Raw genomic sequence first — 115,343 nt, forward strand, 5'->3', positions numbered from 1 at the left:
AGCCCCGTCACTCGCGCCACTTTCCTCTCAACAAATCAATAGATTGAACGTTGACACGAAAGTGGCGCCCACCGCCTTGTCTCTCGGGTCGCCGCATCTTCAAAGAATCTTGATGGAATTGCCGGAGCGTAGCTGTTTCGCCGAACCGTACGCCTGCTATTTGGAAAACTGCTTCCAGGATAGATAGGCGACTGACAGGATGATCGCGGCAATGGCGAGAAGATCGCCGCTGGCGAGCAGATAATGGCTCATGCGTCACCTCCTTGCGATACTTTGGCCGACAATGTGCTTCATGATAGCCGGGGCGAACGCGATCTGAAGGCATGGCTTCGCAAAGCTTGCAGCATTTAGAACGCTTCCATTCCAACTTTCTCGATAAACGCGAACGGAATTTCTCAATGTCCGCGCCGCAGGCACTTCGCGATAATTTGGGTTGGCGAGAAGCGGCCCATTTGGTCCATGCATTGCCATGGAACGAATTTCCTGTTTTCAATCGCGTGAAATCGGATGACAGGAACGGATCGCTGCGACGATGACCCGACGCGCTTATCTTGGTGTGCTTGCAACGTTTTTGATTCTTGCCGGGTGTGGCACACCCCGCGCTGTGCTGTGGCATGGACCGAATTCAAGCCCGCAATCGGTGGCCGCAGCCGAAGCCGCTATCGTCAAGCCTGCAAAACCGGCGGCGGTGGTTCCTATTTATGTTGCGACGAGCCGCCAGCGCTCGGATAATTTCTCGCAGCCTTACAATTCAAAGCGCTCGGAAACGCTGAATTTTGCGCAGGTTGATGTCGGGATTCCGGCAGCTCACGTCAAAGGACAGGTTGAGTCTACCGGCTACAAGCCTGATCCTGCCAAAAATTTCGCCGCCACGGCATTCCAGCCTTACGACAATGCCGAGCAGTTTCTCGCGCAATTGAATGCCGCCCTGGCGAAGCAGGGACCGAAGGACAAGGAAATCCTGATCTTCGTGCATGGCTACAACAATAATTTTGCCGACAGCACATTCCGCACTGCGCAATTTGTCCATGATTACAAAATGAAGTCGGTGGCGGTCGAATATGCCTGGCCGTCGGGCGGAGATCTGGGCCTTTATGTCTATGATCGCGACAGTGCGGACTTCGCACGTGACGGTCTGGCGCGATTGCTGGAACTCGTCGCTCGCAGCAAGGCGGAGCGTATTGTTCTCGTCGGGCACTCCATGGGCAGCTTCGTGACTATGGAGGCTCTGAGAACCCTGTCTCTGCGTGGCGAAAAGAATGTGTTGCGTCGCATCAATGCGCTGTTGCTCGCCGCACCGGACATCGATCTCGACGTCTTCGAAAAGCAGATCAAGGATATCGATCCCATGCCGCGCCCAACGGCGGTGATGACATCGCGCAGCGATCGCGCGCTCGGGGTCTCATCCTTTATTACGGGCGGCCATGCGCGAGTAGGGGACGGCACCAGTATTCCGACGCTCCAGAAATATGGAATCGCGGTGATCGACGCTACCGATTTGGATGGAGGCGAACATAATGTCTTTGCATCGTCGCCATCGCTCATGGCTCTGGTCAGTGATGGCAGCCTTTCGCTGGACGCTCTGAACGGGCGGGAGAAGCAGACAACGGGGCAGGCGGTGCTGGCAGACGGTGCCTCTGCAATCAAGGGAGCTGCATCGCTTGTGCTTTATCTGCCCGGTAGGCTGGTCGGGGCGACGGCTTCTGCTGCTCCATGAGTTCATTTTAAAGCGAGAGCTGAAACCCCCAACTTTCATTCCCAAGTTGCAGGCAATTGATTCTCCTGGCGATTGCTAAGCCGACCAGTCCGTGCGACTTTTCCTCACGAAATTATGATCTTTTCATGTTATAGGGGTTTTCAGTGGGATATGCGGGCTTGATGCCATGGCTTGTTAAGCATCTTGGCTCGTCTTTGCCCAATAGATCATGCCGGAGGGGTTGCGCTTGCGAACGCGCTGCGATAACCGTCCCGGCGAAAAGCGCTTAGTTCGCACGGCATGCCTTTTGAAGCTGCTTGGGCGACGAGGTTGCAACAGATGCAATGTGTCGCATGGTCGTCAGCTCCAAAAAGCTTATGACAGGCGGCGCAGCCTCGTATTCAAGCCGGATAAAGGACCATGAACGAGCTTTTAAGTTCCTACCTGCCGATCGTCATCTTTCTCGGCATTGCGATGGTAATTGGTGTAGCCCTCCTGGTTGCGCCGTTTCTTGTCGCTTATAGACAGCCCGACCCCGAAAAGCTTTCTGCTTACGAGTGCGGCTTCAATGCCTTCGATGACGCCCGTATGAAGTTCGACATCCGTTTCTATCTGGTGTCGATTCTTTTCATCATCTTCGATCTGGAAGTCGCCTTCCTTTTCCCATGGGCTGTGTCCTTTGGCGAAATTGGCTGGTTCGGCTTTGCATCGATGATGGTGTTCCTTGGCGTTCTGACCATCGGTTTCATTTATGAATGGAAGAAGGGAGCGCTGGAATGGGATTGACCACAGCCAACACAACGCTCGTGGCTCCGCAGCCGAAGGGCATTCTTGACCCGCGCACGGGCAAGCCTGTCGGTTCCGACGATGCATTCTTCAACGATCTGAACAGCGAACTGTCCGACAAGGGGTTCATTGTCACATCCGCTGACGCTCTGATTACCTGGGCGCGTACCGGTTCGCTGATGTGGATGACCTTCGGTCTGGCATGCTGCGCCGTGGAAATGATGCACATTTCCATGCCGCGCTACGACGCCGAACGCTTCGGTATCGCTCCGCGCGCATCACCGCGTCAGTCCGACGTGATGATCGTTGCCGGCACGCTGACCAACAAGATGGCACCCGCTCTCCGCAAGGTCTACGACCAGATGCCGGAGCCGCGTTACGTTATCTCGATGGGTTCCTGCGCCAATGGCGGCGGCTACTACCACTATTCCTATTCGGTGGTGCGTGGCTGCGATCGCGTGGTTCCGGTCGATATTTATGTTCCGGGTTGCCCTCCGACCGCTGAAGCACTGCTCTACGGCATTCTGATGCTTCAGAAAAAGATCCGTCGCACGGGTACGATTGAGCGCTGAGCCGGTTATCGACCGGTTTGCGCAAGACAAGTTTTGTTAGGGTTCGACTGCCTGCCATCCCCTGAAAAGGGCCTCCCAAAAGGCAAGTGCGGTGTGAGTTCTAAAGAAGGAAGTTAGGAAAATGAGCGAAGAAGCTCTCGGTGAACTTTCCGGCTATATCAAGGAACGCCTCGGCGACGCGATCGAAGAGGCGAAACTTGCCTATGGCGAGTTGACGCTTTCGGTTCCGGCCGCGAGCATCATCAGCGTTCTGACCTTCCTGCGTGACGACGTGCAGTGCCAGTTCGTCAACCTGACGGATATTTCAGGCGTCGACTATCCGCAGCGCGCCAAGCGCTTCGATGTCGTTTATCAGCTGATGTCTCCGCGCCAGAACCAGCGCATCCGCGTCAAGGTTCAGGCTGACGAAGATACGCTGGTGCCTTCCGCAGTGCCGGTCTTCGTTGGTGCCGAATGGTTCGAGCGCGAAACCTACGACATGTACGGCGTTCTGTTCTCCGGCCATCCGGATTTGCGCCGCATCCTGACCGACTATGGTTTTGAAGGCCATCCGCTGCGCAAGGACTTCCCGCTCACCGGCTTCGTTGAAGTTCGTTATAACGACGAGCTGAAGCGTGTCGTGTACGAGCCTGTCCAGCTGCGTCAGGAATTCCGCAACTTCGACTTCCTCTCGCCTTGGGAAGGAACGGATTACGTTCTGCCGGGCGACGAGAAAGCCAAGGCGAACTGAGGGCATACTCATGGGCGCAGGCGAAAGATTGAACGGTCAATGTCTTTGCGGAGAGGTGAAATTCACTGCTTCTCCGGTGAAGATGGAAATGGATGTCTGCCATTGCAGCATGTGCCGGCGTTGGTCGGGTGGTGCTTTCATGGCCGTCAATTGCGGCACTTCGGTCGAAATCGAAAACGAAGCTGCCCTGGCGACTTACTCTTCTTCGGAATGGGGCGAACGCCGCTTCTGCTCGAAGTGCGGTTCGTCGCTGTTCTGGCGCGGTGTCCATGATGGAATGACGGTTGTTTCGATGCAGGCCTTTGCCGAGCCGGAACGTTTTCATTTCGCCGAAGAAATCTTCATCGATAACAAGCCTGCGAATTACGATTTTGCCAATGACACCCACCGGATGACCGGCGAGGAGTTCTTGGCGGCTCTTGCAGCCAAACAGGAAGCTGAACATGGCTGAGACTCAGGTCCGCAATTTCAATATCAACTTCGGTCCGCAGCACCCTGCCGCGCACGGCGTGCTGCGTCTGGTGCTTGAACTCGACGGTGAAGTCGTCGAGCGCGTCGATCCGCATATCGGTCTGCTGCATCGCGGTACCGAAAAGCTGATGGAAGCCAAGACCTATCTTCAGGCTCTGCCTTATCTCGACCGCCTCGATTACGTGGCGCCGATGAACCAGGAGCACGCCTATGCACTCGCCGTCGAACGCCTGCTGGGTATCGATGTGCCGAAGCGTGGCCAGCTGATCCGCGTTCTCTATTCGGAAATCGGCCGTATCCTGAACCATCTTCTGAACGTGACCACGCAAGCCATGGACGTCGGTGCCTTGACGCCGCCGCTCTGGGGCTTCGAAGAGCGCGAAAAGCTGATGGTGTTCTACGAGCGCGCTTGTGGCGCGCGTATGCACGCAGCCTATTTTCGTCCGGGTGGCGTCCATCAGGACCTGCCGGATCAGCTCGTTGAAGACATCGGCAAATGGATCGATCCGTTCTTCAATACGCTCAACAATCTTGATGATCTCATCACGCCGAACCGTATTTTCAAGCAGCGTAACGTCGATATCGGCGTCGTGAAGCTGGAAGATGCATGGGCATGGGGCTTCTCGGGCGTCATGGTGCGTGGTTCGGGCGCGGCATGGGATCTGCGCAAGTCGCAGCCTTACGAGTGCTACAACGAGATGGAATTCGACATTCCGATCGGCAAGAACGGCGACTGCTATGATCGCTACCTGATCCGTATGGAAGAAATGCGCCAGTCGGCACGCATCATGCGCCAGTGCGTTGATCTTCTGCTCGGCAAGGAGCGCGTCGGTCCGGTTTCCAATGCCGACAACAAGATCGTGCCGCCTAAGCGCGGCGAGATGAAGCGCTCGATGGAAGCGCTTATCCATCACTTCAAGCTTTACACGGAAGGCTATCACGTGCCTGCCGGTGAAGTTTACGCAGCAGTTGAAGCACCGAAGGGTGAATTTGGCGTCTTCCTCGTGTCGGACGGCTCCAACAAGCCTTATCGCTGCAAGCTGCGCGCTCCGGGCTTTGCCCATCTTCAAGCCATGGATTTCCTGTGCCGCGGCCATATGCTGGCTGACGTGTCGGCAATTCTTGGCTCGCTCGATATCGTGTTTGGTGAGGTTGACCGCTGATGTCCGTTCGCCGTCTCGCAGATGATGCCGTCCAGCCAGCCGCTTTCGCGTTCAACGCGGAAAATCAGGCATGGGCGCACAAGACGATCGCAAAATTCCCCGAAGGCCGTCAGCAGTCGGCTGTTATTCCGTTGCTCATGCGTGCGCAGGAGCAGGACGGCTGGGTCACGAAAGCTGCTATTGAACATGTCGCAGGCATGCTCGAAATGCCGCTGATCCGCGTTCTGGAAGTCGCGACTTTCTATACGCAGTTCCAGCTGAAGCCAGTTGGCACACGCGCTCACATTCAGGTTTGCGGCACCACGCCATGCATGCTGCGTGGTTCGGAAGCGCTGATGGATGTCTGCCGTCACAAGATCAACCACGACCCGTTCGAGCTCAATGCCGACGGAACGCTGTCGTGGGAAGAAGTGGAATGCCAGGGCGCCTGCGCCAACGCACCGATGGTCATGATCTTCAAGGACGCCTATGAAGATCTGACGCCGGAGCGTCTTGCCGAAATCATCGATGCTTTTGAAGCTGGCAAGGGCGACACCGTGAAGCCGGGCCCGCAGGATGGACGTGTGACGTCCGAGCCGATCAACGGCCTGACCGCTCTGACCGAAGATCTCGACTACAAGAAGGTCGGTCTTGAGACCCGCAAGGCATCCGATGCCGCCGCAGCCAAGGCGAAGGCCGAAGCTGAAGAGAAGGCCAAGGCGGAAGCCGCTGCAAAAGCTGCCGACGAAGCGAAGAACGTCGCTCCGTCGAATGCTGCAAAGCCGGTAACCAATGCACCTGAAACCGATCCGGCGCTCAAGACGCCTTCGGATGTCAAGGTGTCGAAGGCTGCCGAAAAGGCCGCGTCGGTCGACAGCAAGCAGGCATTCAAGCTTGATGACAAGAACCGTCCGGTTGCCATGGAGCGTCCGGAAGCTGTTGACGATCTGAAGCTGATTTCCGGCGTCGGCCCGAAGATTGAGGAAACCCTGCATGAGCTGGGCATCTTCACCTTCAAGCAGGTCGCTTCCTGGAAGAAGGCCGAGCGCGAGTGGGTCGACGGCTATCTCAGCTTCCACGGTCGCATCGAGCGTGAAGACTGGGTAAAGCAGGCCAAGGCTTTGGCCAAGGGCGGCGTCGAGGAATACATCAAGGTATTCGGAAAGAAGCCGGTATGATGACTTCGATATTGGCAAACACGAACGGAAACAGGTGAGACATGCTGGCTGATAAAGATCGCATCTTCACCAATATTTACGGCTTCAAGGATCAGTCCCTGAAGGGTGCCATGGCGCGCGGCCATTGGGACAACACCAAGGGCCTGATCGAAAAGGGCCGTGACTGGATCATCGACGAGATGAAAGCGTCGGGCCTGCGTGGCCGTGGCGGCGCTGGCTTCCCGACAGGTCTCAAGTGGTCGTTCATGCCGAAGCAGAGCGACGGTCGCCCGCATTATCTGGTCGTCAATGCCGACGAATCCGAACCGGGCACCTGCAAGGACCGCGAAATTCTGCGCCACGATCCGCATACGCTGATCGAAGGCTGCGTAATCGCCGGTTGCGCCATGGGCGCACACACCGCCTATATTTATATTCGCGGCGAGTTCATGCGTGAGCGTGAAGCGCTGCAGGCCGCTATCGACGAGTGCTACGAAGCCGGTCTGCTCGGCAAGGGCAACAAGTGCGGCTGGGATATGGATGTTCTCGTATCCCACGGCGCCGGTGCTTACATCTGTGGCGAAGAAACGGCTCTGCTCGAAAGCCTTGAAGGCAAGAAGGGCCAGCCGCGTCTGAAGCCTCCATTCCCGGCAAATATGGGCCTTTATGGCTGCCCGACGACCGTGAACAACGTGGAATCGATTGCCGTTGCGCCGACGATCCTGCGTCGTGGCGCGGCCTGGTTCTCGTCCATCGGACGCCCGAACAACGTCGGCACCAAGCTGTTCCAGATTTCGGGTCATGTGAACACGCCTTGCGTCATCGAAGAAGGCCTCGGCATTCCGTTCCGTGATCTGATCGAAAAGCACGGCGGCGGCATTCGTGGCGGCTGGGACAATCTGCTGGCGGTTATTCCTGGCGGTGCATCGTGCCCGGTCATCAAGGGCGAAGACATGATGGATGCCATCATGGACTTTGACGGCATGCGCGATAAGAAATCGTCGTTCGGCACCGGCGGCCTGATCGTCATGGACAAGTCCACCGACATCATCAAGGCGATTGCCCGTCTGGCAGCGTTCTTCAAGCACGAGAGCTGTGGCCAGTGCACGCCTTGCCGCGAAGGCACCGGCTGGATGTGGCGCGTGATGGAACGCATGGTCAAGGGTAACGCGCAGAAGCGTGAAATCGACATGCTGTTTGATGTGACCAAGCAGATTGAAGGTCACACGATCTGCGCTCTCGGTGATGCTGCTGCATGGCCTATTCAGGGCCTGATCCGCAATTTCCGTCCGGAAATTGAAAAGCGCATTGACGATTATACCCGCAACGCCGTTCAGAGCCGCAATATCCGTCTGGAAGCAGCGGAATAAGGCTTAACGAGTTGCATGCGGTTTGAAGAAGACCGCTCGAAAGTTTGAGATCTGGAAGATGCGGCATAAGCCGCAGGTTTGGATAAGCGATGGCAAATATTAAGGTTGACGGCACAGAGATCGAAGTACCCGATCACTATACGCTCCTTCAGGCTGCCGAAGCCGCGGGGGCTGAAGTCCCGCGTTTTTGTTTCCACGAGCGGCTTTCCATCGCCGGAAACTGCCGCATGTGCCTTGTTGAAGTAAAGGGCGGACCGCCGAAGCCGGCGGCATCCTGCGCCATGGGCGTGCGCGATCTGCGTCCCGGCCCGAATGGCGAAGCGCCTGAAATCTTCACCAATACGCCGATGGTCAAGAAGGCCCGCGAAGGCGTGATGGAATTCCTGCTCATCAACCACCCGCTGGATTGCCCGATCTGCGATCAGGGCGGTGAGTGCGATCTGCAGGATCAGGCAATGGCTTTCGGCACCGACGGTTCGCGCTATCGCGAGAACAAGCGTGCCGTTGAAAACAAATATATCGGCCCGCTCGTCAAGACGGTGATGACGCGCTGCATTCACTGCACGCGCTGCGTCCGCTTTACGACGGAAGTGGCTGGCATTTCTGAACTGGGCCTCATCGGTCGTGGCGAAGATGCCGAGATCACCACCTATCTCGAACGCGCCATGACGTCGGAACTGCAGGGCAACGTTATCGATCTTTGCCCGGTTGGCGCTCTGACCTCGCGTCCTTACGCGTTCCAGGCCCGTCCGTGGGAACTGAACAAGACAGAAACCATCGATGTGATGGATGCGGTCGGTTCGAACATCCGCGTCGACACTCGTGGCCGCGAAGTGATGCGCGTCATGCCGCGTGTCAATGAAGCGGTGAACGAAGAGTGGATTTCCGACAAGACCCGCTTCATCTGGGATGGTCTGCGCACCCAGCGCCTCGACCGTCCTTATGTTCGCAGGGATGGCCGTCTGGCCGCCGCAAGCTGGCCGGAAGCTTTTGCCGCTATTGCTGCCAAGGTCTCCGCAACCTCCGCCGACAAGATTGGCGCAGTCGCTGGCGATCTGGCTTCGGTTGAAGAAATCTATGCGCTGAAGGGTCTGATGGCTTCGCTCGGCTCCGCCAATATCGATAGCCGTCAGGATGGCGCTGCTCTCGATCCGGCACTGGGTCGTGCAAGCTATCTCTTTAACGCGACGATCGAAGGCATTGAAAACGCTGATGCTTTGCTCATCATCGGTTCCAATCCCCGCATTGAGGCTGCTGTTCTGAACGCCCGCATCCGCAAGCGTCAGCGCATGGGTCATTTCCCGGTCGCCCTGATCGGCGAACAGGCTGAACTGCGCTACGAATATGAATATCTGGGTGCTGGCGCTGAAACGCTTGGCTCGCTCGCTGCTGGCAAAAACGCATTCCGCGACGTGCTGGCCAAGGCCGAGCGTCCGCTGATCATCATCGGTCAGGGCGCGCTCACCGGCGAAAACGGTTCTGCAGTTTTGTCGACCGCAGCCAAGCTTGCTCAGGACGTAGGCGCCATCAAGGACGAGTGGAACGGCTTCTCCGTTCTGCACACTGCCGCTTCGCGCGTTGGTGCTCTGGATCTCGGCTTCGTGCCGGGTGAGGGCGGCAAGGTGGCTGGCGACATGCTGGGTAATCTTGATGTCGTGTTCCTGCTCGGTGCAGACGAACTCGACATGACCAAAAAGGGTTCGAGCTTCGTCGTTTACATCGGCACGCACGGCGATGCCGGCGCACACGCTGCCGACGTTATCCTGCCGGGCGCAGCCTACACGGAAAAGTCGGGCACCTGGCTCAACACCGAAGGTCGCGTGCAGCTCGGCAGCCGCGCCGGTTTCGCACCGGGCGAGGCAAAGGAAGACTGGGCAATCCTGCGCGCTCTTTCCGACAGCCTTGGCAAGCGCCTGCCGTTCGATTCGATGCAGCAGCTTCGCGCCAAGCTCTATGCGGACTATCCGCATATGCTGGCCATCGACACCATCACGCCTGCTTCCGCCGACGATCTCGTGGCGCTGGCAGCGAAAGCATCCAATCCGGGCGGCGGCGCTGCGTTCGTTTCCCCGGTCAAGGACTTCTACCTGACGAACCCAATTGCGCGCGCTTCCGCCGTCATGGCCGAATGCTCGGCGCTCGCGGCTGGCGGCTTCCAGCAGGCTGCCGAGTAAGCGAGAGAGAGACGGAACAATGGAAGGTATTTTTGCAGCTTACGTCTTGCCCGCGCTTATCATAGCGCTGAAGTCGGTCGTTCTGCTCGTCGTATTGCTGATCGTCGTTGCTTACCTGCTTTATGCAGATCGCAAGATCTGGGCAGCGGTACAGCTTCGCCGCGGTCCGAACGTTGTCGGTCCCTGGGGTCTGTTCCAGGCTTTCGCCGACTTGTTGAAGTTCGTCTTCAAGGAACCAATCATTCCGTCTGGCGCAAACAAGGGTGTCTTCCTCCTTGCGCCTTTCGTTTCTGCCGTGCTTGCAATGGCAACCTGGGCGGTCATTCCGGTCAATGAAGGCTGGGCCATCGCCAATATCAATGTCGGCATTCTCTATATCTTCGCCATTTCTTCGCTCGAAGTTTACGGCGTGATCATGGGTGGCTGGGCATCGAACTCGAAGTATCCGTTCCTCGGTGCGCTTCGTTCTGCTGCGCAGATGGTTTCCTACGAAGTTTCCATCGGCTTCGTGATTGTCACGGTTCTGCTGACGGTTGGCTCGCTCAACCTCACCGATATCGTGCTTTCGCAGAATACGGGCCTTGGCACCATGCTTGGCCTTCCGGCTTCGTTCCTCGACTGGAACTGGCTGGCTCTGTTCCCGATGTTCGTGATCTTCTTCATTTCGGCACTTGCCGAAACGAACCGTCCGCCATTCGACCTTGTCGAAGCTGAATCCGAACTCGTGGCCGGTCACATGATCGAATATTCGTCCACGCCGTTCCTTCTGTTCTTCCTTGGCGAGTATGTGGCGATCACGCTGATGTGCGCCCTGATGACGACGCTCTTCCTTGGCGGCTGGCTGCCTCCGGTTGACGTTTGGTTCCTCAACTGGGTTCCGGGCATCATCTGGTTCATGCTGAAGCTCTGCTTCTGCTTCTTCCTCTTCGCAATGGTGAAGGCTTTCGTTCCGCGTTACCGCTACGACCAGCTGATGCGCCTTGGCTGGAAAGTGTTCCTGCCGATCTCGCTCTTCATGGTTGTCGCAACCGCGACCTTCCTCAAAGTCTTCGGTCTGGCGTAAGGAGTAATAACTATGGCTTCATTCGCTCAAGCAGCCAAATCGCTCCTGCTCAAGGAATTCGTCGGCGCGTTCTTTCTTTCCATGCGCCAGTTCTTCGCGCCCAAGGCGACGTTGAACTACCCGCATGAAAAGGGCCCGGTCTCTCCGCGATTCCGTGGAGAGCACGCGCTGCGCCGTTACCCGAACGGTGAAGAACGCTGCATCGCCTGCAAGCTTTGCGAAGCGATCTGCCCGGCGCAGGCCATCACCATCGAGGCCGGTCCGCGCCGCAACGACGGCACCCGCCGCACGGTGCGTTACGACATCGATATGGTGAAGTGCATCTATTGCGGTTTCTGCCAGGAAGCATGCCCGGTGGATGCCATCGTGGAAGGTCCGAATTTCGAATTCGCGACCGAAACCCGCGAAGAACTCTACTATGACAAGGACAAGCTCCTTGCCAATGGCGACCGTTGGGAACGCGAAATCGCGCGCAATATCGCGATGGATGCGCCATATCGCTGATTGGTTTTGCTGAAACCTCGTTTCGGCATCCGGTTTGAAAAGCGGCAACAGGAAGGGGCGGCCCATCTTGTTGCTGGAATTTAAGTTTCGCGAATATTCGCGGCAAACAAAGACTAAAGCGAGCGAGGCAATAAGGCTTTGCTCACGGAAAGGTGTTGGGGGATCCCCATGCTGACAGGTATTGCGGCAGCGTTTTTCTATCTGTTCGCTTTCATCATGATCGCAAGCGCGTTCATGGTGATTGCGGCACGCAACCCCGTGCATTCGGTGCTGTTTCTGATCCTCACGTTCTTCAATGCGGCAGCTCTGTTCCTGCTGACCGGGGCCGAGTTCCTCGCCATGATCCTGCTCGTCGTTTACGTCGGTGCAGTGGCGGTTCTCTTCCTCTTCGTCGTCATGATGCTGGATGTGGACTTCTCCGAACTGAAGCGCGGCGCATTGCAATATGCACCGGTCGGCGCTCTGGTCGGTCTGATCTTGCTCGGCGAACTGATCTTCGTGTTCGCAAGCAACATGTTTGCGCCGAAGCTGGGGCAGGGTTCCGTGCCGATCCCGAATATCGCCGAGCGGAGCAATACCGCTGCTCTGGGCGACATTCTCTACACCGACTTCGTCTTCTACTTCCAGGTTGCTGGTCTCGTCCTTCTGGTCGCGATGATCGGCGCCATTGTTCTGACGCTGCGGCACAAGCCGAATGTCAAGCGCCAGTCCATCCCGACCCAGGTAGCTCGCACGCCCGAAACGGCGATCGAGATCAAGAAGGTCGAAACGGGCAAAGGCATCTGAGGATAAGCATATGGAAATCGGTATCGCCCACTATCTCACCGTTTCGGCCATCCTGTTTACGCTTGGCGTCTTCGGCATTTTTCTGAACCGCAAGAACGTCATCGTCATCCTGATGTCGATCGAGTTGATCCTTTTGTCGGTCAATCTCAATTTCGTGGCGTTCTCCAGCCAGCTCGGCGACATGGTCGGGCAGGTTTTCGCCCTTTTCGTTCTGACTGTTGCTGCTGCCGAAGCAGCCATCGGTCTGGCAATTCTCGTTGTTTTCTTCCGTAATCGCGGCTCCATCGCGGTGGAAGACGTCAATGTTATGAAAGGTTGACGGGCAAATGCTCTATTACGCGATCGTCTTCCTTCCGCTTCTCGGCTTCCTGATTGCCGGTCTTTTCGGCAATCAGATCGGAGCCAAGGCGAGCGAATACATCACTTCCGGTTTCATGGTCATCGTCGCGATCCTGTCCTGGGTCGTCTTCTTCCAGATTCCGCTTGGCCACGATGCAGAAACCGTCCGCATCCCGGTTCTTCACTGGGTGACATCGGGCGCGCTTTCCTTTGACTGGTCACTGCGCGTCGATACGCTCACCGGCGTCATGCTGGTCGTGGTGAACTCGGTGTCGGCTCTCGTGCATATCTATTCCATTGGATATATGCACCACGATCCGCATCGTCCGCGCTTCTTCGCCTATCTGTCGCTCTTCACTTTCGCCATGCTCATGCTGGTCACGTCGGACAATCTGGTCCAGATGTTCTTCGGCTGGGAAGGCGTGGGTCTGGCTTCCTACCTCCTGATCGGTTTCTGGTTCCAGAAGCCTTCGGCCAATGCCGCCGCCATGAAGGCGTTCGTCGTCAACCGCGTCGGCGACTTCGGCTTCCTGCTCGGCATCTTCGGCGTGTTCGCGCTGTTCCAGTCGGTCGACTACAACACGATCTTCGCTGCCGCAGCCAATTATCTGCCGGCTGAAGGCGCTGCCGATGCCAATCAGGTCGTTCTGAACTTCCTCGGCTATCAGCTCGACAAGCAGGGCGCGATCACGATCACCTGTCTGCTGCTCTTCATGGGCGCGATGGGCAAGTCGGCGCAGTTCCTGCTGCACACCTGGCTTCCGGACGCCATGGAAGGCCCGACCCCGGTTTCGGCTCTCATTCACGCCGCTACCATGGTTACCGCGGGCGTGTTCATGGTCGCCCGCATGTCGCCGATCTTTGAACTGTCGCAGACCGCACTTCTGGTCGTGACCATCATCGGCGCCACCACTGCCTTCTTTGCGGCAACGGTCGCTCTCGTGCAGAACGACATCAAGCGCGTGATCGCCTATTCGACCTGTTCGCAGCTCGGCTATATGTTCGCAGCGCTTGGTGTGGGTGCCTATGGCGCCGCCGTGTTCCATCTGTTCACGCACGCTTTCTTCAAGGCGCTTTTGTTCCTTTGCGCCGGTTCGGTTATCCATGCCGTTTCGGAAGAGCAGGACATGCGTCGCATGGGCGGCCTGCGCAAGCTGATCCCCATCACCTACTGGATGATGGTCATCGGTACGGTTGCCATTACGGGCCTCGGTATTCCGGGCACGATCATCGGCACCGCCGGTTTCTTCTCCAAGGATGCGATCATCGAATCCGTCTTCGCTTCGCACAGTGCTGCCAGCGGCTACGCTTCGACGCTTCTCATCGTTGCAGCGCTCTTCACGAGCTTCTATTCATGGCGTCTGATTTTCATGACCTTCCACGGCAAGCCGCGCGCTTCGGCGGAAGTCATGCATCACGTCCATGAATCGCCAGCCGTCATGTTCGTTCCGCTGCTGATCCTCGGCGTCGGTGCACTCTTTGCCGGTGTCGTGTTCAAGGAACTCTTCTTCGGCCACGAATATGCCGAATTCTGGAAGGGCGCGCTGTTCACTTCGGCTGCCAACCAGATCCTTGAGGAATACCACCATGTTCCTCTGTGGGTTAAGCTGTCGCCGTTCATCTCGATGGTTCTCGGCTTCATCGTCGCCTGGATCTTCTACATCCGCTCGCCGGAAACGCCGAAGGCGCTGGCTGCCCGTCATCGTGGCCTCTACCAGTTCCTTCTCAACAAGTGGTACTTCGACGAACTGTACGATTTCCTCTTCGTACGTCCGGCTCGCTGGCTTGGCCGCTTGTTCTGGAAGGGTGGCGATGGCTGGCTTATTGACGGCTTCGGCCCGGATGGCATCTCGGCTCGCGTGCTCGATGTCACCAACCGCGTCGTCAAGATGCAGTCCGGATACCTTTATCACTACGCATTCGCGATGCTGATCGGCGTCGCCGCGCTCGTCACTTGGATGATGCTCGGGAGCTCTTTCTGATGACCGACTGGCCAATTCTCTCAACGGTCACGTTTCTGCCGCTTGTCGGCGCGTTACTGATCCTTCTGATCAAGGACGACAGCGAGGCTTCGCGTCGCAATATCCGCAATGTCGCGCTGCTGACGACGATATTCGTCTTCATCCTGTCGCTCGTCATCTGGGCAGGGTTCGATAATTCGAACCCCGGCTTCCAGATGGTCGAACAGATCGACTGGATGGGTGGCGGCATCAGCTACCACATGGGCGTGGACGGTATCTCCGTCCTGTTCGTGGTGCTGTCGGCTTTCCTCATGCCCTTCTGCATTCTCGCAAGCTGGATATCGGTGGAAAAGCGCGTCAAGGAATACATGATCGCGTTCCTCATTCTGGAAACGCTGATGATCGGCGTGTTCTGCGCGCTCGACCTGTTCCTGTTCTACGTGTTCTTCGAAGCAAGCCTTATCCCGATGTTCATCATCATTGGCGTGTGGGGCGGCAAGCGTCGCGTCTATGCGAGCTTGAAGTTCTTCCTCTACACGCTTCTGGGCTCGGTTCTGATGCTTATCGCCATCATGGCCATGTACTGGCAGGCTGGCACGATGAACATCGTGGAACTGCAGAAGTACAGCTTCCCTGCCGGGATGCAGACATGGTTATGGCTCGCCTTCTTCGCGTCCTTTGCCGTGAAGATGCCGATGTGGCCGGTCCATACCTGGTTGCCGGATGCGCACGTTGAAGCACCGACGGCAGGCTCGGTCATTCTGGCGGGTATCCTGCTGAAGCTCGGCGGTTACGGCTTCCTGCGCTTCTCGCTGCCGATGTTTCCGCTGGCGTCCGCCGATTTCGCTCCGCTGATCTTCACGCTGTCGGTCATAGCCATCATCTACACGTCCCTGGTCGCTCTGGTTCAGGAAGACATCAAGAAGCTGATCGCCTATTCGTCGGTTGCCCACATGGCCTATGTGACCATGGGTATTTTTGCCGCGAACGAGCAGGGCATTCAGGGCGCCATCTTCCAGATGCTGTCGCACGGTATCGTGTCGGGCGCGCTCTTCCTCTGCGTCGGCGTGATCTATGATCGCATGCATACCCGTGAAATTGCGGCGTTCGGCGGTCTGGTGAACAACATGCCGAAATATGCGGTGGCCTTCCTCATCTTCACGATGGCGAATGTGGGCCTACCGGGTACTTCGGGCTTCATCGGTGAATTCCTGACGCTGTTCGGTGTGTTCCGGGTCAATACCTGGGTGGCACTGTTCGCAACCACGGGTGTCATCCTCTCGGCGGCTTATGCGCTCTGGCTCTACCGTCAGGTAGTCTTCGGCGCATTGACGAAGGAAAGCCTGAAGGCGCTCCTCGACTTGAGCCCGCGTGAGAAGATCATTCTCTACCCGCTTGTGGCGCTCACCATCTTCTTCGGTGTGTATCCGACCCCGGTCTTCGACGTGACCGCCGGTGCCGTGAACGCCCTGGTCCAACATTACGACGCAGCACTCGCGGGCACCGCGAGCGCCGTGCTGGCACAGTAAGAAATAAAGGCGTAGGTCATGCAGACTGATCTGATAGCTCATCTGACCCTTGCAGCACCGGAGGTTCTCCTTGCTGTAGGCGCCTTGGCACTGCTCATGATTGGCGTGTTCTCCGGCGAACGGGCGACCACGCTCGTCAACGGATTATCCGTCGCGGTGCTTATTGCAGCGCTGGCTCTGGTGGTCCTTTTCCCAACGAACGGCGCCGCATTCGGCGGTGCCATCGTCAATGACAGCTTCAGCCGCTTCATGAAGGTGCTGACGCTGATCGGCTCCATCGTGACGCTGATCATGTCGGTCGGCTTCGCCAAGGCGGAGAAGTTCGACAAGTTCGAGTTCCCGGTCCTGATCGTGATTTCCACGCTCGGCATGTTGCTGATGGTTTCAGCATCCAACATGCTGTCGCTCTATCTCGGTCTCGAACTGCAATCGCTGGCGCTCTACGTTCTGGCAGCATTCAACCGCGATAGCGTCCGTTCGACGGAAGCTGGTCTGAAATATTTCGTTCTCGGTTCGCTTTCCTCGGGCATGCTGCTTTACGGCATTTCGCTCGTCTACGGTTACACCGGCCACATCGGCTTTACCGAAATCGCCCAGGCCGTCTCCGGCGGTCAGCGTGAACTCGGTCTGGTGTTCGGTCTCGTCTTCATTCTGGCCGGTCTGGCATTCAAGATTTCTGCCGTTCCGTTCCACATGTGGACGCCGGACGTCTATGAAGGCGCGCCGACCCCGGTAACGGCATTTTTTGCCGCCGCCCCGAAGATGGCTGCCATGGCGCTCATCATCCGCGTCGTCTCCGAAGCCTTTGCTCCGGTCACCCATGACTGGCAGCAGGTCGTGATTTTCATCGCGCTTGCCTCGATGGTCCTCGGTGCGTTTGCCGCCATCGGCCAGCGTAACATCAAGCGCCTGATGGCTTATTCCTCGATCAGCCATATGGGCTATGCGCTCGTTGGTCTGGCCGCCGGAACGGTGATCGGCGTGAAGGGCGTGATGATCTACATGGCAATCTACCTCGCCATGACGCTCGGCACCTTCGCGTTCATTCTTGCAATGCGCACCAAGGACGGCAATGTGGAGAGCATTGAGGATCTGGCCGGTCTGTCCCGCACCAATCCGGTGCTGGCAACGATCATGACTATCTTCCTGTTCTCGCTCGCCGGAATTCCGCCACTCGCCGGTTTCTTCGGCAAGTGGTACACCTTCCTTGCTGCCGTCGAAGCAGGCCTCTATCCGCTTGCCATCATCGGTATCGTGGCTTCGGTCGTGGGCGCGTTCTATTACCTGCGCATGATCAAGATCATGTGGTTCGATGAGCCGACGGGTGGTTTCGTTCCGGTCGCAGGCGAGCTTCGTCTCGTTCTCGGCGTAACGGGTGCCTTCGTGCTCTTCTACGTCTTCCTTGCTGGTCCGATCGGCGGATTTGCCGAAGCCGCAGCCAAGACGTTTTTCTGATTAATGCAAAAGGCGGAAGCATAAATGAGTTTTGCGCTTTCGCCTGTTGCGGCAAATGAGGGCTACCGTCTCGAAACTTTCGAGACGGTAGGTTCCACCAATGCGGTTGCTCTGGAACGGGCAGCCAGCGGTGATCCGGGCAAGCTCTGGCTTGTTACGAAGAAACAGGAAAGCGGTCGCGGAAGACGGGGCCGTGCCTGGTCTACGCCGGAAGGCAATCTTGCCTCCACGCTGCTTCTTGTTGAATCCTATGAAATGAAGACGGCTGCGACGCTTGGTTTTGTTGCCGGCTTGTCGCTTGCCGATGCACTTGATGCGGTATTCGCTGCAACAGGGCCTGCCGTGCCGCCGACAATCGGCCTGAAATGGCCGAATGACGTGCTGGTCAATGGCGCGAAACTCAGCGGCATCCTGCTTGAATCGTCCATTCTGGCGAAGAATTTGTTCGCCGTTGCCATCGGTATCGGGACCAATGTGGTCGCCTTTCCCGATGATCTGCCTTATGCAGCAACGTCGTTGCAGGCTCTCGGCAGCAAATGCGATGCCGAGACTTTGTTTGCAGCCTTGTCGGATGCCTGGTCGGTCAACTATCGCGTCTGGAATGAAGGGCGCGGTCTCGACGATATTCGCAAGCGCTGGCTGCAGCGCGCGCATGGCCTTGGCCAGAATGTAACCATGCAGGTTGAAGGCCGTATCATCGAAGGTCGTTTTGAGACAATCGATGAGGCATGCCGTTTTGTTATTCGCGAGGACGAAGGTTCGCGAGTTGCGGTAACGGCTGGCGATGTCTATTTCGGAACTGCTGCTACAATACGCAAATAATTGTTTTGTTTTGTCTTGCTAGGGTTGCAACAGGACAACTTTAGGTCCAGTTGATGCCGCAAGGCGGGATTAATCACAGAGGAAATTTCATGGCCCGATCCAATACTACTGAACTCGTCTTTCTGCCGCTTGGCGGCGTAGGCGAAATCGGCATGAATTTGGCCATGTATGGCTTCGGTCCTGCGGATAACCGTGAATGGCTTGTCGTGGATATGGGGGTGAGCTTTGCGGGGCCTGAACAGCCGGGTGCGGATCTCATCCTGCCGGATATCCGATATCTCGAGGCTGAAAAGCACAATCTGCGCGGCATCGTTATCACCCATGCGCATGAAGACCATTTCGGTGCTTTGCTCGATCTGTGGCCGCGCCTGGAGGTTCCGGTTTATGCGACGCCATTCACCGCCGGTCTGCTTGAAGCCAAGCGACAGTCGGAACACGGCGCGCCCGAAATTCCAATCACGATCTACAAGGCAGGCGAGAAATTCGAAGTCGGGCCTTTCAAGCTTGAAGCTGTCGCAGTAACCCACTCCATTCCCGAGCCGGTTTCGCTGGCTATTACGACACCGCTCGGCACGGTCGTGCATACGGGTGACTGGAAGATGGACCCGGAACCATCGCTCGGACCGGTTATCGATGAGGCGCGTTTCCGCGCTATCGGTGATGCAGGCGTTCTGGCGCTGATCTGCGATTCCACCAATGCTTTGCGCGAGGGCGAGTCTCCTTCGGAACGTCAGGTGGGCGAGAGCCTGCGCGAGTTGATTGAAAATGCGCGCGGTCGTGTGGCCATCACCACTTTCTCGTCCAATGTCGGTCGTATCCGGTCGATTACCGAAGCAGCATGCGATGCTGGCCGTCAGGTGCTGGTGGTTGGGCGTTCGATGAAGCGCGCCATCTCCGTCGCCACAGAACTTGGCTATATGGAAGGCTTACCGGAATATCTCAGCGAAGAGGATTACGGCTATATTCCGCGTGAGAACGTGGTGATGATCCTTACCGGCAGTCAGGGCGAACCGCGCGCGGCACTCGCCAAACTGGCGCGTGACGAAATGCGCAGCCTGGCGCTGACGGCGGGCGATACGGTCATCTATTCATCGCGCGCCATCCCGGGCAATGAAAAATCCATTCTCGACATCAAGAACCGCCTGATTGATCGCGGTATCAAGATCATCGGTGATGAGGATGCATTGGTCCATGTGTCGGGCCATCCACGGCGCAGCGAATTGCGTCGCATGTATTCCTGGGTTCGTCCGCAAATTCTGGTGCCGGTGCATGGCGAAGCCGCTCATCTGGTCGCGCAAGGTTCTCTTGGCGCGATGGAGGGCATCGAGCAGGTCGCGCAGGTGCGTGACGGCGACATGCTGCGTCTGGCACCCGGCAAGGCGGAGATTATCGATGAAGCGCCGGTTGGCCGGATTTACAAGGACGGCAAGCTGATCGGTGACGAGGAAGAAATCGGCATGGTCGAGCGTCGCAAGCTCGCTTATGTCGGTCATGTCGCCGTTTCGGTGCTGCTGGACCGTGAACACAAGATCATCGATGAGCCCGACCTTGTGACTTTCGGGGTGCCGGAGGAAAACGCACAGGGCGATCTGTTGGAAGACATCCTGCTGGATGCAGCCATCGAGGCCATCGACAGCATTCCGCGCGTTCGCCGCAAGGATATCGAGCTTGTCCGGGAGTCCGTGCGCCGTGCCGTTCGCGCTGCGGCAAATGAAGCATGGGGCAAAAAGCCGGTAGTGACCGTATTCGTGAATAGGATACGGTAGTCATACGGATTGCAAAATGACCGGCATGGGAGGTGCTGATGCTCGAACGCTTGAACCACGTGGCGATTGCCGTTCCGGATATCGATGCCGCGGCAGCGCTTTATCGCGGCAAGCTCGGTGCGAAAGTCACCGAGCCGCAGGCACTGCCTGAGCATGGCGTAACCGTGGTTTTCATCGACGTCGGCAACACCAAGATCGAATTGCTGGAACCGTTGGGTGAGGGGTCGCCCATAGCGGCGTTTCTGGAAAAGAATCCTTCCGGCGGGATGCACCATCTGTGCTATGAGGTTGCGGACATAATTGCCGCTCGCGACCGCCTCAAGGCGGAGGGTGCGCGTATCCTTGGAGATGGCGAACCGAAGACCGGCGCCCATGGCAAGCCGGTTCTTTTCCTGCATCCCAAGGATTTCAACGGCACACTGATCGAACTGGAAGAGGTGTAATCATGTCTCTGGTTTCAGGAATCGCGATTTACTTCATCATCTGGTGGACGACGCTGTTTGCGCTACTGCCGGTTGGCTTGCGCACCCAGGCTGAAGAAAACGAAGTGACTTTGGGCACGGTGGCCAGCGCTCCGGCAAAACCACGCATCGGTCGTGCCTTTCTGCGGACGACCATCGTCGCAACACTCATCTTCCTGCTCTATTATTATGTGACGCAGATCAGCGGTTTCGGCCTCGATGATATCCCGCATTTCTTCCCGGATCTGACCTGAGCATTCGTTCACGTTCCGACATGAATTTTTGAGGCTGCCTAAATTATAGGCAGCCTTTCCTTTGTATAAAGAAAAGTGGACGCGCCTACCATGGGTTGCGTCAGATATCGAGCTTGTTGGCGTAACGTATTGAATTTACGATACAGCACAACCCGGCGTCATTTGTGACAGCGATAGCGCTCCCTGAGCAATGTTCTTCATATAAATCGATTTATACTTAAGTGAAATTTAATACTTGAATGCGCAGAGGGCGTTGCGATAAATCCCACAAAATCAATGTGTTATTGCAAGCTATAAAATAGGGAAACTGCGGAAAGCATGGAGGTGCTGCAAGTTCAAAAAAAAAGCAAGGCTTTCGCCTTGCTAATCAAATACGCGTTCGATCCGTTTCCATTTGACTGGCGGCTGCGAAAGTCGCGCCTGGATCCATCCTCCCAAGACTTTGACCGCGTGAAACCAACGGTTTTATTCCGTTGTTGCTCTTATGCTGAAAAAAATAGCGAACTGCACAGCTTTTGTCACGAAAAATCTTCTATGGCGTCATATTTCTTTCGCAAATTTTCCCGAATGAGAGTGATATATCTGTAATATATTGAATTTGAATGTGAATCCGGAAGCTGCATTTCGCGTCTCTGGTTCTTTCGACAGGCGATCATGGTTGTGGATGGGGAAATCCGCTATCGCGAAAGCTTTTTCAAGCGGGTTTCCAACCGGTGTATAACCCGGTAAGAAACCGACAAATATGCTTAATTTTTGCCTGATTCTTGAAGCACTCAGGCAGTCCCTCTTGATTGGTGGTTACGATGCGTCTGTCGCGGTATTTTTTGCCTATTCTGAAGGAAAACCCCAAGGAGGCGGAAATCGTCTCCCACAGGCTGATGCTGCGCTCGGGCATGATCCGTCAACAGTCGGCCGGCATCTATTCCTGGCTGCCGATCGGTCTGAAGGTTCTCAACAAGGTCTGCGATATCATTCGTGAAGAGCAGAACCGCGCGGGCGCCAATGAAATCCTGATGCCGACCATCCAGTCCGCAGACCTGTGGCGCGAAAGCGGTCGCTACGATGCCTATGGCAAGGAAATGCTGCGCATTCAGGACCGTCAGGAGCGCGATATGCTCTTTGGTCCGACCAATGAGGAAATGGTCACCGACATTTTCCGCTCCTATGTGCGCTCCTACAAGGATCTGCCGCTCAATCTCTACCACATCCAGTGGAAGTTCCGCGACGAAGTGCGCCCGCGTTTCGGCGTCATGCGTTCGCGCGAATTTCTGATGAAGGACGCCTATTCGTTCGACCTCGATTATGAGGGCGCGAAAATGGCTTACTACCGCATGTTCGTGTCTTATCTGCGCACTTTTGCACGTGTTGGCCTGCAGGCCATCCCGATGCGCGCCGATACGGGACCGATTGGCGGCGACCTCAGCCACGAATTCATCATTCTGGCCGAAACCGGCGAAAGCCAGGTTTTCTGCGACAAGGCCTATCTCGATCTGGCCGTGCCGGGCGCGGACACCGATTTCCGCAACGATGCGCAGCTGACCGATATCGTCAATCGCTGGACGACGCCTTATGCGGCAACCGACGAAATGCACGACGAGGCCGACTGGTCCAAGGTGAAGCCGGAAGAACAGGTCTCGGCACGTGGCATCGAAGTGGGGCACATCTTCCATTTCGGCACGAAATATTCCGAACCGATGGGCGCGAAAGTGCAGGGCCCGGATGGCAAGGAACATCTGGTTTCCATGGGTTCCTACGGCATCGGTCCGTCGCGCCTTGTTGCGGCAGCCATTGAAGCCTTCCACGACGATGCGGGCATCATCTGGCCGAAAGCCATCGCGCCGTTCGGTGCCGGTATCGTCAACATGAAGCCGGGCGACGAAGGCTGCGACGCTGTAAGCGAGAAGATCTACGAAGCGCTGACCAATGCAGGCGTCGATCCTCTGCTGGACGACACGGATGACCGTCCGGGTGCAAAGTTCGCCACGATGGACCTGATCGGCCTGCCGACGCAGGTGATCGTTGGCCCGCGTGGCGTTGCCGCCGGTGAAGTCGAGATCAAGGATCGCAAGACCGGTGAACGCCAGAGCCTGAGCGTTGAAGCTGCGATCAATCTGTTGACGGCAGAAGCATGAGCAGCGCGGCGGCAGCAAAATCCGGGGATCAGGCAAAGGCAGCTCAAAAGGCTCCAAAGTCAGGTCCATTCTCGGCTTTCGAACGGATGATCGCTTGGCGATATCTGCGCGCGCGCCGCCGCGAGACTTTTATCTCGGTCATTGCCGGTTTTTCGTTCACCGGCATCATGCTGGGCGTGGCGACCCTCATCATCGTCATGGCGGTGATGAACGGTTTCCGTGCCGAGCTTCTTTCGCGAATTCTCGGTATCAATGGCCATCTCATCATGCAGCCGATTGACCGTCCGCTGGATGATTATGCCGATCTCATCAAGCGGATCGACGGTATTTCCGGCATCAGGTTCGCCATTCCCGTGGTGGAAGGGCAGGCGCTCGTCCAGGGGAATATCGGCGCAGGAACGGGTGCACTGGTGCGCGGTCTTCGTGAAGAGGATCTCGACAAGCTCAAGCTCGTTTCAGGCAATATTCGCCAGGGCACGCTTCAGGGCTTCGATCAGGGCGGCGGCGTCGCCATCGGAACCCGCATGGCCGAAAATCTCGGCCTTTCAATCGGCGATACGCTACGGGTGATTTCGCCGGATGGCGATGTGACCCCGTTCGGCGTCAATCCGCGCGTGAAGGCCTATCCGATTGTCGCGATCTTCGAGATCGGCATGTCGGAATACGACTCGTCGATTGTCATGATGCCGCTGTCCGAGGCGCAGCTTTTCTTCAATCAGGAAGGCAAGGTGCAATCGCTTGAAATCTTTGTCGATAATCCCGACAAGGTGGATGCGATGCGCGCGCCGGTGGAAGAGGCAGCGGGACGTCAGCTCTCGCTTGTCGACTGGCGCCAGCGCAATCAGACTTTCTTCTCGGCGCTGGAAGTCGAGCGCAATGTCATGTTCATGATCCTGACGCTGATCGTGCTCGTGGCGGCGCTGAACATCATTTCCGGCCTTATCATGCTGGTGAAGGACAAGGGGCACGATATCGCAATCCTGCGAACCATGGGCGCAACCCGTGGCGCCGTAATGCGCATATTCCTGATGACGGGTGCTGCCATCGGCGTCACCGGCACCATAGCCGGTGTTGTTCTGGGCGTTGTCGTCTGCCTCAATGTCGAGCGCCTGCGGGAGTTCTTCTCGTGGCTCTCGGGAACCACGCTCTTCAACCCGGAACTTTACTTCCTGAGCCAGTTGCCTGCGAAGATGGACCCCGGCGAAACGATTTCCGTTATCGTCATGGCTCTGGTGCTTTCGTTCATTGCCACCATTTTCCCGGCCTGGCGCGCTGCCAAGCTCGATCCGGTCGAAGCATTGAGGTACGAATAAATGGCGGCTGAAATCATCATGCGGCTGGAGCGTGTCGGCCGCGCCTATAAGGAAGCCGACCGCGAACTGGTCATTCTGAAGGATGCCGATTTCACACTTCGTCGTGGCGAAATGGTTGCGCTTGTCGCGCCATCGGGCGCGGGCAAGTCGACATTGCTGCACACGGCAGGCCTGCTGGAGCGTCCCGACAACGGAGACGTTTTCTTGGACGGGCGTTCCTGCAGCAAATTGTCCGATGATGAGCGCACGGCTGTGCGCCGCAACGACGTCGGTTTCGTTTATCAGTTCCACCATCTTCTGCCGGAATTTTCCGCGCTGGAGAATGTGATGATGCCGCAGATGATCCGCGGCCTGTCCAGGAAGGCCGCAGCAGAGCGTGCGCAGCAGCTTCTTGAATATATGAAGATCGGCAAGCGCGCTTCGCATCGCCCGTCGGAACTTTCCGGCGGCGAGCAACAGCGCGTTGCTATTGCCCGCGCCGTTGCCAACGCGCCGCTTGTTCTTCTGGCGGATGAACCGACCGGCAACCTCGATCCAACGACATCGTCTTACGTCTTCGGAGCTCTTGAGGCCCTCGTGCGTCAGTCGGGGCTTGCGGCTCTGATCGCGACCCATAATCACGAACTCGCCCGCCGCATGGACCGGCGCGTCACGCTGAAGGACGGCAAGGTCGTCGATCTGTAAGCCTTTCAGGTCACAGTAGCACCTCATCCTGAGGAGCCGCCACAGGTGGCGTCTCGAAGGGCGAGGTGCGGTTCCGCTGCCTGCGCGTTCCGGTTTGCTCGAACAGGACCTCTGCTCCACCCATTTGTTCTGACGTGCGTTTGATCGGGCGGTATAGGCTTGCAGGACCATATTCCCGTACAAGTGTCTTGGCGTTCGGGGTGGTCTTGGAAGCGCTCCCAGCACCTCATCCTGAGGAGCCGCCACAGGTGGCGTCTCGAAGGGCGAGGTGCGTCTCCGCCTGAATATGGCGCTTTCGTTCCCCGCTCACGCAGCCAGCGTCTGCGGTTGTATATTCACTATTCGTAAACCCTAAAATGAATGACGGGCTAGAACGGGTGTTGACTTTGGAACAAAAATAGAACAAAAAATAAACATACGTGAACACAGAGGAGTTTCCAACATGACCGATCTCGTCCACGACGTTCTGTCTTTCATTTCGGTAAGCCTGTTTATTGCAACTTTCGCCATCTGGGTGAGTGCGATCTGAAGGAAATAGAGCATGTCTCCCAAAAGTGGGAACCGATTTTGGGATATAGACATGCGTGAAAACAATAGGGCATTTCCGATGACCCCGGAAAAATTGGAGATGCTCTGGCTGGTTCTTGTGAACCCGCTGCAAGGTGGCGATAGTCTTACTGGACATCGCCATATCATTCCCCGAAACTGATGCTATCAGGCGACAGAGTCGCCAGCCGCGATGGGCCATGCGTGTGGCCCATCTTGCAAGCAATGTGCTATCAGGCGGCTACTGCATCGGCCCGAAAATCGGAATCGGTTTTCGGAAAGCGTGATGCTTGGATTTAGAGCGCCGGATGTATGTCCATCCGGGCGGCTCAGCAGATGATCGGGGTCGATGGAATGAGTGACGTAGCAGCAGGTAATGCAGCAAAAGACGGTGCTTTGACGCCACGTTTTGTGCACCTGCGGGTACACTCGGCCTATTCCTTGCTGGAAGGCGCATTGCCGCTCGGCAAGATCATCAAACAGGCGATTGCCGACGAGGCGCCGGCTATCGCAGTCACCGACACCAATAATCTGTTCGGTGCGCTTGAATTTGCGCAGAAGGCATCGAAAGACGGGCTGCAACCCATCATCGGTTGTCAGGTCGATATCGCCTTCGGCGATCACAATGATAATGGCCGCAGCGTCAATCGCCGTGTCGCGCTGGACCTCGCTCCAGTTGTGCTGCTGGCTGCAACGGAAGAGGGCTATGCGAATATCGTGCGGCTCGTCAGTCGCGCGTTTCTGGAAACACCGGCAGGTGATCCGGTGCATGTCGAAGCAAGCTGGCTGCCACCATTGTCGAAAGACGTCATTGTTCTTTCCGGCGGCGCATTGGGACCAATCGGTCGCGCTTTTGCCGCCGACCGTCCCGACAGGGCAGAGGCGCGACTTGCTTTCCTGCGTGAAGCGTTTGGTGACCGGCTTTATGTCGAATTGCAGCGTCAGGCAGGTTACGACCGTGCGCTGGAAGCAAAGACCGTCGCGCTTGCCTATGAGATGGATCTGCCTCTGGTGGCCACCAACGAGGCTTTCTTTCTCAAGGCGGAAGATTTCGAAGCTCACGATGCGCTTCTTGCCATCGCGGAAGGCCAGATTCTCTCAAACGATGATCGCCGCCGCCTGACGCCGGACCATCACATGAAAAGCCGTGCGGAAATGGCTGCGCTTTTTGCCGATCTGCCGGAAGCGCTCGACAACACCGTCGAAATTGCAGAGCGTTGCAGTTGGTACACGCAGACCCGTGCACCGATCCTGCCACGGTTTACCGGCGAATCCGATGATGCGGAGGCCGCCGTTCAGGAGGAAGCCGACGAGCTGGCGCGGCAGGCCCGCGAAGGCCTGAAGATGCGCCTGGAGACCGTCGGTCTCGCAGAAGGCTATACGACGGAGCAATATGCCGAACGTCTTGAATACGAGATCGGCATCATCACCCGCATGAAGTTCCCGGGCTACTTCCTGATCGTTGCGGACTTTATCAAATGGGCGAAAGCCCATGGCATTCCGGTCGGGCCGGGCCGTGGCTCGGGTGCCGGTTCGCTCGTCGCCTATGCGCTGACGATTACCGACGTCGATCCTTTGCGGTTCTCGCTGCTTTTCGAACGCTTCCTCAACCCGGATCGCGTTTCGATGCCCGACTTCGATATCGACTTCTGTCAGGACCGCCGTGAAGAGGTGATCCGCTATGTGCAGGGAAAGTACGGGCGGGATCAGGTAGCCCAGATCATCACATTCGGAACCCTGCAGGCACGCGCTGTGCTGCGCGATGTCGGTCGCGTTCTGGAAATGCCTTACGGTCAGGTCGATCGTCTCTGCAAGCTGGTGCCGCAAAACCCGGCCAATCCAGTGTCACTGGCACAAGCCATCGACACAGAACCGAAGATCAATGAGGAACGTGAGAAAGAGCCGGTGGTCGGACGGCTGCTGGATATGGCTCTCAAGCTTGAAGGGCTTTACCGCCACGCCTCGACCCATGCCGCCGGTATCGTGATCGGTGACCGTCCGCTGTCGGAACTGGTCCCGATGTATCGCGATCCGCGTTCCGACATGCCTGTCACCCAGTTCAACATGAAATGGGTCGAGCAGGCGGGACTGGTCAAGTTCGATTTTCTTGGTCTCAAGACGCTGACCGTTCTTGAAACGGCGGTCAAACTGGTAGCGCGCAAGGGCGTTGAGATTGACCTATCCCATGTGCCGCTCGACGACGAACTGACCTATGAGATGTTGTCGCGCGGCGAAACCGTCGGCGTGTTCCAGGTGGAAAGTGCGGGTATGCGCAAGGCGCTGCTCGGTATGCGCCCGGACCGGATCGAAGATATCATCGCGCTTGTGGCGCTTTATCGTCCTGGTCCGATGGAGAACATCCCGACCTATAATGCGCGCAAGAACGGTGAGGAGGAGATTGCCTCCATTCACCCGAAGATCGATCACCTGATCAAGGAAACGCAGGGCGTTATCGTCTATCAGGAACAGGTGATGCAGATCGCACAGGTGCTTTCCGGCTATTCGCTCGGGGAAGCTGACCTTTTGCGTCGCGCCATGGGCAAGAAGATCCGCGAGGAAATGGACAAGCAGCGCGTCCGCTTCGTGGATGGCGCGATTGAGGGCGGTGTCGACAAGGCGCAGGCCAACATGATCTTCGATCTGCTGGCCAAGTTCGCTGACTACGGCTTCAACAAGTCGCACGCCGCAGCCTATGCCATCGTGTCCTACCAGACGGCCTATATGAAGGCCCACTATCCAGTCGAGTTCATCGCGGCGTCGATGACCTACGATATGTCGAACACCGACAAGCTCAACGATTTCCGCCGCGAGGCGAACCGTTTGGGCATTGAGGTCGTGCCGCCTTCGGTGATGACGTCCTTCCGTCCGTTTGAAGTCGGCGAAAAGCAGATTTTCTATTCGCTTGCCGCCATCAAGGGCGTCGGCGAGGCCGCCGTCGATCATATTGTCGATGTGCGCGCCGAGAAACCTTTTGAAAGCCTTGAGGATTTCTGCGAGCGGGTCGATCCGCGCATCGTCAACCGGCGCGTGCTGGAAAGTCTCATCAATGCCGGTGCGATGGATTGTTTCGGTCGTGAGCGCCCGGCCATGAGTGCGGGCATGGACCGCATCATGGGCTTTGCCCAGCGCACGCAGGAAAATGCCGCAAGCGGTCAGTCCGATATTTTTGGTTTGTCAGGCGCTCCGAAGGAAACGCTTATCCTGCCGCAGGCGGCTCCCTGGCTGCCATCGGAAATGCTGCATCGGGAGTTTCAGGCGGTCGGCTTCTATCTGTCAGCCCACCCGCTCGATGAATATCGCGATGTGCTGAACCGCATGCGTGTTCAAAGCTGGGCAGATTTTTCAGCAGCTGTGAAACGCGGCGCCAATGCCGGTCGTCTGGCGGGCACCGTGACTGCTCGGCAGGAACGCAAGACACGCACCGGCAACAAGATGGGCATTGTGCAACTGTCCGATGCCAGCGGCCAGTTCGAAGCGGTGCTGTTTTCAGAAGGGCTGGCGCAATATCGCGACCTTCTGGAGAGCGGCAAGTCGGTGGTGATCACGGTTCAGGCGGAAAATCGCCCCGAAGGTATCGGCTTGCGCATCCAGACGGTCCAGTCGCTCGAAGACGAGGCCTGCCGTATGCAGAAGGCGTTGCGGCTTTACCTGCGCTCGGCCGATGCGGTTCGTCATATCGCACCGCATTTCAACACGCGCGGCGACGGGCAGGTGAGCCTCATCGTCATCAAGGATAACGGCCAGCGTGAAGTCGAGATCGAGCTGCCGCATCGCTATCGCGTCAGCCCGCAGATCGCCAGCGCCATGAAAGCCATTCAGGGCGTCGTGGACGTGGAACTGGTGTGAGTGAGAGCGCATCCCGAAAAGTGTGAAACGGTTATCGGAAAAGATGCGGCTCCAATTAAGGCAAAGCGGCAGTAAACCCGTTTTGCGTTCAGTTTGCGCGAAAAACCGGTGGTGATGTGCGTATTTCACCACCGATTTTGCGGCGAACGCCTGTCGAAAACATGGCGTTTTTGTGATTGGCATCAGTAGGCGGCTGTGAAACGCTTGCGAATGTGCTGGCTTTTTTCAGCTTCATCCAGAATGGCGACGGCCAGATCAGCAACTGAAATCTTGCTTTCACCCTTGTCATCGAACACCGGTTCGTCGTCGCCGAGACGATACTTTCCGGTGCGTTCGCCCGGCTGAAGAATGATCGCCGGTGACACGAATGACCATTCCAGTTCTTTCTCACCGCGCAGGTCGTCGAGTGCCTGACGGGCGCCGAGCGCGCCTTCCTTCCATTCGGCAGGGAATTCCGGCGAGTCGACCAACTGGTTACCATTGATCGAAAGGCTACCTGCGCCGCCGACTGCTATAAGACGCTTGATGCCTGCTTTTTTGGTGGCTTCCGTGATGGAATGGCTGCCGTTGATGTGCTTTTCGCGGATGTCCTTGTCGCCCCAGCCCGCATTGTAGGCGGAAATCACGATGTCATGCCCTGCAAGCTGCTTTGCAAGCGCGTCGGTATCCAACACGTCGGCCTTTACCGCCGTCACATCAGGCAGTTTTTCGACTTTCTCCGGATGACGAACGAGTGCGGTAACTTCGTCGCCGCGTGCAACAGCTTCCTTGAGGATTGCAGCGCCTACGAAACCCGTTGCGCCGATCAGTGCGATCTTGGTCATGGCATTCTCCTTTTTTCGACCTTCTCGTATCAAACGAATTAAGGTATGATTCATAATCAGGTTATTTCTGATAACTACATATGTGGTGCCATCATGCTTGTGAAGAACGCACTTTTACATGAGCAGGATACACCAAAGTAACCGCTTCAAAGGCAAGTGTTCAGAGATGCTCCGGTCGAAGCGGAACGATGAAGCTGCTCTAACTATTTGTTTTTACGTGTGTTATGACGCATGACTGATGCGTAATCTGGTGAAACTCTCTAACTTAACCGATGGAGAAAACGCCGGTCTGCCAACCGGTTTTTGTGGAGAAAAAGATGACAATACCGACACGCCCTGACGGGAAAACCCCTTTGCTTTCGTCGACACCTGCCTTCGAAAACGATGGTGACGGTTCTTGCCCGATACGTGAAGTGCTGGATCGGGTTGGCGACACGTGGAGCATTCTCGTCATTTTCAATCTTCAGGAAGGCTCGATGCGTTTCAATGCGTTGCGACGGACCATTGAGGGTATTTCACAGCGCATGCTGACCGTTACGCTACGATCGCTGGAGCGGGATGGCCTCGTGTCTCGACGTGTGCGCCCGACTTCTCCGCCTGAAGTGGAGTATTCGCTGACTGAACTTGGACATTCTCTTGCTGTGCCTATCGACGTGCTGGGGCAATGGGCCGTCAGGAACCGCGATTTTCTTCGCGACGCCCGCTCACGTTTTGATGGAAGCGTTGAATAAAAAGGAACCGGCCTTGGTCCGTTTGCGTTTGTCTTTCAAACAGGAGAAGTCTGATGCCCGCGAAATCCCAGGCCCAACAGAAAGCCGCTGGCGCTGCGCTTGCTGCCAAACGCGGTGAAATCAAGAAAAGCGAACTCTTCGGTGCGTCGAAGGAAATGTATGAATCGATGACCGAGAAAGAACTGGAGGAATTTGCCGAAACAAAGCGCAAAGGCTTGCCGGAACACGTAGATGACAAGAAAAAACACTGAATAGAATTGGCGAGCGCCGTCGGGCACTCGCCGCGTTGGCCAGATGGTTACTTGCCAGATTTGTTCGGAGCCAGCTCGATTGCTTTCAGCTTGCCATCGGTAATGCCGCAGCGCAGCGTGACGCTATCCCATTTTGTTGATGCGCCTTTGGTGCGTGCTTCACCGGGAACCGAGATGACAGCCGAAACCTTGCGTGGGTCGCTGGTGCTGAATTTCGCAGACTTATCATTGGTTTCTGCCGAAGAGATATCATCTTTGGTGAAGCCGAGACGATCATATTTTTTACTTTTCTTGACGTAATCATAAGCGCTGGCAACGCAATCCGCGACCTGTGGAGCCGCTTGCTGATCCTTCACGAGTGTCTGATAGTTGCCCGTAAAATCCTTCGATCTTTTCGGGACGGAATCTGCATTCGCGGCGGTGGTGAAGCCCAGTGCTAAAATTGCAGAAATTATAAACTTGGTCGATTTCATGCCCATGTCCTTCTGGAAACCCGTCGCTCGGTGGCGGGCGGCGGAATTGAATCGATAATGAAATAGAGATTACAGACGCGATTCTGATTTTTTTATGAATTTCCAACGGTTACGACGATATCTTATTGGCAGATGCGCGCAAGACAGGATTTGCCGTGGCAGCCTTGGTCGAGATGCATGTTGGTGCGATGTGCGGCATCACCGTCCGGGCCGATTACTGTCATGAAAAGCTTGCAGCTCGCGCTATGCACGGCGCGCCAGAAAGCCTTCTCCTTGTTGGTGCCGTTCCAGCCGCTTTCCAGTTCCGTCTTGCTGCCATCCGAAAACTTGAACGACATGATGTCGAGCGCGTTGGCAAAGGCGTGTTCGGAAACGCGTCCTGTGGACGCGCCGTTGACCTTCCGGCACTGGTAGTCCGAGCCGGTGCCGATTTCAGCGATTTTCGAATCCGGTCCATAAACATCTTTGGCTGCCTTGGTCACCTCGCTGCTCCACTGCGCCAGCGTGACTGCCATTGCGCAATTTGTGGTGACGGCATTGGCAAATTTCAAAGGGGCGTCCTTGCCAATGGCGGTCAGTGACAACGGAGAGTGAGCGCCGCATTGCTCGCCATTCTTGATCGGAGGCAGCAGCTTGCCCTCTACTTCTCCGGCTATCAGCGCCGGGCAGGATACCTGATAGACGCGCTCGTCCTTTTCCGCCTTTGGCTGTTGATCGGGACCGGGTTTCGCTTCTTGCGGTTTTTCGTCCATCGGCTTCGGATTATCAGCCGGTTTTGGCGGGGCTGCCTGGGTCGGGGTTGTAGGAGCAGGCTTGGCCAGCGGTTGATTTTCGGGTTCTGCCTCCGGCTTTTCCGTTGGAATGGGTGGAGTTTCCGGTTCTGCCCCCTTGGTTGCTGTATTTTCCGGGCGAGGGGCAGGCGTCGGAACGGGTATCATGGGAGCAGGTTTGGTTTCGGCTTTTGCCTGAGCGCTTTCAGATTGCGTTGCCGTTTGCTGTTTCGAAGCCGGTTTCTTTTGGCTGCGCTTTACCGCCGGGCGTTTGCGATGCTGTTTTGCCTTTTGGGCGTCCTGTTTCAGGATGCGTTCGATGAAAGTTTGCGCCTGTGCTTGATCGGAATCGATGCCGGAAAAACACGGCATCGCAACAAGGCCCAAGGCAATCAGAGCGGTGAATGCACCCTTGCCGGGCAGGAAAAAAGACAAAACCATTGATGCCTCATGAATTGCGGATCCGTCATGACTAATGATGAAACAGGCGATGGCGTTCCTTCACGCTTGATGGCAGGTCGTAGCAAATGGTAGGAAACACCTTCAGCGGTCCGGTTTTTCAGGCTTTTTCGACTGCTTGAGCTTGACAAGATAACAGCTGCATGACTAAAAGCCGCCCATCGCTGGCGCGTTCTCGCACCGGCGTTTCATTTGACGTGTCCCGTGGATGAAGATTGCGCTCGCGCGCTTCATCCTGTCAGTCCTCTCAAACGGAGGGCAGAGGAGGGCGCGTTTCCTCCAGCGCCTCCGGGCGCTATAACCTTTTGAAGGAAATGCGATGAGCAAGCGCGAATCCGCTAAGTACAAAATTGATCGCCGTCTTGGCGAAAACATCTGGGGCCGTCCGAAGTCCCCTGTAAACCGCCGTGAATATGGCCCGGGCCAGCACGGCCAGCGCCGCAAGGGCAAGCTGTCGGACTTCGGTGTACAGCTCCGCGCAAAGCAGAAGCTCAAGGGCTTCTACGGCGATATCTCCGAAAAGCAGTTCCGCAAGACCTACGAAGAAGCCGCTCGCCGCAAGGGCGACACCGGTGAAAACCTGATCGGTCTGCTGGAATCGCGTCTTGACGCAGTTGTGTATCGCGCCAAGTTCGTTCCGACGATCTTTGCTGCCCGCCAGTTCATCAATCACGGCCACGTGAATGTGAATGGTCGCCGCGTCAACGTTCAGTCCTACCGCCTGAAGACCGGTGACGTTGTTGAAGTTCGCGAAAAGTCGAAGCAGCTGGTTATCGTTCTCGAAGCTGTTCAGCTCGCAGAACGTGATGTTCCGGATTACATCGAAGTAGACCACAACAAGCTGGTTGCGACGTACTCCCGCGTTCCGACCCTGACGGATGTGCCTTACGCTGTCCAGATGGAACCGAACCTGGTCGTCGAATTCTATTCGCGTTAATTCCAGGCGCGCTCTGGCGCGCTGGATATATGCCGAAATCGAAAAGCCGCTCTGTACTGCAGCGCGGCTTTTTCTTTGCTTTTATCCCGGCACTTTGGCGATGGGGCCGGGAGGGCCGAGCGTATCGTCAATCTGCCGGTCGGAATGATATGTGGCGCAGGCCGACAACAATGCTCCAATGAATAACAGTAAGGACAGTTTTCGGAGCGCGATGATGTGCGGCTTTGGCCGAAGAACACTTATAGAACCAACATACTGAGCCATAGATATCTCATCCGTGAATGCCTGCATAAGTTCTAGAGCAAAAGGCAGCTGCAAACACTCATACATTTTTGCTGGCAAACGGTGGTCGACGTGTGTTGATGCACGCAATCATAAAGAAATCTTGTTTGACGGTTTTCCCGACAGCCAGTTTTCGCTATTAAGCCTTCAACATCTTCAATCGTTTTTCCGGGAAGCACCATGAACGCTTTCGATCCAGATATTGCAGAAGACGCGGGCAGCGACGGCTGTCATCCGCTATTCCGCGATGTGCCGACCACGGTCGAGTTCAACAAGCTGCGCAAACGTCTTTTGCGTCTGACGCGGCAGGCTATCGAGGATTTCTCGATGGTGAAGCCCGGCGAGCGCTGGATGGTCTGCCTTTCGGGTGGCAAGGATTCCTATGGCCTGCTTGCGCTGCTGCTCGATCTTAAATGGCGCGGCCTGCTGCCGGTTGAGCTGCTGGCGGTCAATCTGGATCAGGGGCAGCCGAACTTTCCCAAGCACATTCTGCCGGATTTCCTCAATCGTTATGAAATCGAACACCGTATCGAATATCAGGATACCTATTCGATTGTGACCGATAAGCTGCCTGAAACCAGCACCTATTGCTCGCTCTGCTCGCGTTTGCGCCGGGGGAATCTCTATCGCATTGCGCGTGAAGAGGGCTGTTCGGCGATCGTTCTTGGCCATCACCGGGAAGATATTCTCGAAACCTTCTTCATGAACCTGTTTCACGGCGGGCGTCTGGCTGCGATGCCGCCGAAGCTGTTGAACGACGAAGGAGACCTGATGGTGTTCCGCCCGCTGGCTTATGCTGCGGAGGACGATCTGGAGAAATTTGCGACCGCAATGCAGTTTCCGATCATTCCATGCGACCTGTGCGGCAGTCAGGAAGGGCTGCAGCGCAATGCGATGAAAGCCATGCTGACCGACATCGAAAAGCGTATGCCGGGGCGCAAGGACACGATGATCCGTGCCATGACGAATGTGCGTCCGAGCCATTTGCTGGATCGCAAACTGTTCGATTTTGCAGGACTGATGCTGAATGGCGAGGGAGAGGGTGACCATGCGGTTTGACGAAGGACAGATGGACTGGCTGGCCGATTTGCTGGCAGATGCGGCGCGTCAGGAAATCATGCCCCGGTTTCGCAGGCTGGACGTCAGTGATATCCGGCAGAAGACGTCACCCGCCGATCTGGTGACGGAAGCGGATGTGAATGCTGAGCGGTTCATCACTGCCAAGCTCAAGGAACGCTTTGCCGATGCGGTGATCGTCGGTGAGGAAGCCTGCTCGGACAATCCGGCTTTGCTGACCGGCCTCGATGATGCGGAGCTTGCCTTCACAATCGATCCGGTCGATGGCACTTTCAACTTTGCATCTGGTGTTCCGCTCTTTGGTGTCATGCTTGCGGTGGTGTCGAAAGGCGAAACCGTTGCCGGTATCATTCATGACCCCGTCGGTAATGACTGGATCATGGCGTCAAAGGGAGGCGGAAGCTACATCCGCCACGCCAATGGAGATGTGAGCAAGGTCGGCGTTGCCGAACCGACTTCTATCAACCAGATGACCGGTTCGATTTCCTGGCAGTACACGGCTGAGCCGACACGGTCGCGTCTGGCGCGTAATCATACGAAATTTCTGTCCCAGATCGGCTATCGCTGTGCAGCGCACGAATATCGCATCCTCGCCACCGGCGGCGCGCATTTCGTGGTCTACAACAAGCTGATGCCGTGGGATCATCTGCCCGGTGCGCTGATCCATCAGGAAGCCGGTGGCTATCTCGCGCGCTGGGATGGAAGCTATTATCTGCCGTCACATACCGGCGGCGGCATTCTGGCTGCGCCCAGCAAGGACAGCTGGCAATCCATTCACGCCGCGCTGTGGGAAGAATAAAACCGTCAGAGTATTATCCAATACGAAAGGCCCGCTACATCGGCGGGCCTTTATTGTTTTGGCATCGCGAAATCGATCAGATCACGTGTTCTGCGGGCGGGTTCTGCACCCTGAACAACCGTCCGCGTTCAGCTATCAAAACGCAGCCGAGGGCGACAAATCCGAGCACGCAATAGCCGGTTGCAACCGGCGTTGTGGTGCCGTCAAAGGCCTGACCGATAATCGCGCCCAATGCCGCACCGATCACCGTTTGAGCAAAGCCCAGAACCGAGGAGGCGGTTCCGGCAACTTCGCCGAGCGGCTCCATCGCCAGTGCGTTGAAATTGGCGGTCACGAGGCTGAACGAGAACATGATGGTCATGTAGATCGCCATCAGGATCGGGAAGGGAACAGGGCCTTCCATCGTGACCGAAAGTACCATCCACAAAAGGCTGAAGCTGGTGAAGACCAGCAACATGGTCTGGGAAATTCGCCGCATACCGTAACGACCGACCAGGCGCGAGTTCATGAACGAGGCGAGCGCCAGCGTCATGGCGACGGCAGCGAAAGCCAATGGGAACAAGGCGCCGAGCTTGTAGATGTCGACGAAAATCTGCTGAGCCGAGTTGATATAGCCGAACAGCGCGCCGAGAATGAACGAGGTGCCGAGCATATAAAACAGGGCGACGCGGTTCGAAAGAACGATGCCGAAACCGCCAATCACGCTCTTGACCGTCAGCGGGCGCCGGTTGGTAGCAGGCAGGGTCTCGGGCAGGCGAAGAAACGCCCAGATACCGATGACAAATGCCATGAAAGCCATTGACAGAAAGATCAGGTGCCATTCGCCGAAAAGCATGATGAGCTGGCCGGTTGCGGGCGCAACAACGGGCAGGATCATGAAAACCATCATGACGAGCGACATGACCTCGGCCATCTGACGCCCGGCGAACTTGTCGCGAACGACGGATACGGCGATCACGCGCGTGGCAGCAGCGCCAAGCCCCTGCAAGACACGCAGGATGATAAGCGTCGTGAAATCGGTGACGATGGCCGCTCCCAGAGCTGCCAGAATATAAATGACGAGCCCGGCGAACAGCGGCAGCCTGCGGCCGAAGCGGTCGCTCAAGGGGCCGTAGAAGAGCTGCGAAACGCCAAACCCGAGCAGATAGGCAGTGATGACAAACTGGACGTGGTTTTCCGACTGAACGCCGAGGCTTGCACCGATCTGCGGCAGGCCGGGCAGCATGATGTCGACCGCCAGCGCATTGATGGCCATGATCGCCGCGATGAGCGCGATGAATTCGCCGCGTCCACGCATGGAAGTCTTCTGGTCCGACGAACCGTTCTTGATGTCGAGCGGCATGACTGGCATTCCTTGGCAAAGTGGCGCATCGCGTCGCGAGACACGATACGAAAGACAAAATTTAGAAAGCAGAAGCAGACAGATGAAAATCTGTTGTTGCAGCATCTAGAGCATTTCCAGCAAAAGTGCGAAGCGGTTTTGCGTAGGATAATGCGACGGAAAAATACTTAGAGCGATTCCAGCGACTCCGTTTCAACTGGAACCGCTCTAGCAAATGCAAAAGGCGCCGTAGAACGGCGCCTTTGGAAAAAGGTGAGGCTGAAGCCGTATAACCGGCAATTAATCCTCAAGCTGCCTTTGTGGCAATACCCTTATCGGTAAAAAGTGCCTGCAACTCGCTCGATTGGAACATTTCGCGTATGATATCGCAGCCGCCGACGAATTCGCCCTTTACATAAAGCTGAGGAATGGTTGGCCAGCTCGAATATTCCTTGATGCCCTGACGCAGTTCATCCGAAGACAGAACGTTGACGCCCTTATACTCCACACCGAGATAGTCGAGGATCTGAACGACCTGACCGGAGAAACCGCACTGCGGGAAACCCGGCGTGCCCTTCATGAAAAGCACGACGTCGTTGGTCTTCACTTCATTCGCGATGAAATCGTTGATGCCGGTCATTTGCGGTCCTTTCCAAGCATAACCCCGAAAAGTCGCCTGACTTTTCGGACAGGATTATGCGCTAAACAAATACGTCGAGGCAAATTTCGACGCAAACAGGGAGGTCTTTCCCAATATAGTCATTTGAATGCTGGTAACCACCCCGTTGGGGCGAATGCAAGTCAAATGCTCAAGAAATCCGTATCAAGGGGAGCGCATCTTGCCGCAGCAGGATTTGCTCATCGAAATGGGGCTCCCCCAGAACGGCCTTCCGTTATTCCGGTACGCTGGTCTGCAGGGCGAGTGCGTGCAGCACACCGCCCATATTACCCTTCAGCGCATCATAGACCATCTGGTGCTGCTGCACGCGGGACTTGCCGCGGAAACTTTCCGCGACAACCTCGGCGGCATAATGGTCTCCGTCTCCGGCAAGGTCGCGGATCGTCACCTTTGCGTCGGGAATCCCCTCGCGTATCAGTTTTTCGATCTCATGTGCGTCCATAGCCATGCAAAATCTCCCGCCGTTTCCGGCTTCTTCTTCTCATTTTATCGAATCGTAACGCACCATCGTGGAACGTCAACTAACATCTGTCTAACGCTTAAACAGCCGACAAGCAAACCGCCCGGACAGGGTTTCCATCCGGGCGGCAATTAGAGCATTTCCAGCAAAAGTGCGAAGCGGCTTTGCGTCGGATAATGCGTAAATTTAAGAATTCAGGTGCAAGAAATACGATCAGTTATCGCTGACCGGTTCGCCACTCATGAAGCCCGGGAACCAGCCTTCAAAGGCGTCGGTCAGATCGGCAACACTGACATCGACGACGTTGCCAATCTTCAGACTGTCGCCGCCAACCGTGCCGAGCACGCGGAACGGGACGCCTGCGCCTTCAGCATTGAGGGCAACGAGCTTTGCCATTTCCGCCGTAGCCGCGACGACATAGCGCGCCTGATCTTCACCGAAAAGAACTGCGTGCGGCAGACCGTCACCGGCATCGAGCTCTGCACCCTTACCGGACTTGATCGCCATTTCCGCGACGGCAATCGCCAGGCCGCCATCGGAGAGGTCATGACATGCCGTGACCTGACCGTTGCGGATGGCCGAGCGGACGAACTCGCCGTTACGCTTTTCAAGCGCAAGATCGACGGTCGGGGCAGGACCATCGGCACGATCAAACAGATCGCGCAGGTAAATGGACTGGCCGAGATGTGTGCCATCGCCACCAAGCAGAACCAGCGTGTCACCATCCTGCATGCCACCGATCTTGGCGGTTTGTGTCCAGTCAGGGATGAGGCCTACGCCGGCAATGGTCGGCGTTGGCAGAATGGCCTGACCGTTGGTTTCGTTATAGAGAGAGACATTGCCCGAAACGATCGGGAAATCCAGCGCACGGCAGGCTTCACCGATGCCTTCGATGGCCTTGACGAGCTGACCCATGATTTCCGGCTTTTCAGGATTGCCGAAGTTCAGGTTGTCGGTCGATGCCAGCGGCTCAGCGCCAGTCGCTGTGATATTGCGCCAGCATTCGGCCACGGCCTGCTTGCCACCCTCGAATGGATCGGCTTCGCAATAGCGCGGGGTCACGTCGGATGAGAAGGCGAGAGCCTTGGTGTCATGGCCCTCGACGCGGATCACACCGGCATCGCCGCCCGGAACCTGCAACGAGTTGCCCTGAATGAGCGTATCGTACTGTTCATAGACCCAGCGACGGGATGAAAGATCCGGCGAGCCAATCAGCTTGAGAAGGGCAGTGGAGTAATCTTCCACTTGCGGCACATTGCTCGCGGGAAGCGGCGCGTGCTTGCCTGGCTCCATCCACGGACGATCATATTCCGGTGCTTCATCGCCCAGATCCTTGATCGGTAGATTGGCGACTTCCTCACCCTGATGAATGACGCGGAAACGAAGATCGTCAGTCGTCTTGCCAACGATGGCGAAGTCGAGACCCCACTTGCGGAAGATCGCCTGCGCTTCGGCTTCCTTCTCAGGTTTCAGAACCATGAGCATGCGCTCCTGGCTTTCCGACAGCATCATTTCATAGGCCGTCATGTTCTCTTCGCGGACGGGAACATGGTCGAGAATGAGTTCAATGCCAAGATCACCCTTTGCGCCCATTTCGACAGCCGAACAGGTGAGGCCAGCCGCACCCATATCCTGAATGGCGATAACCGCGCCGGAGGCCATCAGCTCAAGGCAGGCTTCGAGCAGGCACTTTTCGGTAAATGGATCGCCGACCTGCACGGTGGGGCGCTTTTCTTCAATCGACTCGTCGAATTCAGCCGATGCCATGGTCGCGCCGCCGACACCGTCGCGGCCCGTCTTGGCACCCAGATAGACGACCGGCAGGCCGACGCCCTTGGCTTCCGACAGGAAGATGCCGTCATGCTTGGCAAGACCGGCAGCAAATGCGTTGACGAGGATATTGCCGTTGTAGCGCTTGTCGAAGTTCACTTCGCCGCCAACGGTCGGCACGCCGAAGGCATTGCCATAGCCGCCGACGCCCGACACGACGCCAGATACCAGATGGCGGGTCTTCGGATGATCCGGTTCGCCAAAGCGGAGCGCATTCATCGCCGCGACGGGACGCGCGCCCATGGTGAACACGTCGCGCAAAATGCCGCCAACGCCGGTCGCTGCACCCTGATAGGGCTCGATGTAGGACGGATGGTTGTGGCTTTCCATCTTGAAGACGACGCAATCGCCATCGCCGATGTCCACCACGCCTGCGTTTTCGCCAGGGCCCTGAATAACGCGCGGTCCGGTTGTCGGAAGCGTGCGAAGCCATTTCTTGGAGGACTTGTAGGAGCAATGCTCGTTCCACATCGCCGAGAAAATCCCGAGCTCTGTGAAGGTGGGCTCGCGTCCGATCAGATCAAGAATGCGCTGATACTCGTCCGGCTTAAGACCATGCGCTTCGATCAATTCCGGCGTGATGTCTCGCGTATTGGAAATAGTCATGGAAATGGGGAACCCCGTCGCAGGCTGCGGCGTCCGACGCCCTGTGCCTAAGGGACGGTCGCCTAAGGTTTCAAGGCGCCTCTTTAACCTATGTTTTCACGAAGTGCGACAGGAAAATACCGCTTTTCCAGCCCTTCATCGAATATCCATAATAATCGCACGCAAGCGCACGCGGTCAGACACTCCCTTCATATCCCGCCTGTTCGTTTTCGAGCAGGCGACGGAGTGTCAGAAAACTGTTTTCGACGACACTGCGATCAGCCGGAGACGAGAAGGCAACGCGGACCCGGTGATAGATCTGATCGACACGTCCGGCCTTGAACTCATCTTCGTCGTCGATCAGGATTCCGCTTTCATAGGCGGCGGCCTTGAACGTGCCCGAAAGCCACGGCTCGGGCAGCCCCATCCACAGGAATGGAACTGTCGGACGGGATACGAAATCGAAACCGTCGAAGATTTCTCGCGCCATCTTTTCGCGAATGCCCGTTTCTTCGCGGCATTTGCTGTGAATGGCGTCTGCCTCGCCGGACAACACCAGCTGAGCGCCGGTTTCAGCGAGCAGGAATGCTGCGCCGCCTGTGACCATCTTGTGCGTTACCTTCACGCGTTGGGCGCAATGCGCAGGGCAGGCGACCCATCCGCTGCGTATGCCTGCGGCAACGGCCTTTGACAGACCGGAGACGACGAATGTTCGTTCAGGCGCAAAGCTTGCCAAGGGTGGAATCTGGCTATCGCACATGATGCCATAGATATCGTCTTCGATAAGCCAGACATTGTAACGCCTTGCGATGTCGGCGATTGCACGACGGCGTTCTTCCGGCATGACGGACAGGGTAGGATTGTGCAGCGTCGGCATCAAAAAGGCGAGGGTCGGATGCTGCTGGCGGCAGGCTCGTTCGAATTCTTCCGGGATCAGACCGTATTCATCCAGACCGGCCTGAATGGTACGGCGCCCGAGAAGGCGCACGGAGCGGCTGATCTGCGCATAGGTCAGATTTTCGAACAGGATGCGATCGCCCGGATTCGTGAAGGCCGTGATGATGGCGATGCTCGCAGCCTGCGCCCCATTGGTAACGACAATGCTGTCAAGATCTGGTCGCCAGTCAGCCCGCGAAAGCCATTTCTGCCCGGCTTCCAGCCAGTGCTGCGGAAAATAGCGCGAATAGCTCGCAATATCCTGCGGAAAATCCCGATGAATGTCGGCATTGATTTTGGCCAGAACTTCATGCTGGCCGACATCCGGCGCCGCAGTCGTGTCGAAACGTATTTTCCCAGAAGGGACATCAGCAGGCTTTGTACCGGCAATGCCAGAGGCGGTCAGCGCATTGTCTGCCGGTTCTTCGCCCAGAACGTAAGTTCCTCGACCGACTTCGCCCGTCACGAGACCGCGTTCATGGGCCAGCGCATAGGCGCGACCGATTGTGCCGATTGTCACCTTCAAGTCGAATGCGAGATTGCGCTGTGGCGGAAGTTTGATACCCGCTGGCAATCCACCATTCCCGATGGCTTCTTCGATGGCATCGGCGAGCTGCAGGTAAAATGGACCGGATTTACCGGCAAGGTCTGGAATCCAATTTGTCATGGTGACAACTTATAAATTGTACCTATTGCCAAGTCAATTGTAGAGTCAATTCGTCGCTACTTGGTGACAATGCAGACATCGAGCTAAACATAAGGTTTGTCTCGACTGCTTCCCAGCTCCCAACTGGCCCAACTGGCAATGAAATGGACCGAGCCAATGTTTTACTTTAGACCGCAGACCGAGACAATAGATACAATTCTTCCTGTGCCCGTGGCTGATAGCATTACGGATTTGCCAAAAGCTTTGCAGGTCAATCTGATGGCGGCATCCCAACCGCAGATCGGATATGTACGGCGCGTTGTCTCTTTTTGTTCTTACGCATTGTCCGACGCATCGAAGCTGGAAAAGAAATCAGTCCAGCGGACTGATTTCCCTGCGAAGACGCTTCGCACTTTTGCTGGAAAGGCTCTGGATTGGATGTCTTATCGAATGATGCTGCGGCGCAGTCGGATCGCCCTCGGCGAACTGACCGACGATCAGTTGCGGGATATCGGACTACAGCGCGACGAAGCAGAGCGCGAAGCGCGTAAGGTGCGTTTTCACTTGCGTTGAAGCATGTCGCGGAAAGCAGCTTTCCGCGACAGCTTGATTACTGGCAACCGCTCTGGCCTGAAGCCCAGCGGTTGACGTCGGCGGCGATCCTGCCGCCATGGCTTTCCTGCATCATGGGACCGAAAGCTTCGACGCGTGCAGGATTGCCTTGCGCCTGCACGACGAGCAGCGGACGTAATGCCGGATTGCGGGCGGGCACGACCAGAATGCGCGGACGTCCGGTGAAGGAATTCAGTTCCGGCGCGAGTGAGTAACCGCGGAAATCCTTGTCCTTGGATTTGAACCAGCAGCTATTTGCTGCCAGCGCGATGCGCTCCATGGTTGGTAGTGCCGCCTTGCTGGCGTCGACGGCGATAGGCCCCGTGGGCTTGCTGGAAGTGCAGGCTACAAGCAATGCAACGGCCGGGAGGGCCAGAAGAGCGAAAGTCTTGGTCTTCAAGGAGGGGCTCCGATGGTGCGTGCCTTCAAAAGGCACGCATGAGAGGTGGGGGTAAACAGTGTCAGGCTAGTTGCGGCATGAAAGCTTTCAGTCCGTCATCCATCTCGTTCCAGATGCGCTCAAAAACCGGATGCTGTTTTGCCTTGGCTGCATATGCATCGAATTTCGGGAATTCGTCCAGCAAATCCGCTTTGCCCGAGAGTTTCTTCAACGGTTCCATCAGGAAACGCACCGGCAACAGCCAGCAATCTGCAAGGGTCGGCTCGTCTCCGGCGGCATAGGCTTTGTCCGAGAGACGGCTTTCGACCACTTTCAGGCCGGTATGCATCTTTTCGAACAGGCGTTCGATGCTTGCATTGTCGCGCTCGGGCTTGCTCAAAAGGATGAAAAGCTTCATCGCGGGTCCAAGCACGTCCAGTTCCGTCACGCGGGCAAGGAGGCGAATAAGTGCGCGCTCGCGCGGCGTTCCGGGCAGCACGGATATTTCCGGAAAATGATCTTCGAGATATTCGGCGATCACCGTCCCTTCGTACAGCGTTTCTCCGGAACTGGTAATCAGCACGGGAACGCGGCGGAGCGGTGTGATATTGCCGAAATCGGCTGGGAACGGGTAGGGCATGTTCATCGGCTTGAACGACAGGTCCTTCAGGTAAAGAACCCCGCGGACAAAGGCCGAGTAAGGGGAAAGAGGTCTGGAATAAAGCTGCATGAATGAAGTTCCCCTGATTCGTTATCGCTAAAATGTGCGAGGCATTTCCAGCAAAAGTGTGAACGCTCTTGCCAGGATAGCGCATGAAACAAATATGGGGCGATCCCGACGATTCCTCCTGATCAGGACCCTCCCGAAGTCAAGCTGCCACGAAAATAGACGCTTTGCCAGTGCAGTTTTGCAGCTGAGGCGTCAGAGCAGGCGCAATAAAAAAGGCGGCTTCAATCGAGCCGCCTTTTCCGTTTATCAGTGTGCCAGCTTAAGCAGCGAGGCCCAGCGCGCCTGCGAAGAGCGCCCGACCGTCATCACCGCCATGCGCGGATTCGATCAGGTTTTCCGGATGCGGCATCATGCCGAGCACATTGCCGTGTGCGTTGACGATACCGGCAATGTCGTTGACCGATCCGTTCGGATTGGTGCCTTCGGCATAGCGGAACACAACCTGGCCTTCGCCTTCGAGACGCTTCAGCGTTTCGGCATCGGCGAAATAATTGCCGTCATGATGCGCGACCGGGCAGCGGATGATCTGGCCCGGCTTGTAGCCGCGCGTGAACGACGTGTTGGCGTTGGTTACTTCGAGCTTTACTTCGCGGCAGACGAACTTCAGCGAAGCATTGCGCATCAATGCGCCCGGCAGAAGCCCGGCTTCGACGAGGATCTGGAAGCCGTTGCAGACACCCATGACCATGACGCCCTTATCGGCCTTCTCGCGAACGGCCTGCATCACCGGCATACGGGCTGCAATCGCACCGCAGCGCAGATAGTCACCGTAGGAAAAGCCGCCCGGAATCAGGATCAGGTCCACATCGTCGGGAATGCTCGTATCGGTCTGCCAGACGGTCACCGGTGCCTGTCCGGTGATCTTGGTGAGTGCTGCGATCATGTCGCGATCGCGATTGAGACCGGGAAGGAGAATGACTGCGGATTTCATGAGCGTCTCTGTCCTTTGCCTGATCAGCCGATGGCGATGGAATAGTCTTCGATCACCGTGTTGGCGAGCAGCTTTTCGCACATGGCCTTCAGGTCGGCTTCGGCCTTGCTCTTGTCGGAGCCATTCAGTTCGAGGTCGAAAACCTTGCCCTGACGGGCCGAGTTGACGCCGTCAAAACCGAGGCTGCCGAGCGCGCCGACGATTGCCTTGCCCTGCGGGTCGAGAACGCCGTTTTTCAGTGTAACGGTGACGCGTGCCTTGATCACTCTGTAGTTCCTGCAATTTTAGAACGAATGAAACAGCCCGGAAGGCTTAATTTGGCATGATCCCGAAAACCGTGTCGACTTTCCGGGATCGTGCCCTTCCGGGCTGGGCGGATCATTTTACTTCACAAGCGTAGGGCCAGCCGGGCGCGGCGTGTCGTTCTCGTTCATGATGCCGAGACGGCGAGCCACTTCCTGATAGGCCTCAACCAGTCCGCCCATGTCGCGGCGGAAACGGTCCTTGTCGAGCTTGTCGTTGGTGGTGATATCCCAAAGACGTGCAGAGTCCGGCGAGATTTCGTCGGCGACGACGATGCGCATCATGTCGCCTTCCCACAGGCGACCGCATTCCATCTTGAAATCGACAAGCTGGATGCCGATGCCGAGGAACAGGCCGGTCAGGAAGTCGTTGACGCGAATGGCGAGCGCCATGATGTCGTCGATTTCCGGCGGGCTTGCCCAGCCGAAAGCCGTGATATGCTCTTCGGTGACCATTGGGTCGTCGAGCGCGTCAGCCTTGTAATAGAACTCGATGATCGAGCGCGGCAGCACGGTGCCTTCTTCAAGGCCAAGGCGCTTTGCCAGCGAACCGGCAGCGACATTGCGCACAACCACTTCAAGCGGAATGATTTCCACTTCCTTGATCAGCTGCTCACGCATGTTGAGGCGGCGGATGAAGTGCGTTGGAATGCCAATGCGGTTAAGTTGGGTGAAAATATGCTCGGAAATGCGGTTGTTCAGCACGCCTTTTCCGTCGATGACTTCATGCTTCTTTGCATTGAAAGCGGTTGCATCATCTTTGAAAAATTGGACGAGCGTACCGGGTTCAGGGCCTTCATAAAGAATCTTGGCCTTGCCCTCGTAAATACGGCGGCGACGGTTCATGGCTTTTCTCGGATTTCCATATTTATGGTGATCGGCTCTAAGCCGCTATTCTCGCGGGCTACCTATAGCAATTGTGGGCTTTTAACAATCCTGCTTTGTGCCCGTTCCCCCGTTTTCGCTGTTTCTGATGCAAGTTTATGCATGAGTCGCAAGAAAGTAGTCTTTAGCTCTTGTATAATCTTGCTCCCCTTGCCAGCTTTAGGCAAGAGAACGGATGACGATCTCTTCTAACTTGTAAGTCTGGGAGCTTTATGAATGACCACTGGCATGGATGATCGCCGCGACGCTTTTGAAAAGAAATTCGCGCTTGATGCGGAACTGCGCTTCAAGGCGGAGGCACGCCGCAACAAGCTTCTGGGACTCTGGGCCGCAGACCAGCTTGGCAAGAAAGATGCGGATGCCGAAGCCTATGCCAAGGAAGTCGTTGCCGCCGACTTTGAAGAAGCTGGCGATGAGGATGTTTTTCGCAAGGTGCGCGCCGACTTCGATGCCGCAAATGTAAGCGTTGCAGACGAAGTTATTCGTGAGAAGATGTTTGCTTTTCTTGAAGAGGCAATCCGCCAGGTAAAGCAGGATTGATGGATGGTTCGGGGCGGAAGGATAGATAGCACTTCCGCCCTGATCCTTTTGAAATGAAGGAAATTCGAATGTCGTTGTCTTCGCGCCTTCGCGCCGGGGAAACAGTGCTTTCTGCATGGTCCTCCCTTCCCGAACCCCTGACGGTCGAAATTCTCGCCCATAGCGCCTTCGATGCCGTAACGCTGGACATGCAGCATGGCGGCCACGACGAGGCGAGTGTTCTTCGCTCTCTCGGCCTTATCCTGAACGCTGGCAAGCCGCCGGTCGTGCGCGTTCCTGTCGGACGCTTCGACATGGCAAGCCGTGCGCTGGATTTTGGTGCGCAGGCGGTCATCGCTCCGATGATCAATTCCGTCGAGGATGCCCGCAGGTTTGCAGCCGCCATGAAATATCCGCCGGTGGGCGAACGCTCATGGGGCGTATTCCGGGCCAATGCGGATTACGGCGCACCGGGTTCCAACGATTATCTGACCACCGCAAATCACGATACGCTTGCCTTCGCGATGATTGAAACGCGCGATGCCTACGATGCGCTGGATGCCATTCTGGATGTTCGCGGCATCGACGGCGTTTTCGTCGGCCCTGCGGATTTCTCCATTGCGTGGAGCAACGGGCGTGAGGCAAATCCGAATTCGGATGCGATTGTGGAACCTATCGGCAATATTGCCCGCAAGGCCGCTGCGGCAGGAAAGATCGCCGGTATTTATTCACCGTCACCGGAGTTTGCGCGTCGCTACATTCCGCTTGGTTTCCGCTTCCTGACACTCAGCAACGATGGCGGTTATATCCGGCTCGCAGCAGAAACGCTGACCAAAGCGGTTCGCGACTAATTCCATTGCAAGATATTGAACAAGAAAAGGCGGGCTAATGACCCGCCTTTTTCATGCTGTATGAATAAACATCAGTGATGCTTGGGCGCCTGTAGTTGCGTCATGAACTCGGCGAACACCATCGAGCCTTCCGGCCACGGTCCATGCCCGGATTCCGAGTTGATATGCCCGGATTCGCCAGCATCGATCAGCATTGCACCCCAGTCCTTCACGACATCTTCGGCAGCTTCAAAGCTGGAGAAGGGATCGTTGCGGCTGACCACGGTGATCGTGGGGAATGGCAGACGTTCACGCGGGTAGGGGCCGAACGTCATCAGATGCTTGGGGCGGATCTTGTCGTTGGAAACATCCGGAGGCGCCACGAAAAAGGCTCCAGCCACCTTGTGCTGAAAATGCGGCAAGGCATGAACTGCAGTTGCAACGCCGAGCGAATGCGCGACGAGAACAATCGGCCTGGTCGCCGCATTGGCGGCCTTTACCACTTCACCAATCCAGTCTTCGCGAACAGGTTTGGTCCACTCGGCCTGCTCGACGCGCCGCGCCGTCGAGAGTTTGCTCTCCCAACGGGTCTGCCAGTGGTCGGGGCCGGAATTGGTATAGCCGGGGATGATGAGGATATCTGCGTCTTTGACTTTCATGGCTTCCCATTTAGAGAGGCTTTGTAACTTCTTCAAGCCGTGCTTGTTGTATGCTTGGTATAGAAGGCATGCGAATGATGAACAGCCTGTTCGCTGATCGTGATCTTGTGAAACATGTCCCAAATGGTGATGTTTAGGCAAGATTTGAAACACGACGGAGAGACTGGCATGACAATCAGCAGACGTAATATCCTCGGCGCTGCCGGGACTGCTGTCATGGCCAACATTCTTCCTGTTCGCGCAGAAATGCCGTCGAAGGAGGGCGACATGACACAGCATTTGAGAGCAACCGCAGTCGAAACCGAACGTACGGTTGCTCCGCTTCCATTCGCAATGACCACGCCAATGCGTGTGGCTCGCGTTGGCCTGAAGGCGCGCGATGCCGAAACACTGGCTGAATATTATCGCGATGTCGTCGGCTTGCGTGAGATGACGCGTCGCGGCGCGTCGATTGTACTCGGCGCCGGCGACCGCGAACTGATGGAAATTGAACAGTTTTCGGCGGCCAGGCCGGACGATCCGCGCAGCGCCGGTCTGTATCACACCGCGTTCCTGCTGCCGACACGTGGCGACCTTGCGCGCTGGTCGCGCCGCGCCATCGACAAGCAATTGCCGGTCAGCGGTGCATCGGACCACAAGGTAAGCGAAGCCATCTATCTGACCGATCCCGAGGGCAACGGTATCGAAATCTATTCAGATCGTCCGAATAATGAGTGGCAATGGAATGGCGACCGTGTTGCCATGAGCACCGATCCGCTCGATGTCGGAAATCTGCTCGATGTCATCAAGCGCGAGGGCGGAGAATGGGACGGCGCACCGCAGAACACTGTGGTTGGTCACGTTCATCTGCGCGTCGGCAATGCCCATGAAGCCGAAACCTTCTGGCATAACGAACTCGGCCTTGAAACCGTTCAAACCTATGGTGACCGGGCTGTGTTCATGTCCACAGGGCGCTACCATCACCATATCGCTGCCAATGCCTGGCAGAGTGCTGGTGCGGGCAAGCGTGACGAGGATCGGACCGGTCTCGGCTGGGTTGAGCTGGAAGACACGCGTGGCGGTAACAACAGCACCTTCGTGGATCCATGGGGCAACGTGGTCAATACGATCAAGACCAAGGCGTAACCAACCCATCTCCAGAATGTAAAAAAGCCCCATGTTTTCATAAACATGGGGCTTTTTTCGGATTCAAATTATGAACCAATTAAAAGGGGGGGCGCAGATTTTGGTTATGACGTGACGAAAATCGTAGCTTGCGAGAACCGGAGCGCAGTGTGCTTCACGCATGGTCCCGAAAAGTTGCAGACTTTTCGGACAAGACCATGCGAATAGAATAACTACGTGAGCACCGGAAGCGCAGTAAGACGCGATTTGCAGGCCGTCAGAGCCGAAATCTCAACCGAAGACGCGCTTGAAAATCGTATCTACATGCTTGGTGTGGTAGCCGAGATCGAACTTTTCGCGGATCTGTTCTTCGGAAAGGGCCGCGCGTACTTCCGCGTCGGAGAGCAGTTCTTCGAGGAAGTCGGCACCCTGTTCCCAGACCTTCATGGCGTTGCGCTGCACGAGACGATAGGCGTCTTCGCGTGATACGCCAGCCTGTGTCAGCGCCAGCAGCACGCGCTGCGAATGCACCAGACCGCGGAACTTGTTCATGTTTTTCAGCATGTTATCCGGGTAGATGACCAGCTTTTCGATCACGCCAGCCAGACGGTTGAGCGCGAAGTCGAGCGTGATGGTGGTGTCCGGGCCAATGGCACGTTCGACGCTCGAATGCGAAATATCGCGTTCGTGCCAGAGAGCCACGTTTTCCATCGCAGGCGTTACCGACATGCGAACCAGACGGGCGAGGCCGGTCAGGTTTTCGGTCAGAACCGGGTTGCGCTTGTGCGGCATGGCCGACGAACCCTTCTGGCCCGGCGAGAAGAATTCTTCCGCTTCCAGAACTTCCGTGCGCTGCATATGGCGGATTTCGATGGCGATGTTTTCCATCGAAGAGGCGATGATGCCGAGCGTTGCAAAGAACATTGCATGGCGGTCACGCGGGATCACCTGCGTCGAAACCGGCTCTGCTTCGAGCCCGAGCTTGGCGCAGACATATTCTTCCACACGTGGGTCGATATTGGCGAACGTGCCAACAGCGCCGGAAATGGCACCGGTTGCGATTTCTTCGCGCGCCGCAACGAGGCGGGCACGGCCACGCGCCATTTCGGCATAGAAACGCGCAAAGGTAAGGCCCATGGTCGTCGGTTCGGCATGGATGCCATGGCTGCGGCCGATGCGGACCGTATCCTTGTGTTCAAAAGCACGCTTCTTCAGGGCTTCCAGAACGCGGTCCATGTCGGCAAGCAGCAGATCGGCAGCGCGTACGAGCTGGACGTTGAGCGTGGTGTCGAGCACGTCGGACGACGTCATGCCCTGATGCACAAAGCGGCTGTCCGGACCGATGAATTCGGCCAGATGGGTCAGAAATGCAATGACGTCATGCTTCGTGACGGCCTCGATCTCGTCGATACGGGCGACGTCGAACTTCGCCACGCTACCCTTTTCCCAGATGGTCTTCGCCGCTTCCTTCGGGATGACGCCGAGTTGCGCCAGCGCCTCGCAGGCATAGGCTTCGATCTCGAACCAGATGCGGAACTTCGCTTCGGGCGACCAGATGGCGACCATTTCAGGCCGGGAATAGCGCGGGATCATGGGTGCATCCTGTAGAAAGTGGGAGTTTAACGATTGCGGGCAGCTTCAGCCGCAGCACGAATGGCGTCGATATTGGCGCGGTAGCTCTCGACGGAGTTACCCTTGTAAACGGCAGAACCGGCCACGAGAATGTTGGCGCCTGCTGCAACGACCGAGCCTGCGGTTTCCGGTGTAATACCGCCGTCAACTTCGACATCGATAGGGCGGTCGCCAACCATTTCGCGGACGCGCTTGATCTTGTCGAGCATCGGCGTGATGAACTTCTGGCCGCCAAAACCGGGATTGACGGTCATGACGAGGACGAGATCGACATCATCGATGACGTTCGTCAGCGCTTCGGCGGGCGTTGCCGGGTTAAGCGCCAGACCGGCTTTCTTGCCCAGAGCGCGGATCGACTGCAGCGAACGGTGCGTGTGCGGACCGGCTTCGGCGTGAATTGTGATGAGATCGCAGCCAGCATCGGCAAACGGTGCCAGATACGGGTCGCAGGGCGCAATCATCAGATGCGCATCGAACAATGCTTTGGTGCGCGGGCGGATCGCCTTCACCACCTGCGGGCCGAAAGTAATATTCGGCACAAAATGCCCGTCCATGACGTCGATATGCACCCAGTCGGCACCGGCTTCCAGCACGGCATCGACTTCTTCGCCAAGACGGGCGAAATCGGCGGAAAGAATGGACGGGGCGATGGCGATGGGGCGCATATGTGATCTCCGTAACTTTGGCCAGCCCCTAGCACATGAGGGGCAAGAATCCTATCCCCAGCGCTTGTGGAACCACATCCACTGGCCGGGATATTCGCGCACCCACGTCTCAACGGTATCGTTCAACAGCTGTGCGGTTGCGGCAACATCGATCTCGCCCTTGTCGTCGCGCGGCAATTCCATGCGCTCATAGAGTTCGAGACGATAGCGTCCACCGGGAAGGCGGATACAGCGTGCCGGATAGACGTCGCAATCATATTGCCGCGCAAGCTTGGCCAGTAGCGGATTGGTTTTCACCGGGCGGTTGAAGAAGGTGGAAGGCACACCGCGGCGGAATTTCTGGTCCACCAGCATACCGACATTGCCGCCTTCATCGAGGATATGCGCAAGCGACCACGCAGCCCCGGCTTTCGACGGCACCAGATGGCCCATATTGGTGCGACGGGCCTTCAGAACCTTGTTGGCGATATAGGGATTGTTTGGCGGGCGGAAGAGCGCCGTAACGTTCAGGCCGAAGGTGGCGGCGCAGATCGGCAGAAGCTCGAAATTACCGGTATGAGCGGTGAAGAAGATATGCGGCTTCTTCTCGTCGCGGAGGCGTTCGAAAATCGGAATGCCTTCCACTTCGACCAGGCCCGGCGTTGTGGCGTTGGGGTCGAAGTCGAAAACGGCGTCGAGGAAGATATATTCCGCGAAAAGGCGCGCCATCGAATCCCACATTTCGCGGGCGATTTCCTCGATTTCCGCGTCGCTTTTCTCAGGATAAGCCTGACGCAGATTATCGGTGGCAACCTTGTGGCGCGGCGTCAGCGGCCCGACCAGACGGGCCACCTTGGCTGAAAAGCTGATTGCAGCCTTCGCCGGAAAAAGGCGCAGCAGGCCAAGCAGCAGAAAGACGGCCTGCGCCCAGAGCCAGTAGTTGAACTGCTTCAGCTTGCGGGTCCAGCGGAAGAGCAGAAGTTTCAGCTTGAACATCATGGACGTGGGCGACTCAGTCGATCTCGAGAATGATCTTGCCGAAGACGTCGCGGCCTTCCATGCGCTTCAGCGCCGTGTCGATATCGTTGAAGCCGACCACGGTGTCGATGACCGGATGCACGATGCCGCGCGCCATTTTCTGCATGGCGTCGGCCATGTTTTCCATGCGGCAGCCAAACGAACCCAGAATCTTGAGCTGCTGCTGGAAGAGCTGCATCAGGTTCATATTGGTCGAGACGCCGGAGGTCGAGCCGCAGGTGACGAGACGTGCGCCGCGCTTCATGCAAAGCATCGAACCGGCCCAGGTGTCTGCGCCGACATGTTCAAAGACGACATCGACGCCCTTCTTTTTGGTGAGCTTGCGCACCACGCCCTCGAAGCGGTCTTCGCGATAGTTGATGACGTGATCGGCGCCGAGTGCCTTGGCCTTTTCGATCTTGTCGTCGGAACCGACTGTGGTGATGACGGTGCAGCCCATCTTCTTGGCAAGCTGGATTGCGGCTGAACCGATACCGGAACCGCCAGCCTGTACGAGTACGGTTTCGCCGGGCTCAAGCTTGGCATTGTCGAACAGCATATGCTCGACCGTACCGAAGGTTACAGGGGCGACGGCAGCGCCGATGGCATCAACACCGGGAGGTGCCGGAACGAGAAGACGGGCAGGCAGGTTCACTGCCTCGCAGGCAAAGCCGTCGAGATGGAAACCATGCACGCCGCCGACATGTTCGCACAGATTGTCACGGCCTTCGCGGCAGGCGCGGCAAAGACCACAGGTGCGCGCACCATAGATCGAGACGAGCTGACCGGGCAGGAGATTGGAAACGCCGGGGCCGACAGCATCCACAACGCCTGAAGCTTCCGCACCGATAACCAGCGGCATCTTGCGCTTGGCAAACGCCATGCCGCGCCAGCCCCACACGTCGATGTGGTTGAGCGCAACGGCCTTGATCTTCACGGTTACCTCGCCAATGCCGGGGGCAGGCGGCGGTGCGATATCGGTGATTTCAAGGCGGCGATCGTCGAGAAGCTGCAAGGCGCGCATGAAGTAATCCTTTTCAAGACATAATCCCGGAAACGGCGAACCGTCCGGGATCATGGGAAAATTCGTATTTGTCGGACCGATTAATTCGGATTTGCCGCCAAAACAAGACTCGTATTCTGTCCGCCGAAACCGAACGAGTTGGAGAGCACGGCAGAAACCTCCGCCTGACGCTTCACATTCGGCACGACATCAAGCGGAATAGCCGGGTCCGGATTGTCATAATTGATGGTCGGGGGCAGGGTACCCGTCTGGATCGTCAGCAGCGAGAAGACGGCCTCGATAGCACCCGCAGCGGTCAGCGTATGGCCGATCATCGACTTGTTGGACGAAACCGGGATGGAGGCAAGCTTGTCGCCGAATACGGTCGAAAGCGCCAGATATTCCATCTTGTCGTTTTCCGGCGTCGAGGTGCCGTGGGCGTTGATATAGGAAATCTGCTCTTCGGTCAGACCGGCATCGGCCAATGCGGCGCGCACCGTGCCAATGGCAGGCGAAGCATCCGGCTTGGAACGGGTGCGGTGGAAATCATCGGCCTTTTCGCCGCAACCGGCCAGAATGCCCAGAACCTTGGCGCCGCGTGCAACAGCGCTTTCGAGTGATTCCATCACCAGCGCGCCGGACCCTTCCGACATGGCAAAACCATCACGATCCTTGGAGAAAGGCTTGGAAGCCTTTTCCGGCTTGTCGTTCTGGGTGGAAAGGGCCGAAAGCAGCGAGAAGCGGATCAGGGCTTCGGCAGAGACGGAGCCGTCAGTTCCGATGGAAAGAACCCGATCACTTTCGCCACGACGGATGGCTTCGACACCAAGCTGGATCGCTGTCGCACCCGAGGCACATGCGGTCGAAAGCGTGATCGGCAGGCCGCGCGTGCCAAAAGCTTCCGACAGGCGTTCAGCGATATAGCCGAACTGGGTCGTATTGAAGAGGTCATTCTGACGGGCGCGGCGGCATGCTTCCAGCAGGAGCTGATAGCTTGCCGGACCTTCATTCTTCACGGTCGCATCAAGTGCAAACCGGCTTTTCCAGTCCAGTTCGACCGGAGGAGCTGCCAGAAAAAGCGGACCGCCGAAATCGGTAGACGAAAGACCGGACTGGGCAAGAGCTTCCTCACCTGCGAGCCGGGCCAGCGCTTCGGAGAGCGCCGATGCGCCCACATCGCTTTCGGCCAGGAAATCAACCGTTCCGGAGAAACGTGTATTGAGATTGTCGGTTGGAAAGCGGGTGATGGCATGGATACCCGATTTTCCGCCGGTCAATGCAGCCCAGTTGTCTTCCTTGCCCTGACCGAGCGAGGAAACCACACCTGCGCCGGTGATGGCGACAATGGGACGGCCGAGATGGTCTGTATACTTCGTCATCTTATACTCTCACCAGCTTTGCTGCGCCTTCGGCACGAGTCGCTCCGACTGCGGTGACAATTGCTTCGCTGATTGGGCCACTGGCATCCTTTTCGGATGCATCCAGCGGTGCAAAAGCCTCGCCTTTCCAGACGGATATGGCCGCAAGTGCCAGCGCCAGCGGGAACTGCGCTTCGCGCAAATGACCGGTCAGGCCGGATATGCCGCGATAAGTGGCTGACAGAGCGTCCAATGCGGTTTTCTCCGCGCCGGTCGCTTCATGGGCGCCGGAAGCAGCGGAAACAACATAGGAGGGGTCCTTGCCGCCATTGGCTGCAAGGATGAGTTCGCGGATGGTGTTCGTGAGATCGGCATTGTGGCGCCGGATCTGTGCACTTTCGATGCCAGCAACTTCCGCATAGGCGCGTGCACCGCGCTTGGCTGCGTGGTCAGCGCTTTCCAGAACAAGGAACACGCCGCCGGAACCGGAAATCATGCCGCCGCCAGCCGAACCGTCACGCTGCCAGAGCGGTGCCCAGCCATCATGCTTGAGCAGTCCGCCAAGCTCGTGACCGAGAATCATGTCGAAATGTTCGGCATTGTAGGAACCGCCAACCAGCGCATGAGTGCTCTGACCCGTGCGAATGCGCGCGGCTGCGGTTTCGATAGCCGAAAGGCCGGAACCTTCTTCGCCCATGAAGGTACGCGAAGAACCGGTCACCTTGTGGACGATCGAAATATTGCCTGCGAGCAGGTTGGAAAGCTGCGCCAGAAACAGGGTCGGGCGCAGTTCGGTCGAGAGTTTCTCGTTCAGCATGACGCCGCGATCGTTGCGAGTGCGGCCTTCATCCAGAATCTGCATATCGACGGTGATGTCGCGTTCGCCACCACCGGCACCCACGACCATATCCATGGTCGCGCAAAGCGCCTCGTCGTCCTTCATGCCAGCATCCTGCAGAGCAAGCCCTGCGGCATAGGTGCCAAGGCGCTGCCAGGTTTCCATCTGGCGCTGATCGCCACGCTTTGGAATCTGCAGGCTCCAGTCCACTTCACCCAATGGATGAACAGTGTAGGGCGCAAAGGCTTCCTTTTCGAGGTGCGGCTCAGTGCCAGCCTTCGAGAAAGCGTTCCAATGCACATCGACCCCTTCGCCGAGCGAGGAGATGATGCCGATACCTGTGATGACGACTTTATTGTTCTGCATGGGTCCCGTTTGTCCGTCGATGCTGAGACTGCTCTGACACGCGAAAAATTTGCGCTACCAGAAACGGAATCAGGGCGAACATTTCTGTTCACCCCTCAATACCGCCATATTATGTGCCTGATCAGCCTTTTTTGGCTGCAACCAGCTCATCGATTTTTGCGCAGAGGTTCTTGAGAACGAAATATTCTTCGGTCGGAACCTTGCCTTCGTTCACTTCCTGGGTCCACTGCTCAAGCGGAATCTTGATGCCGAAAGCCTTGTCGATGGCGAAGACGATGTCGAGGAAGTCGAGGCTGTCGATGCCCAGATCGTCGATGGTGTGGCTATCTGGCGTGATGGTGTCACGGTCGATTTCACTGGTTTCGGCGATGATGTCGGCGACTTTGTCAAAAGTAGAGGACAAGTTTCGATTCCTTTATTCATGGCGGTGCCACAGTTGGCACGCATCTGACTGTTTGCGCGTGTCTAGCGTTTTTCCGGTGACAGGGAAAGTCATATTACTTTCATAGTCACCGAGCTTTCAAAACCGCATATAAGGCGCGCAACATACGAAGCGCAACATAAAGACAAACTCTAATTTTGGAAATATTCTCAAAACTGAGTTATTACAACTGGGCTAGGGTTCGTTTCTGACGCGCCGCACAAAATACCAAAGACCAACCGCAGCACAGGCGATCATCACAATTGCCAGTGCGTATTGCACCGGGCCATTCCCCGATGCAATTGCCACGAGGCCTGATGTCACGCTCCCCATTGTCCCCAAAGCTTCCGGGTGCTTCAAAACAGATGTGACGGCCATATCGCCCTGACGGGCCTTGGGTGAGATATCATTCGTCGGTCCTGCGGCATGGATGATGGGCGCGTTGGCTGCGAGCGCCAGAGCGCGAGAACGCACCCGTTCGACACGGGCGAGCCAGCCTTTGCCGAAGGTCGAGGCTGTAGACAACCTTTCCAGCCAGGATGCGCGTGCATCACACAAAGCATTGATGACCTCGTCGGTAGATCGCATATTGGCGGCCGCAACCGTCTGGGCTCCAATTATTCCATCTTCGGGCAAGCCCAGAATACCTTGCAGCATTCTTGCCGCGCGTGCGGGACCTGAATTGACAGAAAAGTCGAACAGGGCGTAGTCGAGACCCGAAGGCAGGTTGTCTCCGTCGATCTTGTTCCAGAATTGCGCCTGATAGATTTGCGTGGCAGTTGCTGGCGTCATTTCCTTTACATCTTCGGGCGATACCTGATGTCCGTCCCACGCGGACAGGGTTGCGATGGTAATACCCATATTGGTTGCGCCGCCGGGATCAGCGGGATTGTCTGCATATCCGCCTTCTTCACTAAAAATATAAGGCATGACTTTCTGGAAATTCGACTTCATTGAAAAAGCCTCTAATTTAGTATTTATCGATAAAAAACAGTAATTTATAGCTCAGGATATCATTGGTTCTTCAGAAGAAAATAGTGTGAAAACTACTTGTTCATGCATTCAATCAAGATTGGTTCAAAATCATTATTTGATCACGATGTGTCTTGCGTACTGCACGATGATGCGGCTTCATGAGCATCTCATCGCTGCATCATTGACAGGCGGGCAAAAGTGAATTCGGAAATCTTTGGATATGCACCGGACGGGCAGGCGGTTCACCGGCTCACGATCTCCAATGGCCCGCTGACGGCCAGGATCATCAATTGGGGCGCAGCCATTCAGGATCTGCGCATGGAGGACCATGCGGCTCCGCTGGTGATCGGCTATCGCGACTTTGCCGATTATCCGGCCCATTCACCGCATCTGGGTGCGATTGCGGGTCGTTCGGCCAATCGTATCCGCAATGCCCGGTTTGATCTGGACGGAACGACTTACGAGGTAGAGCCAAATTTTCAGGGCCGCCACAATCTGCACGGCGGCAGCAAGGGGCTCGGCAATCGCGTCTGGAAGATAACCGGAAACGGTCTGGATTTCGTGACGCTTGCGACGGTGGCAACCGATGGCGAGATGGGGTTTCCCGGCAACCTGAATGTCAGCTGCACCTATATGCTCACCGGGGATGGGACGCTCATCGTGCGGCTGGAAGCGGTGACCGACAAGCCGACCGTCTGTAACCTGCTACATCACAGCTACTTCAATCTCGATGATGGCGGCGAGGGCGATATTCTCGATCATCAGCTCAAGATCGACGCCGACGCCTATATGCCGGTCGATGATGCTCTCATTCCGGACGGACGCGTTCTGCCGGTCAAAGGAACGCCTTTCGATTTCCGGGAGTTCCGTCCGATTCGCTTTGAGGAGAATGGCAGTCAGGTCCAGTATGACAGCAATTTCTGCCTGACCGCAGCGCGGGGACCATTGCGCCCATGCGCGTCGGTCAAGGGCGCTCGTTCCGGTATTCGTCTCGATATCTCAACGACAGAACCGGGCGTTCAGTTCTATGCGGGCAACACCATGGCCAATGATTGCATCGGCCTGATGGGCAAGCCTTACGGAAAACACGCGGGTTTCTGTCTTGAGCCGCAGATATGGCCGGGATCGCTGGAATATCCGTATTTCCCGCAGGCAATATTGCGTCCGGGTGAGATTTACGCCCAGACCAGCCATTTCAGCTTTTCACGCGAAAAATAATCAATCAGCAAAAGCGGCGCGTGCGGTTTCCATCGGAGCGAGCGCGCCGCGTATCTCAACGACACGCGCTGCAACCAGATGCGCCTTGCGGGCTGCATCCACCGGAGCAAGCCCGTTCAATCGCGCAGCAAGATAGGCACCGTTGAAGCTGTCGCCAGCGCCGGTGGTGTCCACGGCTTGCGCCACAACGGACGGTACTGACACACTTTCATCGCCGGAGACGACCAGAGCCGGTTCGGTGCCGTCCTTGACGACGATCTCTTTCACGCCGAGTGCGGCAAGGCGATCTGCACAAGCAGCGGCATCCTTGTCGCCAAAGAGCGCTTGTTCATCGGGAAATGTGGGTAGGGCAATATCCGCAATGCGCATCGCTTCGCTGATGATCTCCTGCGCAACTTTCCGGTCGGGCCAGAGCTGGTGGCGGAAATTCGGATCGAACGCGATTCTTGAGCCGGCGGCACGGCACTCCCGCAAGACATCGAAAAATGTGTCGCGATGCTCGGGCAGGATGATGGCGATTGAAATGCCCGAAAAATAGATGATGTCACGGCCGGTCAGGCTTTTTTCAAGGGCTTCGCGGTCGCTGGCGAGACGCCTTGCGGCGGCGTCGCTCCGCCAATAGGTGAAGGAACGCTCGGCGCCGTTGAGCGTGATTGCGTAAAGACCGGGATGAAGCCCGTCAATAATGGGGCTATGGGCGATTCCGATTCCATTTGATGTCAGGAATACGCGCTGCTTCTGGGAGAAGCTGTCTTCGCCGAAAGCGGTCACATATTCGACAGGGTAGGATTTCTCCATCAGCGCCCGCATGTACCAGGCGGTGTTCAGCGTATCACCCGCAAAACCCATGCGCCATTGATCGCCTTCATTGCCTGAAAGCTCGATCATGCATTCGCCGATAGACGCAAATCCGCCCATGTCAGTCTCCTCACTTCCAATGGGGCTAACGCCTATACTAATTTGCCGTTATGTAAAATTGGTTTGTCGGTAGTCATCCAGCCTTTATCGACTTGCCACATTCATTGTGTAAGCATCCCCCGACTGCATCGCCCTCAAAATCGGGATAGCTTTTCAAAAGCACGATGCATTACCTGATATTTTGGAGTTCCGCTGACGCCGTGTAGCGAACCTCAGCCAAGGATTTGACATGCGTTATGCGATTTATTTCACGCCGCCATCCAATGATGCGCTTTTGAAGGTTGCCGCAAACTGGCTCGGGCGCAATGCGTTCAGCGGGGAACCGGTCAAGATGCCTGCGATTCGCTCGCTCGCGACCGCTGAAATCGCCCAGCTGACCGAAGAGCCGCGCCGTTATGGTTTTCATGCGACCATGAAAGCGCCGTTCCGTCTGGATGAAGAACATACTGAAAATGACCTGCTTTCCGCATTGATGCATTTCGCATCGTCGGCGTCACCGGTCGTCATTCCCCGTTTGAAGCTGCATGCAATTGGCCCGTTCTTCGCTCTCGTGCCGGAAGAGCCGGTTGCTGAGCTAAACCAGCTCGCCAATGATGTTGTCGTTGCCTTCGACCGGTTTCGCGCACCGCTCACTGAGGCGGAAATTGCAAAGCGGCGGCCGGAGCGTCTCAGCGAGACACAGCGGCACAACATCGAACGCTGGGGCTATCCTTATGTTTACGAGGAGTTCCGCTTTCACATGACCCTGACCGGCCCGGTTGAGGAGAAAGACCGCGCTCGCGTGGAGCGGACGCTGGACGAATTCTTTACGCCGCTGCTGGACGACGCCGTAGAGGTTGCGAATCTCGCGCTGTTCGTGGAACCTGAGAAAGGGGCTCCTTTCGAGATTCATTCGCTGCATCCTCTGACCGGTGGCAAGGTTGCGTCTGCTCGGGCCTCACGAGCGGTTGGGAGGCCGTAAGCAATGGGAAATGAAACGGTTCTGCGCAACGCCCGTATCGTGCTCTCCGACGATGTCGTTCTCGGTTCTCTGAAGCTCGTCGGCGGCAAGATCGCCGATATCTCTACCGGCACCTCCAGTATTGGCGAAGATATGGAAGGCGACTTCCTGACGCCGGGACTGGTGGAACTGCACACAGATCATCTCGAAGGACACTATGCTCCGCGCCCCAAGGTGCGCTGGAACCCGATTGCCGCCGTGCAGGCGCATGACGCACAGATTGCTGCCTCCGGGATTACCACCGTTTTCGACGCATTACGCATTGGCTTCGATGATGACGCCGAGACGGGTATCGACGATATGCGCAAGCTTTCGTCGGCGATTGCCGAAGGCCGCGATGCGGGCCGTCTGCGCGCCGACCATTTCCTGCATTTGCGTTGCGAGGTTTCGGCACCCGATTGCCTTCCTGCCTTCGAACAGTTTGGCAATCAGGCGCTGGTCAGGCTGGTATCGCTGATGGATCATGCGCCGGGGCAGCGTCAGTTTACGGATATCGAAACCTACAAGACATATTTTATTCGCAAGCTGAAATTCTCGGAAGAAGAGTTCCGGCTTTATTGCGAGCGGCGCATTGGGCAGTCCCAGCAATATTCCGCGCCGACACGCAAGGCGATTGCCGAATTGTGCCACCAGCGCGGGGTTATTCTGGCGAGCCACGATGACGCGACGACAGAGCATGTCGCGGAAGCACAGGCACAGGGAATACGCGTCGCGGAATTTCCCACGACACATACAGCTGCGAAAGCGTCAAAAGATTCCGGAATGTCGGTGCTTATGGGGGCGCCGAATGTCGTACGCGGCGGTTCGCATTCGGGAAATGTGTCTGCGCGCGAGCTGGTCGAAGCCGGGCATCTCGATATCATATCGTCGGATTATATCCCGGCCAGCATGATGCAGTCGGCGTTTTTTCTCGCTGATGTCGTCGAGAATATCTCGCTTCCTCAAGCCATTCGTCTGGTTTCCGCCAACCCCGCCAAAGCGGTGGGGCTGGAGGATCGCGGCGAGATTGTTGCCGGCAAGCGAGCTGATCTGGTTCGTGTGCAGATTGCCGATCACGTTCCGATCATCCGCACCGTTTGGCGAGAGGGACGGCGGGTTATTTAGAGCATCGATCTGATTGGATCAGACCGACGCTCTAAATATTTCTATTTCAAGCATAATCTTATCGATCCTCGTTTCACTCCGGTCGGATTATGCTCTAACCTACCGGGATGGGCGTGGTCGGTTCCAGCGCCAGTCTGCCATTATCCAGAATATCGAGCTGCAGAGAGCGATAGCTTTCAATGCTCAGATGGGATGTCTTTGGGGAGTGCGGATGCGTTGCGGTGACCACGACAACGCTCGCACCGGCAGTTTCTCCGGCAACGATACCGGCTGGCGCATCCTCGAACACAAGGCAATTGTGCGGATCGAAACCAAGTCGTTTCGCGCCAAGCTGAAAACATTCGGGGCTCGGCTTGCCACGCTCTACATCTTCGGCGGAAACGATGGTCTTTGGCATCGGCAGTCCTGCTGCGGCGACGCGGCGGGTAGCAAGTTCAAGTGGCGCCGAGGTAACGATTGCCCAACGGTCTTGCGGCAATGAACTGAGAAAGTCATACGCGCCGTCGATAGGTGCGATACCGTCCAGATCCGCCATTTCGGCCTGAAACAATATCTCCGCCTCGCGGATCGGGTCCACGCCCGGCAGAGCGAGGCGACGGACGGTTTCGACGGCCCGAACACCGTGGATCGTCGGCAGGAATGTGACCGGATCGATGCCATGACGTATCGCCCATTCGCTCCACACACGTTCGGTCGCTTCAATGGAACTCAATATCGTGCCGTCCATGTCGAAAAGAAACGCATCGAATGATTTGCCGAAAGGGGAAAAGGAGGTCACGCTGAATGTCCTTTAACTACGCAGATGAGAATCGGGAGAATGCTTCTGTGATTGATCATAATGTTTATTGGGTGAGAAGACAGTCTTTGGAGCAGCCAGAGTCCCCACATCGGGTATGAAAATTCGCTTCGGCTCACTATATTGAGGAGCGACTGCAATATTGGTGAAACTTGATCATTTCGATCAATTGTGGCTTTTGGCACCCTTCCGAATTCAAATAAATGCCGAAAGCGTCGACAGCGACTGAATCGCATTCTCAGGATTGTTGTATAAATGACTGAAATAAAATCAAAAAAACGCAACTATCCGGATGTGCGCTTTGCTGTTGCGCCCATGATTGACTGGTCGGACAGACATTGCCGCTACTTTCACAGGCTCTTTTCCAGGCACGCATTGCTCTACACTGAAATGGTCGTGGCGGATGCCATCATTCACGGCCCGCGTGACCGATTGTTGGGTTTCGATGCTGCCGAACATCCTGTGGCACTGCAGCTGGGCGGTTCCGATCCGGTAAAGCTGAAAGAGGCTGCGAAGATTGGCGCCGATTACGGTTATGATGAAATCAATCTCAATGTCGGTTGCCCGTCGGATCGTGTGCAGTCAGGTACATTTGGCGCTTGTCTCATGCAAACCCCGGATGTGGTGGCGCGTTGCGTTTCAGCCATGAAAGAGGCCGTTTCCGTGCCCGTTACGGTCAAATGCCGTATTGGCGTTGATGATCAGGATGTGGAAGTTGCGCTCGACACTTTGACCGATCTGACGCTTGACGCGGGCGCTGATGCGCTTTGGGTCCATGCCCGCAAGGCCTGGCTGAAAGGATTATCGCCCAAGGAGAACCGCGAGATTCCACCACTCGACTATGATCGCGTCTATCGCCTCAAGGCGCGGCTTGGTGATGTTTTCGTCGGCATCAACGGGGGGATCAACACACTGGACGAAGCAGAGCAGCACTTGCAGACGGTCGATGCGGTGATGCTCGGTCGCGCCGCTTACCATAACCCCGAGATTTTGGCGGAGGTGGATGCGCGCCTTTATGGCGGCGATCAGGCGGATACCTCGATCGCTGATATCATCGATGACATGTGCGTTTACACTGATCGCCATATCGCGGCAGGTGGCAGGCTTTCGCATGTGAGCCGCCATATGGTCGGGCTTTTTACCGGACAGCCGGGCGCGCGGCGCTGGCGGCAAATCCTTTCGACAGACGCCACCAGGCCGGGCGCAAACAGCGACGTGCTGCGTCAGGCCTATGCCGTCGTGGCTGAAGCGGCAGCAGAAGCTGCTTAGAATACGTTTCGATCTGATTGGATCAGATCGGCGCTCTCAGTATTTGTTTCGACGCGCATCTTATCCGAAAACCGTTTCACACTTTTCGGGATGCACTCTAATCAATCAGAATAAGCTGGTCGCCGCGGACAGTGAACCCGCCGAGGGTTTGCAGGAAGTTCATGCCGAGCAGGCTGCCGGTCATCAGGCCTTCCTTTGTCACCATGGCGCGCACATTCTGGCGTTCGATATCGCCAATCTGCAATGTAGCAATATTGATGACTGCTGCACTTGCCGTGCCATTGGCCGTCATGATCGGAACGGAATAGTTGAGCGAGGCGGTGTCTATGCCTGCGCGCTCTGCATCTTGCTGTGACAGGACAACCGAAGATGCGCCGGTATCGACCAGAAAGTGAACGCGTTCGCCGTTTACGCGCCCGTTGACCTCGAAATGACCGTTTGCAGCCTTTGCAAGCGTGACAGTCAGGGCACCATCGGCATTGCGGCCCGAAATAGGACTGCCGGGGATTAGCCCGGCCGTGACCCGGCTGGCGACGTCCTGCAGCTCATAACGATACTGGTAGCCTGCGACGAGACCGAGGATAATCACGGCCCACATGGCCATATTGCGCGCAAAGTCGGTCAGCTTGATGCCGGAGCCGAGCAAGCCAGCGGCAAGCACGACGCCCCAAATGCCCAGATAGGCTGCGCGGGCAAACACGTCATTGTCCATGCCAAGCGTTGAGCCGCTGTCATTGTTGGACATCAGCAGCAGGACAACAATCGCGACTGCCGCAATAATGAGCCAGAAAAAGCGCCCCATCAGCCAATTCTCTTTTCTACAATAATCTCATGCCTGTCGGCGAGAAGCGCCCAGACGGCCATTCGCTCTTCTGCACTCATGCTGGACCAGCGTGCGATTTCATCCAGCGTCCGGGCACAGCCGAGGCAGAAGCCGGTTTCCGTATCTATCGTGCAAACCAATATGCACGGGGATTCGATGGTTGTCGTGTCCATGAATGCAATGTGGTTGCATCAAAGGGCCATGACAAGCCCGGCGAGGACGGCAACCGAACCGATCTGCTGCGCCGTGCCTAGCGTGTCACCCGTCTGTCCGCCGATTTTTGCGATACAAAGTCTGGCAAAGCCGAAAAGCAGACCTGTTGCCAGCACAAGCGCATTGATGAGCGAGAGAAATCCACCCACCGGAATGAGCGTGAAGACAAGAAAGACCAGCCCAATCCCGAAACCGCAAACAACGGTCTCCCATTGTGGCTGGCCAACACTGTCGGACAGACCACCGGGACGCGCGGAAGGAAGGGCGTGCCAGAATGCCAGCATGCCTGATCGGCTTGCCGCCTCGCAGCCGACCAGCGCAAGTGCTGCGTATCCCGCGCCTGCGCGGTCGATGATCGCCATCAGTAGAGCCGCTTTCAAACCGACGAAGACAATCAGCGTCAGCGCCGCGAAAGTTCCAATGCGGGAATCTTTCATGATATCCAGCCGACGATCAGGCGAAGAAGCACCGAAGAAACCGTCAGCAGTATCGCCCAGACCGTCTTCATGGAGCGCGCCGGTCATAGCCGCCAGGGCACCAATCGCGAGCAGCGCGCAGGCAAGGGATGGCAGGTTCACTTTATAGGCCATGAAAAGCACAGCGCCTGCCAGCAGGCCCAGAACCGCTCCCGCGAGCGGAAAGGCACGGGCATCGCGCGGCAACGAATCATCGCCGTTCTCGAACCAGCTCTGTGGAAGCGGCAGGCGGCTTAGAAAGCCCAGACTCCGGATCGTGTCGCCAATGAGACTATTTCGCTGCAAGTGACTGTTCCACTTTGTTTCCCGAAACGGATTTCCGCGATAATTCGCCTCAATGTTGCTTCAACTCAAAGAGGTGATTTGAAAATTCGCGTCAGTGCTTATAGGACGAGCCCAACGAATTTACACCTCCCATCATTGATTGGACTGAACTTATGAGCGCCAGCGGCCTACCTTTTGACGATTTCCGAGAATTGATCCGAAATCTGCCGGGGCCTGATCTCGGGGCGGAAAGGGCCGTTCGCGAGCGTGAAGCTACACTGACCAAGCCTGCCGGCTCGCTCGGACGCATGGAAGACATCGTGGCATGGCTTGCCGCATGGACTGGCAAGCGCACACCGCAGATCAATCGCCCGCTGGTCGCGGTGTTTGCTGGCAATCACGGGGTTACGGCCAAGAACATCACGCCATTTCCGCCAAGTGTCACGGCACAGATGGTCGAGAATTTCGCCGCCGGTGGCGCAGCCATCAACCAGATCTGCATTGCCAACGATCTGGGGCTGAAGGTTTTCGATCTGGCGCTGGAGCATCCAACCGGCGACATTACCGAAGAACCGGCCATGGATGAGCGCACCTGCGCCGCGACCATGGCTTTCGGCATGGAAGCGATTGCCGGTGGAACCGATCTCTTGTGCATCGGCGAAATGGGTATCGGTAACACTACGATTGCAGCGGCAATCGCGCTGGCACTCTTCGGTGGTACGGCGGAAGACTGGGTAGGGCCGGGCACGGGCTCAACGGGTGAACTGCTGCAGCGCAAGCTCGCCGCCGTTCGTCAGGCCGTAGCCCTCCATCAGGCACACCTGCAGGACCCGCTGGAAGTGCTGAGCCGTCTCGGCGGTCGTGAAATCGCAGCCATGGCCGGTGCAATTCTGGCGGCGCGCATGGAGAAAATTCCGGTCATCGTCGACGGTTTTGTGGCAAGCGCTGCCGCAGCTATTCTCTATGCCGCCAATCCGGAAGCCATCGACCATTGCCTGTTCGGCCATGTTTCTGCCGAGCCGGGCCATCGCAAGCTTCTGGAGAAGATGGGCAAGCAGCCGCTTCTTGATATGGGAATGCGCCTTGGTGAAGGAACCGGTGCGGCGCTCGCAGCCGGTATCGTCAAGGCGGCAGCGCTGTGCCACAGCGGCATGGCCACGTTCGAACAGGCTGGAATATCCGGTTCGAAATAACGGTCACCGCATCGTCAAAAAGCCCGCCGTATGGCGGGCTTTTCTTTTAAATCAATAGCTTAAAAACATCAGTTGTTGTCTTTGTCGAGCACCATGTAGTCGAGCGGCAATTCGGTGGTGTACTTGATCTGCTCCATGGCGAAGGACGAAGACACATCGCGAATTTCGATCTTGCTGATGAGGCGCTTGTAGAAAGCGTCATAAGCGCCGATGTCCGGCACGGCTACACGAAGCAGATAATCCACATCACCGCTCATGCGGTAGAATTCGATGACTTCAGGGAATTCCTGAACCACTTCAGAAAAGCGCTTCAGCCATTCATGGCTGTGGGAGCTTGTGCGCACCGATACGAACACCGTCACCCGCGCATTGACGCGGATCGGATCGAGAATGGCGACACGGCGCTTGATGACGCCATCTTCTTCAAGTTTCTGGATGCGGCGCCAGCATGGCGTCGTGGAAAGGCCAACTTTCTTGGCAACGTCTGCCACCGCAAGTGTCGCGTCTTCCTGCAATAAGCGCAGTATCTTCCTGTCGAGCCTGTCCATGCGTTTCCGTTCCCGGTTTTAGAAATCGTTTCCCGAACTATGCGAATAGGTGAAACGTCATACCTTATGGTTCGCAATGATCCGAAGTTACAGGAAAAATATTCTGATGAAAACGAATGGAGTAAAAATTATTTATCGTCTTGGATGAGGTCTCGCACTTTTGCCTGAAGAACAGGCACAACTTCAGCATCGAACCATGGATTTCTTTTGAGCCATCCGCTGTTGCGCCAGGATGGGTGCGGCAAGGGCAGGGCGATTCGACCCGCCGGATTGGGTGTCTCCAAGAAATACCGCCAGTTCCTGACGGTTTCAGTCAGATTGCGGCCCCGATAGTCGGGCAGGTGATAGGCAAGAGCGTATTGTCCGACGACGAGAATGAATTCCAGCTGCGGCATTGCCGCGAAAACACGGTCATGCCAGGTCTGGCGGCATTCGCGGCGCGGCGGGAGATCACCGCCATGCTTGTCATAACCGGGAAAGCAGAAGCCCATCGGGACGATGGCAAAGCGTGACGGATCATAAAACTCCTCACGTGAGACGCCGAGCCATTGCCGCAGGCGATCGCCAGACGGGTCGTTGAACGGCAGGGAGGTGTTATGCACGCGAATGCCGGGAGCCTGACCGCAAATGGCAATTCTCGCTGTATCCGAGACGATGCAGACGGGATTGGGCTCGTGCGGTAGGGGCGGCGGAAACTGCGGTGTGTCGCGACAGATGCGGCAAGCCCGGATCGAGTGACTGAGTTCGTCCAGTTTTTCCATGAATACTATCAGTTTCGGGGCAGGATCATTTCGATGAAGGTTCGAATATGTTCCCTAATATAGGTAAAGCCATCGCCGATTACAGCCAGCAACGGTTCGCGGCCGGACGGCTGTTCAATTTCAAGATCGCGATGGTCCTTGCGCCATAGGGACGGTTGCTCAAACTGACCGGCCCAGATGCCAAGCCGGTTGCGGCGGGCGTCGCGTTCCTCGCGCTGATAATCGCCGTAGGAGACGGCCCAGCCCTGTTCAACCATCCAGCGGTTGAGGTCGGTTTCCCCAAGATAACAGCGCGCCAGGTCGCGATTATACTGATCTCGTCCCTCTTTCTCGCACCGAATCGAGGACTTCCCGATTCTGGCCCGCAAGATGTTGCGGGCTTCCTTGCCGCAATCGTAAGGGGTTCCTGCCCGAACACACTGCTGTTGCATCTCCGGTGCGTCGATACCCTTGAGACGTATATGTTTCTTGCTGAGAACGACAGTATCGCCATCAATCACATAGACCGGCCCGTTCAATGCCTCTTTAGGCGCCGATTGGATTGGCAGATAGGCGATAAGCACGGCTAAAAAAGAAAATAGTAATATAGTCAATAAGATACTGCGAAAGCTTATGCTGTTGCTTTTGCGAGCCGGACGATAGGGACGTCTGTAAGGGCGACGGTATTTGCTCATAGATAGCTTCGCGACTCCCCGGCATCCTTCATTTTGCGCAGACTGCGAGCTCCTGTCGCTGACGTCAACAAGAGCAGATTGTTGATCGGAACAACAGTCAGTTTGTTGTCAATTAGCAACAGTCTTTACCGTTGCTTTAGGTTAGAAAGAGCTCAGGCACATTTTGCCCATTTCCCGCCACAAACTGGCGTCACCGATCATGGAAAGGCAGAAGCCACCAAAGTATTGAGAGCTGTCAGGCTCCAGCAGGATAGGCAGGAATGACGAAGGGCGCGTTGTTGCACAGCAAACGGATTGGGAACAGGATCACCCCTGTTCGCGCACCCTTTATTCTTTCCAATGATGGTAAGGCTTTTTTCGGCCAAGATCGGGTCTCAGTCTTGACGAAAACAGCGTGCATTCTGTCCTCTATGAATGTTTCCTCTGAATGTGAAAGACCAGCGTTGTGATGCGTATCCGCAGTTTTTCATATAGCGCCCTTGCTATGGCTCTCGGCTTGGCCATTGCCTGTAACAGCGCCTTTGCTTTCGACCTTAATGACGATTCCGAAAAGTCGAGAAGCCCGTTTGAACTCTTCAAGTTCGGCTTTTCCGCATACAAGAATGGTCATAAGGACGAAGCGATCAAGGCACTGCGTTATGCTGCGGATCGCGGCCATCAGGGTGCGAAGTGGAAACTGGCCCGCATGTATGCCGATGGCGACGGCGTGCCGGAAAATGACTATGAAGCCTATAAGATTTTCGAAAAGATCGTTCGCGAAGGTTCGGAACCGGGTTCGGAAAACGACTCTTATGTGGCTGACGCTCTCGTGGCGCTTGCAGGTTATGTGAAGCGCGGCATTCCGGGCTCGCCGGTCAATGCCAATCCGGGTATGGCACGCAATCTCTATGTGCAGGCCGCCTCGAATTTCGGTGATTCCGCTGCCCAGTTCGAGCTTGGCAAAATGCTGCTCGACGGCGACGGCGGAGAACGCAATTCCATTCAGGCCGCACGTTGGTTCCAGCTTGCCGCCAAGAAGGGTAATGCCGGTGCGCAAGCCATGCTCGGCAACATGCTGTTTCAGGCAGGCAAGACCGTTCGTGGCCTCGCTATGATGACCGCAGCTTTCGAACGCTGCCCGACCGAAGATTGCCCATGGATACGCGATATGCAGGAGCAGGCATTCTCGATTGCCGGCGAAGCGGACCGTCGTAATGCGATTGCACTCTCCAGTGACTACGTCACCAAAGGCGACTTCTGATTTAACTGGAAACGCTATGGTCTTGATTTAGCGTCAGTTCTCAGACCGAAAGCGTTATCGTCACCGGCACATGGTCGGATGGCTTCTCCCACGCACGAACGTGCTTTTCCACATCACTCGATATGAAACGATTGGCCGCCTCCGGCGACAGCATCAGATGGTCGATACGGATGCCGTTGTTCTTCTGCCAGGCACCAGCCTGATAATCCCAGAACGAGTAAATCCCGCTATCGTCGGTTGACGCACGGATTGCATCGGTAAAGCCCAGATTTTCAAGCCTGCGGAATGCCTGGCGCGATTGTGGCTTGAAGAGCGCGTCGCCCACCCACTGCTCGGGATTCTTGGCATCGTCCGGCTCGGGAATGACGTTATAGTCACCGGCAAGCACCAAAGGTTCTTCAAGAGCAAGGCGATCTTTCGCCCACAGCTCAAGCCGCTGCATCCACGAAAGCTTGTATGGAAATTTCTCCGTGTCCACGGGATTGCCGTTCGGCAGGTAAAGTGAAACGACGCGGACAACGCCCTTGTCTGTTGAGTAGACACCTTCGATAAAGCGCGCCTGCTCATCGCCATCGTCGCCGGGAAGACCGCGATTGACCTCATCCGGCGATTTCTTGGACAGAAGTGCGACGCCGTTTAAGCCCTTTTGGCCGTGTGTTTCCACATGATAGCCGAGCGCTTCAATCTCCAGGCGCGGAAACTGGTCATCGACCGACTTGATTTCCTGCAGGCAGGCAATATCGGGCGAGGACTCCTTCAGCCAGTGCTGGAGGTTCTCGATACGGGCTTTGACGCCGTTGATGTTCCAGGTCGCGATTTTCATATCGCTATGATTATGCGCTTGGGGAGGTGAGGGCAAGCAGGGCGCAATCGCGCGTCACAGCTTTTCATCGGCCACAATTTCGATTTCCGGGGAAAAATCGGCTCAAGACTATTTGTATTGGCGGTTTTGCATTCCTATTTGCTCTGGACAGGAGCCAAACAGGAGATATTCGAATGTTCGACGCCAAGAAACTTCTCGAGCAGTTTCTGGGATCACAAGTACCCGGTACGTCGGGAAGTGTCCGCGACAAGGCCGGGCAGGTGACAGACCTGGCAAAGAAGAACCCGCTTGCAACGGGAGCCATTGCCGCCGCCATTCTTGGCACGAAGACCGGGCGCAAGCTCGCAGGCAATGTGGCGACCGTCGGCGGCATCGCTGCCATCGCCGGATTGGGATATCTTGCCTACAAAAATTACAAGTCCGGTCAGGCACCGCAGACGGCCGAACAGCCGGTCGCGAAGGAGCCCGAGCTTCTTCCTCCGCCCCCGGCCGATTCTCCGTTTCACCCGCAATCTCCCGCTATGAGCAACAGTTTTGCGCTGACACTCGTGCAGGCGATGATTGCCGCCGCCAAAGCCGACGGTCATATTGATGATGCCGAGCGGGCTCGCATCATGGAGAAGGTGAAGATTTCCGGTCTTGATGACGAGGCGGAAGCCTTCCTTGAGAAGGAGCTTGCCGATCCCGTTGATCTCAATGTTCTGGTTTCAGCCGCGCAGACTGAGGAGCAGAAGGTCGAGCTTTATACGGCTTCGCGTCTTGCAATAGACCCCGATAACAGGGCTGAACGTGGATATCTGGATATGCTGGCTGGTCGTCTCGGCCTGCCGGATGCCCTGGTGGATCACATCGAAGCGACGGTCGCTTCGGTAAAGGTTTGAGGCCGGTTGTTTTCCGGCAGCCATGAAAAAAACCGGCCGCCACATGGCAGCCGGTTTTAAATCTTCTATTCGCGTATTCGCGCGCCCGTCAGATGGCGAAGCTGGTTCCGCAGCCGCAGGCCGAAGTGGCGTTCGGATTGCGGATCTGGAACGACTGTCCCATCAGATCGTCGACGAAATCGATTTCCGAACCATCCATATAGGGAACTGAAATGGAATCGATCAGCACCTTGGCGCCGAGCTTCTCGATGACGATGTCGTCGTCGGTCTGCTCATCAACCAGATCGTATTTATAGGAGAAACCGGAGCACCCGCCGCCCTCGACAGAAACGCGAAGGGCAGTCTTTCCCGGTTCCGATCCGAGAATCTTGGCGATCCGCTTTGCTGCGGAATCTGAAACGGTAATGCCTGTCATCTGCCTTGTTCCGTTTGCAATTGCGAATATCGAACCGGGTGATTTCTCCAGATTTCCGATAGCCGCATACTTGCCTTCATGATTAGCTGATAGCTATGAACGCGAACTGCGGAAGTCAATATTCGCACCAGTTTTGTGTAATCATATTACAGTGAAGGATGCATCGCAATGTCGCTGGAAGGAATAGGCTTCGGTTATCGCGAACGCGCGCCCTATGCCTGTGATCCTGCACGGAGCCGTGGTCGTCTGGTGCCAGAGCCGGAAAGCCCGACCCGCACGCCATTCCAGCGCGACCGCGACCGTATCATCCATTCCACAGCATTTCGTCGTCTGAAACATAAGACGCAGGTTTTCATCGCTCATGAAGGCGATCATTACCGCACGCGGCTTACGCATACGATAGAGGTCGCCCAGATTGCGCGTGCGTTGGCGCGCGCATTGCGGCTCGATGAAGATCTGGCCGAGGCGGTAGCGCTTGTCCACGATTTTGGCCACACACCCTTTGGCCATACGGGCGAGGAAGCGCTCAACGATCGCATGAAGGCGTTCGGCGGGTTCGACCATAATGCACAGTCGCTCCGGATCGTGACCAAGCTCGAACATCGATATGCCGATTTCGACGGGCTTAATCTCTCGTGGGAAACGCTGGAAGGGCTGGTCAAGCACAACGGGCCGCTGTTGGGCGCTCATGCAGCACATCCGGATGCCGCTGTTCCGTTGCCGATCCTCGACTTCAATGAACGCTATGATCTGGAGCTCACGCGGTTCGCCAGTCTCGAAGCGCAATGCGCGGCCATTGCCGACGATATTGCCTATAACGCTCATGACATCGATGACGGCTTGCGGGCAGGGCTTTTGAGCCTTGATGCGCTTGACGAAGTGCCGTTGACGAAACGCCTGCTCGATCTCGTGCGGGCGCGTTATCCCGATCTCGATCCCGTGCGAACCGGACATGAGCTGGTGCGCAGGCAAATCACCATCATGGTGGAAGATGTGATCGAGGAGGCCCAGCGCCGTCTGGCCGTGGCAAAACCGCAGAGCGTTGAAGATGTGCATGGCCAGTCGCACGCACTGGTGGCGTTTTCCGATACCATGCGCACCGACGAAAAAGTGCTGAAGCGGTTTCTGTTCAAGAATCTCTATTTCCACGACAGCGTCGTGGTGCGCAGACATGCCGCCGACAAGATATTGCAGGACCTTTTTGATACCTGTTTCACCAATCCGTCGATCATGCCGTCAGAGTGGCAATCGGGCTGCGAGACGCTGGATGAGGCGGCGCGGGCGCGGCGGGTCGCTGACTATCTTGCCGGGATGACTGACAATTATGCCGTGCGAGAACACCGACGATTGTTTGACCACACACCCGATTTAGCTTAATCGGGGGCCAAACGAAGCGGCATCTATCGGCAGTTTGACCGGATTCCGTACAGGATTAGAGCATTTCCAGCAAAAGTGCGAAGCGGTTTTGCGTCGGACAATGCGACAAAACAAAGCCCGGCGTAAGCCTGACAGGACAGACCATGAATATCTTTGCAGATTTCGACGCACGTATCAAAAAGACGTTGCAAGATATTGATCTGAAACCGAAAGACGGTGGCGATTTAGACCTTTCGCGCATCGGTGTCGAGCCGCCGCGAGATGCTTCCCATGGTGATATCGCAACCAATGCTGCGATGGTGCTCTCCAAGGCCGTCGGTCAGAATCCGCGTGAACTTGCCGGTCGCATCGCCGAGGCTCTTGCCTCGGATACCGACGTCGACACGGTTGATGTCGCCGGTCCGGGCTTCATCAATCTGCGTCTGAAGGCCACTTACTGGCAACGCGAACTCTCGGCGATGCTGAATGAAGGTAAGGATTTCGGTCGCTCCAAGCTTGGTGCAGGATCGAAGGTCAATGTCGAATATGTTTCGGCAAACCCGACGGGCCCGATGCATGTAGGCCATTGCCGTGGCGCAGTCGTGGGTGATGTTCTGGCCAATCTGCTGAAATTTGCAGGCTATGATGTGGTTAAGGAATACTACATCAACGATGCCGGTGCGCAGATCGATGTGTTGGCGCGGTCCGTCATGCTGCGCTACCGTGAAGCACTTGGTGAAAATATCGGTGAAATTCCGTCTGGTCTTTATCCCGGCGACTATCTCGTTCCGGTCGGGCAGGAGCTTGCCAAGGAATTTGGTTCGAAGCTTCTGGAAATGCCGGAAGCCGAAGCCCTTGCTCTCGTAAAGGATCGCACGATCGATGCCATGATGGCGATGATCCGTGCCGATCTCGATGCGCTCAACGTGCACCATGACGTGTTCTTCTCCGAGCGCAAGCTGCATGTTGATCACGCACGGGCGATTCGCAATGCAATCAACGATCTGACGCTCAAGGGCCATGTCTACAAGGGCAAGCTGCCGCCCCCGAAGGGTCAGCTTCCGGAAGACTGGGAAGATCGCGAGCAGACATTGTTCCGTTCGACGGAAGTGGGTGACGATATCGACCGTCCTCTGATGAAGTCCGATGGCGCTTTCACCTACTTTGCAGGCGACGTGGCCTATTTCAAGGACAAGTACGACCGCGGCTTCAACGAGATGATCTATGTGCTGGGTGCCGATCATGGCGGCTACGTCAAGCGTCTGGAAGCGGTCGCAAGGGCTGTTTCCGATGGCAAGGCGAAGCTGACGGTGTTGCTCTGCCAGCTGGTCAAGCTGTTCCGTGATGGCGAGCCTGTGCGCATGTCGAAGCGGTCAGGCGAATTCATCACGCTGCGCGACGTCGTAGATGAAGTCGGCCGCGATCCGGTTCGTTTCATGATGCTTTACCGGAAGAACGATGCGCCGCTGGATTTCGATTTTGCCAAGGTGACGGAGCAGTCGAAGGATAATCCGGTCTTCTACGTGCAATATGCTTCTGCGCGTTGCCATTCGGTTTTCCGTCAGGCTGCCGATCAGCTTGGCCTCGCCGATCTCGACCGAGTCGGTATGGCTGCGCATTTTGACAAGCTGACCGATGAGAGCGAAATTGCTCTTGTTCGCAAGCTGGCCGAATATCCGCGTCTGATCGAGGCTGCGGCCATTCACCAGGAGCCGCATCGGCTTGCTTTTTACCTCTATGATCTCGCCAGCGCGTTCCATTCGCAGTGGAATAGAGGCACAGAGAACCCGGACTTACGTTTTATTAAGGTTAACGATCCAGACTTGTCATTAGCCAGGCTAGGGCTGGTACAGGTTGTTTCCGATGTGCTGACTTCCGGATTGACGATAATCGGTGCGGATGCTCCAACGGAAATGCGCTAGAGTATAGTTCGAAGGTGAAAGCCTTTTGAGATGGATTATACTCGAAGAATGGTCTCCGCAGCTCACGGGCCGCACTATGTGGTTCGAGATGACTTCGGAGGTCAGGCGACTGTCACGAAGCTTTTCAGGTCGAAAGACTGATTGAAGGCAAAAGTTGGCAAGTCGAACAGGTGGAAGGCCATAATGAACGCAAGTCATTGGTCTTCCTTCTGGCGCAGGAAACTTCCGTCAACTTTTGCCCACATTGCCTCGCTACAAAGCAATGTATGGAGACGTCTTGCGACGTCCAGGGTTTGAGTTAGGAACACGCTATGACGGACAGCAGTGCAAATCCCCGTAATTACGGCGAGCGTCCGTTGCACGAAGACGATCCACTGATGGAACTGTCGCGGATCATGGACTTCGGCACGCCTGCTGATGACAACGTCGCTTGGAATGAGCGCCGACCTAGTTACTTTGAAGATAACCGGACAGAGCCGGGCTTCGATCCATCGCTGGATCTGGAGCGCGAATTGCTCGGTGACTTCAATGATTATTCTCAGCCTAAGGACCAGTCCCAGTTCGCAGCGACCCCAGCACAAGATGATTCTCATCTGTTGGATGAGCCTCTGATTCATGAGGAAGAACTTGCTTCGGCTCTGGAAGACGAGCTTGATCTTCAAATGGATGAAGATGAGCAGGCGCCGGAATTGGAAACGCCCTCATTCGAAGCACTTGAGTTCGAAGAAACTGACCGAACTGAACCTGTGCCGCAATTCGACTACAGTGATTATTCGGCTGCACGCGATTCGAACGAAGAGACCTATGTCGCATCGTCGTCGGTCTACGCTCGCCGGGAAACTGTCGAGCCGCTTCATGTCGATCAGACCGATTACGATCCGACCATCTATCAGCCAGCCATAGAGCCGCATCAAGAGGCTTATCAGCCTGCGCGCGATCATGAATGGAACGTTCAGGCTGTTGAGCCTGCCGAACAGTCCTATGCCACCGCTGCGACGGTTTCGCTTGAGGACGAGCTGGAAAATCTCCTTTTCGGCGATGAGCCGCAGCCAGTGTCTCACGACGAGACCCGGTTTTCCCATGTCGCGTCCCATGTCGCGCCTGCAGAGGAGCCCTACGTCCACCACGACGTGGTGCCGGTGCAGAATGTTGGATATCAAGACGAGACCGAGCTTGCAGATTTGCATTTCGATGATCTGCAGCTCGATGAGCCGGCTTATGATGCCGCACCACAGACGGCTGCACCCGTTGAAACCTATGCGCCTCAGCCTCAGGTCGTGCCTGCAGGATATCCGTACTATACGCGGAGCAATTTCTCCTCGGGCATCGCAGGGCAGGACGCAGTGGCGACAGCCCCGCAGACCGACTATGCGCCGGTTACAGAAACAGCGCCTTCTCTTGGCGACGACGACGATTTCTCTTTCGACGACGATTTTTCGTTTGATGTTGAGGAAACAGCGGCTGCAATCGCTGCTGAAGGAACCGAAGACGATCTTTCGGAGCTGGATGAAATCAGCCTTTCGGAAGATGATTTCGGTTTCGAAACGTCCGGAGATGTTTCCAGCATTCAGGATGAGAACGCTTTCAGCGAAGATGATTTCTTCATGGAAGATGATCTCGATCTGAGCTCGGAACCTGAAGAAGAAGCCACCGCCTACGCACATGCGGTGCGTTCGGACGACGATTACCGTTCTTCATCGACTTCGTTCCAGCAGTTCGGCAGTGCTCATACGGCTGCGGTCAGCGCCCCGGCGCCCGAAGTCGAAACCTTGAGCGTGGCCGAAGAAAAGGTCGAGCAGACGCATTCCCTCGATTTACCGGAAATCAACTACAGCGAAGAAGAAGCCAACGCCGGTTTGACTGATCTCGAAGCCGAATTCGCCGAGGTCTTCAACACGGTTGGTGTGGATGAATCGGCAAAAACAGACGCACAGAGCGAAGCTGACAGGGCTTTTGAGGACATATTCCGCGAAAGCGCTTCGAGCTATCTGCCAAACACCGGCGCCAGCCTTGGTGCTGCCGTCGGTGCTGCAGCAGTGGGCGTCGGCGCTGCCGCAGCTGCGGGAGCGTATGGCCGCTCACAGGCAACAGCCCAGGCGCCAGCACAGCCAAAAGCCTCCAATCCGTTGGGCAATGAAGACGACTTCTATAACCATTGGGCAGCCCAGGGTGCACAGACCCTTGAAGGAGGCGACTTTGGCGAACGCGCTGCGATGCAGGCGGACGATGATCTTGGCAGCGCTGCCGAAGCTTATCGTAATCGCCCGGTTCGTGGCCGCCGTGGTCTTATTCTGGCCAGCGTGGCCGGTGCGGCGGTGCTTCTTGGCGGGATCGGCTATCACTTCCTCGGAGGTAGCGGTTCCGGTGAGCCGGTCGTGATTCGTGCCGACAATCAGCCGATCAAAATGCAGCCGGAAAATCCGGGCGGTGCCACGGTACCGAACCAGGACAAGGCAGTTTATGACCGCGTTGCCGGTACGCTGCCGAACAATCCGGAACAAAAGTCTCTGATTACTTCCGGTGAAGAGCCAGTGGACATTTCCGGCACGGATGACAGCGAGAACATGGCGGACAATACGCCTGACGAGCCGCCAGTGACGAATAATGCTTCGGCCGAGAATCAGAACGCGAACCACAATGCGCCGTTGGTCCAGCCGCGCGAAGTGGAAACCATGATTGTTCGTCCAGACGGCTCTATTGTCCAACCTTCTCCGGCTCCGCAGGAAACAGCCTTGCAGCTGCCACCAGCAAACACTGCTCAGCCGGCGGCTCCCGCCGGTGGTGATGAAATTGCTGCGCTGGCCGCTGGCAATGCACCGGCAGAACCGGCTGCGCAAACACCTGCACCGGCTTCTGTGGCACAACAGCCTGAGCCGGCTGCGGAAGCGCCGCGTCTTCCTGTCCGTGCTCCGGTGGTGCCATCACGGCCTGCTGAACAACCGGTCAACATCGTCGGCAATGTTCCGCAGCGCACGCAGGCCCCCGCTGCAACCAATCCTGCTCCGGCAGCGCCGCAGGTTGCATCGGCAGCAGGTGTAGGCGGTTATTTCATCCAGATTGCTTCGCAGCCATCTGCCGAGCTGGCACAGAAGTCCTATGCCAATATGGCCCAAAAGTATGGCAGCGTAATCGGTGGCCGCAGCGTCGACATCAAGCGTGCCGACATTCCGGGCAAGGGCACCTACTATCGTGTCCGTGTTCAGGGTGGTTCCAAGGAAGATGCATCCGCACTTTGCGGACGCCTTAAGTCCGCTGGCGGCAGCTGCTTCGTAACGCAGTGATTTGTCGGGCATTGAATATGGAAAGGGCGGCCTCGGTCGCCCTTTTTCATGGTCCACTACCAAGCCTTGTTCTTTTCGGTTAAACCGGGGCAGGGTTGTTTGAGTACAGCATTTCCAGACAATTTTGGGGAAGAGCGCATGAAAGAGTGCAAGGCATGGATTGCCGGTGTGTCGGGAACGAAACTGACTGAGGACGAAATCGCGTTTTTCCGCGATGAAAGACCTTGGGGCTTTATTCTTTTTGCGCGCAATGTCGAAAGTCTGGAACAGGTTTCCGAGCTGACGGCGCACATGCGCGACCTGACGGGCCGGCACCAGACGCCGGTTTTCATCGATCAGGAAGGTGGACGCGTGCAGCGCCTTCGCCCGCCGCTCGTTCCAAACTATCCTTCGGCCTCGGAAGTCGGTGCGATCTATGCGCGTGATCGGGAAGCAGGTCTGCGAGCTGCGTGGCTTCATGCCCGCCTGCATGCATTCGATTTGCTGAAGGTTGGTGTCAATGTGGACTGCCTGCCGGTTCTGGACGTACCCGTCGAAGGCGCACATGATGTTATCGGCGCGCGAGCCTATTCCAAGAACCCGCAGGCGGTTGCAGAAATGGGGCGAGCTGCTGCTGAAGGCTTGCTTGCCGGTGGTTTGCTGCCTGTGATCAAGCATATGCCGGGGCACGGCCGTGCGTTTGCCGACACCCACAAGGAGCTGGCGCGTGTCACGGTTCCCCTGAATGAGCTGGTTGCGCATGATTTCGTGCCGTTCAAGGCGCTCAATGACCTGCCAATGGCAATGACGGCGCATGTCGTATTCGATTGCATCGATCCGCAGCGCCCTTCGACATTGTCACCGACTGTCATCAACACGATCATTCGCGATGTCATCCAGTTCGATGGTCTTGTCATGAGCGACGACATTTCCATGAAGGCGCTTTCGGGCGGACTCGGTGACATTGCGGACGGCATCATCGGTGCCGGTTGCGATATGGTTCTCTATTGCGCAGGTGTGATGGAAGAACTGAAGCAGGTTGCAGCGCGTGTGCCGGTTCTTGAAGGCAAGGCGAAGCGTCGTGCCGATCTGGCGGAAGTCTATGCGGGCGATCCCGATCTTTCCGATGAGGACGAACTGCGCGCAGAATTCAACGCCATGTTCGAACTGATAGCGTAATCGTCAAAACTTGGTAAACTGACTTCACCGGCGGACTGAACCGCCGGTGGACCTTATCAGCAGGGAAACGGGTTTGGCGGCATCGGGAGCAGACACAGACGGCAAAGACGGCACGCTCGTGCCGATGGATGCGCTGTGGCAGGGCGATTCCGAACGTAGCGAAAGTGAACCGTCGCTTCTCATCGATGTGCAGGGGTTTGAAGGCCCGCTTGATTTGCTGCTCCATCTTGCGCGGAGCCAGCGCGTCGATCTCGCCCGTATTTCCGTTCTTGCGCTTGCAGAGCAGTATCTGGTGTTCGTGGAACAGGCACGCGCCTTGCGCCTCGAACTTGCGGCCGACTATCTCGTCATGGCGGCATGGCTTGCCTATCTCAAATCGAAGCTGCTGATCCCGAAGCAACAGGGCGATGATGGAGCGACCGGCGAAGAACTGGCTGCTTCGTTGCATTACCGTTTGAAGAGACTTGAAGCCATGCGCGATGCGGCGGCGAAACTCGTCAACCGCAACCGGCTGGGGCGGGATGTTTTTGCGCGCGGTATGCCGGAAATGGTCATGGTGGACAGGACCAGCCAGTTTTCTGGAACGCTGTACGATCTTCTGACCGCCTATGCTTCGCAGCGCCAGCGACAGGCCGTGTCGCAGGTGCAGATTGCCAAGCGCGTAGTCTGGTCATTGAAGGAAGCTCGTGTGGCACTCGTGCGTTTGATGGGATCGGTGGGCGACTGGATTTCTCTCGATCGCTTCCTGATCGATTATGCGCTTTCGCCCCGAGAAAGAGCTTCGGCGCTCGCGAGTTCCTTCGCCGCCAGTCTTGAGCTTGTGCGTGAAGGCAAACTGGAAGTCAGGCAAAACGCTCCTTTCGAGCCGATCTATATCCGGGCGACAGGAGATATCAGCGAATTGGATGAGGACGAGGATGTCTGAGGCGGAACGTCGAAATCTGGCTGAAATCGATAGTGACGACGATCAGATCGAAACGGAAGTTTCTGTCTTGACGCAGGGGCTTGCTGATCTTGCGCGCATTGTCGAGGCCATTGTTTTTGCGTCCTCTGAACCGGTTTCCGAACGCGCATTGGCTGAACGTCTGCCTGCCAATGTTGACGTCGCGCCAGTTTTGAAACATTTGCAGAAAATATATGAAACGCGCGGCGTGCACCTTGTTCAGGTTGGCAGTGCGTGGGCGTTCCGTACGGCACCCGATCTCGCCTTTCTTATGAGCCGCGAAGCTGTGCAGCAGCGCAAGCTGTCCCGCGCCGCGATGGAAGTGCTTGCCATCATCGCCTATCACCAGCCGGTCACGCGCGCCGAGCTGGAAGATATCCGTGGTGTGGAGACCTCAAAGGGCACACTGGATGTCCTCATGGAGACCGGCTGGATCAAATTGCGCGGACGCCGCCGTACGCCCGGTCGTCCGGTCACCTATGGCACGACCGACTCGTTTCTCGACCATTTCGGCCTTCCGGAAATCCGCGATTTGCCGGGACTGGAAGAGCTGCGCGGGGCAGGGCTGCTCTCGGCACGTATGCCATCGAGCTTTGCCGTTCCGGTGCCGAATATCGACCCGGATGAGCTGACAGAAGACGAAGAGCCGCTCGAAGATATCGATCTGGAAAGCCTTGGCTTGCTCGCCCCACGCGGTGAATAGTCTCAGTATGGCCTTTGGAGCCAATTTTATTTGTCGCAAAGCCGTTCACCGTCACACTTCTGTTTGAAAGATTTGTTGAAAGCGCTTAAATCGTAACTGGCATTGCAGGAACATGCCGCGCGTTCGCGGCAATGAGAGGAATAAAATGGGTAGCTTTTCCATCTGGCACTGGCTGATCGTCCTGGCGGTTGTCCTTCTTCTGTTTGGCCGCGGCAAGATTCCCGAGCTGATGGGTGATGTTGCCAAGGGCATCAAGAACTTCAAGCAGGGCATGTCCGACGAAGACGCCAAGGATGACGCGCGGGATTCGGGTCGTACGATCGACGCCAAGGCTGACGAAACCGTCAACGACGTCAAGAAAACCACCAAGTCCTGATCTAACGGATAAAGCATGCTGCGCACGTGCAAGCGCGCGCAGCATATTTTGCCATTTACAAGTGCGGTTTTCCGCCGAAAGACGGGACGCGCGCGCGAATTGCGCGGGGTATCAAGAATATGTTCGACATCGGTTGGTCTGAACTTCTGATTATTGCGATCGTGATGATCGTGGTGGTCGGTCCCAAGGATTTGCCGAAAATGCTGCGTGCATTCGGCAAGGCGACAGCGCGCATGCGTGCCACCGCCAATGAGTTCAAGCAGCAGTTCGACGAAGCCTTGAAAGAGGCTGAGCTTGACGACGTCAAGAACATCATCGACGAGACCCGCAAGCTGGACCCGCGCCCGAAGATCACGCAGGTATTCGATCCGATTCGAAGTGCGGGCGAGGATCTGCGCTCGGGCCTTCAGTCCACGTCTTCCATGTCTCCGGCGACACCTGAAAAAGTCGCTGAAGTGACGACGCCGGTTGATGCCGGTGGCGCACCGGTTCCGCCTGCTGTGGAAAAAGCCGCAGCGCCCAAGAAGGCGACCCGAAAGACTGCACCGAAGGCAGAGAATAAAGCGGCCGAAGTCACTGTAGCCAAAACGAAGGCTGCGCCGAAGGCGGCTTCCGTTGCAAAGCCTGCTCCCAGAAAGCCCGCAGCGGCGAAAGCGGAAACGGCAAAGGCTGGAACGGTCAAGGCTGGTGCCGCCACAACTGCCAAGAAGACCACGAAGAAGACAGGAACCAAAGCGTGACACGCGACGAGGACGAAATCGAACAGAGCGCAGCGCCTCTGCTTGAGCACCTGATCGAGCTGCGCCGCCGCCTGATCTGGGCAATTCTGGCATTTTTCGTGGCATTTATTTTCTGTTTCGCTTTTGCCAAACAGCTCTTCAACCTGCTTGTCGTGCCTTATCAATGGGCGCTCGACTGGGCGGGCATGGATCGCTCGAAAGCGGAACTGATCTATACCGCGCCGCAGGAATTCTTCTTCACACAGGTGAAGGTGGCCATGTTCGGCGGCATCGTGCTGGCATTTCCGATCATTGCCGCGCAGATTTACAAGTTTGTGGCGCCGGGTCTCTACAAGCATGAGCGCATGGCGTTTCTGCCGTTCCTGATTGCATCGCCGATCCTGTTTTTGACAGGCGGCGCGCTCGTCTACTTCTTCTTCACGCCGATGGTGATGTGGTTCTTCCTCGCAATGCAGCAGACTGGCGGCGCCGGTGAAGTGCAGATTTCTCTCCTGCCGAAGGTATCGGAATATCTGAGCCTTATCATGACGCTCATCTTTGCGTTCGGTCTGGTCTTCCAGCTGCCGGTGGTAACGAGCCTGATGGCCCGTGTCGGACTGGTGACGTCGGCTGGCCTGAAGGACAAGCGCAAATATGCAATTGTCATTGCTTTCGTCGTTGCAGCGGTCCTGACCCCGCCCGATCCGGCGAGCCAGATCGGCCTTGCCTTGCCAACAATCCTTCTCTACGAGATTTCAATCATCGTGGCTCGCATGATCGAGAAGAAGCGGGATGAGGCGCAGGAAGCTTCCGACGCTGAAAACAACGCTTCATCGTCCTGATTTGTCACTATGATTCTGTGAGGTCGCAGGTTGTGCGGCCTCGCTTCTGTTCAATTTCACGAAACGGCTTTTCCCATGCTCGACATCAAATGGATTCGCGAAAACCCTGAAACCCTCGACAAAGCGCTCGCCAAGCGTGGGGCTCAGTCGCTGTCGTCCGAATTGATGGCGCTGGACGAAAAACGCCGCGAATATGTCGGCAAGGTTCAGGCTGCGCAGGAGCGCCGCAATGCCGCTTCGAAGGAAATCGGCAAGGCCATGGCTGCGAAGGACGCGGCGAAGGCTGACAAGCTGAAGGCCGAAGTTGCGGAGTTGAAGGATTTTCTTGCGCAGGCTGAGGACGAAGAGCGTCGCCTGACCAAGGAACTGAACGACGCTCTGTCGACCATTCCCAATATTCCGCTCGAAGACGTGCCACTCGGCAAGGACGAAAGCGACAATGTCGAAGTTCGTCGCGTCGGCAACCAGCGAAACTTTGCCTTTCAGCCGAAAGAACATTTCGAGTTGGGTGAGGCGCTCGGTTACATGGATTTTGAACGCGCTGCAAAGCTCGCAGGTTCGCGCTTTACCGTGTTGAAGGGGCCGCTTGCGCGTCTCGAACGTGCGCTTGGCCAGTTCATGCTCGACCTGCACACGATGGAACACGGCTATACCGAAACGATGCCGCCGTTGATGGTGCGCGATGAAGCTGTCTATGGCACGGGCCAGCTGCCGAAATTTTCGGAAGATCTGTTCCGCACGACGGATGGTCGCTGGCTGATTCCAACCGCCGAAGTCCCGCTGACCAATCTGGTTGCCGATGAAATCGTCGACACCAAGTCGCTTCCCCAGCGCTACACGGCGCTGACCCCATGCTTCCGTTCGGAAGCGGGTTCTGCCGGTCGTGATACGCGCGGCATGCTGCGCCAGCACCAGTTCCTGAAAGTGGAAATGGTGTCGATCACCGATGCCGACAGCTCGGTTGAAGAGCATGAGCGCATGACCGCTTGTGCGGAAGAGGTGCTGAAGCGCCTTGGCTTGCCGTTCCGTACCGTCGTGCTCTGCACTGGCGACATGGGCTTCGGCGCACAGAAGACCTACGACATTGAAGTATGGCTGCCCGGCCAGAACACCTATCGCGAAATTTCCAGCTGCTCGGTCTGCGGTGATTTCCAGGGCCGTCGCATGAATGCCCGCTATCGTCCGGAAGGCGAGAAGTCGACCCGTTTCGTGCATACGCTGAACGGTTCGGGTGTCGCCGTCGGACGCGCGCTGATCGCCGTCATGGAAAATTATCAGGAAGAAGATGGCAGCATTCATATTCCTGAAGCATTGCAGCCATACATGGGCGGCCTCACGCGGATAGAGAAAGCTGCGTGAATCACATTTATTGATAAATGAAGGAGTGACGACGTGCGAATTCTGCTGACGAACGATGATGGTATCCACGCTGAAGGCCTCGCAGTTCTGGAGCGGATCGCACGCAAGCTCTCCGACGATGTCTGGGTTGTCGCTCCGGAAACCGACCAGAGCGGCCTCGCGCATTCGCTGACGCTGTCGGAACCGCTTCGCCTTCGCCAGATCGATGATCGTCATTTCGCATTGCGCGGCACGCCGACCGATTGCGTCATCATGGGTGTGCGCCACGTTCTGCCGGGTGCGCCCGATCTCATTCTTTCGGGCGTGAACTCCGGCGCGAATATTGCCGACGATGTCACCTATTCGGGTACAGTTGCCGGCGCCATGGAGGGCACGTTGCTCGGTGTGCGGTCTATCGCGCTGTCGCAGGAATATGAATATGAAGGCGATCGCCGCATCGTGCCGTGGGAAACGGCGGAAACGCACGCGCCTGATCTTATAAAAAAGCTGATGGAGGCAGGATGGCCGGAAGGCGTCCTGTTGAATCTTAACTTCCCGAACTGCGGTGCGGATGAAGTCAAGGGAACGCGCGTCACAGCTCAAGGCAAGCTCAGCCATGATGCCCGCCTCGACGAACGTCGCGACGGGCGTGGCTTCCCGTATTTCTGGCTGCATTTTGGTCGGGGCAAGGCGCCGGTTGCGGATGACAGCGACATTGCAGCCATTCGTTCCGATTGCATTTCTGTAACCCCGTTGCACCTCGATCTGACCGCGCATAAGGTTCGGGCAGAATTGAGCGCAGCACTTGGGGTTGAAGCATGAGGCAGGCAGCGTCTGAGCGCCCACGGCTTTCGGACAGAGAAGGATTCGCATCCTTCGTTATGCGAATGCGCGGGTACGGGATTGACGATCCGCGCCTTTTTGCAGCTATCGAGTCCACACCACGCCAGAGCTTTCTCGCGTCGTCATGGTCTCATCTTTCCTACAGCTCCCGTACTGCGCCGCTCGACTGCGGCGAGTACATGGAGGGCATTGATGATCAGGCTCGCGCCATCGCCGCGCTCAAGCTGGAACCCGGCCATCGTGTGCTGGAGATCGGAACCGGCTCCGGTTTCACGGCTGCTGTTATGTCTTCGCTCGCCGGTCGTGTCACAACAGTCGAACGTTATCGCAAGCTCTGCGACCACGCCTTGCAGCAATTCGTGTCGCTTAAGCGCGAAAACATCATGGTCAAACATGCCGATGGTCGCCATGGAATGCCGGGTGGCCCCTTTGACCGCATCCTGATCTGGCTTGCTTTCGACGAAGTGCCGCGTCATTTCGTTGATCTTCTGGCAACGCATGGCGTGCTGATCGCTCCGATCGGTCCGGGAGATGGTCGACAGATCATGACACGTATCGCCAAGGTCGGCAGCCGATTCGAGCAGGAGGACCTGATGGTGGTCCGCTATCAGCCTTTCATCGAGGGCGTTTCGTCCGTTCTGTGAACGGAGCGCGTATCGATTCGTCAAAATGATGGCTATCAGGCTCTCTTTGGCAGTGCCAGGGAGGGCTTTCGGTCGTTTTGTGCGCTTATGGTATTTAATTGGTGAATCTTTTTTCGAAGATTTGCCGTTCTTAACCAGAGAGTAACATTAACGCGTTTTAATCACCTTACTGAGTTTCGAGTATGGGCGAGTTGAACATGCGTTTACAAATTTTGCAGCACACGTCTGAACGTCTCCTGCGGAATGTCGCGATCGTTCTGATTGCCGGTTTTGGTGCCGGGTGCAGTGCCGATACGATGCGCTTCACTGATGGTATCAGTACGGGCTCTACGTCCAGTCAGCGTGTCGCACAGCAGCCGGCTGGCGATCTTTATGCATCTGCGGCTCCCGTGGCTCCCGCATCGACCGGTTCCGTTCAGCGCAATTCATTGCCTCCGGTTTCTTCGGCGCCGATGGCAGCACCGGTCGCGGCGGCACGGCAGTCGGTTCAGGCTCCGGTCGCAGCGGCATCCAATAACATTCAGAATCAGGTCGGGCAGGCGCAGGACATGGCCGCAAACCGTGTGAACAACACGGTCAATGCAACAGAAACCAAAGTCGCCAGCGCAGCAACGTCTACGCGCAACACCGTAAATGGTGCGCAGGAAAAGGTTCTCGGGCAGCTTCCGACGAACCCAGCCATGCCCCGGCCAACGGATAATAATATCGCGGTTGTCCCGCAGGCACCTGCCGTCAACGGCAAGAAGCCTTCGGCGAACGATATGGCTTCGGCAGGCGCAAATGCTACGACGCCGCCGGCGCCGAACGGCACCTACACGGTTAAGAGCGGTGATTCGCTCTTCTCCATCGCGCAGAAGCACAATGTTCCTGTCGAACAGTTGAAGAAGGCAAACGGTCTGTCGAACGGCGCTATCCGCGTCGGACAGGCGCTCGTCATTCCTTCTGCTGCAGCGGGCAATGCAACGCAGGTCGCAGCGGTTTCACAGCCTCCGGAAAACCCGGCCAAGGCTGCCGCACCAGCCGCCAACGCCGATGTGAAGCCTTACACGCCGCCGCAGGCGAGCAACAAGGTGATCGAAGATGCCGAAAAGGATCAGGCGGCAGCGCCTTCTTCCACCGGTATTTCACAGATGCGCTGGCCGGTACGCGGCCGTATTCTCGCAAGCTTCGGCCAGCGTGACGGTACATCGGTAAGCGACGGTATCGACATCATGGTTCCGGAAGGCACATCGGTGAAAGCTGCTGAGAACGGCGTCGTCATCTATGCCGGTGACGGTCTCAAGGAGTTCGGACAGACCGTTCTGATCCGCCACGACAATGGCCTCGTCACCGTCTACGGTCACAACAGCCAGATACTGGTTCAGCGCGGACAGAAGGTTCGCCGTGGCGAAGAAGTTGCAAAATCGGGCATGAGCGGCAACGCGAAATCCCCGAAGCTGCATTTCGAAGTGCGCAAAAATTCGGCCCCGGTCAATCCTTCCAAGTATCTGGAATCGTGATCAAAATCTAATAATGAAAGAAGGCGGGCCAAAAGGCCGCCTTTCTTTTTTGGTTGGTTCCGTCTTCTTTACATTGCAATCCCGAGGCGACCTGCCAGATCCTGGATATATTGCCACGCAACGCGCCCCGAACGGTTTCCGCGCGTGGTGGACCATTCCAGCGCTTCGGCATGCATCTTGGCCGGATCGTAAGCCAGCTTAAAATGGGCCGCATAGCCATCGACCATCGCGAGATAATCGTCCTGGCTGCATTTGTGGAAGCCGAGCCAGAGGCCGAAACGGTCCGACAGGGATACCTTTTCCTCAATCGCTTCCGAAGGATTGATCGCCGTCGAGCGCTCGTTGTCGATCATGTCGCGCGGCATCAGATGGCGCCGGTTCGAGGTTGCATAAAAGATCACATTGCCGGGGCGACCTTCGACGCCGCCTTCAAGCGCGGCTTTGAGCGATTTATAGGATGTATCGTCATGATCGAAGGAAAGGTCGTCGCAAAACAGGATGAAGCGATAGTCCGTATCCTTGATGAGGTTCATCAATGTCGGAAGGCTATCGATATCCTCGCGATGAATTTCGATCAGCTTGAGCGGAGCGCGATCCGCCATTTCAGCGTTCACACTTGCCTGTGCAGCCTTGACGAGCGAGGATTTGCCCATGCCGCGCGCACCCCAGAGCAGAACATTGTTTGCCGGAAATCCTTTTGCGAAGCGCCGGGTATTGTCCACGAGCTGATCACGTACCAAATCTACGCCACGGATCAGTGCGATATCCACTCGGTTAACACGCTTGACCGGATCCAGGGTCAGTCGTTCGGGAGCCCAGACAAAGCAGTCTGCGGCATCAAGTTCGGGTGTTTTGGCTTCCGGCGGCGCAATGCGTTCCAGAGCGGTGATCAAACGGTCCAGCTTCTGGCTGAGTATGTCTTCGGTCGTCATTTCATGTCCCTGATGATAGGGGTAACGGCTAGGGTCTGTTGGGGATTAGTTTTGGAGCGTGGTATGAATGAAAATGGCACAGATTTAGGAGCGAAACCCAGGGTGGAGTGGTTCTCCATCAAGGTTTTGCGACGCAAAGCTGGACCATTTTCATCATATCGCGAAGCGACGTGGCAGATTTTCCTCCTGAATGCGTCGAACATCCCTTGTGGAGAATTACTCCACAGCGGTCTGTTCTCCTGTTCAGGAATAAAATCCGGCTCACGCCACGCCCGAAACCTAATCCCCAACAGACCCTAACATGTCACAGCGGAGGCGAAAAGTGTGCGACCTTGGCGCAGGCGGGATCATCGCCGGTTGCATTTGGCGCGCTAACCATTGTAATGCCGATAATAATTTGTCTTCGAGACTTCAGAGGAGTTCCTAATGTTCGTAACACCGGCTTTCGCTCAGGCATCCGGCGGCGCTGTTGGACCAGATATGCTCATGAGCATTCTGCCGTTCATCCTGATCTTCGTGATCATGTACTTCCTTATCATCCGCCCGCAGCGGACCCAGATGAAGAAGCGTCAGGAAATGCTGACCCAGGTTCGTCGTGGCGATACCGTCGTGACCGGCGGCGGCATTGTCGGCAAGGTTCAGAAGGTTGTTGACGACAACGAACTTGAAGTCGAAATCGCTGAAGGTGTGCGCATCCGCGTTATGCGCAGCACGCTGATGGATGTTCGCGTCAAGGGCGAGCCCGTCGCCGACAACAAGAACAAGTAATTCTTTTTACAACACGCAGGCCCCGGTAAGATTTCCATAACCGGGGCCTGCGCATTATTCGGTAAGCGCTAACATACGATGCGCATGCCACGACGCCGGAGAGCGGTTCGCAACAAGTGAACTCCGGCATGCTCTATCCAAGCTGATACGGAATTGCTGCTCTATGCTCTATTTTTCACGCTGGAAATCTGCCCTGATCTGGCTCGCGGTTCTCGTGAGTTTCATCATCGCATCCCCTAACTTTTTCTCGCGTGAAACGCTGGCAAAACTGCCAAATTTCCTGCCGAAGCAGCAGATTGCTCTTGGGCTCGATCTCTCCGGCGGCTCACGTCTGGTCCTGCAGGTGCAGAATCCCGGACGAGGGGAGCTCGAGCGCACCGCAAATATCATGCGGCAGCGTCTGGAGGAGCTTGGTTATGGCAAACCTCTCGTCGAAGAGGAAAACCGCAATCAGATTCGGGTTGAAGTTCCCGGTGTCTATGACGCGCAGCTTCTGAAAGACATTCTCAGCGTTCGCGGAAATTTCTCTTTCCGTGCTGTCGACAGCACCATGTCACCGGATGATGCCATTCGCGGCACGCCGCCCGCTGACAGTGAAATCATCTATTCCTATGACGATCCGCCTGTCGGCTACCTCGTCAAGAAACAGCCGATCCTGACTGGCGCCAATGTGACGGATGCCAAGGCGACGCTGTCGGATGACGATAGTGAGCCTGTCATCACGCTGACATTGGACGATGCAGGCCGCAAAAATCTTGCCGAAGCAACATCGCACCTGGTTGGTGGTAGCTTTGCTATCGTCGTCGACAATCAGATCGTTTCCGCGCCCGCCGTTGATGAGAAGCTCGATACGAATGAGCTGCAGATTTCAGGCGCTTTCGATCTTCAGGCAGCCAACAATATGGCCGTTGTGCTGCGTTCCGGCGCGCTGCCGCAAGATGTAACGGTTCTGGAAGAACGCACGATTGCGTCGGCTCTGGGCGAGGACTATGCCAGCGCGGCCGCACTGGCAGCCTTGCTTGCGGCACTGCTCGTCGGCCTGTTCATGGTCTTGTCCTACGGTATCCTCGGTGTGATCGCCATGGTCGCACTGGCCGTCAACATCATCATTCTGACAGCCATACTCTCGCTGATCGGCGCCTCGATCAGTCTCGCCAGTATTGCCGGTCTGGTACTGACCATAGGTTTGGCCGTTGACGCCCACATCCTGATTTATGAACGTGTGCGCGAAGATCGCCGCAAGGGCTATTCCGTTGTCCAGGCGATGGAATCCGGCTTCTATCGCGCCCTCTCGACCATTATCGACGCAAACCTCACCACACTTATTGCAGCGCTTGTTCTGTTCCTGCTCGGGTCGGGAACGGTTCATGGCTTCGCGCTGACGGTCGCGGTCGGCATCGGCACCACGCTCTTCACGACGCTCACCTTCACCCGCTTGCTGATCGCGCAGTGGGTGCGCACAGCCAAACCGAAGGAAGTGCCGAAGCGTCGTCTGAAACTGGTTCCGACTGTAACGCACATTCCGTTCATGCGTCTGCAGTTCGTGACGCTCGGCATCTCGGTGCTGGCCTGCGCTATCGTGGTCGCGCTGTTCGTCAATATCGGCTTCAACTACGGCATTGATTTCCGTGGCGGTTCGATGGTTGAACTGCAGGCCCGCAGCGGTGACGCCAATATTGAAGACATCACCGAACGTCTTACCGAACTCAATATCGACAGCGCCCGCATTTTGCCGGCAAAGTCTCCGCGCTCTGCTCTTGTCATTATCGGCAGTCAGGAAGTCGGCGACGATGCCGAACAAACCGTCGCGGTGAAATTGCGCGGAGAGTTCGAGCAGGACTACTCATTCCAGCGCGTTGAAGTCGTCGGGCCGACTGTTTCGGAACAGCTTTCGCGCGCCGGAGTTCTGGCGGTCATTCTGTCACTGATCGGTATCTTCATTTACGTATGGGTCCGGTTCCGCTGGCAGCTCGCGCTTGGTGCGGTGCTTTCAACCTTGCACGACGTCATCATCCTCGCGGGCATGTTCATTGTCTTCCGCATGGAGTTCAATCTGTGGAGCGTCGCGGCAATCCTGACGATCATCGGCTATTCGCTGAACGATACGGTGGTGATCTACGACCGCGTGCGTGAGAACCTGCGCGTCTATAAAAGCGCGCCACTGCCTGCCATCATTGATGCCTCAATCAACCAGACGCTGTCGCGTACCTTGCTGACGTCCTTTGTGACCTTTCTCGCGCATATTCCGCTCTATGCCTTCGGTGGCGCGGATATCCGCAGCTTTGCACTGGCACTGAGCGTCGGTATCATTGTTGCGAGCTATTCATCGATCTTCATCGCCGCTCCATTGTTGGTTCAGTTCGGCCTCAAGCCGCGTGGGCCGGATGAATCCAGCGATCAAATGGATGATGAACTGGCACAATCGCTGAATTTGGAAAGCTGAAAATGGCCAAAGGGATAGAGATACGCGAGGCCCATTTTCCGGGCCGTGCTCCCATTGACGCCTATGGCGACGGTGGATTCCGCTTTGCCGAAATGTCGCATCGCGGTTCCATTCTTTGCCTGCCTTCCGGCATTCATGGCTGGGAACCTGCGACGCCGCCGATACTGGCCAAAGCCGATCTTAAGATGATCCTTGAGCAGGCATCCGATATTGAAATTCTGCTGGTGGGGACGGGCATGGATCTGCGCCGTATTCCAGAAGACGTGCGCGCTATCCTGCGCGAACACCGCATTTCTTCTGATCCCATGAGTACAGGTGCCGCCGTTCGCACCTATAATGTGCTTCTGGCCGAAGATCGTGCGGTCGCAGCGGCGTTGATTGCTGTAGACTGACATCATGAACGAGAATGAGGCACATTGCCTGGCATTGCTTCGCCAAGCTGACCGGGACCGCTATCTGTCAGTGCTTTATGCGCCGGAGGATCGTCGTGGCGGTCTGGCTGCGTTGTATGCGTTTAATGCCGAAGTTGCGCGTATCCGTGATCTAGTCCACGAACCGCTGCCGGGCGAAGTCCGGCTGCAATGGTGGCGCGATCTCATCAATGGCGAGGCGAGGGGCAGTGCGGAAGCACATCCCGTTGCCGCAGCGCTGATCAACACCATTGAAAAATATGAGCTGCCGCGAACTGCTTTCGACAATTATTGCGAAGCGCGCATCTTCGATCTTTATGACGATCCGATGCCCAGCCGTAATGATCTGGAAGGTTATTGCGGGGAAACCGCATCGGCAATCATCCAGTTAGCCGGCTTTATCTTGGACAGGGATGCCGCGCAGGCACAGACGGAAATAACCGGCCATGCTGGCGTGGCACAGGCCGTAACCGGCTTGCTTCGCCTTATGCCTATTCATCGGCGGCGTGGGCAGCTCTATGTGCCTGCCGATATGTTGCAGGCAGTCGGTGTGACCCGCGAGACTTTCATTGCTGGCGAAGACAAGGCTGCTGTCGAGCGCATGATCAGCATCATGCTGGCTTTCGCGCGTGAACATCTGGCGATTTTCGAGAAGAACAAGTCACAGCTGCCGAAGAGCCTTGTTCCAGCGTTTCTGCCTTTGGCGCTTGTTCCGGCCTATCTGCGAGCAATCGAGCGCCTGGGCGCACAGGCTGCGGAAAAGGTGGCGGACATTTCAGCCATCCGGAAGCAATGGCTCATGTTCAGAGCCAACTTCTGAGTAGCCGGAACCGATGGGCTTCAGTTCAATCGAACCGAAGCCCATCGCAATATCACTCAGCCGGTCCTTGCCCCGAGCCCAGCTCCAAGTCCAGCTCCAAGCCCAGCCCCAAGCCCAGCCATTGACGGCAGTCAGCCAGAGCACGTGCGGAAAGCGCGCGTTTCTTGGCAACAGTCTTTTCCTTGCCGCGCAGACGCTTGCCTTCCGGCTTCGGAACATCGACGGGCGGGAACAGGCCGAAATTCACATTCATCGGCTGGAACGAACGCTTGCCCGGTTCGTCGTCGGCAACGATGTGCCCACCCGTTATATGACCGAGCAGGGCACCGAACGCGGTTGTTCCGGGAGGTGGCGTCAACGTCTGCCCCAGCTTTTCTGCGGCAGTGAAACGACCTGCCAGCAATCCAATGGCTGACGATTCGACATAGCCTTCACAACCCGTCACCTGACCGGCAAAGCGCAGTGTTTCGCGTGATTTCAGGCGAAGCGTACCATCGAGCAGCACGGGAGAATTCAGATAGGTGTTGCGGTGAAGACCGCCGAGGCGGGCGAATTCCGCATTTTCCAGACCCGGAATCATCTTGAAGATGCCGGTCTGCGAGCCGTATTTCAGCTTCGTCTGGAAACCGACCATATTGTAGAGCGTGCCGAGCGCATTGTCCTGACGGAGCTGCACGACGGCATAAGCCTTCACAGTCGGATTATGGGCGTTGGTAAGGCCCATCGGCTTCATCGGCCCATGACGCATGGTTTCCGGCCCGCGTTCGGCCATCACCTCGATAGGCAGGCAGCCGTCGAAATAGGGTGTTCCTTCCCATTCCTTGAAGTCGGTCTTGTCGCCTTCGACCAATGCGGCCACGAACGCCTCATACTGCTCCTTGTCCATGGGGCAGTTGATGTAGTCTTTTCCGGTGCCGCCGGGGCCAACCTTGTCATAGCGCGACTGGAACCAGCAGACATCCATATTGATCGAATCAAAATGGATAATCGGAGCAATGGCATCGAAGAAGGCCAAAGCATCCGCTCCTGTTTGCGCCTGAATGGCCTCAGCCAGTGAAGGCGCGGTCAGGGGCCCGGTGGCAACAATGCTCGTTCCCCACTCCTCTGGCGGCAGGCCGGTGACTTCTTCCCGAACGATTGTAATCAGCGGATGGGCTTCAAGCTTGGCAGTGACGGCCTGCGAAAAGCCTTCGCGGTCGACAGCCAGCGCACCACCTGCGGGAACTTGATGTGCATCGGCGCATGCCATGATGAGCGATCCGGCAAGGCGCATTTCGGCATGAAGAACGCCGACGGCATTGGTTTCGGCATCATCCGAGCGGAAAGAGTTGGAACAGACAAGCTCGGCCAGTTGCTCGGTCTTGTGGGCGTCGGTGCCGCGTACGGGGCGCATTTCGTGCAGTATGACGGGCACGCCCGCCTGCGCGAGCTGCCATGCAGCTTCAGAACCGGCAAGACCGCCGCCGACGACGTGAACGGGAGAAAGATCGGGTGTGTTTGACATGGGCCATTCCCTTATCGCCTTTGCTGAACGCCTTCAATGGAGAAGGCTCGCTAAGGATGGGAATCGAGCCGCAAAAAGAAATGGCATCCGTCGCGGGAGGAGGAGCGACGGATGCCATTATGGTAAGACCGGCATTGGGAGGAGGAGAACCGGTCTTGTTATCGCAAAACCTGGGAGGAGGATGGTTCTGCGATGAACCAAGTCTGGTGGGAGGAGGATCCAGACTTGGAGAAACCCCTATCGGGAGAAACTGTGAGGCTCGTTAATTAGCGAGCCCTGGTCTTTAACGGGCCTTGGTCTGGCGAGCCACGAACGGAATGTCCGCGCGGGAGATGCCAAGATCGTTCAGCTCGCGGGTGGAGAGCTGGCTGAGTTCATTGACGGTGTCGCGGTAACGGCGCCAGTTGTTGTAAGAGCGGAGGAGGTTCATAGTTCTATTCCTTCATCGTTGAGGAACTGGAGTTCTGTTCAATTCATCTCGTTTGTTGCCCATGATATAAGCTATTGTTTTCGCAGGTTGCAGACCCGAGTTTGCATAGCTGCTCTGCGGGTTCTGCACGACACGTTAAATCGATTAGACTGGTGTGGCACAAAATTGCCGCAAAGCGATTTGATCCACTCTTTGCCGGCAGCGCAGTTTCCTATATGTTCTCAAACGCTTACGGTTGCGACAGCAACAACTGACAGAATGACCAGGAGCTAATTTGTCATTTTCCATTTCTGTTGAACGCCTGATCGAGAGATGGCAGCGGGACGGTCTGATTGATGCGGAAACAGCATCGAAACTGAATGCCGACCTTGAAAAGCGCGCTTCGGTCTTCAGCCTTGGTTCCGTTCTGGCCACGCTTGGCGGGCTGCTTCTCGGCGCAGCCGTTATCATGCTGGTTGCCGCGAACTGGCAGGAAATGCCGCGCCTCATGCGCATCGGCCTCATATTCGTTCTTATTTGGGTGAGTTATCTCGGTGGAGCCTGGCGGCAGTCTCGTGGTGACAAGCTGTTTCCGGCTACGCTCTATATTGTGGGTGCTGCATCGTTCGGGGCAGGGCTGGCGCTTGTGGGGCAAATGTATCATTTGTCCGGCGACATCCATTCCGCCGCAATCTATTGGTCCGTAGGCGTTCTGGTTTCGGCTTTTCTTCTACGCGCGCCGGTACTGGCGGCTTTCGGCGCCGGTGTCGCCTGCTTTTATCTTTCGACCTACGTTTTTGATACGTCGTCCTATGATGACGTGACCTATCGCTGGATCGGACCGCTGCTTTTGCTGTTCGGCGCTGCAGCAGCCTTGTTCACGCGCTCGCGACATGCAGCCCATCTGTGGGCAATGTTCTCCATTGGCTGGGCTTTGCTCGTCTATGCGGAGCATGAGAGCAATACGGTGCTGGTGCTTATGCTGGTCGTGGGAATCGGTCTGATACTGACTGACGGTTTTGCCCATGATACGGTGCAGAGACTGACCCGCTTCGCTCATCCGCTCGCGGCATACGGGCTGGCTCTCGCGCTGTTGGCGCTTGTCACGCTTCAGATCAACCAGATGTTCTCCTATTCCAGCGTTACCGCAAATCTGGATAGGGACATACTATATAGCATCTTCATACTGGCGCTCGCGATCGGGGCGATTGCTGTTGCCGGTCGAAATAATGGCGGCCTGCGTTCCATCGCCTATGCCGCATTTTCGATCCAGGTACTTTATCTGGCTTTCGAGACGGTTGGCACCATGATCGGAACATCCGGCTTCTTCCTGACTGCGGGCATTCTCGTGCTGCTGCTGGCTGCTTTTGTGCGACGCATGGAGAACCGGTTCGGAAGGAAAAGCAGCGTGGAGGCCCGCCTATGACTATTCGGCTCAAATGGCTCTATGTTGGGGCTACCATCACCGCATTGCTGCAAACCGGCATTCTTTATGCAGGCATAGAAAAGCGCGCCTCTGTCCTGCGTTCGGGTGCGGAAGTGACGCTGCAGACGGAGCCTTTCGACCCGCGCGATCTGATGCGTGGCGACTATGTCGTTCTGGGGTATGAGATTTCCAGTCTGTCCCGAAAGGATATTCAGGGCGAGCGTCCTGCCGGTTCACGAACTGTCTATGTGGCCGTGAAGCCCGATACAAACGGGATAGCGCGGTTTTCACGCGCGTCATTCGTTCCGCTTTCAGACCTTACCTCCGGTGAGGAGCAGATTCGGGGCGAGGCTGCTTATTCTATATCCGATGATGCGGAATCGAATATTCGTCTCAATTTTGGCATCGAACGGTATTATGTACCCGAGGGGCAGGGACGTGCGATTGAAGACAGCCAGCGCGAGCGGCGGATTACTGCCGTTGTGGCGGTCGATCCGAACGGAACGCCGGTCATCAAAGCCCTGCAGGAAGACGGCCGGCAGCTTTATCAGGAGCCTCTTTATTGATCCTGTCATCACGCCCTGTTTCAAAAGGGTTGGCTGATGCGACAGGATCGCTATATAGAGACGGAAAGGGTAGGAAGAGCTCAGCCTGATCGAACCTTGTAAATCTATGCAAGGAAGGCGGCTTTTTTCCTTTGAACCGGGAAAATTGGATGATATAGAGACGCGCGCTTTCGAGGGGCGGTTCAATATCTGAGACGAATAATGGTGCGTTCTGAGGAATGTGCTTCGGTTCAGAAGCGGATGTGGCGAAATTGGTAGACGCACCAGATTTAGGTTCTGGCGGGAGACCGTGGGGGTTCGAGTCCCTCCATCCGCACCAACTGCCATAAGGCAAAAGAATTTCTCTCCCGCGACAAGGCAAACAAGCCGGTGACGGCGGGACAATGACAAGAAGTGAAGGTTTGAACATGCAGGTTACCGAAACGCTCAATGAAGGGCTGAAGCGCGAGATCAAAGTCGTGGTTCCGGCCAAGGACCTCGAAGCCAAGCTCGCAGAGCGGCTGGAAACTGCGCGTGACCGCGCCAAGATCAACGGCTTCCGTCCGGGCAAGGTGCCTGCGGCTCACCTCCGCAAGATGTACGGCAAGTCCTTCATGGCGGAAATCGTCAACGAAATCCTCAACGACTCGTCGCGTTCGCTTCTCGCTGAACGCAACGAAAAGTCGGCTACTCAGCCTGAAGTCATCATGTCGGAAGACGAAAAAGAGGCCGAACAGGTTCTCGACGGCAAGGCCGATTTCGTTTTCTCGCTGAACTACGAAGTTCTGCCGGCAATTGAAGTCAAGGACTTCTCGAAGATCGCCGTTACCCGTGAAGTCGTCGATATTTCCGATGAGGAAGTTGACGATCAGGTCAAGCGCATCGCTTCGTCGACCCGCGCCTTCGAAACCAAGAAGGGCAAGGCCGAAAACGAAGATCGCGTCACGATCGACTATCTGGGTAAGCTCGACGGCGAGCCGTTCGAAGGCGGCGCGGACAACGATGCGCAGCTCGTTCTCGGTTCGGGCCAGTTCATTCCGGGCTTCGAAGAGCAGCTCGTTGGTGTCAAGGCTGGCGACGAGAAGGTCATCACCGTGACGTTCCCGGCAGAATACGGCGCTGCCCATCTGGCTGGCAAGGAAGCTACCTTCGACATTACCGTCAAGGAAGTTGCCAAGCCGAACGAACTCGTTCTCGATGATGAAACTGCAAAGAAGCTCGGCATCGAATCGCTTGAGCGTCTGCGTCAGGTTGTTCGCGAACAGATCGAAAGCCAGTACGGCCAGATCACCCGCCAGAAGGTAAAGCGTCAGATTCTCGATGCTCTGGACGGCGACTACCAGTTCGCAACGCCGCAGAAGCTTGTTGACGCTGAATTCAACAACATCTGGCAGCAGATCAACTTCGACCTGCAGCAGGCTGGCCGCACGTTCGAAGACGAAGAAACCACCGAAGAAGCTGCTCGCGAAGAATATCGCAAGCTCGCTGAGCGTCGCGTACGCCTCGGTCTGGTTCTGTCGGAAATCGGCGAAAAGGCTGGCGTTGAAGTTTCTGAAGAAGAACTGCAGCGCGCTGTTTACGATCAGGTTCGTCGCTATCCGGGCCAGGAAAAGGAAATCTACGAATTCCTGCGCAAGACGCCGGATGCCGTTGCCAACCTTCGCGCCCCGATCTTTGAAGAAAAGGTCGTTGACCATCTGCTCGCCAACATCGACGTGACCGACAAGAAGGTCTCGAAGGAAGAGCTGACGGCTGAAGACGAAGATGCAGCTTCGGAAGCAAAGCCTGCCAAGAAGGCTGCTCCCAAGAAGAAGGCCGCTCCTAAGAAGAAGGCTGACGAAGGCAAGTCCGAAGAGGCTTGATCTTCACTTCCAGCATGAATTCGGAGGGGCCGCGCATAGCGCGGCCTTTTCGTTTTGCGATCATGGAAATGGTGGCTGAAAAGCTTGCATCCGGTGGGGCTTTGCTCTAGCCAATACAACAATCAGTTTCAGCCCAATCACAGTATTGTCGAGCCAGTAATGTCCCTAATCGATACGCGTATACCTGAACCCAAACGCTTTATCTCCGGCGCGACCGGCGACTGGGAAGTCGTCATCGGCATGGAAGTCCATGCGCAGGTCACGTCAGAATCGAAGCTGTTCTCCGGCGCTTCCACTTCGTTTGGCGCGGAGCCGAATTCGAATGTTTCTCTGGTTGATGCAGCCATGCCGGGCATGCTGCCGGTCATCAATCTGGAATGCGTCAAGCAGGCGGTTCGCACGGGAATCGGGCTCAATGCTCAGATCAATCTGAAGTCGGTTTTCGACCGCAAGAACTATTTCTATCCCGATCTGCCGCAGGGCTACCAGATCTCGCAGTTCAAGCAGCCTATCGTTGGCGAAGGCAAGATCATGATTTCGGTCGGTCCGGACAATAAGGGCCAGTTCGAAGACGTGGAAATCGGCATCGAGCGCCTGCATCTGGAACAGGATGCAGGCAAGTCCATGCACGACCAGCATCCGACCATGTCCTATGTGGACCTGAACCGTTCTGGTGTGGCGTTGATGGAAATCGTATCGAAGCCGGACCTGCGTTCCTCCGATGAAGCACGCGCTTATCTGACCAAGCTGCGCACGATTGTGCGTTATCTTGGCACTTGCGACGGCAATATGGACGAAGGCTCGATGCGCGCTGACGTAAACGTCTCCGTGCGCCGTCCGGGCGGTGAATTCGGCACGCGTTGCGAAATCAAGAACGTCAACTCGATCCGCTTCGTCGGTCAGGCGATTGAATATGAGGCTCGTCGCCAGATTGCTATTCTCGAGGACGGTGGCTCCATCGATCAGGAAACGCGTCTGTTCGATCCGGTAAAGGGTGAAACTCGGTCCATGCGCTCCAAGGAAGAAGCGCATGACTATCGCTATTTTCCTGATCCGGATCTTCTGCCGCTCGAGTTCGACCAGGCATTCGTGGATGCGCTGGCAGCAGATCTGCCGGAACTGCCGGACGTCAAGAAGCAGCGCCTCGTCGAGAAGCAGGGCATCTCGATCTACGATGCATCGATTCTCGTTACCGAGAAGGCCATTGCTGATTATTATGAATCCGTTGCTGCCGGTCGTGACGGCAAGGCCGCAGCGAACTGGGTCATCAACGATCTCCTCGGCGCGCTGAACAAGGCGGGCAAGGACATTGAGGAATCGCCGGTCAGCCCGGAACAGCTCGGTGCAGTCATCGATCTCATCAAGGAAGGTACGATTTCCGGCAAGATCGCCAAGGATCTTTTCGAGATCGTCTGGAATGAGGGCGGTGACCCGAAGAAGCTCGTTGAAGAACGTGGCATGAAGCAGGTTACGGACACCGGTGCCATCGAGAAGGCCGTGGACGATGTCATTGCCGCCAACCCGGAAAAGGTTGAGCAGGCGAAAGCCAAGCCGACGCTGGCTGGCTGGTTCGTTGGTCAGGTCATGAAGGCAACGGGCGGGAAGGCCAACCCGCAATCCGTGAATGAACTGGTCAAGGCCAAGCTCGGGATTGAAGAGTAATGTGGGTCAGAAGCGCGACAGAGGCTGATCTCAAGGCAGTGCATGAGCTGCTTGTATCGACCTGGCACGCGACCTTTGACGACATCCTCGGGCGGGAAACGGTGGATGCCGTTACCGCCCGGTGGCACGGCATCGCTGTTCTGAAGGCCAATCTGAAGAAGCCTTATTCGGAATTTATTGTCGCCGATAACGGCAATGGTGGCATCGACGGAATGGCTTTTGCCAGTCAGTCCGAAGAAGGCAAGGCTTCGCTGCATCAGCTTTATGTTCGTCCCGACACGCAGGTTCAAGGCATTGGAACGATGCTTCTCGCCGAAATCGAGATGGCTTTTCCTGATGTTCGAACGATGAAGCTTGAAGTGATCGAACGAAACACCAAGGCGGTGAATTTCTACGAGCGCAAGGGCTATACCAAAGTCGGACGAAACGAGGATTGGGGCGATCCCAATTGCAAGGAACCGGTACTGGTTATGGAAAAGTCCCTTGAAAGCTGGAATATGTAAAGCATGTCTTCCCAAAGTGGGATCCGGTTTGAGGATCAAGACATGCTAGAATATAAAAGCCTGACGCGCGCGGCGTTTTGGGCCCATCATACTCTTGTGACAGCGGCAACTTGACCCTTGCCATGGCCGGTCGATAGGGCCATAAGCAAGAAAACCCGGTGGTTTCGGTCACCTGTGGCAATAATGGATCTGGAATAGGTCATGAAGAAATTTATTACGCAAGTTTTCACCTGGTGGAATGGCCAGACGCTCGGCACGCGGTTTCATACGTGGCGCAAGGGCGAGCGCGTCGGTGAAGACGAGTTCGGCAATATCTATTATCAGGGCGGCAAGGACTCCGAAGGTCGCACACGTCGCTGGGTAATCTTCAATGGCTATGCGGAAGCAAGTGCTATTCCTCCCGGCTGGCATGGCTGGATGCATCATCGCGTTGACACGCCGCCTACCAAGGAAGACTACAAGCCGCGCGACTGGCAGAAGCCGCATCTGCAGAACCTGACCGGTTCTCCGCTGGCATATCGTCCGAAAGGCGCCATTGCCCGTCCGGGCACGGAACCTGCGGAACGTCCACGCGTGACCGGCGAATACGATGCCTGGACACCGGGCAACTGATAATCGGTTTTGATTTTTGTCCGGCGCGTTCATCCGCGCCGGATTTATTATGTGTCCGCCTTTTGACGCTATAGCGGAAAAGGTTTGAGGATAGACGGCTCGCTTAAGACCAGCGGCAGCATTGCGGCTTGCGACTGGGCAACGAATCGTCACATTTCATGCTTAGGAATTGTTCCGGCTTAATTTAAACCCTTTGGATGCGGATCTCCGTTTTGACGAAGCAATCTCACGGCGCGGCTGGCAACGGAAAAAACCCGATAAAAAGGGCTGTTCAGGTTGCCTTGATTTCGCTCATTGCGACCACCAGCAGCTTTCAAGCAGCAATGGCCGAACGCATCACCAATCCGGTTGCTGAGTTCTCGGGTCTCGATAAAATCACCGGGCGTATCACGACGTTCGACGTCTATATCAATGAGACAGTTCAGTTCGGCGCCCTTCAGGTAACGCCGAAAGTTTGTTATTCGCGCACAGAGAACGAAGCACCACGCACCGATGGTTTCGTTGAAGTCGAAGAGATCACGCTTGACCGAAAGATTCGCCGTATCTTTACCGGCTGGATGTTCGCCGATAGTCCGGGTCTCAATGCTGTCGAGCATCCGATCTATGACGTCTGGCTGAAGGACTGCAAGCAGAAGTCGGAAGTGCCTCCGCCGGATCAGCGCAATTAACCGCAGCTACTTAGAAACGCGCGATTCCATCCAGCGCGTTTTCCAGCAGTTTCTCGTATTTTTTCCTTGGAACTTCCACAGCGCCGAATCTTTCGAGATGCGGTGTGGTGAACTGCGTGTCGAGCAGCACGAAGCCTTGCTTCACCAGATGCTGGACCAGATAGGCAAGACAGACCTTTGACGCGTCCCGTTTGCGTGTGAACATGCTCTCGCCGAAAAAGGCACGCCCAAGCGTTACCCCATAAAGTCCACCGACGAGCTGTTCGTCATGCCAGGCTTCGACCGTGTGGCAATGTCCTATCTCGAACAGATTCTTATAGGCTTCGCGGATAGGTCCATTGATCCATGTGCGCGCGCGTTCACCGGTTCCGCTGGCACAACCTTCGATCACACCATCAAAATCGTTATCGAGCTTTATGTCAAAAATGCCCTGGCGGATGGTCTTCCGGAGGCTTTTCGGCATGTGGAAGCCATCAAGGGGTATGACACCGCGCCTCTCGGGACGAACCCAAAAGACTTCGGGATCGTCGGCTTCTTCGGCCATGGGAAATATTCCCGTGGCATAGGCCCGCAGGAGTAACTCCGGTTCGATTGAATAGTCGTCCGGGGACACTCCTGCGGTCACTTTCGTCAGGCGCTTTCGCTCTTGGTTTTCTTGGCCAGATACTTTTCAAGCCAATGAATGTCGTAATCGCCGTTAGCGATATCCTGATTGGCAATCAAGTCCTGGAAAAGCGGGAGGGTGGTTTTCACACCATCCACCACGAACTCGTCCAGCGCACGGCGCAGACGCATCATGCATTCGACGCGATTGCGACCATGCACGATGAGCTTGCCGATAAGGCTGTCGTAGTAAGGCGGAATGCGATAGCCGGAATAGACGCCCGAATCCACGCGGATGCCGAGGCCACCCGGCGTATGATAATGGGTGATCAGGCCCGGCGAAGGCGCAAAAGTCAGCGGGTCTTCAGCGTTGATACGGCATTCGATGGCATGGCCGGAGAAGCGGATATCCTTCTGCTTTACCGACAGGCCGAGGCCAGCTGCAACGCGAATCTGCTCGTGAACGAGATCGATACCCGTGATGGCTTCCGTAATCGGATGTTCCACCTGAAGACGCGTATTCATTTCGATGAAATAGAATTCGCCGTCTTCATAAAGGAACTCGATCGTTCCCGCACCGCGATAGCCCAGTTCCGCACAGGCGTTGGCGCAGACCATGCCGATCTTGTCGCGTGCTTCTGCATTGAGCGCCGGTGAATTGGCTTCTTCCCAAACCTTCTGGTGGCGGCGCTGCAACGAGCAGTCGCGTTCGCCCAGATGGATGGCATTGCCGGCACCGTCGCCCATGACCTGAACTTCGATGTGGCGCGGCTTTTCGAGATATTTCTCGATATAGACCGCGTCGTCACCAAAGGCTGCACCAGCTTCGGTCCGCGCGGTTGCAAGTGCTACCGAAAGATCTTCTTCGGTGCGGGCAACCTTCATGCCGCGTCCGCCACCACCGGCCGAAGCCTTGATGATGACCGGATAACCGATTTCCTTCGCGATGCGAGCGGCTTCGACGTCATCCGTCACACCGCCGTCAGAACCAGGAACAACCGGAATGCCGAGGCGCTTTGCAGTGCGCTTGGCTTCGATCTTGTCGCCCATGATGCGGATATGCGAAGCGGTGGGGCCAATGAAGGTGATGCCGTGCGCTTCAAGAATTTCCGCGAACTTGGCGTTCTCCGACAGGAAGCCATAACCCGGATGGATTGCGTCAGCGCCCGTGATCTCGCAAGCAGCAACGATCTGATGGATGTTCAGATAGCTGTCGCGCGATGGCGGCGGCCCGATGCAGACACTTTCGTCTGCCAGACGCACATGCATCGCGTCGGCGTCTGCCGTGGAGTGAACGGCGACGGTCTTGATGCCCAGTTCCTTACAAGCCCTGAGCACGCGAAGAGCGATTTCGCCACGATTGGCTATGAGTATCTTTTGAAACATTGCGCTTTGCTGCCCGTTCATTGAATAAGCCGTAATCTGTTGTCTTATTCGATTACGACGAGCGGCTCACCGAATTCAACCGGCTGAGCGTCTTCGATGAGGATGGCCTTGACCGTACCAGCCCGCGGGGCCGGAATCTGGTTCATGGTCTTCATGGCTTCGATGATGAGAAGCGTCTGACCTTCCTTCACCTGTGCGCCGACTTCGATGAAGTTGCGAGCACCCGGAGCCGGAGCGAGATAGGCAGTGCCAACCATCGGCGATGGAACGGCGTTCTTCGACAGATCGGCCTTGGTCGGTTCGGCGGCTGCAGCAGCTGGCGCGGCAGCAACAGCAACAGGGGCTGCGGCTGGCATAACGGTTGCTGCGGCCTGAACCGTGACCTTGCGCGAAACGCGGATACGCAGATCGCCATGTTCGACTTCGATATCGGTCAGGTCGGTTTCATTGAGAATGTCCGCCAGGTCGCGGATCGTTTCCTTGTCGATGACGGAATTTTTGCTGGACATATCAGGCCCCTTTAACGCTTTGCCCGTTGTTTTCTTCTTCTTTGGCAATTGCCGCAAGCGCGCGCAGACCGAGCAGATATCCTTCCGCGCCAAAGCCGCAAATAACGCCTTTGGCGACTGCGGATACATAGGAGTGATGCCGGAAAGCCTCACGCGCATGAATGTTCGAAAGATGCACTTCCACAACCGTTACCTTGGCCGAGCGGATTGCATCATGAATAGCAACCGAAGTGTGGCTGTAAGCGGCTGGATTGATGAGGACATAGGCGTTTTTGTCGCCAGCCTCCTGAATCCAGGTCACCAGATCGCCTTCGTAATTGGACTGACGGAAATCGACATCAAGTCCGAGTTGTTCAGCCTCACGCTTGCAGTCCGCCTCGATATTCTCGAGCGTTGCAACACCGTATATCCCCGGTTCTCGTTTGCCGAGAAGGTTGAGATTGGGGCCGTTCAAAACAAAAACCGTTTTTGCCATATCCGTCCGCGACTGATAACGCGTTACCGCGAAATTTCGGTACACTTCGCATTTCATATAGAGGGCTTGGAAGCAAGCCGAAACCCTCTAAATCATTGCAGATGTTTTGCCGAACCGGTTTTTCCCGCTATTCTTTGCAAAATACGCAGCCGATAAGGCAATTTCTCTTCACGCAACATAAACATTGGATGCCACGGCATAAACTGTTTCACAAAAGTGATCAGTCAAGCCATGGCCGATCAGCTTATTTTTTCGCTGCAGCGCGCGCTGCTGCGATTCTCTCAACCAGACCATCGACGCCGATTGCACCTGGAACCAGTTCATCGCCGATGATGTAGGATGGTGTGCCGGTAATGTTGAGCTGTTGCGCCATCTGGTAGGTCTGCTGGAATGCGCCGGTGATGGCCGGATCTTTCATCTTTTCGCGCAGCTGTGTTTCATCAGCGCCTAGCTTTACGGCATCGGCGATGGCGGAATCTTCCGTTGCACGCTCCTGCGCGCCGAGCAGTACTTGGTGGAATTCAGCATATTTTTCCGGCATCAGCGCTCTGAATGCCTGTGCCACGATATGCGCCTTGGCCGAATCCGGGCCAAGAATCGGGAACTCCTTCATGACAAAACGGACATTCTTGTCGGTTTTCAGGATCGCTTCCATGTCGGGCAGTGCCCGCTTGCAATACCCGCAATTGTAATCAAAGAACTCGTAGACCGTCACGTCGCCGTCCGGATTGCCGAAGACTGCATCATGCTTGGGGTCATAAAGGGCAGCGCGATTGGCAGTCAGCACCTGCTTGATCTGTTCCTGCGCCGCGTGTGCCTGCTTGGTTTCCAGCGCGCTTTGCACTTCCAGCATCAGTTCGGGATTCTGGATGAGATAGTTGCGCACGACGTTTTCAATGGCCTGCTGGTTCATCGCTGCCGGGGCTGCGGAAGCAGCAGGGCTTTCCACAGCAGCTGGAGCCTGCCGGGCAGTGCCTGCATAATAACCCGCTGCAAGAGCTGCGATGCCCACAATGCCGCTGGCAACTGTTATGGAAACTATATTCTTCATTCCAAATTCCAATCTGTCTTTAATATCGCTATCAGGCGCCAACCGCCTTACTTGCTTTTCTTGGCATTAATGATGTCCTGCGCGCGAAGCCATTCGGGCGAACGGGGCTTCATCTGCTTTTGCGCGCGGATTGCGAAGATCTGGGCCTGCTGAAGCTTGCCAGAATAGTAGTTCATATCGGCAGTGGCGAGGTCGGCCAACGCCATATCGCCTTGCTGGCCATATGCTTGCGCCAGATAACCATATCCGCCCGGAAACTCCGGATCGGAAGCTATACCTGCCTTGATCTCCTTGATCGCCGTCGGCATGTTTGCCTTGGCACCGGTGAGCATGAGCGCACGCCCATAGCTCATGCGCAGCAACGGCGATTTGCGCGGATCGAGCGAAACCGCCTTCTGGAAAGCCTTTGCCGCTCCCGCGGCATCATTGGCTTTCAGCAAGACTTCGCCGCGCATTTCCTGGAAATACGGGTTTTTTGGCTGTTCCTTGATCAAGGCATCAAATTTCGGCAGCGCAGAGCGGGCAGAGCCGTTCAGGAATGTTGTGATGGCATTGCCATAGCGGGCAGGTAGTCCGCCGGGATTGCTGCGGAACATGCGCTGCAGCGCGCCCATATTGCCCGAATAAGCAGCAATCTTCGCGCGCGCCATATCGTGCCGCATTTGCAAGGCCGGAGAATCGGTTTTGTTGAAGTACGGGCTCTTTCGTGCAAGCTCTTCCAGATTGGCAATTCGCTCACGCGGGAGAGGGTGGCTGATACGATATTGGTCGATCTGGGTGCCCGTAAGCGACAGGGCCGATGCGAAACGCTCGAACGTATCGAGCATGCCCTTGGTCGACTGACCGGTGGCATTGAGATAGTTCACGGCAAGACGATCGGCGGTCATTTCTTCCGTGCGCTGATAGTTGAGTACGCTGCGCATGGCTATTTCGCTTGAGCCCATAGCAATACCAGCGCCAGCGCCCGCGGCGTTGCCGCTGCCGCTCGCAGCGCCTGCAACGCCGGCGCCAACGCCAAGCAGCATACCAATGATCGCCATGTTGCGGGCGCGGCTGAGCTGTTCACGCAAACGCTCCTGATGCCCGCCTGCAAGGTGTCCCGATTCGTGTGCGATCACGCCAATGATTTCATTGGGCGTTTCTGCCTGCATGATTGCGCCTGTATTTATGAAAATACGCCGTCCATCAACGAAGGCATTGAAGCTTTGCGAATTGACCAGAATAACGCGAACGCCGCGACCACCCAAACCTGCAGCCTTGAGGATCGGCGCAGCGTAATCGGCAACAAGTGCCTCGATTTCCGCGTCCCGGACGATAGGCACACCACCGCCACGCGACTGCGCGAATGCAGGGAGGGCACTGGTAACGGCTATGGACATTGCGGCCACTACGGCGACCGAACGGCGAACCAAACTATGGAAAGAAAATCTCCTGGCTGGGAAAGGTGCAGTCATCGTCCCCATCGTGTTGTTCTTCCTTCTTCAAACCGGCGCGAATCTTATAACCTTTGCATTCAATCATCGATAGGCAGGCGAGACATAATCTCCATCTCGGGATTTGGTCGTATTTTCTCGTAAAGTGCTGTTGCTTTACCAATCCGGCGATTATACGGCGGATGTAGAATGCGAAACTCGCAAGTTTCTGGAGGTAAAGTTGGTCACTCTTTCCAGCCGCAGTGCGGTCGAGCCCTTTCACGCTATGGACGTTTTGGCTGAGGCAAACCGTCGTCGCGCAGCCGGGCACCCGATTATTTCCATGGCGGTAGGCCAGCCTGCGGATCCGGCACCGGTGGTCGTTCGAGAAGCCGCTGAACGTGCCTTGAAGGACGGTCGCATTGGTTACACTGACGCTCTGGGGCTGATTGAACTGAGAGAGGCCATTGCTGGGCATTATGCCGATCATTACGGTGTTTCGGTCTCACCGGAACGTGTTGCCGTCACGACTGGCTCGTCTGCTGCATTCAATCTGGCCTTTGTGGTCTATTTCGATCCGGGCGACAGGGTTGCTATTACCCGTCCCGGCTACCCCGCCTATCGCAATATATTGACGGCGCTAGGCCTTGAGGTTGTGGAAATACCGACCGGCAATGGAACATCGTCGTCACTGACTGCTGAAGCGCTTGCTGCGGCACATGCCGAGAAGCCCCTGAAAGGGGTATTGTTTGCAAGCCCGGCCAATCCGACCGGCGCGGTCATCGACAAGCCGGAACTGAAAGCGATCATCGAAACGGCGAATGAACTTGGCATTCGGGTCATTTCAGACGAAATCTATCATCGGCTTTCCTATGAAACGGACGATGTCACGGCGTTGGAGATTTCCGATGATGTGACGGTCATCAACTCGTTCTCCAAATACTACTGCATGACCGGCTGGCGTATTGGCTGGATGGTTCTGCCCGAAGACGATATCCGTGCAATCGAGCGACTGAGCCAGAGCCTTTATATCTCCGCACCGGAGCTTTCGCAGCGCGCTGCCATCGAAGCCTTCCATGCAACGGCGGAACTTGAGCGGGTAAAGGATCGCTATCGTCAGAACCGGCTGATCCTGCGGGATCATCTTCCACGCATGGGTCTCAGCCTGGCTGCACCGATGGATGGCGCATTCTATGCCTATTGCGACGTTTCGCGTTTCACCAATGACAGTATGGAATTTGCTCGCCGCATGATTGCCGAAATCAATATAGCAGCAACACCGGGACGCGATTTCGACCCGCTGGATGGACATCGCACAATGCGATTTTCCTATGCTGGCAAGATCGAAGAAATGGAAGAGGCTGTTCGTCGCCTTGAAGGCTGGCTGCCACAACAGAAAGCCTGAGCCGGTTCCGATTTCGTCCAACCATTTACCAATATCGAAAGATAAAGAAAAACCGGCGTTTCCGCCGGTTTTTTCATTTCAATCATGAAACAGATCTCAGAAGAAACCCTTCTTCTGCCACCAGCCAGCACGCTTGGGCTTCTGGTCTTCGCTCTCGCTTGAAGTCACAACGGGCTCAGCGCTTTTCTGCGGTTCGGCAATCGTTGCTACTTCTGCTTCGACGGCTACCGTCTCTTCGACTTCGACAGCTGGTTTCGCAGCAGCTCTGCGGGTACGCCGCTTTGGCTTCTCCGCTTCTGCTTCTGCCTCATCGGCGACCGCTACCGGTTCAGCAGGAGCTTCTTCGGCAACCTTCTTGCGGCTACGGGTCTTGCGCGCAGGCTTGGCAGGCTTTTCCTCTGCTACAGCAGCTACGACGTCCTCAGCCGCTTCTTCAGTCTTCGCAGACTTGCGAGCGCGGGGCTTGCGGGCAGTCTTGGCAGGCTTGTCCTCGGCTGTTGCTTCAATAGCCGGAACAGCAACTTCAGCTGCTTGTTCCACCGCTACCGATGCAACTGCTTTGACAACAGCTTCCTCAGCTTTAACCGGCAGAACCGGCGTGTAACCGACGAACTCCGGATCTGGAACCTTGCGTGCACGCGGTTCGTCGTCGCGACGATTCTTGCGTCCGCCCCGGCGACCGCGGCGACGCTTCTTGCGGCGATCTTCTTCGCTCAGCGAAGCATTCGAAGATGATTCCTGCGCGTCATCGGCGTCATCGTCTTCGTCGGAGGCATCTTCCGAAACGGAATCGGTCTTTGCAGCCTGTTCCGGGTTCTCGCGATCACGACCGCCGCGACGACGACGACGGCGGCGACGCTTGCGATCACCTTCGTCACCACGATCTTCGCGAGCCTGAACGTCAGCCGTCGCTTCTTCTTCGGCTTCGTCCTCATCGACCGGGATTTCCGGGTCTTCGATATCGTCTTCAATATAGGCCATCGGCTGAACCGGAGGCTGAGTGATAGGCCGTGTCGACGCCGCGCCCTTGTCGATAACGAAATGCTGATGGCCGACGCTTTCGTCGGCGTCGATGCTGATGGCAACGCCGAAGCGGCCTTCCAGATCCGCCAGCAACTGACGCTTGTGGTTCAGCACATAAAGCGCCGAAGCCGCTGGCGTGCGAACATTGATGTCAAAGCCCGAATGACGCAGCAGATAATCTTCGATGCCGCGAATGATATGCAGCGCCATCGACGAATCCGAGCGGACATGGCCAGTGCCGCCGCAATGCTGGCACACCTGCATCGTGCTTTCCAGCACCGATGCGCGAATACGCTGGCGCGACATTTCCAGTAGGCCGAAATGCGAGATGCGGCCAACCTGAATGCGGGCGCGGTCGTCCTTCAGGCAATCCTTCATCTTCTTTTCGACAGCGCGATTGTTGCGCTTTTCTTCCATGTCGATGAAGTCGACGACGATCAGACCGGCCAGGTCGCGCAGGCGCAGCTGGCGCGCCACTTCCTCGGCTGCTTCCAGATTGGTCTGGAGCGCGGTGTCTTCGATGGAATGTTCGCGCGTCGAGCGACCGGAGTTGACATCGATGGCAACCAGCGCTTCGGTCTGGTTGATGATCAGATAGCCGCCCGATTTCAGCGTCACCTGCGGCAGCAGCATGCGGTCGAGCTGGGCTTCGACGCCGTTGCGTGTGAAAATCGGCACTTGTTCACGATAAGGCTGGACCACCTTGGCATGGCTCGGCATGAGCATGCGCATGAAGTCCTTGGCCTCGCGATAGCCGTTCTCGCCGGAAACGAGGATTTCCGTGATGTCCTTGTTATAAAGGTCGCGGATCGAGCGCTTGATCAGGCTGCCTTCTTCATAGACGAGAGAAGGTGCTGTCGACTGCAAGGTCAGCGTGCGGACATTTTCCCAAAGGCGCATCAGATATTCGTAGTCGCGCTTGACTTCCGCCTTGGTGCGATTGGCGCCAGCGGTACGCAGGATCACGCCCATGCCCTGCGGCACTTCGAGTTCCTTGACGATTTCCTTCAGGCGCTTGCGATCCTGCGGTTGGGTGATCTTGCGGGAAATGCCGCCGCCACGCGCGGTGTTCGGCATCAAAACCGAATAGCGTCCGGCAAGCGAAAGATAGGTCGTGAGAGCTGCGCCCTTGTTGCCGCGCTCTTCCTTGACCACCTGCACCAGAAGAATCTGGCGACGCTTGATCACTTCCTGAATGTTGTACTGGCGGCGATTGGTACGGGCAGGCGTCGGAAGCTCCTCAAGTGCATCTTCCGAACCAACAGATTCGACCATGTCCTCTTCATGTTCGATGTCGTCCTCGTCGCCGTTATCGAGGGCTTCGGAGATCACATCGCTTTTCTGCGAAAGAGCCATGGCCGGTGTGCCGGGCACGTAATTCTCAAAAGCCGGGCCAACGGGCTCGGCTGCAGGCAATCCCTTGTCGGCTGCGTTGGCCTGCGCGTCGCCATTCTGGCCGTCACGACGACCGCGACGACGGTTGCGGCGCGAACGATCGTTCCGGTCGCTGCGCTCGCTTCGTTCACTCTTGGCGCGCGGTTCGTCCTCATCGTCTTCGGCGCGTGCGGCCTTAGCTTCCGCTTCGAGCAGCGCAAGACGATCTGCTACCGGGATCTGGTAGTAGTCAGGGTGGATTTCCGAGAATGCGAGGAAGCCATGGCGATTGCCACCATATTCCACGAACGCAGCCTGAAGCGAAGGTTCGACGCGGGTAACGCGTGCGAGGTAGATATTGCCTTTCAGCTGCTTCTTGTGTTCCGACTCAAAGTCGAATTCTTCAATCTTGTTGCCCCGAGTGACGATAACCCGGGTCTCCTCCGGGTGGGAGGCATCTATAAGCATTTTGTTGGACATTATTGTCTTTCCTGCCGGCGCCAAGACGCAAAACGCGTGCGCCGGACGAAACCCTGAGGGCTGTCGTGCTCACTGCGTTGCATCTGCCGGATGGTTCTGGGTTCGTCGGAAAAAAAGCTGCTGCCTCCGCGCGCGACGGCCTCGTGGCGATCACGGTCTTCAGGCTTGCAGTGGTCAGTCTTGCTTGACCCATAGCTGTTCCGAACGAAACGACCTCATATATGACCCGGAAAAGCCGGGCCGACCTCTGTGCTCTTTTCGAGCGTTGGCGACAGCGCGTAAAGATGCGCAGTCGGCCGATAGAAACGGAGGGCGGGGGAGCCACATCTCCGCTGAATTCTGTACTGGTTATCGGGGGCGACGAATGAATATGCCGCTGTTTTCACTATCATTCCTTGCGGTTCATTTTGAGAACCGGCAAACGATTCTGATAGTTCACCCAAAACCTTTCATAGCTTTTATGGCGTCGTTTGAACGATGACAAGTGCGAATATCATTTGACATTCGCATCGCAATTTCGCCGAAAGCTGAGTATAGGCCCTGTTCAAGGTCGAAATACGGCTGGAAATCCTTCCTTAACTGTAGTTTTGTACGAGTGTTTTAATGGGTATTCGGGCGAGATGGTGCAGGGGCAAACGTGCCGGTATCGCAATTATTGATACCAGTCATTCAATGATGTTCTTGATTGTGGCAGCCGATGCATTTTCGAAGCGCTGAAAACGCTATGACACGATTGGCGAGTTTGCGATGCTTTCTGGCGTTGTTCGCTCTCTTGTCGATTTTGCTGTTGCAGGCTGTATCTGTTTCCGCTGCCGATCGCGTGACGTCTCCATTATCAGCACTGACTTTCCGGATGGCCGGCGACGATCTGCGAACGCGCATTGTTGTCATGTTCGATCAGGAGCCAAAGCTGTCGACCCTGCTTCTGGATAATCCACATCGTCTGGTTGTCGACCTGCCTGAGACGCGGTTTGGTTTTGATGAAAAAAGCCTCGAAGCCCGAGGACTGGTATCCCGAGTTCGTTACGGGCTGGTGGGCAAGGGTCGTTCACGCCTCATCCTGACATTACGCGGTCCGTTCAAGGTCGAGGATCTCCGTGTTCTGAAAAATGACAGCGCATCGGGCTATCGCCTTGTGGCCGATATCGTTGCGACTTCGGATCGCGAGTTTGCAGATCAGCTCAAGGGACGCGAGGAAATAACAAGTTCCACGGATCGCAGTGAAAAGCCTGTTCAAGCCGCATCCCAGAGCACGCCCGCCACGCGTCCGTTTACCGTTATGATCGATCCCGGTCACGGCGGTATCGATAGCGGTGCGGAAAGCCTGAGCGGCATCAAGGAAAAAGACCTGACCCTCGCTTTCGGACAGGAGCTCAGAGATCGTCTGGCGCAGGACAAGAATATCAAAGTTCTCATGACGCGTGATGACGACACTTATCTGAGACTTTCAGAACGGGTGCGGATTGCGCGTCAGCACGAAGCGGATTTGTTCATTTCCATCCATGCCGATACGATCAATCAGCATGATATTCGCGGTGCCACGGTCTACACAATTTCCGACAAGGCATCGGACTCCGTTGCGCGCGCCATGGCTGAGCGTGAGAACAAGTCTGACACCCTTGCAGGTGCAGCGCCTGAGGAGCAGCCCGAGGTCACCGACATTCTTCTCGATCTGACGAGACGCGAAACGCATACATTCTCGTTGAGCTTTGCCGAGAAGGTGATTCATTCGCTGCAAGGACAAGTGAATCTCATCAATAATCCGCATCGCTTTGCCGGTTTTCAGGTGCTGCGTGCGCCGGATGTGCCGTCCGTCTTGATCGAAATCGGATATTTGTCCAATGCCGAGGACGAAAAACTGATCAGCAATCCTGAGTGGCGCAAGAAGCTTGCAGACCGGCTGGCGATTGCGATCAGGGCTTTTGAAGCCTTGAAGCATCCCGCAAGCGTGAGCAAAGGGTAGGGACCTGAAAAGTGGAGATGTCCCACTTGGAGTTACATGCGCTTCAGCTTATAAGATGCATGCTTGCAACAGTTTTGTGGATTTTCGTCGTGCGGACGAAAGTGACCGCGTTAAATTGGTAAAAACACGTAAACCATCTTGCCTTTGACTCATTTGCTGGTCACTAAGCCAGTAGTTGCCATACGGCATAATTGGGTTAAAGGGTTGGCTGTTCGTGCTTTGACCCTTATCATGTGAATAATCTGAAGGCAGGATTCCGCATTTATGGTAAGGCTTATCGGATATTTCTTCGGGATCGGAACGGTGCTGATGCTCCTCGTGGCAGGTGGCGTCGCCCTTTACGTTGGAAGTCTCACGAAGGATTTGCCAGATTACGAGGTGCTCGCAAAATACGAGCCGCCCGTCATGACGCGTGTTCACGCCTCGGACGGTAGTCTGATGTCGGAATTCGCGCGCGAGCGCCGTCTTTATATTCCTATTCAGGCCGTGCCGAACCGTGTGAAAGCCGCTTTCGTTTCGGCTGAAGACAAGACCTTCTACGAACATCATGGTCTCGATTTTGCGGGTCTCGCCCGTGCCATGATAACCAACGTCAAGAATATGGGCTCTGGTCGTCGCCCGGTTGGCGCATCCACGATCACGCAGCAGGTTGCGAAGAACTTTCTTCTGACGTCCAAGCAGACCTATGATCGCAAGATCAAAGAAGCCATTCTGGCGATGCGCATCGAGCAGGCCTACTCGAAGGATCGCATTCTCGAGCTCTATCTCAACGAAATCTTCTTCGGTCTTGGTTCCTACGGTATTGCCAGCGCGGCTTTGACCTATTTCGACAAATCGGTCGGCGAACTTTCCATCGCAGAGAGCGCTTATCTCGCAGCCCTGCCGAAAGGTCCGAACAATTACCATCCTTTCCGCCAGCCCGAGCGCGCTATCGAGCGCCGCAACTGGGTGATCGACCGGATGAGCGAAAACGGCTACATCACCGCCGAAGAAGCGACGGAAGCCAAGAAGCAGCCGCTCGGTGTGAAGGAACG

At 56.4% G+C, this 115,343-nt stretch carries 110 protein-coding genes and 2 tRNA genes (2 of these 112 only partly in view); 70 read left to right on the top strand and 42 right to left on the bottom strand.

The window, feature by feature from the left end; all coding sequences use genetic code 11:
* The 25 genes from FG152_RS06920 to dnaE all read left to right on the top strand — a co-directional run.
* Window positions 1-19: transfer RNA gene (locus tag FG152_RS06920), tRNA-Asp, on the top strand; it begins 158 nt to the left of the window's first position.
* Window positions 20-532: 513 nt separating this feature from the next.
* Window positions 533-1,717, top strand: a complete 1,185-nt coding sequence (locus FG152_RS06925; protein WP_029925027.1) for an alpha/beta hydrolase — start codon at window positions 533-535, stop codon at window positions 1,715-1,717.
* Between the two features lie 399 nt (window positions 1,718-2,116).
* Complete coding sequence (locus tag FG152_RS06930; protein ID WP_006466588.1) at window positions 2,117-2,482, top strand: NADH-quinone oxidoreductase subunit A; 366 nt, start codon at window positions 2,117-2,119, stop codon at window positions 2,480-2,482.
* Window positions 2,473-3,054, top strand: a complete 582-nt coding sequence (locus FG152_RS06935; RefSeq protein WP_010661172.1) for a NuoB/complex I 20 kDa subunit family protein — start codon at window positions 2,473-2,475, stop codon at window positions 3,052-3,054. Before FG152_RS06930 ends, FG152_RS06935 begins: the two co-directional genes overlap by 10 nt.
* A gap of 121 nt (window positions 3,055-3,175) precedes the next feature.
* A complete protein-coding gene (locus tag FG152_RS06940; RefSeq protein WP_010661173.1) occupies window positions 3,176-3,784 on the top strand; it encodes an NADH-quinone oxidoreductase subunit C in 609 nt (202 codons plus the stop codon).
* Window positions 3,785-3,794: 10 nt separating this feature from the next.
* The gene (locus tag FG152_RS06945; RefSeq protein ID WP_010661174.1) at window positions 3,795-4,235 is read left to right on the top strand and encodes a GFA family protein; all 441 of its coding nucleotides are present in this window, start codon (window positions 3,795-3,797) and stop codon (window positions 4,233-4,235) included.
* Complete coding sequence (locus FG152_RS06950) at window positions 4,228-5,418, top strand: NADH-quinone oxidoreductase subunit D (RefSeq protein ID WP_010661175.1); 1,191 nt, start codon at window positions 4,228-4,230, stop codon at window positions 5,416-5,418. The genes FG152_RS06945 and FG152_RS06950 overlap by 8 nt, the downstream gene beginning before the upstream one ends.
* The gene (locus FG152_RS06955; protein ID WP_010661176.1) at window positions 5,418-6,575 is read left to right on the top strand and encodes an NADH-quinone oxidoreductase subunit E; all 1,158 of its coding nucleotides are present in this window, start codon (window positions 5,418-5,420) and stop codon (window positions 6,573-6,575) included. The genes FG152_RS06950 and FG152_RS06955 overlap by 1 nt, the downstream gene beginning before the upstream one ends.
* A 41-nt stretch (window positions 6,576-6,616) precedes the next feature.
* Window positions 6,617-7,924 (top strand): NADH-quinone oxidoreductase subunit NuoF, encoded by a 1,308-nt coding sequence (nuoF, locus tag FG152_RS06960; RefSeq protein ID WP_010661177.1) that lies wholly within the window; start codon window positions 6,617-6,619, stop codon window positions 7,922-7,924.
* A gap of 89 nt (window positions 7,925-8,013) precedes the next feature.
* Window positions 8,014-10,098, top strand: coding sequence for an NADH-quinone oxidoreductase subunit NuoG (gene nuoG, locus FG152_RS06965; RefSeq protein WP_036586855.1), 2,085 nt, complete (start codon window positions 8,014-8,016; stop codon window positions 10,096-10,098).
* Window positions 10,099-10,117: 19 nt separating this feature from the next.
* Complete coding sequence (nuoH, locus tag FG152_RS06970; RefSeq protein ID WP_010661179.1) at window positions 10,118-11,161, top strand: NADH-quinone oxidoreductase subunit NuoH; 1,044 nt, start codon at window positions 10,118-10,120, stop codon at window positions 11,159-11,161.
* A gap of 12 nt (window positions 11,162-11,173) precedes the next feature.
* Window positions 11,174-11,665: an NADH-quinone oxidoreductase subunit NuoI gene (gene nuoI, locus FG152_RS06975; protein WP_007874549.1), complete on the top strand. Its 492-nt coding sequence runs from the start codon at window positions 11,174-11,176 to the stop codon at window positions 11,663-11,665.
* 168 nt (window positions 11,666-11,833) lie between these two features.
* Window positions 11,834-12,451, top strand: a complete 618-nt coding sequence (locus tag FG152_RS06980) for an NADH-quinone oxidoreductase subunit J (RefSeq protein WP_010661180.1) — start codon at window positions 11,834-11,836, stop codon at window positions 12,449-12,451.
* A 10-nt stretch (window positions 12,452-12,461) separates the two neighbouring features.
* The gene (gene nuoK, locus FG152_RS06985) at window positions 12,462-12,770 is read left to right on the top strand and encodes an NADH-quinone oxidoreductase subunit NuoK (protein WP_006466598.1); all 309 of its coding nucleotides are present in this window, start codon (window positions 12,462-12,464) and stop codon (window positions 12,768-12,770) included.
* A gap of 7 nt (window positions 12,771-12,777) precedes the next feature.
* The gene (gene nuoL, locus FG152_RS06990; RefSeq protein ID WP_012092258.1) at window positions 12,778-14,772 is read left to right on the top strand and encodes an NADH-quinone oxidoreductase subunit L; all 1,995 of its coding nucleotides are present in this window, start codon (window positions 12,778-12,780) and stop codon (window positions 14,770-14,772) included.
* Window positions 14,772-16,280, top strand: a complete 1,509-nt coding sequence (locus FG152_RS06995; RefSeq protein WP_010661182.1) for an NADH-quinone oxidoreductase subunit M — start codon at window positions 14,772-14,774, stop codon at window positions 16,278-16,280. The genes nuoL and FG152_RS06995 overlap by 1 nt, the downstream gene beginning before the upstream one ends.
* An 18-nt stretch (window positions 16,281-16,298) precedes the next feature.
* Window positions 16,299-17,735 carry an NADH-quinone oxidoreductase subunit NuoN gene (gene nuoN, locus FG152_RS07000; RefSeq protein ID WP_010661183.1) on the top strand — a complete coding sequence of 479 codons (1,437 nt, stop codon included), beginning with the start codon at window positions 16,299-16,301 and terminating at the stop codon, window positions 17,733-17,735.
* Between the two features lie 24 nt (window positions 17,736-17,759).
* Entirely contained in the window at window positions 17,760-18,557 is a 798-nt protein-coding gene (locus FG152_RS07005) for a biotin--[acetyl-CoA-carboxylase] ligase (RefSeq protein ID WP_036586852.1), read from the top strand.
* Between the two features lie 89 nt (window positions 18,558-18,646).
* Entirely contained in the window at window positions 18,647-20,323 is a 1,677-nt protein-coding gene (locus tag FG152_RS07010) for a ribonuclease J (protein ID WP_498985602.1), read from the top strand.
* 38 nt (window positions 20,324-20,361) lie between these two features.
* The gene (mce, locus tag FG152_RS07015) at window positions 20,362-20,766 is read left to right on the top strand and encodes a methylmalonyl-CoA epimerase (RefSeq protein WP_006471802.1); all 405 of its coding nucleotides are present in this window, start codon (window positions 20,362-20,364) and stop codon (window positions 20,764-20,766) included.
* A 2-nt stretch (window positions 20,767-20,768) separates the two neighbouring features.
* Window positions 20,769-21,038 carry a DUF1467 family protein gene (locus FG152_RS07020; protein ID WP_012092254.1) on the top strand — a complete coding sequence of 90 codons (270 nt, stop codon included), beginning with the start codon at window positions 20,769-20,771 and terminating at the stop codon, window positions 21,036-21,038.
* An 803-nt stretch (window positions 21,039-21,841) separates the two neighbouring features.
* Window positions 21,842-23,170: a proline--tRNA ligase gene (proS, locus tag FG152_RS07025; protein WP_036583674.1), complete on the top strand. Its 1,329-nt coding sequence runs from the start codon at window positions 21,842-21,844 to the stop codon at window positions 23,168-23,170.
* Window positions 23,167-24,483 (top strand): lipoprotein-releasing ABC transporter permease subunit, encoded by a 1,317-nt coding sequence (locus tag FG152_RS07030; RefSeq protein ID WP_010661188.1) that lies wholly within the window; start codon window positions 23,167-23,169, stop codon window positions 24,481-24,483. Before proS ends, FG152_RS07030 begins: the two co-directional genes overlap by 4 nt.
* On the top strand, window positions 24,484-25,167 hold the full coding sequence (locus FG152_RS07035) for an ABC transporter ATP-binding protein (protein WP_010661189.1): 684 nt from the start codon (window positions 24,484-24,486) through the stop codon (window positions 25,165-25,167).
* A 900-nt stretch (window positions 25,168-26,067) separates the two neighbouring features.
* The gene (gene dnaE, locus FG152_RS07040; protein WP_036586904.1) at window positions 26,068-29,559 is read left to right on the top strand and encodes a DNA polymerase III subunit alpha; all 3,492 of its coding nucleotides are present in this window, start codon (window positions 26,068-26,070) and stop codon (window positions 29,557-29,559) included.
* 182 nt (window positions 29,560-29,741) lie between these two features.
* Here dnaE and FG152_RS07045 read toward each other — a convergent pair whose 3' ends face one another.
* Window positions 29,742-30,383: an NAD(P)-dependent oxidoreductase gene (locus FG152_RS07045; RefSeq protein ID WP_498985608.1), complete on the bottom strand. Its 642-nt coding sequence runs from the start codon at window positions 30,381-30,383 to the stop codon at window positions 29,742-29,744.
* Between the two features lie 317 nt (window positions 30,384-30,700).
* On the opposite strand from FG152_RS07045, the gene FG152_RS07050 reads away from it, so the two are divergent.
* Together FG152_RS07050 and FG152_RS07055 are read left to right on the top strand one after the other, a co-directional pair.
* Window positions 30,701-31,114 (top strand): winged helix-turn-helix transcriptional regulator, encoded by a 414-nt coding sequence (locus FG152_RS07050; protein ID WP_029925014.1) that lies wholly within the window; start codon window positions 30,701-30,703, stop codon window positions 31,112-31,114.
* A 53-nt stretch (window positions 31,115-31,167) separates the two neighbouring features.
* Window positions 31,168-31,365, top strand: a complete 198-nt coding sequence (locus FG152_RS07055) for a DUF3008 family protein (RefSeq protein WP_029925012.1) — start codon at window positions 31,168-31,170, stop codon at window positions 31,363-31,365.
* A 47-nt stretch (window positions 31,366-31,412) separates the two neighbouring features.
* Here FG152_RS07055 and bspC read toward each other — a convergent pair whose 3' ends face one another.
* On the bottom strand, window positions 31,413-31,838 hold the full coding sequence (gene bspC / locus FG152_RS07060) for a type IV secretion system effector BspC (protein WP_010661194.1): 426 nt from the start codon (window positions 31,836-31,838) through the stop codon (window positions 31,413-31,415).
* A 122-nt stretch (window positions 31,839-31,960) separates the two neighbouring features.
* Window positions 31,961-32,980 (bottom strand): extensin family protein, encoded by a 1,020-nt coding sequence (locus tag FG152_RS07065; RefSeq protein ID WP_247644262.1) that lies wholly within the window; start codon window positions 32,978-32,980, stop codon window positions 31,961-31,963.
* A 406-nt stretch (window positions 32,981-33,386) separates the two neighbouring features.
* On the opposite strand from FG152_RS07065, the gene rpsD reads away from it, so the two are divergent.
* The 3 genes from rpsD to FG152_RS07080 all read left to right on the top strand — a co-directional run bounded on the left by rpsD (window position 33,387) and on the right by FG152_RS07080 (window position 36,162).
* The gene (gene rpsD, locus FG152_RS07070; RefSeq protein WP_010661196.1) at window positions 33,387-34,004 is read left to right on the top strand and encodes a 30S ribosomal protein S4; all 618 of its coding nucleotides are present in this window, start codon (window positions 33,387-33,389) and stop codon (window positions 34,002-34,004) included.
* 462 nt (window positions 34,005-34,466) lie between these two features.
* The gene (gene ttcA, locus FG152_RS07075; protein ID WP_012092244.1) at window positions 34,467-35,345 is read left to right on the top strand and encodes a tRNA 2-thiocytidine(32) synthetase TtcA; all 879 of its coding nucleotides are present in this window, start codon (window positions 34,467-34,469) and stop codon (window positions 35,343-35,345) included.
* The gene (locus FG152_RS07080) at window positions 35,335-36,162 is read left to right on the top strand and encodes an inositol monophosphatase family protein (RefSeq protein WP_036586845.1); all 828 of its coding nucleotides are present in this window, start codon (window positions 35,335-35,337) and stop codon (window positions 36,160-36,162) included. The genes ttcA and FG152_RS07080 overlap by 11 nt, the downstream gene beginning before the upstream one ends.
* Window positions 36,163-36,238: 76 nt before the next feature.
* On the opposite strand, the gene FG152_RS07085 is transcribed toward FG152_RS07080, so the two are convergent.
* The 5 genes from FG152_RS07085 to FG152_RS07105 all read right to left on the bottom strand — a co-directional run bounded on the left by FG152_RS07085 (window position 36,239) and on the right by FG152_RS07105 (window position 42,640).
* Window positions 36,239-37,504, bottom strand: coding sequence for a multidrug effflux MFS transporter (locus FG152_RS07085; protein WP_010661200.1), 1,266 nt, complete (start codon window positions 37,502-37,504; stop codon window positions 36,239-36,241).
* Window positions 37,505-37,790: 286 nt separating this feature from the next.
* Window positions 37,791-38,123, bottom strand: a complete 333-nt coding sequence (grxD, locus tag FG152_RS07090) for a Grx4 family monothiol glutaredoxin (protein ID WP_010661201.1) — start codon at window positions 38,121-38,123, stop codon at window positions 37,791-37,793.
* 253 nt (window positions 38,124-38,376) lie between these two features.
* Window positions 38,377-38,610, bottom strand: a complete 234-nt coding sequence (locus FG152_RS07095) for a BolA/IbaG family iron-sulfur metabolism protein (protein ID WP_006466620.1) — start codon at window positions 38,608-38,610, stop codon at window positions 38,377-38,379.
* 225 nt (window positions 38,611-38,835) lie between these two features.
* Window positions 38,836-41,058, bottom strand: coding sequence for a phosphoribosylformylglycinamidine synthase subunit PurL (gene purL / locus FG152_RS07100; protein ID WP_036586843.1), 2,223 nt, complete (start codon window positions 41,056-41,058; stop codon window positions 38,836-38,838).
* Between the two features lie 175 nt (window positions 41,059-41,233).
* Window positions 41,234-42,640 carry an aminotransferase-like domain-containing protein gene (locus tag FG152_RS07105; protein ID WP_010661203.1) on the bottom strand — a complete coding sequence of 469 codons (1,407 nt, stop codon included), beginning with the start codon at window positions 42,638-42,640 and terminating at the stop codon, window positions 41,234-41,236.
* 138 nt (window positions 42,641-42,778) lie between these two features.
* Between FG152_RS07105 and FG152_RS07110 the strand changes: the two genes are divergently transcribed.
* Entirely contained in the window at window positions 42,779-43,192 is a 414-nt protein-coding gene (locus FG152_RS07110) for a DUF1127 domain-containing protein (protein WP_029376245.1), read from the top strand.
* Between the two features lie 37 nt (window positions 43,193-43,229).
* Here FG152_RS07110 and FG152_RS07115 read toward each other — a convergent pair whose 3' ends face one another.
* The 5 genes from FG152_RS07115 to purC all read right to left on the bottom strand — a co-directional run bounded on the left by FG152_RS07115 (window position 43,230) and on the right by purC (window position 46,419).
* A complete protein-coding gene (locus tag FG152_RS07115) occupies window positions 43,230-43,631 on the bottom strand; it encodes a hypothetical protein (RefSeq protein ID WP_036582339.1) in 402 nt (133 codons plus the stop codon).
* A gap of 61 nt (window positions 43,632-43,692) precedes the next feature.
* Window positions 43,693-44,340 (bottom strand): glutathione S-transferase family protein, encoded by a 648-nt coding sequence (locus FG152_RS07120; RefSeq protein WP_036582336.1) that lies wholly within the window; start codon window positions 44,338-44,340, stop codon window positions 43,693-43,695.
* Between the two features lie 259 nt (window positions 44,341-44,599).
* On the bottom strand, window positions 44,600-45,271 hold the full coding sequence (gene purQ / locus FG152_RS07125) for a phosphoribosylformylglycinamidine synthase subunit PurQ (protein WP_036582329.1): 672 nt from the start codon (window positions 45,269-45,271) through the stop codon (window positions 44,600-44,602).
* Window positions 45,272-45,294: 23 nt separating this feature from the next.
* On the bottom strand, window positions 45,295-45,537 hold the full coding sequence (purS, locus tag FG152_RS07130; RefSeq protein WP_010661208.1) for a phosphoribosylformylglycinamidine synthase subunit PurS: 243 nt from the start codon (window positions 45,535-45,537) through the stop codon (window positions 45,295-45,297).
* A gap of 117 nt (window positions 45,538-45,654) precedes the next feature.
* Complete coding sequence (purC, locus tag FG152_RS07135) at window positions 45,655-46,419, bottom strand: phosphoribosylaminoimidazolesuccinocarboxamide synthase (RefSeq protein WP_010661209.1); 765 nt, start codon at window positions 46,417-46,419, stop codon at window positions 45,655-45,657.
* Between the two features lie 255 nt (window positions 46,420-46,674).
* Between purC and FG152_RS07140 the strand changes: the two genes are divergently transcribed.
* Both FG152_RS07140 and FG152_RS07145 read left to right on the top strand, forming a co-directional pair.
* A complete protein-coding gene (locus tag FG152_RS07140; RefSeq protein ID WP_036582324.1) occupies window positions 46,675-46,998 on the top strand; it encodes a DUF1476 domain-containing protein in 324 nt (107 codons plus the stop codon).
* Between the two features lie 62 nt (window positions 46,999-47,060).
* Window positions 47,061-47,828: an HpcH/HpaI aldolase family protein gene (locus FG152_RS07145; protein WP_029376246.1), complete on the top strand. Its 768-nt coding sequence runs from the start codon at window positions 47,061-47,063 to the stop codon at window positions 47,826-47,828.
* Window positions 47,829-47,899: 71 nt separating this feature from the next.
* On the opposite strand, the gene FG152_RS07150 is transcribed toward FG152_RS07145, so the two are convergent.
* Complete coding sequence (locus FG152_RS07150; protein ID WP_010661212.1) at window positions 47,900-48,466, bottom strand: alpha/beta hydrolase; 567 nt, start codon at window positions 48,464-48,466, stop codon at window positions 47,900-47,902.
* A 168-nt stretch (window positions 48,467-48,634) separates the two neighbouring features.
* On the opposite strand from FG152_RS07150, the gene FG152_RS07155 reads away from it, so the two are divergent.
* Window positions 48,635-49,591 carry a VOC family protein gene (locus FG152_RS07155; RefSeq protein ID WP_374710366.1) on the top strand — a complete coding sequence of 319 codons (957 nt, stop codon included), beginning with the start codon at window positions 48,635-48,637 and terminating at the stop codon, window positions 49,589-49,591.
* Between the two features lie 270 nt (window positions 49,592-49,861).
* On the opposite strand, the gene purB is transcribed toward FG152_RS07155, so the two are convergent.
* From purB to FG152_RS07195, 8 genes are all read right to left on the bottom strand, one after another.
* A complete protein-coding gene (gene purB / locus FG152_RS07160; RefSeq protein ID WP_036582303.1) occupies window positions 49,862-51,163 on the bottom strand; it encodes an adenylosuccinate lyase in 1,302 nt (433 codons plus the stop codon).
* 26 nt (window positions 51,164-51,189) lie between these two features.
* On the bottom strand, window positions 51,190-51,867 hold the full coding sequence (gene rpe / locus FG152_RS07165; protein ID WP_036582300.1) for a ribulose-phosphate 3-epimerase: 678 nt from the start codon (window positions 51,865-51,867) through the stop codon (window positions 51,190-51,192).
* Window positions 51,868-51,918: 51 nt separating this feature from the next.
* Complete coding sequence (locus FG152_RS07170) at window positions 51,919-52,845, bottom strand: lipid A biosynthesis lauroyl acyltransferase (RefSeq protein WP_012092233.1); 927 nt, start codon at window positions 52,843-52,845, stop codon at window positions 51,919-51,921.
* 13 nt (window positions 52,846-52,858) lie between these two features.
* A complete protein-coding gene (locus FG152_RS07175; protein WP_010661217.1) occupies window positions 52,859-53,887 on the bottom strand; it encodes a zinc-binding dehydrogenase in 1,029 nt (342 codons plus the stop codon).
* Window positions 53,888-53,967: 80 nt separating this feature from the next.
* Window positions 53,968-55,245 (bottom strand): beta-ketoacyl-ACP synthase, encoded by a 1,278-nt coding sequence (locus FG152_RS07180; RefSeq protein ID WP_010661218.1) that lies wholly within the window; start codon window positions 55,243-55,245, stop codon window positions 53,968-53,970.
* Between the two features lies 1 nt (window position 55,246).
* On the bottom strand, window positions 55,247-56,428 hold the full coding sequence (locus tag FG152_RS07185; protein ID WP_010661219.1) for a beta-ketoacyl-ACP synthase: 1,182 nt from the start codon (window positions 56,426-56,428) through the stop codon (window positions 55,247-55,249).
* A 121-nt stretch (window positions 56,429-56,549) separates the two neighbouring features.
* Entirely contained in the window at window positions 56,550-56,831 is a 282-nt protein-coding gene (locus FG152_RS07190) for an acyl carrier protein (protein WP_006466638.1), read from the bottom strand.
* A 213-nt stretch (window positions 56,832-57,044) separates the two neighbouring features.
* A complete protein-coding gene (locus FG152_RS07195) occupies window positions 57,045-57,803 on the bottom strand; it encodes a glycoside hydrolase family 108 protein (protein ID WP_010661220.1) in 759 nt (252 codons plus the stop codon).
* Window positions 57,804-58,022: 219 nt separating this feature from the next.
* Between FG152_RS07195 and FG152_RS07200 the strand changes: the two genes are divergently transcribed.
* A complete protein-coding gene (locus tag FG152_RS07200; protein WP_279721830.1) occupies window positions 58,023-59,042 on the top strand; it encodes an aldose epimerase family protein in 1,020 nt (339 codons plus the stop codon).
* Here the strand turns inward: FG152_RS07200 and FG152_RS07205 are convergent, their stop codons facing one another.
* Entirely contained in the window at window positions 59,043-59,960 is a 918-nt protein-coding gene (locus tag FG152_RS07205) for a sugar kinase (RefSeq protein ID WP_036586839.1), read from the bottom strand.
* Window positions 59,961-60,189: 229 nt separating this feature from the next.
* Here FG152_RS07205 and FG152_RS07210 point away from each other — a divergent pair, with 229 nt between their 5' ends.
* Window positions 60,190-60,921, top strand: a complete 732-nt coding sequence (locus FG152_RS07210) for a DUF1045 domain-containing protein (protein WP_036586837.1) — start codon at window positions 60,190-60,192, stop codon at window positions 60,919-60,921.
* Between the two features lie 3 nt (window positions 60,922-60,924).
* Window positions 60,925-62,064 (top strand): alpha-D-ribose 1-methylphosphonate 5-triphosphate diphosphatase, encoded by a 1,140-nt coding sequence (locus FG152_RS07215; RefSeq protein ID WP_036586836.1) that lies wholly within the window; start codon window positions 60,925-60,927, stop codon window positions 62,062-62,064.
* A gap of 94 nt (window positions 62,065-62,158) precedes the next feature.
* On the opposite strand, the gene FG152_RS07220 is transcribed toward FG152_RS07215, so the two are convergent.
* Complete coding sequence (locus FG152_RS07220) at window positions 62,159-62,842, bottom strand: HAD family hydrolase (RefSeq protein ID WP_036586834.1); 684 nt, start codon at window positions 62,840-62,842, stop codon at window positions 62,159-62,161.
* Window positions 62,843-63,115: 273 nt separating this feature from the next.
* On the opposite strand from FG152_RS07220, the gene dusA reads away from it, so the two are divergent.
* On the top strand, window positions 63,116-64,129 hold the full coding sequence (gene dusA, locus FG152_RS07225; RefSeq protein WP_036586832.1) for a tRNA dihydrouridine(20/20a) synthase DusA: 1,014 nt from the start codon (window positions 63,116-63,118) through the stop codon (window positions 64,127-64,129).
* Window positions 64,130-64,226: 97 nt separating this feature from the next.
* Here dusA and FG152_RS07230 read toward each other — a convergent pair whose 3' ends face one another.
* From FG152_RS07230 to FG152_RS07240, 3 genes are read right to left on the bottom strand one after another with little or no spacing between them, the layout of a single operon-like run.
* Complete coding sequence (locus FG152_RS07230; protein ID WP_010661227.1) at window positions 64,227-64,931, bottom strand: TIGR02281 family clan AA aspartic protease; 705 nt, start codon at window positions 64,929-64,931, stop codon at window positions 64,227-64,229.
* A complete protein-coding gene (locus FG152_RS07235; protein WP_012092224.1) occupies window positions 64,931-65,125 on the bottom strand; it encodes a DUF1289 domain-containing protein in 195 nt (64 codons plus the stop codon). Before FG152_RS07235 ends, FG152_RS07230 begins: the two co-directional genes overlap by 1 nt.
* 18 nt (window positions 65,126-65,143) lie before the next feature.
* On the bottom strand, window positions 65,144-65,926 hold the full coding sequence (locus FG152_RS07240; protein WP_036586831.1) for an adenosylcobinamide-GDP ribazoletransferase: 783 nt from the start codon (window positions 65,924-65,926) through the stop codon (window positions 65,144-65,146).
* Between the two features lie 152 nt (window positions 65,927-66,078).
* Between FG152_RS07240 and cobT the strand changes: the two genes are divergently transcribed.
* Entirely contained in the window at window positions 66,079-67,098 is a 1,020-nt protein-coding gene (gene cobT / locus FG152_RS07245; RefSeq protein WP_036586830.1) for a nicotinate-nucleotide--dimethylbenzimidazole phosphoribosyltransferase, read from the top strand.
* Window positions 67,099-67,166: 68 nt separating this feature from the next.
* Here cobT and FG152_RS07250 read toward each other — a convergent pair whose 3' ends face one another.
* The 3 genes from FG152_RS07250 to FG152_RS07260 all read right to left on the bottom strand — a co-directional run bounded on the left by FG152_RS07250 (window position 67,167) and on the right by FG152_RS07260 (window position 69,081).
* A complete protein-coding gene (locus FG152_RS07250) occupies window positions 67,167-67,646 on the bottom strand; it encodes an Lrp/AsnC family transcriptional regulator (RefSeq protein ID WP_010661230.1) in 480 nt (159 codons plus the stop codon).
* Window positions 67,647-67,774: 128 nt separating this feature from the next.
* Window positions 67,775-68,416, bottom strand: a complete 642-nt coding sequence (locus FG152_RS07255) for a uracil-DNA glycosylase family protein (protein WP_029376248.1) — start codon at window positions 68,414-68,416, stop codon at window positions 67,775-67,777.
* Window positions 68,416-69,081, bottom strand: a complete 666-nt coding sequence (locus FG152_RS07260; RefSeq protein WP_036586828.1) for a thermonuclease family protein — start codon at window positions 69,079-69,081, stop codon at window positions 68,416-68,418. Before FG152_RS07260 ends, FG152_RS07255 begins: the two co-directional genes overlap by 1 nt.
* 448 nt (window positions 69,082-69,529) lie before the next feature.
* Here FG152_RS07260 and FG152_RS07265 point away from each other — a divergent pair, with 448 nt between their 5' ends.
* The gene (locus tag FG152_RS07265; protein WP_010661233.1) at window positions 69,530-70,321 is read left to right on the top strand and encodes a tetratricopeptide repeat protein; all 792 of its coding nucleotides are present in this window, start codon (window positions 69,530-69,532) and stop codon (window positions 70,319-70,321) included.
* A gap of 40 nt (window positions 70,322-70,361) precedes the next feature.
* On the opposite strand, the gene xth is transcribed toward FG152_RS07265, so the two are convergent.
* On the bottom strand, window positions 70,362-71,144 hold the full coding sequence (gene xth / locus FG152_RS07270) for an exodeoxyribonuclease III (protein WP_498985635.1): 783 nt from the start codon (window positions 71,142-71,144) through the stop codon (window positions 70,362-70,364).
* Between the two features lie 173 nt (window positions 71,145-71,317).
* On the opposite strand from xth, the gene FG152_RS07275 reads away from it, so the two are divergent.
* Window positions 71,318-72,025: a tellurite resistance TerB family protein gene (locus FG152_RS07275; RefSeq protein ID WP_010661235.1), complete on the top strand. Its 708-nt coding sequence runs from the start codon at window positions 71,318-71,320 to the stop codon at window positions 72,023-72,025.
* 88 nt (window positions 72,026-72,113) lie between these two features.
* Here the strand turns inward: FG152_RS07275 and erpA are convergent, their stop codons facing one another.
* Window positions 72,114-72,440 carry an iron-sulfur cluster insertion protein ErpA gene (gene erpA / locus FG152_RS07280; RefSeq protein ID WP_006471759.1) on the bottom strand — a complete coding sequence of 109 codons (327 nt, stop codon included), beginning with the start codon at window positions 72,438-72,440 and terminating at the stop codon, window positions 72,114-72,116.
* A gap of 168 nt (window positions 72,441-72,608) precedes the next feature.
* Between erpA and FG152_RS07285 the strand changes: the two genes are divergently transcribed.
* The 13 genes from FG152_RS07285 (at window position 72,609) to dipM (ending at window position 88,064) form a co-directional block, all read left to right on the top strand.
* A complete protein-coding gene (locus tag FG152_RS07285) occupies window positions 72,609-73,817 on the top strand; it encodes a deoxyguanosinetriphosphate triphosphohydrolase (protein ID WP_125334281.1) in 1,209 nt (402 codons plus the stop codon).
* A gap of 143 nt (window positions 73,818-73,960) precedes the next feature.
* On the top strand, window positions 73,961-75,718 hold the full coding sequence (gene argS, locus FG152_RS07290; protein WP_029924963.1) for an arginine--tRNA ligase: 1,758 nt from the start codon (window positions 73,961-73,963) through the stop codon (window positions 75,716-75,718).
* Window positions 75,719-76,029: 311 nt separating this feature from the next.
* A complete protein-coding gene (locus FG152_RS07295) occupies window positions 76,030-78,999 on the top strand; it encodes an SPOR domain-containing protein (protein ID WP_498985639.1) in 2,970 nt (989 codons plus the stop codon).
* Window positions 79,000-79,137: 138 nt separating this feature from the next.
* The gene (nagZ, locus tag FG152_RS07300; RefSeq protein ID WP_010661239.1) at window positions 79,138-80,157 is read left to right on the top strand and encodes a beta-N-acetylhexosaminidase; all 1,020 of its coding nucleotides are present in this window, start codon (window positions 79,138-79,140) and stop codon (window positions 80,155-80,157) included.
* A 73-nt stretch (window positions 80,158-80,230) separates the two neighbouring features.
* Window positions 80,231-81,082, top strand: a complete 852-nt coding sequence (locus FG152_RS07305; protein WP_498985640.1) for a segregation and condensation protein A — start codon at window positions 80,231-80,233, stop codon at window positions 81,080-81,082.
* Window positions 81,075-81,803 carry an SMC-Scp complex subunit ScpB gene (gene scpB / locus FG152_RS07310; protein ID WP_012092214.1) on the top strand — a complete coding sequence of 243 codons (729 nt, stop codon included), beginning with the start codon at window positions 81,075-81,077 and terminating at the stop codon, window positions 81,801-81,803. Before FG152_RS07305 ends, scpB begins: the two co-directional genes overlap by 8 nt.
* Window positions 81,804-81,948: 145 nt before the next feature.
* Complete coding sequence (locus FG152_RS07315) at window positions 81,949-82,179, top strand: twin-arginine translocase TatA/TatE family subunit (protein WP_010661242.1); 231 nt, start codon at window positions 81,949-81,951, stop codon at window positions 82,177-82,179.
* A gap of 119 nt (window positions 82,180-82,298) precedes the next feature.
* Window positions 82,299-82,919, top strand: coding sequence for a Sec-independent protein translocase protein TatB (gene tatB, locus FG152_RS07320; protein WP_498985644.1), 621 nt, complete (start codon window positions 82,299-82,301; stop codon window positions 82,917-82,919).
* Window positions 82,916-83,740, top strand: coding sequence for a twin-arginine translocase subunit TatC (tatC, locus tag FG152_RS07325; RefSeq protein WP_012092212.1), 825 nt, complete (start codon window positions 82,916-82,918; stop codon window positions 83,738-83,740). Before tatB ends, tatC begins: the two co-directional genes overlap by 4 nt.
* Before the next feature lie 75 nt (window positions 83,741-83,815).
* Entirely contained in the window at window positions 83,816-85,099 is a 1,284-nt protein-coding gene (gene serS, locus FG152_RS07330; RefSeq protein ID WP_498985648.1) for a serine--tRNA ligase, read from the top strand.
* A 33-nt stretch (window positions 85,100-85,132) separates the two neighbouring features.
* A complete protein-coding gene (gene surE / locus FG152_RS07335; RefSeq protein ID WP_071633074.1) occupies window positions 85,133-85,900 on the top strand; it encodes a 5'/3'-nucleotidase SurE in 768 nt (255 codons plus the stop codon).
* A complete protein-coding gene (locus FG152_RS07340) occupies window positions 85,897-86,565 on the top strand; it encodes a protein-L-isoaspartate(D-aspartate) O-methyltransferase (protein WP_012092209.1) in 669 nt (222 codons plus the stop codon). The genes surE and FG152_RS07340 overlap by 4 nt, the downstream gene beginning before the upstream one ends.
* A 182-nt stretch (window positions 86,566-86,747) precedes the next feature.
* Window positions 86,748-88,064, top strand: a complete 1,317-nt coding sequence (gene dipM, locus FG152_RS07345) for a cell division endopeptidase DipM (protein WP_433762130.1) — start codon at window positions 86,748-86,750, stop codon at window positions 88,062-88,064.
* Between the two features lie 68 nt (window positions 88,065-88,132).
* Here dipM and FG152_RS07350 read toward each other — a convergent pair whose 3' ends face one another.
* The gene (locus tag FG152_RS07350) at window positions 88,133-88,996 is read right to left on the bottom strand and encodes an ATP-binding protein (protein ID WP_433762132.1); all 864 of its coding nucleotides are present in this window, start codon (window positions 88,994-88,996) and stop codon (window positions 88,133-88,135) included.
* A 426-nt stretch (window positions 88,997-89,422) separates the two neighbouring features.
* Between FG152_RS07350 and yajC the strand changes: the two genes are divergently transcribed.
* From yajC to FG152_RS07370, 4 genes are all read left to right on the top strand, one after another.
* On the top strand, window positions 89,423-89,764 hold the full coding sequence (gene yajC / locus FG152_RS07355; protein WP_010661250.1) for a preprotein translocase subunit YajC: 342 nt from the start codon (window positions 89,423-89,425) through the stop codon (window positions 89,762-89,764).
* 163 nt (window positions 89,765-89,927) lie between these two features.
* Window positions 89,928-92,207, top strand: coding sequence for a protein translocase subunit SecDF (gene secDF / locus FG152_RS07360; protein WP_498985654.1), 2,280 nt, complete (start codon window positions 89,928-89,930; stop codon window positions 92,205-92,207).
* Window positions 92,208-92,209: 2 nt separating this feature from the next.
* Window positions 92,210-92,599 (top strand): Mth938-like domain-containing protein, encoded by a 390-nt coding sequence (locus tag FG152_RS07365; RefSeq protein WP_010661252.1) that lies wholly within the window; start codon window positions 92,210-92,212, stop codon window positions 92,597-92,599.
* Between the two features lie 4 nt (window positions 92,600-92,603).
* Entirely contained in the window at window positions 92,604-93,437 is an 834-nt protein-coding gene (locus FG152_RS07370) for a phytoene/squalene synthase family protein (RefSeq protein ID WP_010661253.1), read from the top strand.
* Window positions 93,438-93,489: 52 nt separating this feature from the next.
* On the opposite strand, the gene trmFO is transcribed toward FG152_RS07370, so the two are convergent.
* Together trmFO and FG152_RS07380 are read right to left on the bottom strand one after the other, a co-directional pair.
* Entirely contained in the window at window positions 93,490-94,941 is a 1,452-nt protein-coding gene (gene trmFO / locus FG152_RS07375) for a methylenetetrahydrofolate--tRNA-(uracil(54)-C(5))-methyltransferase (FADH(2)-oxidizing) TrmFO (RefSeq protein WP_498985658.1), read from the bottom strand.
* A 283-nt stretch (window positions 94,942-95,224) separates the two neighbouring features.
* Window positions 95,225-95,371 carry a DUF1127 domain-containing protein gene (locus FG152_RS07380; RefSeq protein ID WP_006466676.1) on the bottom strand — a complete coding sequence of 49 codons (147 nt, stop codon included), beginning with the start codon at window positions 95,369-95,371 and terminating at the stop codon, window positions 95,225-95,227.
* 274 nt (window positions 95,372-95,645) lie between these two features.
* On the opposite strand from FG152_RS07380, the gene FG152_RS07385 reads away from it, so the two are divergent.
* The 8 genes from FG152_RS07385 to FG152_RS07420 all read left to right on the top strand — a co-directional run bounded on the left by FG152_RS07385 (window position 95,646) and on the right by FG152_RS07420 (window position 102,628).
* On the top strand, window positions 95,646-96,776 hold the full coding sequence (locus FG152_RS07385) for a DUF2157 domain-containing protein (RefSeq protein ID WP_498985662.1): 1,131 nt from the start codon (window positions 95,646-95,648) through the stop codon (window positions 96,774-96,776).
* The gene (locus FG152_RS07390) at window positions 96,773-97,342 is read left to right on the top strand and encodes a GDYXXLXY domain-containing protein (protein ID WP_010661256.1); all 570 of its coding nucleotides are present in this window, start codon (window positions 96,773-96,775) and stop codon (window positions 97,340-97,342) included. Before FG152_RS07385 ends, FG152_RS07390 begins: the two co-directional genes overlap by 4 nt.
* Before the next feature lie 236 nt (window positions 97,343-97,578).
* Window positions 97,579-97,661: transfer RNA gene (locus FG152_RS07395), tRNA-Leu, on the top strand.
* An 88-nt stretch (window positions 97,662-97,749) separates the two neighbouring features.
* Window positions 97,750-99,183: a trigger factor gene (gene tig / locus FG152_RS07400; protein WP_278526146.1), complete on the top strand. Its 1,434-nt coding sequence runs from the start codon at window positions 97,750-97,752 to the stop codon at window positions 99,181-99,183.
* A gap of 159 nt (window positions 99,184-99,342) precedes the next feature.
* A complete protein-coding gene (gatB, locus tag FG152_RS07405) occupies window positions 99,343-100,845 on the top strand; it encodes an Asp-tRNA(Asn)/Glu-tRNA(Gln) amidotransferase subunit GatB (RefSeq protein ID WP_010661258.1) in 1,503 nt (500 codons plus the stop codon).
* A complete protein-coding gene (locus FG152_RS07410) occupies window positions 100,845-101,348 on the top strand; it encodes a GNAT family N-acetyltransferase (RefSeq protein ID WP_036583875.1) in 504 nt (167 codons plus the stop codon). Before gatB ends, FG152_RS07410 begins: the two co-directional genes overlap by 1 nt.
* Window positions 101,349-101,549: 201 nt before the next feature.
* Complete coding sequence (locus FG152_RS07415; protein ID WP_010661260.1) at window positions 101,550-101,960, top strand: NADH:ubiquinone oxidoreductase subunit NDUFA12; 411 nt, start codon at window positions 101,550-101,552, stop codon at window positions 101,958-101,960.
* 197 nt (window positions 101,961-102,157) lie between these two features.
* The gene (locus FG152_RS07420; RefSeq protein ID WP_010661261.1) at window positions 102,158-102,628 is read left to right on the top strand and encodes a DUF2155 domain-containing protein; all 471 of its coding nucleotides are present in this window, start codon (window positions 102,158-102,160) and stop codon (window positions 102,626-102,628) included.
* A gap of 10 nt (window positions 102,629-102,638) precedes the next feature.
* Here the strand turns inward: FG152_RS07420 and aat are convergent, their stop codons facing one another.
* From aat to FG152_RS07450, 6 genes are all read right to left on the bottom strand, one after another.
* Entirely contained in the window at window positions 102,639-103,253 is a 615-nt protein-coding gene (gene aat, locus FG152_RS07425; RefSeq protein ID WP_454622717.1) for a leucyl/phenylalanyl-tRNA--protein transferase, read from the bottom strand.
* 5 nt (window positions 103,254-103,258) lie between these two features.
* Window positions 103,259-104,617, bottom strand: a complete 1,359-nt coding sequence (accC, locus tag FG152_RS07430) for an acetyl-CoA carboxylase biotin carboxylase subunit (protein ID WP_010661263.1) — start codon at window positions 104,615-104,617, stop codon at window positions 103,259-103,261.
* Window positions 104,618-104,661: 44 nt separating this feature from the next.
* On the bottom strand, window positions 104,662-105,126 hold the full coding sequence (gene accB, locus FG152_RS07435) for an acetyl-CoA carboxylase biotin carboxyl carrier protein (protein ID WP_010661264.1): 465 nt from the start codon (window positions 105,124-105,126) through the stop codon (window positions 104,662-104,664).
* Between the two features lies 1 nt (window position 105,127).
* Entirely contained in the window at window positions 105,128-105,601 is a 474-nt protein-coding gene (gene aroQ / locus FG152_RS07440; protein ID WP_010661265.1) for a type II 3-dehydroquinate dehydratase, read from the bottom strand.
* A 244-nt stretch (window positions 105,602-105,845) separates the two neighbouring features.
* Window positions 105,846-106,652 carry a DsbA family protein gene (locus FG152_RS07445; RefSeq protein WP_498985670.1) on the bottom strand — a complete coding sequence of 269 codons (807 nt, stop codon included), beginning with the start codon at window positions 106,650-106,652 and terminating at the stop codon, window positions 105,846-105,848.
* Window positions 106,653-106,699: 47 nt separating this feature from the next.
* Entirely contained in the window at window positions 106,700-108,115 is a 1,416-nt protein-coding gene (locus tag FG152_RS07450; RefSeq protein WP_433846397.1) for a M48 family metalloprotease, read from the bottom strand.
* Between the two features lie 190 nt (window positions 108,116-108,305).
* On the opposite strand from FG152_RS07450, the gene FG152_RS07455 reads away from it, so the two are divergent.
* A complete protein-coding gene (locus FG152_RS07455) occupies window positions 108,306-109,469 on the top strand; it encodes a pyridoxal phosphate-dependent aminotransferase (protein ID WP_043062196.1) in 1,164 nt (387 codons plus the stop codon).
* Between the two features lie 96 nt (window positions 109,470-109,565).
* On the opposite strand, the gene FG152_RS07460 is transcribed toward FG152_RS07455, so the two are convergent.
* A complete protein-coding gene (locus tag FG152_RS07460) occupies window positions 109,566-112,346 on the bottom strand; it encodes an Rne/Rng family ribonuclease (RefSeq protein ID WP_036583891.1) in 2,781 nt (926 codons plus the stop codon).
* A 2-nt stretch (window positions 112,347-112,348) separates the two neighbouring features.
* Here FG152_RS07460 and FG152_RS07465 point away from each other — a divergent pair, with 2 nt between their 5' ends.
* From FG152_RS07465 to FG152_RS07475, 3 genes are all read left to right on the top strand, one after another.
* On the top strand, window positions 112,349-112,534 hold the full coding sequence (locus FG152_RS07465; RefSeq protein WP_010661270.1) for a hypothetical protein: 186 nt from the start codon (window positions 112,349-112,351) through the stop codon (window positions 112,532-112,534).
* 536 nt (window positions 112,535-113,070) lie between these two features.
* The gene (locus FG152_RS07470) at window positions 113,071-114,309 is read left to right on the top strand and encodes an N-acetylmuramoyl-L-alanine amidase (RefSeq protein ID WP_010661271.1); all 1,239 of its coding nucleotides are present in this window, start codon (window positions 113,071-113,073) and stop codon (window positions 114,307-114,309) included.
* A gap of 264 nt (window positions 114,310-114,573) precedes the next feature.
* Window positions 114,574-115,343: the beginning of a penicillin-binding protein 1A gene (locus FG152_RS07475; RefSeq protein ID WP_010661272.1), read on the top strand. Its footprint extends 1,690 nt past the window's final position; 770 of the gene's 2,460 nt are visible here — the first part of the coding sequence; it begins with the start codon at window positions 114,574-114,576; its stop codon lies off the right edge, out of view.

The sequence above is a fragment of the Ochrobactrum sp. XJ1 genome, assembly GCF_024701725.1.
In the GTDB taxonomy this organism is placed as follows: Bacteria; Pseudomonadota; Alphaproteobacteria; order Rhizobiales; family Rhizobiaceae; genus Brucella; species Brucella anthropi.

Coding starts and splice junctions, on each gene's coding strand:
- FG152_RS07005 (WP_036586852.1), top strand. CDS start 17,760: ATGAGTTTTGCGCTTTCGCCTGTTGCGGCAAATGAGGGCTACCGTCTC.
- dipM (WP_433762130.1), top strand. CDS start 86,748: ATGGGCGAGTTGAACATGCGTTTACAAATTTTGCAGCACACGTCTGAA.
- FG152_RS06930 (WP_006466588.1), top strand. CDS start 2,117: ATGAACGAGCTTTTAAGTTCCTACCTGCCGATCGTCATCTTTCTCGGC.
- FG152_RS07260 (WP_036586828.1), bottom strand. CDS start 69,081: ATGAGCAAATACCGTCGCCCTTACAGACGTCCCTATCGTCCGGCTCGC.
- tatB (WP_498985644.1), top strand. CDS start 82,299: ATGTTCGACATCGGTTGGTCTGAACTTCTGATTATTGCGATCGTGATG.
- nuoI (WP_007874549.1), top strand. CDS start 11,174: ATGGCTTCATTCGCTCAAGCAGCCAAATCGCTCCTGCTCAAGGAATTC.
- FG152_RS07340 (WP_012092209.1), top strand. CDS start 85,897: ATGAGGCAGGCAGCGTCTGAGCGCCCACGGCTTTCGGACAGAGAAGGA.
- FG152_RS06940 (WP_010661173.1), top strand. CDS start 3,176: ATGAGCGAAGAAGCTCTCGGTGAACTTTCCGGCTATATCAAGGAACGC.
- proS (WP_036583674.1), top strand. CDS start 21,842: ATGCGTCTGTCGCGGTATTTTTTGCCTATTCTGAAGGAAAACCCCAAG.
- erpA (WP_006471759.1), bottom strand. CDS start 72,440: ATGACAGGCATTACCGTTTCAGATTCCGCAGCAAAGCGGATCGCCAAG.
- FG152_RS07030 (WP_010661188.1), top strand. CDS start 23,167: ATGAGCAGCGCGGCGGCAGCAAAATCCGGGGATCAGGCAAAGGCAGCT.
- FG152_RS07045 (WP_498985608.1), bottom strand. CDS start 30,383: ATGACCAAGATCGCACTGATCGGCGCAACGGGTTTCGTAGGCGCTGCA.
- purQ (WP_036582329.1), bottom strand. CDS start 45,271: ATGAAATCCGCAGTCATTCTCCTTCCCGGTCTCAATCGCGATCGCGAC.
- secDF (WP_498985654.1), top strand. CDS start 89,928: ATGCTCTATTTTTCACGCTGGAAATCTGCCCTGATCTGGCTCGCGGTT.
- FG152_RS07035 (WP_010661189.1), top strand. CDS start 24,484: ATGGCGGCTGAAATCATCATGCGGCTGGAGCGTGTCGGCCGCGCCTAT.
- FG152_RS07095 (WP_006466620.1), bottom strand. CDS start 38,610: ATGGCTATGGACGCACATGAGATCGAAAAACTGATACGCGAGGGGATT.
- nagZ (WP_010661239.1), top strand. CDS start 79,138: ATGAAAGAGTGCAAGGCATGGATTGCCGGTGTGTCGGGAACGAAACTG.
- FG152_RS07140 (WP_036582324.1), top strand. CDS start 46,675: ATGACCACTGGCATGGATGATCGCCGCGACGCTTTTGAAAAGAAATTC.
- dusA (WP_036586832.1), top strand. CDS start 63,116: ATGACTGAAATAAAATCAAAAAAACGCAACTATCCGGATGTGCGCTTT.
- FG152_RS07415 (WP_010661260.1), top strand. CDS start 101,550: ATGAAGAAATTTATTACGCAAGTTTTCACCTGGTGGAATGGCCAGACG.
- xth (WP_498985635.1), bottom strand. CDS start 71,144: ATGAAAATCGCGACCTGGAACATCAACGGCGTCAAAGCCCGTATCGAG.
- nuoG (WP_036586855.1), top strand. CDS start 8,014: ATGGCAAATATTAAGGTTGACGGCACAGAGATCGAAGTACCCGATCAC.
- purL (WP_036586843.1), bottom strand. CDS start 41,058: ATGACTATTTCCAATACGCGAGACATCACGCCGGAATTGATCGAAGCG.
- FG152_RS07380 (WP_006466676.1), bottom strand. CDS start 95,371: ATGAACCTCCTCCGCTCTTACAACAACTGGCGCCGTTACCGCGACACC.
- FG152_RS07450 (WP_433846397.1), bottom strand. CDS start 108,115: ATGGGGACGATGACTGCACCTTTCCCAGCCAGGAGATTTTCTTTCCAT.
- ttcA (WP_012092244.1), top strand. CDS start 34,467: ATGAACGCTTTCGATCCAGATATTGCAGAAGACGCGGGCAGCGACGGC.
- nuoK (WP_006466598.1), top strand. CDS start 12,462: ATGGAAATCGGTATCGCCCACTATCTCACCGTTTCGGCCATCCTGTTT.
- FG152_RS07085 (WP_010661200.1), bottom strand. CDS start 37,504: ATGCCGCTCGACATCAAGAACGGTTCGTCGGACCAGAAGACTTCCATG.
- FG152_RS07230 (WP_010661227.1), bottom strand. CDS start 64,931: ATGGGGCGCTTTTTCTGGCTCATTATTGCGGCAGTCGCGATTGTTGTC.
- FG152_RS07195 (WP_010661220.1), bottom strand. CDS start 57,803: ATGAAGTCGAATTTCCAGAAAGTCATGCCTTATATTTTTAGTGAAGAA.
- accB (WP_010661264.1), bottom strand. CDS start 105,126: ATGTCCAGCAAAAATTCCGTCATCGACAAGGAAACGATCCGCGACCTG.
- FG152_RS07445 (WP_498985670.1), bottom strand. CDS start 106,652: ATGAAGAATATAGTTTCCATAACAGTTGCCAGCGGCATTGTGGGCATC.
- rpsD (WP_010661196.1), top strand. CDS start 33,387: ATGAGCAAGCGCGAATCCGCTAAGTACAAAATTGATCGCCGTCTTGGC.
- FG152_RS07170 (WP_012092233.1), bottom strand. CDS start 52,845: ATGATGTTCAAGCTGAAACTTCTGCTCTTCCGCTGGACCCGCAAGCTG.
- FG152_RS07065 (WP_247644262.1), bottom strand. CDS start 32,980: ATGCCGTGTTTTTCCGGCATCGATTCCGATCAAGCACAGGCGCAAACT.
- FG152_RS07150 (WP_010661212.1), bottom strand. CDS start 48,466: ATGAAAGTCAAAGACGCAGATATCCTCATCATCCCCGGCTATACCAAT.
- aroQ (WP_010661265.1), bottom strand. CDS start 105,601: ATGGCAAAAACGGTTTTTGTTTTGAACGGCCCCAATCTCAACCTTCTC.
- mce (WP_006471802.1), top strand. CDS start 20,362: ATGCTCGAACGCTTGAACCACGTGGCGATTGCCGTTCCGGATATCGAT.
- FG152_RS07185 (WP_010661219.1), bottom strand. CDS start 56,428: ATGCAGAACAATAAAGTCGTCATCACAGGTATCGGCATCATCTCCTCG.
- yajC (WP_010661250.1), top strand. CDS start 89,423: ATGTTCGTAACACCGGCTTTCGCTCAGGCATCCGGCGGCGCTGTTGGA.
- bspC (WP_010661194.1), bottom strand. CDS start 31,838: ATGAAATCGACCAAGTTTATAATTTCTGCAATTTTAGCACTGGGCTTC.
- FG152_RS07080 (WP_036586845.1), top strand. CDS start 35,335: ATGCGGTTTGACGAAGGACAGATGGACTGGCTGGCCGATTTGCTGGCA.
- FG152_RS07010 (WP_498985602.1), top strand. CDS start 18,647: ATGGCCCGATCCAATACTACTGAACTCGTCTTTCTGCCGCTTGGCGGC.
- FG152_RS07055 (WP_029925012.1), top strand. CDS start 31,168: ATGCCCGCGAAATCCCAGGCCCAACAGAAAGCCGCTGGCGCTGCGCTT.
- FG152_RS07215 (WP_036586836.1), top strand. CDS start 60,925: ATGGGAAATGAAACGGTTCTGCGCAACGCCCGTATCGTGCTCTCCGAC.
- trmFO (WP_498985658.1), bottom strand. CDS start 94,941: ATGTCAAACACACCCGATCTTTCTCCCGTTCACGTCGTCGGCGGCGGT.
- scpB (WP_012092214.1), top strand. CDS start 81,075: ATGTCTGAGGCGGAACGTCGAAATCTGGCTGAAATCGATAGTGACGAC.
- FG152_RS07420 (WP_010661261.1), top strand. CDS start 102,158: ATGCGGATCTCCGTTTTGACGAAGCAATCTCACGGCGCGGCTGGCAAC.
- FG152_RS07470 (WP_010661271.1), top strand. CDS start 113,071: ATGACACGATTGGCGAGTTTGCGATGCTTTCTGGCGTTGTTCGCTCTC.
- FG152_RS07050 (WP_029925014.1), top strand. CDS start 30,701: ATGACAATACCGACACGCCCTGACGGGAAAACCCCTTTGCTTTCGTCG.
- FG152_RS07460 (WP_036583891.1), bottom strand. CDS start 112,346: ATGTCCAACAAAATGCTTATAGATGCCTCCCACCCGGAGGAGACCCGG.
- FG152_RS07155 (WP_374710366.1), top strand. CDS start 48,635: ATGACAATCAGCAGACGTAATATCCTCGGCGCTGCCGGGACTGCTGTC.
- grxD (WP_010661201.1), bottom strand. CDS start 38,123: ATGACCGGCATCAACGATTTCATCGCGAATGAAGTGAAGACCAACGAC.
- serS (WP_498985648.1), top strand. CDS start 83,816: ATGCTCGACATCAAATGGATTCGCGAAAACCCTGAAACCCTCGACAAA.
- purB (WP_036582303.1), bottom strand. CDS start 51,163: ATGATCCCGCGCTATTCCCGGCCTGAAATGGTCGCCATCTGGTCGCCC.
- FG152_RS06995 (WP_010661182.1), top strand. CDS start 14,772: ATGACCGACTGGCCAATTCTCTCAACGGTCACGTTTCTGCCGCTTGTC.
- rpe (WP_036582300.1), bottom strand. CDS start 51,867: ATGCGCCCCATCGCCATCGCCCCGTCCATTCTTTCCGCCGATTTCGCC.
- FG152_RS07110 (WP_029376245.1), top strand. CDS start 42,779: ATGAAATGGACCGAGCCAATGTTTTACTTTAGACCGCAGACCGAGACA.
- FG152_RS07390 (WP_010661256.1), top strand. CDS start 96,773: ATGACTATTCGGCTCAAATGGCTCTATGTTGGGGCTACCATCACCGCA.
- nuoH (WP_010661179.1), top strand. CDS start 10,118: ATGGAAGGTATTTTTGCAGCTTACGTCTTGCCCGCGCTTATCATAGCG.
- argS (WP_029924963.1), top strand. CDS start 73,961: ATGAATATCTTTGCAGATTTCGACGCACGTATCAAAAAGACGTTGCAA.
- FG152_RS06925 (WP_029925027.1), top strand. CDS start 533: ATGACCCGACGCGCTTATCTTGGTGTGCTTGCAACGTTTTTGATTCTT.
- FG152_RS07205 (WP_036586839.1), bottom strand. CDS start 59,960: ATGGGCGGATTTGCGTCTATCGGCGAATGCATGATCGAGCTTTCAGGC.
- FG152_RS07180 (WP_010661218.1), bottom strand. CDS start 55,245: ATGACGAAGTATACAGACCATCTCGGCCGTCCCATTGTCGCCATCACC.
- FG152_RS07275 (WP_010661235.1), top strand. CDS start 71,318: ATGTTCGACGCCAAGAAACTTCTCGAGCAGTTTCTGGGATCACAAGTA.
- accC (WP_010661263.1), bottom strand. CDS start 104,617: ATGTTTCAAAAGATACTCATAGCCAATCGTGGCGAAATCGCTCTTCGC.
- FG152_RS07410 (WP_036583875.1), top strand. CDS start 100,845: ATGTGGGTCAGAAGCGCGACAGAGGCTGATCTCAAGGCAGTGCATGAG.
- FG152_RS07120 (WP_036582336.1), bottom strand. CDS start 44,340: ATGCAGCTTTATTCCAGACCTCTTTCCCCTTACTCGGCCTTTGTCCGC.
- FG152_RS07105 (WP_010661203.1), bottom strand. CDS start 42,640: ATGACAAATTGGATTCCAGACCTTGCCGGTAAATCCGGTCCATTTTAC.
- FG152_RS06950 (WP_010661175.1), top strand. CDS start 4,228: ATGGCTGAGACTCAGGTCCGCAATTTCAATATCAACTTCGGTCCGCAG.
- tig (WP_278526146.1), top strand. CDS start 97,750: ATGCAGGTTACCGAAACGCTCAATGAAGGGCTGAAGCGCGAGATCAAA.
- FG152_RS06955 (WP_010661176.1), top strand. CDS start 5,418: ATGTCCGTTCGCCGTCTCGCAGATGATGCCGTCCAGCCAGCCGCTTTC.
- FG152_RS06945 (WP_010661174.1), top strand. CDS start 3,795: ATGGGCGCAGGCGAAAGATTGAACGGTCAATGTCTTTGCGGAGAGGTG.
- FG152_RS07210 (WP_036586837.1), top strand. CDS start 60,190: ATGCGTTATGCGATTTATTTCACGCCGCCATCCAATGATGCGCTTTTG.
- cobT (WP_036586830.1), top strand. CDS start 66,079: ATGAGCGCCAGCGGCCTACCTTTTGACGATTTCCGAGAATTGATCCGA.
- FG152_RS07175 (WP_010661217.1), bottom strand. CDS start 53,887: ATGCGCGCCTTGCAGCTTCTCGACGATCGCCGCCTTGAAATCACCGAT.
- FG152_RS07295 (WP_498985639.1), top strand. CDS start 76,030: ATGACGGACAGCAGTGCAAATCCCCGTAATTACGGCGAGCGTCCGTTG.
- FG152_RS07285 (WP_125334281.1), top strand. CDS start 72,609: ATGTCGCTGGAAGGAATAGGCTTCGGTTATCGCGAACGCGCGCCCTAT.
- FG152_RS06980 (WP_010661180.1), top strand. CDS start 11,834: ATGCTGACAGGTATTGCGGCAGCGTTTTTCTATCTGTTCGCTTTCATC.
- dnaE (WP_036586904.1), top strand. CDS start 26,068: ATGAGTGACGTAGCAGCAGGTAATGCAGCAAAAGACGGTGCTTTGACG.
- nuoF (WP_010661177.1), top strand. CDS start 6,617: ATGCTGGCTGATAAAGATCGCATCTTCACCAATATTTACGGCTTCAAG.
- nuoN (WP_010661183.1), top strand. CDS start 16,299: ATGCAGACTGATCTGATAGCTCATCTGACCCTTGCAGCACCGGAGGTT.
- FG152_RS07250 (WP_010661230.1), bottom strand. CDS start 67,646: ATGGACAGGCTCGACAGGAAGATACTGCGCTTATTGCAGGAAGACGCG.
- FG152_RS07315 (WP_010661242.1), top strand. CDS start 81,949: ATGGGTAGCTTTTCCATCTGGCACTGGCTGATCGTCCTGGCGGTTGTC.
- gatB (WP_010661258.1), top strand. CDS start 99,343: ATGTCCCTAATCGATACGCGTATACCTGAACCCAAACGCTTTATCTCC.
- FG152_RS07365 (WP_010661252.1), top strand. CDS start 92,210: ATGGCCAAAGGGATAGAGATACGCGAGGCCCATTTTCCGGGCCGTGCT.
- FG152_RS07235 (WP_012092224.1), bottom strand. CDS start 65,125: ATGGACACGACAACCATCGAATCCCCGTGCATATTGGTTTGCACGATA.
- nuoL (WP_012092258.1), top strand. CDS start 12,778: ATGCTCTATTACGCGATCGTCTTCCTTCCGCTTCTCGGCTTCCTGATT.
- FG152_RS07350 (WP_433762132.1), bottom strand. CDS start 88,996: ATGACGACCGAAGACATACTCAGCCAGAAGCTGGACCGTTTGATCACC.
- FG152_RS07020 (WP_012092254.1), top strand. CDS start 20,769: ATGTCTCTGGTTTCAGGAATCGCGATTTACTTCATCATCTGGTGGACG.
- FG152_RS07265 (WP_010661233.1), top strand. CDS start 69,530: ATGCGTATCCGCAGTTTTTCATATAGCGCCCTTGCTATGGCTCTCGGC.
- purC (WP_010661209.1), bottom strand. CDS start 46,419: ATGAACCGTCGCCGCCGTATTTACGAGGGCAAGGCCAAGATTCTTTAT.
- FG152_RS07370 (WP_010661253.1), top strand. CDS start 92,604: ATGAACGAGAATGAGGCACATTGCCTGGCATTGCTTCGCCAAGCTGAC.
- FG152_RS06935 (WP_010661172.1), top strand. CDS start 2,473: ATGGGATTGACCACAGCCAACACAACGCTCGTGGCTCCGCAGCCGAAG.